This is a genomic window from Myxacorys chilensis (genome assembly GCF_059505265.1).
In genome coordinates this window covers 115,343-219,253 of sequence record NZ_JCACKG010000124.1, presented here as the reverse complement: position 1 = coordinate 219,253, position 103,911 = coordinate 115,343, and the positions used below count along the sequence as shown (strand labels likewise).

Here is a 103,911-nt window from a genome sequence, read left to right as displayed (position 1 = left end):
CTGAAACCACACTCCTCCAGTATCGCAAAATCCACACGTCTAGAACACGACCCGAATTCTATAGTAGATGCAACCGATCTTCTCCGCTGTCTATCACATCTGGGAAAATCTCCAATTTTTTCAAAAAAATTGGAGATTCAATTATGCTATTGAATAATGCGAAATGATCGCTCAGCGCAGTAGAATTAGTCAAACAAAAGGGGCGCTATCTACGCCCCTAAATCAACTCAACTCAGCAAACTTACTATTTCATAGAAGCTAGTTCATCTTGAATTTTGCTCTTAGCAGCCTTAAATTGAGTCGCTAATTGCTCGCTTTCAGCACTGCTGAAGTTATCCCGGATGGCCGCAAAGTAGGTGCTTTCTTCTTGGCGCACGTGATCCATCACAATGTCACGCAAACTGCGCACAGCGTTGAGGAATTCTTCAGAGGAAGGATTCAATCCGCGAATCTCATCCATGATCACCTTCATCTCAGCTTGCTCGTCGTACAGTTCCTTCAGGTCGCCTTCGGAATATCTGCCTCGAACCGCCGGGTAAGCCACTTCTTCTTCAGCCCGAGCATGAGCCGTCAAATCCTTGAAGATCTGACCGAAGTATTCTTGGCGCTTCTGCGGGTCGTTGGTTTGCTCAACTTCGCCAAACAAAATGTTTACCTTCTGGTGATCCATCCGAATGACATCTTGCAAGTTCATGTCAGACTTGTCGGTGTTGTGAGTAACAACACTACCTGCTACTCCAGTTAGTGCAGCAACAGCGTCTTGTACACGCGACCACAGACCTTGATCTGCATCCATGCCAGTCAATTCACGCACGCCCAGATTTTCTAACACGCCCTTGAGTTGCTCTTGGTGAGCGCGGTTCTCGAAGTTAACAGTGTTAAGTGGTGTGATAGCTGCCTCAACGTCTGCTCCAACTTTTTGAGCCGCTTTGTGAATTACGATACCCGACATTGCCTGTTCATGCTTCAGCAATTCATGCTGGAACACTTTCTCGTACACGGTTAATTCAGAGCCAGACATGAGTTTTTCAACTGCCTGAATCATCTGAGTAACGGTTTCTTTAGGCTCTGACTTCACGCCGTACTGAACAATTACTGTGTCCAAGACACCCAGATTTTTCTGGTCGTCTCTCAGCATGTCTTGAAAGCGCTTATTAATCTCAGAATCTGCTGTTGCCGAAATAAGTTTTTGTTCGTTGGCAATAATTAGTTCTTGGATTGCTTTTAAATCGGCAAGCTTTGTAGCGATCGCCATACGCTTTGTATCGTCAAGTGTCATTACCATTTCGTATTCTCCAATTATTGAATAGTTTGGATCGGCATCCTACACAAGGTTCGCGTAGGATTCGTTACAATTCATCTTTCGGATGGTTGACCTTGAAGAGAGTAAAAGCGCGCAATGATCAGACTCTGGGTATAAGGAAAAGGGAAGAGCGAGACTCAGTAGGAAAGGTGAAGTAAAGCTCAGTACGTTCTGCTCATTCCGTAAAGTCTTTCAAATCTTCGAGCATTGCAGCTAACACAGAAACACAATCCACCATTGTAGCGATCCAAGCATTGGCTGAAAATTTGGTGCTATGACGACTATCGATTATGGTTTTGCCGCGTGTCCACCGGCCTTCAGTTTCAATGTCCACTTGAGCGCGACGAAAGGTGAGGGTTTCTGGATAAAACAAATAGGCAAGCGTTGCCGCATCATGCACCAAAAATCCTTGGACTCCTCGCGTTTCTCGATAGGTCAATGACGTTCGAGTCATGAAATCGCAAAGAGCAACAATAAAGTGTGTCAGTTGCGATGAGTGTAACAATTTTGGAGTTGCGTTTTCCCAATGGCGCTGGAGTTGGGCTGCCATTTCAGGCGTAAAGATTAAGTGATGAGTTACATCGAGCGGAATGACCACCAGATCGGCTCGACTAGCAAACACGATTTGCGCGGCTTCTGGATCGAAAGCAATGTTAAATTCTGCCTGTGACGTAACATTGCCGTGGGTTTGGAACGCGCCACCCATGATGACGATTTCCTTGGCGCGTTTTAGAATACCAGGTGATTTTTTCTCAGCCGAAGCAAGATTGGTGAGCGGCGCGATCGCAACAATCGTAATTTCTCCCGGCATCGCTTGCAGTTTTTCAATCAAAATATCGTCTGAGTCTCGTGCCGTAGCGAACGATCGTCCAGAAACAGGAAGCGTGTGAGACAGGTTTCCCATGCCGTCTGCTCCATGAATGTAAGCTGCATCCGCAATGTCTTCTACCGCTCGGCGCACTCCTCGCCCGACTTCTACCGCATCGAAGCCGCCCAAGTGCAAAAGCTGACCCGCACTTTGAAAGGTTTGCTGAGCGCTAACATTGCCCTCGGCGGTTGTAATGGCAATGATCTCGGCTAGCCCTCGTTTAGCTAAGCTTTGCAACCAAAATAATGCAAAAGCATCATCGCCTCCAGGATCGGTATCGACAACGATTTTGCGAATAGAAGATTGGCAATTCATAAGCAAGTTTTAACTGACTGAAGCAAAGCTAAGGTGATATTAAGTCTCAGCCGCCTCTTTAATCTCATTCCTAACCCTAAATTTCTATGAGCGCGATCGTATTTGGTAGCATCAACATGGATCTCGTGACCCGGACTCCTCGCCTGCCCGTTGCTGGTGAAACGTTAACCGGGCATTCGTTTGAGACGATATCAGGAGGCAAGGGAGCCAATCAGGCCGTTGCGGTGGCTCGATTGGGTGTAGCAACCGAGTTAATTGGACGAGTGGGAAATGATCCATTTGGGCAGGACTTATTGGCTGGATTAATAGCCAATGGTGTCGGGTGCGATCGCGTCTTGGTCGATGCATCGATTGGTTCTGGTGTAGCCGCGATCGCGGTTGATGATGCCAGCGAAAACAACATTATTGTTGTTCCTGGTGCAAATGGGCGAGTCGGGCAGGCTGACCTAGAGCGATTGCAGGAGGTTTTGCCACAGGCAAAGGTTCTCTTGTTACAGCTTGAAATTCCGTTAGAAGCGGTCGTGGCGGCGGCTCAAGCGGCAAGACAGGCGGGGGTGACGGTTATTCTCGATCCGGCTCCGGCTCAAACGCTACCAATGGAACTGTATTCGTGGGTTGATGTCATAACGCCCAACCAAGTAGAAGCCAGTCAACTTGTCGGATTTACGGTAAATGATCAAGAGAGTGCAATGCGAGCCGCAACGCTAATTCATCAGCGCGGTGTTGCAACCGTGATTATAAAACTAGGCAAGTTGGGTGCATTTTGTTCAACCGGAAATGAAACCTTTTTAATTCCGAGTTTTCCAGTCAAAGCAGTAGATACCGTTGCGGCTGGAGATGCGTTTAATGGAGGGTTAGCAGCGGGTTTAGCGGCAGGTTTATCACTCCAGAAAGCGATGATCCAAGCGTCTGCGATCGCGGCTTTATCGGTAACTAAAGCTGGAGCACAGCCGTCTTTGCCGACTCGCGAAGAACTCACGACATTTCTATCGGCACACGGCAATCAGACCTTGATGAACTAATCTCAAAGAGTTGTTGATACTCTAGATCTGCATGATTCGGTTAACTCGCTGGCAACTGCTGCGATCGCTCCTTGCTGTTCTGCTTATTGTGATCTCGTGGGCAGGCATTGCCGCTGCCCAAACCGGACTCACCATCCGATTTTTTGAACGGGAAACGGTTCCGTTGCTCTACATTGCGCCTAAACAAGCCCAGGCTGCACCCGGCGTTTTGGTTGCCCACGGCTTTTCAGGCTCGAAACAGTTGATGTTGGGCTATGGGTATGTGTTGGCGCGAGCAGGCTACGCCGTTATGCTGTGGGATTTTGACGGACATGGAGCCAATCCGAACCCGCTAGGAAGATTTGACGGTAACGCCCTTCAGAAGAATCTTCAGGTGGCGTTGCGATCGCTCACGGAGCAACCCGGAGTCGATGCGAGTCGTCTAGCGCTGTTGGGGCATTCGATGGGCGGATCAGCCGTTCTTTCGGCAGGAGTGAATGACGTGGATCGATTTGCGGCGACGATCGCTGTGTCTTCTGCGGGGGGAGGCATAACGCCACAAGCACCCCGCAGTCTGCAATTACAGGTTGGCGCTTGGGAAGGACGGCTCATTCCGTATGCTGAGCGATCGCTGGCTCAAGCGGGAGGAGCGAATTCGCAGTTCAATCAAGGCAAGGCGCGAGAGCTAATCGTTGTGCCAAGCGTTGAACACATCACGATTTTGTTTAATGGAGCCAGTCATCAGGCGGCGTTGAAGTGGCTAGATGCCGCGTTCGATCGGCAATCCACAAGCCATTATGTCGATCGCCGCATGATTTGGTATTTTCTGCATTTAGTAGGATGGCTGCTGGCGCTGAGTGTCATTGCACCGAAATTTGCAGCATCAACCTCAACCAATTCACAAATCACCGATTCACAAATCAAAGTACCGATTGCCAAAGTACCAATTGCCAAAGTACCAATTGCCAGAAGTGCGATCGGGCTGATTGGCTCGGCGATCGCAGCCGTCGGAGGGCTGCTGTTACTCAATCCTCTCGTTCAACTGCAATCGTTAGGAGGAGTGCAAGTTGGCGGCGCGGTTGGCGTTTGGTTTTTGATTGCAGGACTCGTGTGGTTAGTGGTTCTCGGTCGATTTCCCCGTCCAAGCGTCCGAACGGTCGGACTTGGACTTGCTGTGTTTGCGCTGCTTTGGATTGCGTTTGGGCTGATGGCGCAATTTGTTTGGCTTCAGTGGTGGTTGATTTTACCCCGGTTGAAAGTTTGGTTGCCGATTGCGATCGCGTGTTTTCCTTGGTTTCTCGCGTCTGGCATTGTTCAACAAGATATCAGTACCAGAAGCCGTTTCCTGTGGTGGTTCGGACAAAGCCTGATACTGATTGGCGGATTTATTCTAGTGATTTCTGTAGTACCTAAACTAGGATTCATGTTTCTACTATTGCCACTGTTTCCAGTGTTAATAGGATTGTTGTCATTTGTTGAGGCACTATTAAATGAGGCGTGGATCTACGCGATCGCAAGTGCACTATTGTTTGCATGGTTACTAGCCGCCGGGTTTCCCTTATCTGCGGCTTAAAGTCTAAAGTCTGTGGCTTAAACTACCAACACTTAACGATCACAGTCTAGGCTAAAATAGGATTAGATACTGAAAGTTCATGCCTTCGAGCTTTTCAGTCTAAAAATTTATCACTAGGACTAGGCTCTGAATTCCCCTCCTTGTGCCATTGGTTTACCCATTGGTTCAGGAGGCTATTTTGTTACAGAATTTTGGTTCACCTAAAAATCAACTGCTCGCCGCCTTACCTGACGAGGACTATCAGCGCATTCTGCCACACCTAGAAGTCGTTGACCTACCCCTACAGAAAGTTCTCTATCATCCGGGTGACTCGATTGAATATGTTTATTTCCCTCGCGAATCGATCATTTCATTAGTCACCATTCTAGAAGACGGGGCGAGTGTTGAAGTCGGGATCATTGGAAACGAGGGCGTGCTAGGCGTTGAGGTATTTTTAGGCGACCCAACCGCGCACCACGAAATGGTCGTTCAATCTGCCGATAGTGGGATACGCATGGCGGCAGCCCCATTTAAGGTAGAGTTTGAGCGAGGAGGGCCGCTGCAACGCCTGCTGCTAAGGTACACGCAGACTCTATTTTTTCAGGTGTCACAGGGGGGAGCCTGCTTCCGCCGCCATACGATTGAAGAACGGTTAGCGCGTTGGCTGCTGATGGTTAGCGATCGCATAGGTTCTAACGAACTCCCGCTCACTCAAGAGTTTATTGCTCAGATGCTCGGCACCCGCAGGGCAGGCGTGACAATCGCAGCAGGAACGCTGCAACGGGCGGGACTAATCCGCTATGGGCGAGGCAGAATTACGATAGTTGATCGTGAACATTTAGAAGAAGCGTGTTGTGAGTGTTATAGGCTGATCAAAGAGATGACTGAGCGATCGCTGCCTCTTGAGCGCGAGTGATTGCATAATTCTGCCCTTTTGTCTAGTGCGTACCAAATCGTACTGACGCTAAAGGAAATGAGCATTACATTTAGGAATGAGCTATTTCACTCTGAAACCTATAAAACCCCATAATACGAAAGCTGGAATCTAATAAAAAAGCTTTCGACATAAACAATAAAATCGGAGAAATAGCAGAGGCGAGGGGCAATGCCCCTCGCCTCTTTTAATACTAAGTAACCAAAATTCGCCCTACAGGACTTATGCGTGAGCAACGAGAAACCTTCGCGTAAGTCCTGTTCTAGCGATCACGGCAAAGCAAATGCTCCTAGATGGCCATTTAGCTCACCTTAAATGTCTCGACAGAACCTTGCAGTTCTTTTGCGATCGCCGTTGTTTGGCGCAGTGAGTCAGACACCTGTATCGACGAATTAGAAGTTCGTTCTGCGACTTGGGCAATCTCATGCATTAACGTTGCGATCGCGTGCGTTGTTTCAACTTGCGATTCAGTTGCAAGCGAAATGGATTGCACAAGCTGATTGATGCCGTGAGAAGCCTTCATCATTTGCTCTAAACTCTGCTTCGCATCCTCAACACACTGAGTTCCCTCCACAACTTGTGCTGTGCCCTGCTCCATTGCATCGATCACCTCGCCTGTTTCTTGCTGAATATTTAAGACGAGATGTTCAATTTCTTGCGTTGCTTCAGAGGCGCGAACCGCCAAGGCTGCCACTTCGTCAGCCACGGTAGCAAACCCCTGACCTTCTTTGCCCGCCCGCGCCGCTTCGATGCCTGCATTAATCGCCAGCATATTCGTCTGCACCGAAATCTGATTGATCAGCGACACCACTTTAGAAATCTGCTGCGAAGCTTCTCCCAATCGCTTCACTTTCTTCGCCGTCTCGCCGATCGTTTGCCGTAACTCTACAATGCTTTGCACCGTCGCATCGATTGCCAGTCCGCCTGTTTCTGCGGTTGCTGAAGCGCTCTGACTCACGATCGCGGCTTGCTGAGCGCTTTGAGCCACCGTTTTGATCGACGTGATCATTTGCTCAACAGAAGCCAACGTTGACGCGGTTTCTTGAGCTTGCAGGTCAGCATCCGTAGACAGCGATCGCACAGCGACTTCATGGTTGCCCAGCGACGCACTCACCTCAACCGTTGCCTGTTTGACCTGCTGCACGAGGTGCTGCAAATTCTCTACGATCGCGTTAAAGAAATCCGCAATGATGCCGATTTCTCCCTCTCCCACCATAGCGCGGGCGGTGAGGTCGCCCATTGCCGCTTTTTCAACATGTTGCAGCAGTTCTAGTAGCTGAAACTGAAAGGTTTCTTTGTGCTGCCGTCGCTCCTCAGATAGCGTTTCGACATGCAGTAATTTTTGCTCTTGTTCGACGAGTCGCACTTGCTCTAGGGCAAATCCGACATGCACCGCCATTTGGTAGAACAAATTCATCTCCGACGATTGCCAGTCGCGAGGGCCAGAACACTGGTGAACCGCCAACAATCCGATCAGCTTGCCCTCGACCACCATCGGTGCGACTAAGTTTGCTTTCACGTGAAATGGTTCGAGCTGGCCGCGATAGCACGGATCGATATCAACGGTATCCAGATTGCTGATCGAATGCATTCGTCCTTGGCGATATTTGTCAACAAACTGTTGAGCAAAACACGGATCCGCAATATTGACGCCCAACGACGCCGGATACCCTAACGCCACCGATTCAGCCACAATTGTGCCTTGCCACTGCTCATCAAACAGATAGACAAGGGCGCGATCGCACTCTAACAATCGTCTCACCTCGCGTACTGCGGTTTGCATCACGCCGTCCACATCGAGCGATTTGCGAATGTGGAAGGTTGCTTCATTAAAGCATTGGAGATCGGAGGCGTGGCGGACTTGCTGCTGCAACAGCGATTGCAATTGATCTGCCATCGAATTCACGCTGCCACTGAGGGATGTAATTTCATCATCCCCGCGTAGTGTTAGGCGGGTTTCTAACTGTCCTTGACCCAACGCTTGAATCGCAGTTGTAACAGAGGTCAGGCGGCGAGCTAAGCGACCCGACAGCCATGCCGCAATACATCCCGCCAAGACCGCCGCGACGGATGTGCCAATTCCTAAGATCAGCAGCAGTTGTTGCCTCGGTTGAGAAGCCGTTTCAACGGTACTGCCTAGCAAAATTTGCCAATTGAGATCGGGCAAGCCGTCGAGCTTTGTCCAAGGAGCGTAGCTGAAGAACAGACGGTTGCCTGGCTCACTAAAATAACGGTTTGGGTCGCGCTGTCCTTCGCGGAGTTCAGGAAAATCGCTCATGGCATTGCGCCCAATGCGATCGCTTTGTGAGGCGAGAAAGACTTCACTGGAGTTATTGAGTAAGCGATACTCTTGCCCGACCAAGGTGTAGGATTTGATTTGATCCGCCAGTTTCGCTAACGGTAAATCAGCCCGCGCGATCGCAATGGTTTTCCCTGTGTCAGCATCTTTGATGGGTGCTGCAAAATAAACTTCAGAGGTTCGCTCTTTTGAAAAAATGATCGGCTGGCTAATAAACGGTTTATTGGTTTTTAGAACAGTGCGAAAGTAATCTTGATTGGCTTGGTTCGCAACCGATTGACTTGCCGTTTGGCTCAAGACATTGCCTTCTAAATCAAAAATGGCGACATCGTCATACATCCCATACGGTTCGACAATCCGCTTCAGCGCCGCATCTCGTTCTGTCGAACTTAAACTATCTCGCACTTTTGCGTTTGCCAACACCGCCGAACTAGCAATTGCCTGAATATCAGCGTAACGCTGCGCCATGTAGCGGCTAATGAGATCGCTTAAGCGAACAGACGACACCTGCTGAGTGTCTGCCAGTTGTTGCGTCAAAGCGCGATTTGCTAAACCGTAGCCGATCGCGCCCACACCAAATACGGGTAATGTTCCTAGAATGATCGCGATCGCGGCGATCTTCTTTTCTAGACCGAGGGGCGTTAGCCGAGTGAAAAATGAGTCTTGAGAACGCGGAGTCACGAGACGCCGAGACGGTGGCGTTGAGATCTGCGATTCTATTTGGTCAACCATAACTAAGGTGAGGTGCAACAAGTAAAGGAAATAGTCGCGTAAATGCACTGAAAATCCTGTCCCCTTTCCCATGAAAGAGGACTAGAGCGAGGGCAAACTTAGAGATTCTTTCGAGGCAATGCTGAAACCCACCTTTGTGAGAAGCACTCGATTACCCTTCTACAGATTTGATGGCTCGAATCAGGTCGTCTTGTGTAAACGGTTTTGTCATATACACATTTGCTCCCTGTCTCAGCCCCCAAAACCGATCGATTTCCTGATTTTTTGAAGTGCAAATAATGATCGGGACGTTTTCAGTTTCAGGATGTCTGCGGAGAGAGCGACAGAGGGTAAAACCACTCATTCCGGGCATAATGACATCTGTGACTACAATATCTGGTTTCAGCTCAATTGCTTTATTAAGTGCATCTTTAGCGCTCATTGCAGAGATGACCAAGTAACCACTTTGCTGTAAATAGTGGCTTAGCAGTTCCATTTCCGATGGTGCATCTTCTACAACCAAAACTTTGCTCATTTTTGTTATGTTCACTGTCGTTTGTGCCTGTAGTTGTTATTAGAGCATCTGTTCAGGCTCTTTTTCTTCATGATGGTGCTAGTGCTTTTTCTTCAAGATTTTAGCATTAACTTTAGCAACTCAGATTTTGTTGATAGCATTGCCGAATTTCTGTTGCATCGATTACTTTAGCCATGGATTAATCAATGAATTCCGTGTTCTCTGTTACATTAAACTAGAATTTTTCAAACGCTTGATGTTTCCGAAAAAGACAACAAAAGTTGTATGCCTTATCAAAAGCATCAGTCAGTTTGACCAGTTGAATTAGTAAACCGCGAGAATACAGACGTTGAAAGCGCTTGTAGAAGATGATTGGAGGCATTTCCGAATCTCTCAAAACTCTTTACACAGCAAGTTGGCATCCTACGAACCCGTTGAAGTTTAACAACGTCAAACTGTAGAAACGCTTTAGAATCTCCCGAAATTGCAGCACAACCTAGCTAGACCGCAATCTGCAATGTCAAGCTGAAGGTGCGATCGCTCGTTCAAATGCGATCGCTTGTGCGCGACTGAAAGTTCTAATTAAGCAAACAAGCAACCATGCCCCTGATCATTTATGCTTCGCTATGGTCAGCGAACAATTATGCTTCTAAACGAAGTTATTTTCAGGAGTCTACTTGTAATTACGGACAACTACAACTTTCTTAAAGATTTGATAAAGTTTGAGTAAATGTTGAAGTGTGTCATTATTTGCAATTGATTTGTTCCAAAACTCTTAGTCAGAGTGGGTTGCTTAGGTCAGCAGGTCGTCTCCACAGCCTGATCTACTACTTAGAGCAAGAAATAAGAGAAATATAACTTCAGTATTTATACAGCCTTCCATGACTGCAAAATTACCGGCATCTTTATAAGATATTCATAAAATTCCACTCTTGAAATACCTAGTAGTCTGTCAAGAAAGAAAACTCGCCTCGCAAAATCCACTTAACAAACTACTAGGCGTCTCCAAACTCTTGCTAACGCTGAAAGCCCTTAGCAGATTTCTTATCGCTCTTCTCTTTTGCTTTTGTTTTGCTCACCTCAGTTAATGCTTCTTGAAACAAATTATGCAGATGGAGCGGAACGCTAGCAATTTCGGGCAGTTCAGGTTCTAGAGGCTTTTGGTGCGATCGCAGCAGATCATCCAAGTCTCGCTCAAGCTCAAAGTCAGGTTGCTGCAAGAATTCGCGCAACACTGCCTCTAACTGGGTCGGGTAATCTTTCGCTAATTGTCTCCAGACATAGGTATTGATGTCACGACTTTCAAGATATTTGCGAATCAGTTTGTCTGACCCTTTAATCGTCTTCCAATCGTCAGATTTGAGCAGATCAATAAACTGCTGATGATTCGGTAAAATCATCTGTCCCCAGCGAGGATGAGCCAAAATCGTGACTTCTTCTGCTTTCTTCAGTTCGGGAGGCAATTCGATCTGAGGCGTCACCATTTTCGCCGCCGCTTTGTCGGTCATCATTTTGGCGGCAGTGTCCGCATCCATTCCCATCGCTTCGGCCATTTCTGCGATTTCTTCATCGCTAACGCCTGCTTCTTGCGCCAGCTCAGTCATCGATTTGTTGCGATCGACGCCTGCTTCATCGAGTCGCCGTTCTGTCAGAAAATCTTGAAACTCAGGAATCTTTTTACTCAGTTGATAGCCTGGTAAGCTCACTTCTGCGCCACCAAAAAAGTCGAGAAAATCTTGGTGATAGCGTTCCACCGATTTCCACGCTTCTTCTAACAACTCTGGAGCATCGCCGTAAAGTTCGGATTTGTAGTTCTGTTTAAAGTTACCGATCGCAACCGCTAACTTTGGCTTACCTAAACTGCCTAATTGAACGTATGGACTAAAGAACATCCACGCGTCTTCTGTCACAGGTGCAATCCGGCTCAGCAGAATTTCTCCTGGCTTTAACCGTGCCATTGCTTCTAGCGTTGCTGCATCGGTTGGCTTGACGATATAGGTATTGGTCGTGAGCCAATTCATTAGCTTAAAGCCATCGGGTAGAACGTGCTGAATCACAAACAGTCCAGCAAAATTGCGCTTCCAGCCGAGAACAAGCGTGCGATCGCTCTCTGACAATTCCGATTCGTTAACAAACAACTCTAGCGGCGTCTTATCACCAACCTGACCCTGACCGAGAAACGAATCGACAGCCAAATCGCGCTGCTTGCGGTCTTTAGACTGAGATTTAGATAACTGCTCAGCGACAAATGCCTCTAAAGCCGTTGCTAACTCTCCTTCCGCGTCGTACACAAAATCGACTAATGCTTGCTTTAGCTCCTGCGATCGCTTTAAACGTTGATCCACGCGCTCATCCTCTTTTTGTTCTTCGACACGATAGGGTTCACTTTAGCGAAAGGTAAGCCCCCTACGATAGATTTCGATATTGGTTATAAAATCAATTAAAAATTTGTCGCAATCGCTGCAACGCAGATTCAATTTGCTCTAATTCTGCGGCATCGAGTTGGTCAAACCGCTCCTTTAGATAGCTGATATGCGCCGGAAACACGTCTTGAAAGACCTGCTCGCCCTCAGGCGTCAACACAATGAGAAAGCAGCGCCGATTTTCTGGCGGCACTTCTCGACGGACTAATCCTTTTTGTTCTAAGCGATCAATAATGCCGGTCAACGTTCCTTTTGTGACCAAGGTTCGCTCTGCCAATTGATGCATGAACATGCCTGAGGTGTTCCCCAAGGTACACAGCACATCAAACTGAGGCGGCGTTAATCCGAGTTCACGAATATGCGGCTCATCATAAGCACAAAAGGCTTGATAGGTGGTTGTTAGCGATCGCAGCGTTTTCATAAAAGGCTGTTTGGCAGCACTCTGAGGATTTAGTTTGGCTAGTTTTTCTGATGTTATTGATTTTTTCGACATTGACGTTTTTCTAAATTCGTCTTTCTAGTATCGCATATCAAACAGTCCTAGTTGAAACTATCAGCTTCAAACGGCTCGAACCTTGTAAACTGTAGCTTGAGGACGAGCTTAGGTAAAACCCAGATAGGTAAAACTCAGAGTAAAAGCAGTCTTCACAGATTGAATGATAGAGACAAACCATGCCAACTCTCGATCGCATCTTTATCCATCCGATCAAATCGCTAGAGGCGGTGGAAGTTAGGCAGGCAAAAATTTTAGAGAGCGGCGCATTAGAGGGCGATCGCGAGTTTTGCATGGTGGACTCTAACGGAAAATGGGTCAATGGCAAACGCACTGCCAAGGTTCATCAGATTCGATCGCAGTTCAATCTCCCAGCGCGATTAGTAACGCTTTCGATTCAAGGCGAAAATCCGGTGAGCTTTCATTTGGATCATGCCCGCAGCGCGATCGCGGCATGGCTGAGCGACTATTTCGGGTTTCCTATCAGCCTGCAACAAGATCGAACGACCGGATTTCCAGACGACGAAGCTTCGCCTGGACCAACTCTGATTAGCACCGCAACTTTAGAAGTATCAGCAGATTGGTTTGATGGGGTGACGGTGGAGGGAATGCGATCGCGCCTCCGCACCAATCTCGAAATTGGTCAAACCCCGGCATTTTGGGAAGATGGGCTTTACACCAAAACTGAAGAACCTTTGCTCTTTCAAATCGGGGATGTGCAGGTGCAAGGCATTAATCCCTGTTTGCGATGCGTGGTTCCAACCCGCGACGCCATCTCTGGAGAAGCCACACCGCAGTTTCAAAAGACCTTTGCCGTCAAGCGAGAAGAAACCCTCCCAAATTGGGTAGCCAGCAATCGGTTCAAATCGTTTTACCGAATGGCGGTTAATACTCGCATTGCCCGGTCTGAAGCCGGAAAATATCTTCGTGTGGGTGATGAGGTGAATGCAACGTTGTCTAGCTAAACGCACTATTAGCCTCTACCCTGCCGTAAGGTTGTAAAGATCTTCACTTAAGATTCATGCGGATGCATAAACATGATTAGAAGCTGCGAAATTTTACTGGACTCAGGCTGTTTTGCATTTTCTTAAGACGTAATTGTTGTTAGCAACAATTTTTATCTAAGGGAAATCCAACCGTGGACATGAAAGATATTGCCGATAAGGCTGCTAAGGTCAGTGGAATTCGTAAAGATCTGAAGACAGTCCAGTCAGTTGTCAATACTGGTGCAGCAGCCGGTGCGGCTGTTAGTGCCGCGACAGGTCTGTCTGTGGCAGCAACATCAGGAGCAGGAATTACCTCAGGTCTTGCTGCGGCAGGTGGAGTAATTGGTGGAGGTATGGCATCAGGTCCAGCGGTACTAGCAGCAGGTCCGGCGTATGCTGGTGCAAAGATCATCAACAGTACTATCTTCAAAGATGAACCAGGATTGCGTAAGCAAGAACGCGATGCCCGTGCAGTGGCACGAAAAGCTACAGGAATTGGTGCTGCCGCTGGTGTCGCTGGTGCTAGTGCTGTAACTGTAGCGGGTGGAGCATCTGGTGCGGCAATTATGAGTACTCTTGCTGGTATCGGGGGTGTAGTTGGTGGAGGAGCTATCGCTGGTACTGCGGTAGTTGCTTTAGCTCCTGTTGCTGCTGCTGGAGCCATTGGATATGGGGTCTATAAGTTATTTGGCGGCGGAGACGAAAAGCGGAAACGTCGTTAGCTATTAGCCTGGTAACAGTCGATCTAGCCTCCGAATCGCCCTCAGCTTAACCCTTCTCCTAGAGGAGAAGGGTTAAGCTGAGAACAGCAGCAATGCCAATGATTGTCGATTTAATTAGTGTTAGCTAAATTTTCCCTCATTGTTCTTTCAAAAAGGTCTATGTATGAAGGCTAGAAGGTGAAGTAAAAACTCTAAACACATCTAAAAACCAAGTTCATGCTCTGCAAGACATGACAGTGGGCTTAAACTGATGCTTGCTGCCGTTGATAAAGCGACCAATACAGACCCTTTGATCGCAGCAACTGATCGTGAGTCCCTTTCTCAGCAATCACGCCTTTTTCCATCACCAGAATTAAATCTGCCTTCTTGAGGGGTGCGAAGCGGTGAGCAATTAGGAAGACCGTGCGATCGCTCGCCACTTGCTGAAGATTGTGCAGTACTTGTTGTTCGGTCTCACTATCAAGCGCACTCGTTGCTTCATCCAACACCAGCACCGGAGCATTAGACAGAAACAGTCGGGCTAAGGCAATTCGTTGACGTTGGCCTCCCGAAAGCGCTGTGCCTCGCTCTCCTGTGTTGGTCTCATAACCCTGAGGCAGTTCGCTGATAAAGTCATGGGCAACCGCGAGTCGAGCCGCTTCTACTACATCTTCGGCGCTAATATCTGGGCGTCCAAGAGTAATGTTGTCAACGATCGTCCCGTTGAAAATTAGATCTTCTTGCAAGACAACGCCCATTTGACTCCGCAATGAATGTAGATCGACGCTCTTGACATCAAATCCATCGACTAAAATTCGACCCGCCTCGGGTAAATAAAGCCGTTGCAACAGTTTAGACAGCGTACTCTTCCCTGAACCGCTCCGGCCGACCACACCCACTAGCATTCCAGGCTCAGTCGTAAACGAAATGCCTTTTAGAACAGGTTCTTGATTAGGGTTGTACCGGAAGAACACTTGATCGAACGTCACTTGTCCCTTAAGCGGCGGCAAGACCAATCCTGATCCCGGCTCCGCTTCAGGGGGAACGTTGAGAATATCTCCAATTCGATCGACCGATAGCAACACCTGCTGCAAGTTCTGCCAAAGCTGAACTAATCTCAACAACGGACCTGTCACCCGTCCCGACAACATCTGAAACGCAACTAGCTGACCGATGGTTAGGTTTTGCCCAATCACCTGATGCGCCCCGACCCAAAGAATCAGCAGATAGGAAAAATTCGTGAGAAAGTCAGCTAAGTTGTTGCTGATATTCGACGTTGTAGAGGCTTTAAAGCTGGTGCGAATGTAGCGAGCAAATAGTCCTTCCCAGCGATCGCGCGAGGGTTTTTCCGCCGCGTGCGCTTTGACCGAATGAATCCCTGTCACCGTCTCGACGAGGAACGACTGACTATCGGCACTGCGGTTAAACGTCTCGTTCAGCCAGTTTCGCAAAATTGGAGTTGTCGTCAGCGTCAGTGCCGCATACAAGGGCAACACGGCCAGCGCCACAGCCGTCAGCGGAATGCTGTAGAAAAACATCAACGCCAAATACACGACCGAGAAAATCGAATCCAGTACAACCGTCAGCGCCGTTCCCGTCAAAAACTGACGAATGTTTTCTAACTCCTGAACCCGCGCCACGGTATCTCCCACCCGACGAGATTCAAAATAAGCCAGAGGCAACCGCATCAAGTGACGAAACAATTGCGCCGAAAGACTCAGATCCAAGCGGCGGGCAGTGTGCGTGAAAATAAATAGGCGAAGAATACCTAGAACCGCCTCAAAAATCGCAACACCCAGTAGCGCGAACGCCATGACATCTAGCGTCGAAACGCTACCTTGCACCATGACGCGATCGATGACGACTTGAGTAATCAACGGCGTCGCCAAACCCACAATCTGCAATGTGATTGAGGCAACAAGTACCTCGATCAGCAGCCCGCGATATTTCCACACCGCAGGTAAAAACCAACTGAGGTTAAACCGCTCCTGCTTCTGAATCGCCTCGACTTGCCAAAGTGTCCCGTTCCAAGATTGCTGCACCGCCGAGCGATGCATCGCCTCACACGTCATGGTGGGATTCATCGGATCAGCAATGATCAAGCGATCGCCCCTGACGCCGTAAGCCACGACCCAATGGGGCTCACTATTTGGCGTTCCCCATTGCATCAGTGCCGGAAAATTCAGCAGCCGTAAGTTCTGCCAGGTAGACTCAATGCGCCGCAACTGTAGCCCCAATTTCTCAGCCGCATCGACTAAATTTGTGGGGCGTTGTCCTCTCAACTGCCGTTGCACCCACTCTAGCTGAGCCGGATTTTGCAGATGGTTGGCCACCATCGTCAGACAGGCCGCTCCCGGATTCATGCCCGAGACAAACGGAAAACTTGTGACAGGTTGGGGAGAAACATCGGTTTGGGGCTGGTAGCGAGCGCGCTGAATCGCCCAGAAGCGTTCAACATCAGCCGAAGACAACGATGCCCACGTCTCTGCCCTCCACTGTACGACAACGACATCATTACTTGCTGCCCGTGCCTTCCAGCCCGGCAGATCCAGCAAATCGCCTACCCATTCTCCGGGCTTGAGCAAAATCGTCTTTTCTTCTTCCGAAACCAGCCGGACTTTGCCACTCAATACCACTAATTGAAGCCCTGGCGTTTCTTCTGACCACAGCAATTGTCCTAACCGATACCGCCGAATGTCGGCTTTTGTTCTAAATTGGACTTGCTGATCAGGGCTGAGGAAGCACAGGGGCGGCGCTTCCCACGGAAGATTGGCGGTAATGTCGTTTGTAAGCATCTAACACTCAGAACTGGGGGACAGCAGATCAAAACGGTCGCGATTATTCTTCACCAACTTGCAGCTTGACGGTCATTTTCTGGATTTTCTCACCCATCCACCGATCAAACAACTCATTTCGCAGCATCTGGCTCAATTGAGAATTATCAAGTGATGCAGGCAACACTTGCTCGACTCGGAACAGCGCCCAGCGATCGTCGATTTCAAGCGGCCCAACCAGATCACCTTCATTAGCAGAATCGATCGCGGCTCGAACAACATCGGGCATGGTTCCCCGGCTAACGGGTCCCATCATGCCATTGGCAATGCGATCGTCCGCTACCGAATGCTCTCGTGCCAACTCTTCAAAGCTGGCTCCCTCCTTCACCTGAATTTTGAGTTCTTCGGCGAGATCCTGATTTTCTACCATGATGCGAGACAGCACCACGCGATCGAGAAAAACCTTGCGTTCAATAAAATACTCTTGCAGTTTCGGTTCAGTCGCAACTTGCTTAAGCTTTTCTGTTTTGAAGTTAGATGAAATTTGATTATGAAACGTGGAGTAGTCTAAACCATTACGATTAAGCCAGTCCTGAAACACTTTCGGATCGGTAAGCTGTTGCTGGAGGCGAAAATCAATGACGGCTTGCTCAATAACAGCAGGATTAATGGCTAAGTCTGCGCGGGTGTTGAGTTCTTGCTCTAAAACATACTGACGTAAAATATCGCCCAGGAAGCCTTGCAGCTTACCTGATGTTTGTAAATAGCGGAGGCACTGTTTCAGAGAAAGGGCTTCCTCATCGACTGTTAGAAAAGCTTTAGCGTCCATGAATGTCAATTCTGTGAGGGTCTAACTCAGATGGTATCTTGCCCAGGGCAAATGGGACTTTAATAAACATTTAGAGGTGGTTCAGGGATTTAACGTAAACCAATGTGATTAAACTCTAAAACCCGCCCATTTCGATTCAGCAATTTCAACCAATTGCTAAAACTTTCTAAAAGAGTTTGACTGCCCTTACCGAACATGTTTGAGTATTTGAACGGAGAATGACAAAAATTGACCTAAGTAGATTCTCTATAACTAATTGCTTTCATCAGGATTAAATGAGAAGTCTTTGCTTCTGGGAGAGGGTCACATCCTTAATTTGAGGCTGCATTACAATCCCTAAGATTTGTCCCCGTTATTCGCTAAAATCGTGAATAGATCTAAACTCCGACCGGAAAACCGGAGTTTTATGGCATGATCAGTTAGTAACTATCTGCGATCGCAAAGGAAAACAAGAACATTATGGCTCTCCGACTTGGCGACACCGTTCCCAACTTTACACAAGACTCCTCTGAAGGAACCATCGATTTTTACGACTGGGCTGGTGATAGCTGGGTTGTACTTTTCTCCCACCCCGCTGACTTTACTCCGGTTTGCACAACCGAACTAGGCCAAGTAGCAAAGCTCAAGCCTGAATTCGACAAGCGCAACGTCAAGACGATCGCTCTGAGCGTCGATACCGCTGAGTCTCACCAAGGCTGGATTGGAGATATCAACGAAACCCAAAGCTGTAGTGTGAACTACCCGATTTTGGCTGATCCCGATCGCAAAGTTTCTGACCTCTATGACATGATCCATCCCAACGCTAATAATACGTTGACGGTGCGATCGGTGTTTATTATCGACAACAACAAAAAGCTGCGGCTCACCTTCACCTATCCTGCTAGTACTGGACGCAACTTTGAAGAAATTTTGCGGGTGATTGATTCGTTGCAATTGACGGACGACTATAGCGTTGCCACTCCAGCAAACTGGACAGATGGCGGCGATGTGGTAGTTGTACCGTCGATTCCGACAGATGCCGCACGGGAGAAATTCCCGAAAGGGGTGACAGAAGTGAGACCCTATTTGCGGATGACTCCTCAACCGAACCGTTAGAGGATATCGCTTCAGCGTTTTTTTACTGTGATTTTAGGGTGGGTGAGCAATGCTTACCCATTTTTTTGGTTTTTTAATGACTTTGGTTTTTTAATGACTTTGGTCTTTTAATAACATAGTCTTGCTTGCTAAACAGATTAGGTTCTACGGCAATTTACTTGACCCATTGCCCAAGAATCGTGTGAAACCTGAGACAATCTCCTGAGACACTCTAATCAATAAAACCAAGACCCTACTCCAATGAGAAAACCTTTGTTTCAACTCATAGGGTGGATAACCTGCTGTAGCGTTGTCATCCTGACGAAACCTGTGAGTGCCGAACTTGTAGCAAGGCAACCCGATTGTAGAGATCCGCAAACTCAGCAAGACATGAACCTCTGTGCCGCCAATGCATCGCAAGCCGCTGATCGCGCCCTCAATCAGGTATATCGACGAGTTCAGTCAGCCTACGATCGCACCGCATTGGGAAATCTGTTGGTCGAGGCTCAACTCGCGTGGATTAAATTTCGAGATGAAAACTGCAAATTTGCCCAGCAGAGATATGCAGGGGGTTCGATTGCGCCCATGATAGAGCAGAGTTGTATTGAACGGCTGACTCGGCAACGGACTGAAGAACTAGAAAGCTTTTTAGAAAGAGGATGAGCGGCGTTGTTCGGCCTGTCGAACATTTTGGGAAGAGGAGCCGAGTTGTTCAGCGTCTCGAACGTAGCCCTCAAACGCAATCTCCTCTTCCCGAATCGCACCAGACACAATTCTCACTGTCCGTTGGCTCAAAGCAGGGAAAGATCCAGTTTCAGGCTCTATGACGTAGATCCCTTCCAGTAGCTGAAGTTGAAATTCTCCCTGATTACCTGTTCTAATGCGTACACGCTGGGTGCGGTCTAAGCTAACGACATTCAGTGTACCCACATAAGGACGGGCAACGCAATCGGTCACAGATGCAACCGAGCAGATGGGTTTAACCGTTACTTGACCTCTAATTCCCCCTACCGCGCCCGTTGGAGTAGGTTCATAACGCCGGATTGTAGATTGAGGTTGACGACGGCGGGGCGGAAGCTGAAAGGAGTCTTGATCTTTTTGGCGGACTTGGGGAGTCGCGTCGATCCGTCGTTGACGAACCTGCGGAATCCCATCCGCTTCTTTCTGGCGAATTTGGGAGTTGAAGTTTGGCTGAACAAAGTCTGGCGATCGCTGCGTCCTTAATGGATCTCGCGTTGCTCCTAGGGAATTTGAAGTGGTTCCTGATGGAAGTTGGAACGGTCCTAGCGGAGAGGAATTGAATTGCGACGGTGACCCCTGTGTTGTTTGCAGCGGAGTTAGCCTAGTGGAAGATGGAATTGGATCAGCCGCAATGGTGTCACTCGCCGCTAAAGCGCTTGACGCCAACAAGGAAGCTAAGAAAACGCCGGATCGAAGTGAGTTACGCATCCAAAAAACCTCTAGAACAGTAGCGTTCCATCTCAATGAAAAGAATAGCAAGTCACTGTTCTAGAAGGGGCAAACTTCACGAACTTTTGATGAAACTTTCATCAGTTATGGATTTACATAGATCAAGCTCATAGACTTACGGTTAAACGTCCTGGCTGTCCAGCACTGCCGTGAAGCTTGACGCCGCGATCGTTGGCCGCTAAGTGCCGGATAATTTTGTAAACTGCTTCTGCCTCATCAGGCGCACCTGCTTTAGCTGCTAGGGCGTCTATCGTAATGGGGCCGCTTTCTTGTTTCAACGCCTGAATCACGTTGCGCTGCAACTCCAAAATGACTGCCGCCGCCTTTTTACCCGCTTCGACACCCGGTTGGTGATAGGCATTGACATTGACTAAAAAGCCGTAAAGCCCCACGGCGCGTTCGTACAGCGCGATCAGGGCGCCAACGTGACGGGGAGTTACTTCCGGGATCGTCACGGTAATCGAGTCGCGATCGTTGTCATAAATAGCTTTGCGCGTGCCTTGGAGTAAGCCCGATAGATAGTCTCCCGAAGTCACACCTGGCTCGACTTCAATGGCGGAAGTAACAGGCGTACCTTGGCGATCGTGCAAAACTTCGATAAACGTGAGAAAGAAATTTGGGACGCCTTCTCGGAGTTGCTGCACATAGGCATGTTGATCTGTTGTGCCCTTGTTGCCATAGACAGCAATGCCCTGATGAACAACGTTTCCGTCTAGATCTTTCTCTTTACCGAGCGACTCCATTACCAATTGCTGAAGATATCGACTAAAGAGAAGCAGGCTATCTTTGTAAGGCAAGACCACCATGTCTTTCTCGCCCTTGCCGTTGCCTGCAAAATACCAAGAGAGCGCCAGCAGGGCAGCAGGATTGTCCTTCATTTTGGGCACACGAGTGGCAACATCCATTTCCTTGGCACCGGAGAGCATCGCTTGGATATCAGTGCCTTGCAAAGCGGCTGGAAGTAGACCGACCGCCGAAAGTTCTGATGTTCGTCCACCAACCCAATCGTGCATTGGAAACGTCGTCAGCCAGCCTTGAGATTTGGCGAGTTTGTCGAGTTCGCTACCGTATCCGGTCACGGCTACCGCGTGCCTGCCAAAGTCTAGGCCCTGATGCTGATAAGCGCGCTGAGCTTCTAACATGCCATTGCGGGGTTCAGGCGTGCCGCCGGACTTGGAAATGACGAGAACGAGTGTGCTTCGCAGACGATCGCCCAGCCCGGATAAGATCCGATCGAAGCCTGCGGGATCGGTGTTGTCAAAAAAGTGGATCGCCATCAGTGGCGATGCGGCAAGCGCTTGAGACACAAATTGCGGTCCTAACGCTGATCCGCCGATGCCGATCGATAGAATATCGGTAAATTTCTCGGCTTGGGGAGGACGAATTTCACCGAGATGAATTTTGCGTGTAAAAACTTCAATGTCTTGAATCGTTTGAATAATGTCTTGTTTGAGGTCTTCGTTGGGTGCAAGGTCAGGATCGCGCAGCCAGTAATGGCCGACCATACGATGTTCGTCAGGATTAGCGATCGCGCCTCCCTCTAGAGCTGCCATGTCTTGAAAGGCTTTCTCAAACTTAGGTTGCATCTGCTCAACAAAGCGATCATCAAATCGCATCCGGCTGACATCGAGATACACCTCCAAGCCGTCATGGTAGTAAAGCCAGTCTTGGTAGCGTTGCCAAAGTGCCGCAGCATTCATATCAAAGCCCCTTGCGTCATTTCTCTGTTCAGTTTATAAGCGCAACGTTCAGTTTATAAGCGCAACAGACACCGAACTAGGGACTAGAGGGGGAAATTTAAGAAATTTGTCACATCGTGCCACCCAAGGACGGCCTTTCTAGACGGTTGGCTTGGGCAGAATTCGTAAAAATTTGATGATCTGTCCCGTGATCTCAACACTAATCAAATAGGCGTCGATTGTAAATCGATAAAAAATCTCGCTTGTGCCTAGCGGTTGAAATTCTGCTAATTCTTGCAGTTGGCCAGTTTGGAAAAACTCGTTAAATACAAACTGCTGAATGCGCTGAAAAGCTGCTGTTTCTAAGCCTTTTAGATCCAGGAGAAAGGCGCGATCGTAGCGGACTTCAAGCCGTGACGGGAGAATCGTGCCTCCCATTGTCAGAGGTTTGGTGATGTTCATAGGGTACGGGGTGCGCTCTGGAGGAGGGGCAGGAGTCGAATTGCTTCTTCGCGGGTAAGTGTATCGCCGGGGTTGTGAGCGCGTTTGGCGGTTTGAATGGCTCTTAGCATGTAGAGATCGCAGTAGAGCGGTTCGAGGACTCCCCACAGAGTTTCTAATTCGTCATCAGAGAGCTGATCAATCAGATTGTGAGCGCGACTACGAAGGAAGTTCATAAGGGCAGAGGAGAGCAGGTGTGCCAACGAACGCAGGCGAGGTGTGGTTTCAGAGTGCCCATTGCTCCAGCCGAAATTGCGCTAAACTGAGCCGCCTTCGTAAGCTTTCGTAGCAATTTCTACGGTTCGTGTTCCTCATTACGATAGGATTTCAGAATCGTTCATTGCTACCTCTGTGTTCAACTATCTGTTCTCGTTTGACACGGGCATTATTGGCTATCTCGTCTTTCTGATCACGTCGGTTGCCCTGTATGGGCTGTTCAGCCTGGGACTCAATCTCCAATGGGGCTACACCGGACTGATTAATTTTGGTCATGTCGCATTCATGACCGTGGGGGCCTATAGCACGACTTTGCTCAGTTTGGCGGGTGTGCCATTGCTAGTCGCAGTTCCGATTGGAGCGATGTTAGCGGCATTGCTGGGGTTGCTGATGGGGTTTTCGACACTGCGATTGAGGGAGGATTATCTCGCGATCGTGACGATTGGCGTGTCGGAACTCGTGCGATTAGTTGCATTGAACGAAGGATGGCTCACCAAAGGCGCGTTTGGGGTGCAAAGTTTTCCGCTGCCCTTGGAGAATTTTCGTCCGACCGTCGCGACCCGGATCGGTATGGTTGCTGTGATCACCGTTATTTTTGGGCTGGCGCTGTGGAAGTTAGGCAGGCGGTTTCTTCACCAACTTCGAGGCGCAAAGAATTTGCAGAAGCAGATGGTGGCGATAGGCTCTGGGCTGTTGGTACTGCTGGGAATTCGGCTTTGGCTCGTCAGTGCGATCGCGCTTTACAATTTCCGCAGTAGTCCAGCAGCCAATGGTTTGCTGTTCGTGTCGCTGATCACGGTAGCGATCGTCTTTTGGGCGCTAGAACGAGTGGTCAAATCGCCGTGGGGACGGGTGCTAAAAGCCATTCGGGAAGACGAAGAAGTCGCGAAAGCATTAGGTAAAAATGTGTTTGCTTACAAACTGCAATCGCTGATGCTGGGGGGCTTTATTGCGGGCATTGCGGGCGCGTTTTTTGCCTGGCAGTTGAGTACCGTGTACCCGACCAATTTTGAACCCCTGGTGACGTTTCAAGCTTGGATTATCATGATTCTGGGTGGTGCTGGAAACAATGCCGGAACGCTGTTAGGTGCGGGAATTTATTGGGCGTATACGGCCTTAACACGAGACTTAGAACGGCTCCCGATCGCCGCGGATCAGGTGGGCGCACTGCGAATTATGGTGATCGGCTTAATTCTCATGGTGCTGATGATCTGGCGTCCTCAAGGCGTGTTAGGCAATAAAGACGAACTGACCCTCGGTAAGTAAGTAACCTTGGGAAGTAATTAAGAAGACGTAATTGGATTGAAGCAAAGCACGATGACTGACCTTTCCAAATCGCCCATGCCGGTTCTGTCTGCAACAGGATTGATGAAAAGTTTTGGTGGCGTAAAAGCGGTAAATGATGCATCGATTGAGGTAGCCCAAGGCAGCATTACTGGATTAATTGGCCCAAATGGAGCCGGAAAGACAACCTTGTTTAATCTATTGTCAAACTTCATCGAACCGGATCAGGGGCGCGTGTTGTTTGATGGAGAGCCAATTGAGCGATTGCGACCCTACCAAATTGCTCAACGAGGCCTGACTCGTACGTTTCAGGTGGCGCGGGTTTTATCGCGGCTCTCGGTGATGGATAACATGCTGTTGGCCGCGCAGCAGCAAACTGGGGAGAAATTTTGGAGTACGTGGTTTCTGCCGGGACGCATTGCCCAAGAAGAACGAGACGCCCGCGATCGCGCTTTAGAAATCCTCGAATCGGTCGGACTCGCGGCGAAAGCCAACGACTATGCGGGTGCATTATCTGGCGGACAGCGCAAACTGTTAGAGATCGCGCGGGCGCTGATGACACGCCCAAAATTAATTCTGCTCGATGAACCTGCGGCGGGGGTGAACCCGACGTTAATCAAGCAAATTTGTGAATACATTACCTATTGGAATCGCCAAGGTCTCACCTTTCTCGTGATTGAACACAACATGGACGTGATTATGTCGATCTGCGATCGCGTGTGGGTGTTAGCAGAAGGTAAAAATCTCGCAGAAGGGACACCAGCGGAAATCCAAACCAATTCTCAAGTTCTAGAAGCGTATTTGGGCAAGTAAAGTCATGGCTTCGGCTTTCCTAATTACAAGTTCCGAATTTTGTCCGAATTTTGTATTGCGAAGTAATCGCGCTACCATCGAGAAGATTCTGAGTTGTTGACAACACACTTTTTCAACCACGATTTCTCATGGAGCAAACTACTCTGCCAACAGAGGTTATTCTGAATCATCCAAAGCAGTCCCTTGGAAACGTACATCTCGATTGGTCTCCGCAACCGGGCACATACTTTGATTTAGAGGGTCAGACGTATACGGTTTTAGAACGTCGGCATCGCTATCAGTTGAGGTCTGGACGCTATCGATTGCACAAAATTGCTATTTACGTTCAGAAAACGCAACATCCGGTAGAACGGAGTTTAGTTGCAGGGCGTTGGGTGTTGGGCGATGCAACCTGCGCGTATAGTGCGCGATCGGAGATTGTGCGATGTGCAGTGAATCCAGAAGGGCCGTGTGAAGGATGCCGCTATTACGATCCTGCGTAGGCAATTCGGTTGAATTACGCCTTCACGTGTTCATTGACTGGTAACGTTCATCCACTGGTCACCTGTTCGCCCACTTCTAACCGCACGCCGTTGGCAAAATCCCACCCGGACTGAGCGCGTTTACCAGCTTGCTGAACATCCCTTAGCAACAATAGTCCGTCTCCCGTTTGCACGACCGCTCCACGATTTTTAAGAATCGCCACAATCGTTCCGAGTGGAGCTACCGTTTCGGATGGGTCTATTGAAGTCAAACTAGAGGTTTCTTGCTGAAGTGTGGCAAACTCTGACGGAAGCTGGGTTAGCACCGTGGGGTCTAGGGGAAGGGTTGCCATGACTTTAAGCGCACTGCCGCGAAAGGTCGTAGTGCAGTTGGGAAAGAACCCCCGGATTTGATTGTGCAACGCGATCGCACTCTTCGACCAATCCAACTCATAATCAGTTTTTTTAATTAGTGGCGCGTAAGTTGCTTCAGCATCATCTTGTGGAATCGGCTGAAGTTCTTGATTTTCTAGCTTCAGTAGAGTCTCGATTAAGAGATCGGCTCCGAGCGTGGAAAGCTGAGCGGCGAGATCGGGGGCGGTGTCGAGGGGCGCGATCGCAACGGTGGCTTTTAGCAGCATTGCGCCCGTATCCATACCCGCATCCATCAACATTGTGGTGATGCCCGTCTCCGCTTCACCGTTGTAGAGGCACCACTGAATCGGCGCGGCTCCTCGATATTTCGGCAAAATCGAGCCGTGGACGTTCACACAGCCCAAACGCGGCATGTCGAGAATCTGTTGCGAGAGAATTTGTCCATACGCGACGACGACAAACGCATCCGCCTCGGTTGCTCGAAGTTTTTCTAGAGTTTCTTCGTCTTTTTTAAGGCGATGGGGCTGCCACACCGGAAGCTGATGCGATGTTGCAATGGCCTTAACCGGAGACGGCGACAATTCGCTTCCGCGTCCCCGTCGCTTGTCGGGCTGAGTGACGATCGCAACGACATCAAACCTAGAATCTGACAGCAAGGCTTGGAGTGTGGGAACGGCAAACTGCGGCGTTCCAAAGAAAACAATCTTCATGCAGAGGGACTTTGGCGTAAGGCGATACCCTTTAGTATGAAGCCAATACCCCATTACGTTTTCACCTTTTTGAGATGAAGCCTAGATTTGCAGATATAGAAACGTGGCAACAGGCAGAAGTGCTGATGCAGCCTGCGTTTATCCGCCTGATTGATAATCTTCGCAAGCAGTTAGACGAAACGACGTGGAAAGGGACGTATCGCGATGTTTTGGTGTGGGCAGATGGAATTCCTGAGGATGTAAAGGCAACGGTAGCGGGGCTGCAAGAGCAGCTTAAAACGGCTTCACCGGAGCAAACGGTTGAAATTGAGCAGTCTTTGTCGCATCTTCCGAATCCTTATCCAGGCTATGAATTGCAATTAGAGCACAACGATCGGCAGGTGACGGTTGATCTGTGGGAACTGTGCTACAAAATTTGTTTTCAAACCGATAATCAACCTTTAACCGACGATCGCCCGGTTGAGGTAGACACGAGTTTGATGGATGAAGCAGGCGAGGTGGATTGGAATCAATTGGATGACAAAACGAAGCGGCTTGTGTCAGAGATTTTTGATAACTTGCCCGTATGATCCGTGAGGCAGCGTTCATCTAAATTCTATCCAACTACAATAATCCTGCTTCTCGAACCATTGTTGCTGCTACTTCCTGACCATACACCTGAAATAGGATCTCGTATAACCACTCCGCTGAAAAATAAGGCTCCCTTTCAGGATTATCTTGGGGAGTATCTTCAAACAACTGATGCAAGAAAGAGTGGATTTGTTCGTCTAAACTGGGGACTAACGTTTGAAGGATGTCCATAAACTCCGGTACTCCTCCTAGAATTGCTAGTCCTGCTTCGAGGATTTTGATTCCCCATTTACCATTAGCAGAGAAAATTGTTGTGTAGTGACCAAAAACATTCATACCTAACCGAGCACCAATTAGCTTTTCACTACCGGGTTCTCCCGCATAGCTTTCTTGCAATTCTGATAAAGGAATGTAGCAGTGATTTGGCTCATCCAGCGCTCTCCAATCAAGCGTGATGTAACACCCTTCGTCTCCGAGTGCAGTAGCAGCAGCAACTAAAGCGTCTACTGGAAGTGCTTCCTCGAAGCTGCTAAAACAGGGATAAATTACCTTTCGAGCAGTAATAGTAGGTGAGAACCACTGACCTGTGGAAGCATAATCAGCAAATACTTTCTGTAAAGCAGGTTCTGCTTGAACTTGAAATTCGCAATCATTCAGACTATACATATCCTTACCAAGCAGCGCACTAGCTATACCTTGCCCCGATCGCGCCTTTACTCCTCATCAAACTCCGGCGACCATAGCTCTTCAATCTTCACCTCCCATCCGGGCAGAAGTTCTGGAATCGTCAGCATCTCTCCATCTTTCAGCACGATTGGTTCCTGCTGAGAGCGGCGAACTTCAACCCAACGCTGCTCTGGGTTAATCAAAATTCCAACTCTTGTTCCCAACGCCAAAAATTCGTCAATCTTCTCTCTCAGCTTTGTTAGGCTATCGGTGGGCGACTTGACTTCTACCATCAAATCAGGAGCAAGCTCAGCAAAACTGCGTGGACTCCGACGTAACCGCCTTGCCTCTACAAACGAAACATCTGGCGCGCGAGTATCGGAGTTTGGCAGAGTAAATCCAGCGCTAGACCCTGTTATACGCCCCAAGCGTCGCTCATCCACCCAATTGAACAACTTTGCTGACATGCGCGTAGCAACCTCATCCGACTCGTATCCCGATGGACTCATAATCACGATTTCTCCGTTTACCAACTCCAATCGGTAGTCGGGATATTGTGCCTGCACGATCTCAAGGTCTTTAGCAGTTAAAAGCATAGAGCCTCCGTTAGCCTCTCTATTATTTTACTAAAGCGCACTCGTCGTACGACAAGGGCATTAGCATGGCTATGCTGAAGATATGTAGGACAATCGATAAAACGCTAAACTCACAGCCATGACTCAGGATCAAACCCTTAATGCAGAACTTGAAGCCATAACCTCTGGCGTTGCTGTTTACGATCGCAGCGCTTGGGGACGCATTGAAGTATCCGACGCGGATCGGCTGAGCTTTCTGCACAACCAAAGCACCAACGACCTCAAACTCCGCAAACCGGGAGAAGGCTGCGATACAGTGTTTCTCACATCTACAGCACGAACAATCGATCTAGCAACGGCTTATATGCTCGATGAATCCGTCTTGCTGATGGTGTCACCTGGAATGACCCAGAAGATTATGTCGTTTCTCGATCGCTACATTTTCTTCGCCGATAAAGTGAAGCTAACGGATAGAACAGACCAAACGTTTGCCTTCAGCTTGCTCGGCCCACAAAGTCACGCCCTGCTTGAGAAGCTGGGAGCCGCAGAGATAATTGGGCAACCTTACGGAACGCATCGGGTCTTCACGATTGCTGGACAGGAAGTAAGAGTGGCGGTTGGAAGCGGTTTAGTCACGGAAGGCTACACCTTGATTGCGCCTGCTGATCTTCACTCTGCTTTAGTCGAGGCGGGCGCGATCGCAATTAGCGATCGCGCTTGGAACTATCTCCGCATCCAACAAGGTCGTCCTATGCCGGGACATGAACTTACCGATGATTACAATCCTTTAGAAGCGGGATTATGGCACACCATTTCATTTAACAAAGGCTGCTACATTGGGCAAGAAACGATCGCCAGACTCGATACGTACAACGGAGTCAAGCAACAACTGTGGGGAGTCCAACTCGATCACCTTGCTGAAGTCGGCACAACTGTAACCGTTGAAGATACGAAAGTCGGAACGCTCACCAGCGTGGTTGAAACCCAATCTGGCGCGATCGCTCTCGCTTACATCCGCACGAAAGCAGGCGGCGCAGGCTTGGAGGTGAAAGCGGGCGAGAGTCACGGCGAAGTGGTCGATTTGCCCTACCTTTCGCGCTCAGTGCAAGGCTCAGCTTCACAGGAACCGCTGCAAGCTTAAGCTTGCGATTCTTTCAATGCCGTTGAACTGTGCCATTGAAACTGGATGAGTCCAATCAGAATCAGCACTAAAAGTCCCATCAACACAACCGGAGCGAGAAATCCGCCTAGTCCAATCAGAGCGATACAGGCGATCGCGGCCAACATCCGTCCGCCGAGAATTCGATTGGGTAGCGATCGCGGGGCTGCCCACTGAACCGCACTCAGTCCAATCAGATACAAGCTAATTCCTCCACACAGAACGGTGCGGGTTGCAAGGCTTAACTGTCCTACGTCTACGCCTTCGATCGCCGACTGAATCCCAACTCCAGAAGCAACAATCCCGGCAAACACCAAAACATGACTGTAGCCATAAACAAATGATTTCAACAACGCTCGTTTCTGATTGCTTCGGAGCGCTTGGTTGATCACTGAATCTTCTGCACATTCAAAATACAGCCACCATAAGCTCACGGCGGCAATGAACCCACTGATTGCGGTCAAGGTTTCTTGCCATTGCCATTTAATGTCAGACACTCCGCTTGCCACGGCAAGGATCGCTTCCCCCAAAACAATGATCACAAATAGCCCAAACCGTTCGTCCATATGCGACACCTGAACCGGCACCGATCGAATCGTGGCGTAGGTAATCGGACCATTGCTAATCTCAATTAGCAGGGCAATGCCCCAAAGAACGAATCGAACCGGAGGCGGCAGCACGATCGAGGCAAGCCACAGAACGAGCGCGATCGCAAAACTGAGCGTGTAGCGCTTCGTGAGTTCTCGCGATTCGGGAACCAGTCGCCACGCCTGAAAATATAACCCGACGATCACAAAGCGCAACGCTGCATAGACGGACGCGAACTGAGCTGATCCGTTTTGCAACGCTTCTGGAATGGTTAATCCCAGCACAATCATGCCAAACATGACGCCCAGCATAATTAGGCGATAAAATCCTTGCTCAACGTCAAACTGATCCGCGTAATAACTAAAGTCAATCCACAGCCACCAGATTGGAACAAACAGGACAGCGAAACTAACGATGCCCGTCCAATCGAGATGGTCGTGAAGAAAGTGCGCCAGTCCTGCGATCGCTACAACAAACACGAGGTCAAAGAAGAGTTCCAACCAAGTCGCATGACGGCTAGTTCGCAGTTCTCCAGGATGATTGTTAGTTTCGCTTTCTCCGACGTAGAGCCGCAGGGATCGTCGCTGGGGTCGATTCATTCTACTTGCCTCAACGCTGAGTTCGTTGTTAGAAAAAGACAGGAGACACCTCTTTACCTAGCTTTGAAAAAGCTGTGCAACTCTCTTTTAAAGAATTAGTAAAAAACTAGCCCTATGCTAAAACGGGTTCCACCGAAGCGCAACTCTTCTCTATCAGAAGGAACGGTAGCGATCGCTAAGGCTTCACCAAGCTTAGTTTCTGATCGGGTAATCCAACGGACTTCCCAAAGCGAACCCCTTCAGAGCTTAGTAAAGCCATTTTCTTCAAAGTTGTGCTTTGCGCTGATTCTGTGAAGCTTGGCAGAGCCAATCGCGTAAGGGCTTGCTCTAACTGTGAAATTTACGATACAGCATCGATTGAATCGGGCGTCCATTGATTAAGTGACGAGTTTTAATTGCGTCTACCTCTTCAGGCGACACCCGACAATACCAAACCTGCTCTGGCAATACGAGTACCATTGGCCCGTTCCCGCATTGCCCAAGACAGCGACTACTCTCAATTTCGACCCCTGCGACGGGATGGGCTTGAAACGCAGCGAGTACCTTAGCGGCTCCCAGTTTGCGACACGACTTATTCTGGCAAATTCGCACGCATTGTGGCTCTAGTCCGATCCTCATGAGTCAGCTTCAATTCGGTAACAATCCCTTCGATGCTAACCAATCTCGGTTAAATAGTTTGGACTGATAGCGACTGCCGCCATCACAGAGAGCCGTGACGATCGTATGGCCGGCTCCCATTTGTTTTGCCAAGACAAGGGCTGCCGCGACATTAATTCCTACCGAGCCGCCCATAAATAAGCCGTCTTTCTCCATCAGTTGGTAGATCACCCGAATCGCTTCGCGATCGTCAATCTGAATCGCATCATCGACCGGCGCACCTTCCATATTTCCGGTGATGCGGCTATTGCCAATGCCTTCGGTGATCGAACTGCCTTCAGGCTTAATCTCGCCGGTTTTCACGTAGCTATACAGCCCACTTCCCATTGGGTCAGCCAGCACGCATCGGATGTTCGGATTCTTTTCTTTGAGAAACATCGATACGCCAGCGTAGGTTCCGCCTGTCCCGGTTGCAGTCACCCAGGCGTTAATGTTGCCGTCAGTTTGCGCCCATATTTCTGGAGCGGTCGTTTTGTAGTGTGCCTCACGGTTGGCAAGATTCTCGAACTGATTGGCCCAAACTGCGTTGTCCATTTCTGCCGCAATTGTGCCTGACAGTTTGACGTAGTTGTTCGGGTCTTTGTAAGGGACTGCCGGAACCGTGCGAACTTCGGCACCCAAGGTTCGCAACAGGTCAATTTTCTCTTGAGATTGAGTATCAGGAATGATAATTAGACACTTGTAGCCCTTGGCGTTACAGATGTGGGCAAGTCCAATTCCTGTGTTGCCTGCGGTTCCTTCGACTACCGTTCCTCCCGGTTTGAGTAAGCCTTTTGCTTCGGCGTCTTCAATGATGTAGAGGGCAGCCCGATCTTTAATCGACCCGCCTGGATTGAGAAATTCTGCTTTGCCTAAAATTTCACACCCAGTTTCATCACTAAAACTATTGAGGCGGATGAGTGGCGTATTGCCGACTGCACTTACAAATCCACGTTTGATATCCATGCGATCGCGTCCTGCGTGTTTCCCTAGTTAAATTCTGGCGCATTACGAGCAATCTTTCAGGGCTTGACCTGCCAATCGTTGGGTGAAATCCGCTCCTAACTTACAAATTTTTAGGAATGCAGAAGTTCTACCAAACTTTGCTTAGCTTTAGAACGAAGTTGGGCAACACGGGGTCTGCGCTCACCGTTTCAGGATTCTCTAAACATTCCACGGCTTGTTCTGGTCGGTAAATGTAAACTGTTCGCTGCTTGCGATCAATTAATAAGCCCAACCGAAATCCTGGTTCTTGCGCGTACTCTTCCATCTTTTCCTGCAAAGGTTTGAGGTTGTCGGAGGGAGATCGTAGCTCGACGACAAAATCAGGACAGATCGGAGCAAACTTTTGCTGCTGTTCTGGCGTCAAGGTGTTCCAGCGCTCGATCGTAATCCAAGCTGCATCAGGAGAACGATCTGCCCATGTCGAAAGCTTAAAGCCAGCGCTAGAACTGAATATCATTCCTGTCCCATCTTGTTCAGACCATACCCATAGCTGACCCAAAATACCTGCTTCTCGATTTCCAGTCTCTGAACCTGCGGGGGGCATAATTGAAATTTCTTCATAGCGATCGCGCTCAATTTGCAGGTCACGGTTAAACCGACAGAACTCAAAAAACTGATCATCGGTCATCGCAAGGACGGAGGGCGGAATACGCACAACTAATGACGACGAAAGCATAATGATTTCCTGTGAATGAAAGATTGGGATAGAAGATTCACGTGGAGCTTCATGTCTATCTTAAGGAATTGCGATCGAGCGGAGTAGTCGATCCACGATCGCACTCGATCGCCGTCCGCCTGCCGAAATGATGCGGTGAGACAACACATGCGGCGCAAGTTCTTTCACATCGTCTGGAATCGCGTAATCTCTACCTTCTAAAAATGCCAACGCTTGAACGGCTTTCTGTAGCGCCAGCGTTCCTCGCGGACTTGCACCCAGCGTGACTTCTTCATCTTGTCGGGTGGCTCGCACCAGGTTTAAGATGTACTGCTGCAACGAGAGTTCGACCGTGACCTGAGTACACAATCTTTGAAGCTGCTGCACGTCCTCTAAGCTGATGCAGGGCTGGAGAGCTTCGGGAGCAAACCCAGTGGAGAGGCGCTGTAGCATTTGCAGTTCCTCAGCTTCCGTGGGATAGCCGAGCGATAATGACAAAGCAAAGCGATCCATTTGAGCTTCAGGCAGCGGAAAGGTTCCCTGGTACTCCACGGGGTTCTGAGTGGCAATGACAAAGAAGGGTTCTGGCACTTTACGGGAATGACCATCGATCGTTACTTGGTGTTCTTCCATCACTTCGAGCAAGGCAGCCTGCGTGCGGGGGGTAGCCCGATTGATTTCATCGGTTAGCAAGATGTTTGCGAAGACTGGGCCTGCTAAAAATTCAAAGCTTCCAGTGCTGGGATTCCAAATGTTGGTTCCGGTCACGTCGCTCGGCAACAAGTCTGGTGTGCATTGCAACCGCTGAAACTTACCGTCAATGGATTTGGCTAACGATTTTGCCAGTAGGGTTTTGCCAACGCCGGGAACGTCTTCTAGCAAAGCGTGTCCCCCAGAGAGCAGGGCAACCAGAACCAAACGGATCGCCTCATGTTTTCCAACGATCGCACGGTTCAAATTCTGAACGAGTTGCTCAATCCGGTCTCTCATGGCGAAAATCCTAGGGGTTGAAGAATCCTGTTGATCATACTCAGGGTTCCCGCCCTTGGCGCGCTCTAGCGTGTTGATTAAACGCGAAGTCGCTAAATCTGATTGGCGCGGTACGACGAAACGGCTAACGTCGTTCTTGCAACCTCGCAATCTGCACTAATTTGAGCTTGTAACTCTTCGAGGGAAGCAAACTTCTGCTCAGGACGAATGAATTCTTCTAGCTCAACAGTTAGCGTGTGCCCGTATAAGTCTCCTGTCCAATCGAGCAGATGAACTTCGATGGTCTGTGCCAAACCGTTTACGGTCGGACGGTTTCCAATATTCATCACGCCCAATAGCTCTTTTCCTGGCTCAGAAACTCTGACACCGTACACGCCTTGCCGAGGAACTAGCTTGTTGGCTGGCAGTTGTAGGTTTGCGGTGGGAAAGCCAATGGTGCGTCCAAGCTGTTGTCCCTTGACCACTTCCCCGACTAAACGGTAGGAGCGACCTAGCATCCGATTCGCCGTTTTCACGTCTCCACTAAGAAGCGCTTCCCGAATTGAGGAGCTACTGATGCGCTTGCCGTGAAAGGTGAGGAGAGGAACGATCGTGGTGCTGATGCCGAAGGTGGCCGCGATCGCGCTCAAATCTTCTGCTGTACCGAGCCGTTTGCAGCCAAACCGAAAGTCTACGCCGACGCTGACGTGCTGTGCCTGCATGTGTTGTACTAAGATCTCTTCGACAAACTGCTGTGGGGTGAGGGCGGCCAGTTCTTGGGTAAAGGGCAACATCACAAGTTGCTCAGCGCCCATTGCTTCGAGACAGGCGGCTTTTTCGTCGAGAGGTGTCAGCAGCGATCGCGGTTTCCCGGTAAAGAATTCGGTGGGATGAGGGGAAAAGGTGACAACGGTAGCGCGGTTGCCTGTTGGCATGTTGAGAACAGGCGAAATAACTTGGCGATGCCCTAGATGGATGCCATCGAAGTTTCCTAGGGCAACAGCAGTTGGTGTCAAGGCTGTAGAGGGGGAAGAAGTGATCCACACGCTTCACATTTTGACACATCTGGATCAGGAAAATCTAGAAAGATACGGAAAGAAACGAGACAAAGACCTTAAAGAGATATTTTTTGTAAGGAAGTTTTGCAGGTCGCTTGAGTAAGGTTGAATCGGGTTTGCAGGTTTGGTCGCGATCGCAGTAGGTTTGGTCGCGATTATCGTAGCGTTCGTCACGAACATTACGACTTTCGCCACGAACATTACGACTTTCGTCACGAATATTACGACCTTCGTCACGAACGTTGTAAAGTTTGCGGATCATTTCTCTTGGGCTCGATCGCGATCCTCGCGAATCAGAGCGGTACTGTCAAGCCATTGGGATTGAGGATTGAGGGCTTCTCGATCGCGGCGAATGTCGGCGAGAAGTTGGGCAATGGGAGTAGACGCACGATCTTGCGAAGTCTCGTGAAGCGAATTGCGGTGCTGGATTGCAAACGTTAACAGAGCGATCGCTTCTTCGCTCAGCGATCGCTGTTGTTGCGTGGCAAGCTGATGTAGGGACTGGTATAGCTCGTCGGGTAAGTCTTCCAGGTTTAGGGTTGCCATGAACTAGGATGCTACAGAGTTCTTTTAGCTTACTGCGATTCGCTTTGCGAAGCTCCAAAGGATCGCTCTTCTCATGAACTCTCCTACTCTGCTTTTAGGGATTATAGCGAGGCGATCGCATCAGACCTCGACAGCGCGATCGCAAGCACATTGGAAGCGATTGCGTCTCAATCTCCATTGTTTTGTCTCGTCTGTATTACACCTGCAAGGAGTTTCTCAACGGTTGCCACGTCGGGAGAACCGATGTGTTGTAGGATCTGCAGCGATTCTTGGAGATGAACGATCGCGGTTTCAAAGTCTCCGCCTGCTGCTAACAGTTGCGCCATATTCGCTACTGTAATAGCCTTGCCTTGCACATCCTCGATTTGCTCATAAATCACTAAGGACTCTCGGTAGCGCGCAATCGCCTTGTCTGCCTTACCTTGATGCGTATAGATGACTGCCATTTGGTGCAACACTCCTGCTTTGCCTTGCATGTTGTCGATTTGCTCATAGAGCACTAACGATACTTGGTAGAGCGGGATCGCCTTGTCTGCCTTACCTTGATTCGTGTAGATGACTGCCAATTGATGCAACGATGCCGCTATGCCTTGCACATCCCCGATTTGCTTATAAAGCGCTAAGGACTCTCGGTAGCGCAAGATCGCCTCATTCACCTCATCTCGATCCACGTAGATGTTCGCCATTTGGTGCAACGTCCTTGCTTTGAGGTGATTGTCTTCTGATGAGCAGTTAGCAAGAACTTGCTGATGCAGTTGTAAAGCAGTTTCAGACTCACCCAATTCTTTTTCTGCGATTGCTAGTTCAGTAAGAACCCCCAAGTGTTTGAAATCAGTCATTGTCTCTCGACAAAGCTTAACAACTTCTCGGTAACGGCTTTTGCGACGCCAATGATAAGCCAATGCATCTGCAATATTTCCTGCAATCTCTTCCACTTTCCCCAACATCGCCAACCGATGAATTTCTAAATCTTGCTCCTCCGTCGAACTCTCCGATTCTTCCCACCAAACTCGATACAGTTCTCGCGCAGCCCGTTCCGCCAGTTCCTCGTCCTCCGGCATCTCTAGCGGCAAAATGCGCGGCACTCTCACCTCACCTCCCGGAAACACCTCCAGCACCCCCAGCGCGATCGCTCGATCCAACCCCACACTGCCACACACTGCTTCAAAACACGATCGCGGCACAGACACCTCAAACACCAGTCCGTTCGCCAACGCCGATCGAGTCTCTGCACTCAACATCCCCAGCAACGTTTCCGCCAAAATATCTTCTCGAAACTCCGCCTGCGTCTTCTCCAACGCTTGCAGCACCGCATCGGCTGAAATCTCACACAACACCTTGTCTAGCCATTCCGCCAAGCGTGGATTTCCCCCCGCAATCCGTTCCGCCCTCTCTTGCAGAGCTTGCAACTGCGATCGTTCTTCTGGCAACGCCCTTGCGATCGTCACCGGAAAACTCAACTGCTTTCGCTTCTTGCCAAACTCCGCCCCATCCATTCCCGCCAACGGCTGCACAAACCACCGCCGCAACATCCCAGGGGCTCCAGCACATAGCGACAGGTCACAATCAACCGATGCTCCCGCCCCGACTGGACGATCGCCCACTCCAACGCCGCCCACACCCGCGCCACATCCGGCTTCAAGCGATAGGTCGAATCGATCGCCTCCAAATTAAACTCAAAATCATCCAGCACCATCAACAGGTCGCGATCGTACCCTTCCAACACCTGCAACAACCGAAACTTTAGCTCTGGCTGCTCTGGCTGCAAAATCTCAATCAAATCCGCTTGCCGACCGAGCTTATTCGATAGCGCACTCACCAAACGCGGCTCATCTAACTTGCCAATGATGGCGATTCGATCCTGCGGCAAGCGATCACAGATTCGCACCGCCAAACTGCTCTTCCCCAAGCCCCCCATGCCATGAATCCACACCCCAACCTTGTCAAAATCATTCTTTAGCGATCGCAGACATCGCTGCAACGGTCGCCGTCTACCCACAAACGTAAACCGAGACGCCACCTGCATCGTCCCCGTCACCGGATCGAGAAACTCCGTTTCCGCAAACTTCATACGCGGCTGTTTCTTCCGCCGCCGCTTTGGTAACACTAACGCCCCCGGAATGCGATCGCCCACAAACACCCGCAGCAAATGCCAATCCCGGCACTGATTTTCGTACAGCGTTTTATAAACAGCTGCGATCGCGCCGACCAAGTTCACACCCGCCGCCAACTCCCCATACAGCGCTTCTGCCGCCACCGTCGCGTCCGTATCCAGCACCGACTTTCCCCAACCCAAAACAGCCGTTGCCCCTGCCTGCACCAACGATTCCGAAAGCGATGCAACCCTGCCCTGCTGCGCCGACTGTCCACTCCTACAGCCCGACAAAAACACCACAGGCGGAAACTGTCCCCCAAACGAATCTACAATCTCCGTTGCCGTCGCCAAATGAGCATCACCTTCATCGGTTTCGGTCACAAAAACAGGCATTCCATCTGCGATCTCCGCGTGTCCTATTAGATGAAACACGTCGAAATGGTCGCGTCCATAATCGGTTACAAGCCGCCCCAACTCACCTAAACTGCCGCTCTCTTCCACCACAAGCTGCAAGCCCGCCCGCTCCGTCGCCTTGATGATACGCGACTCTTCCTGCTCAAAGTCCAGCACCTTCTGACTCTCCGGCGACGTTGCCATCAGCAGCAAATTCAATTCATACTCTCGATTGCGATCATCAACCCGCAACGCGGAGCGATTCCCCAACCACCGCACCGGAACAATTCCACGGCTGACCAGAAGCCCCGCCTGATCCGCCATTACTTCCCACGGCAAATGGGCGAACTTTTCCGAAGTTGCGATCGCCAACGCCTCAACGCCCTGCAACGCTCCAGCGAGAAACCGCTTCTCCCCATCCAACCAGTTGAACAGCCTTCGCCCCGTCCGCAAATACTCTTCCGGCAAACGGTTGAAATAATCCTGTTCAGCTAATTGGATCAGATCATCAATCTCACTGAGCAACAGCGCTCGGCTCTGATAGACATTGGGATTGTCAATAAAATAGCGAATCTCGGCTGTAGTCGGAGTGAGAAGCTGGAGGCTGAGATGCAAAATATTCATGAAAGAAGCAAGCGGGAGGCTTCTTTCCTTATACATGAAGAATTCGATCGACTCCGCTACAAATCACACTTCATCAAGAATGGCTTTAATCTGTTCGGTCGTGGCATTCTCTAGCAACAACCGTCGCACATTGCGCCCCACCAGCAACACCTTCTCCACCCGCATCCCCGACTTACCTTTCTGATACTCCTTGTACCACTTGCGGATTTGCTCTGCGATCGCAAGACTTCCGCCAACAATCCCTACGATCGCACCCACTGTTGCAAGCACCGTCTCTCGTTCTGCTTCTTCTACAGGCTCCCAAGTGCCATCGATTTCTGGCATAGCAAACAACTCGGTTGTGGCTGCAATCGCGTCTTTACCTTCCACCGAAATCTGGATCTCAGCCATTGTTTTGACACAAACTCATCTCAGCTATTATCACTGCGATCGCTAGAGAAATTAGCGACAGCGATCTAACCAGCTTTGATAGGTTTCCTGATGGCTCGGATTGTCTAGCTCAATCTCAATCCGAATCCGTTTACAGCCGTGGTTAGATTGACGCGCGATCGCATCCAACAACCAAGCGGCAGTTCGAGGAGACGAGACCTCGCCTCGCACCGTAGAACCAACAGTGGAGCCAGCCGTGATGGAATGGTTGGAGGGCACTTCTGATCCGAGAAGCTCTAAACCCTCAATCTCGCCCTGTGCTAAGTCAATCTCTGCCAGCCTGCGAGGGGAATCCCCAACCTGCTCAACAATCAACTTCTCGCGACGCACCGGAACTTGAACCATTCGAGTCTCAATTTCCTTGCGAACAACGACTTCACCCACCTTTTGTTTCTGATAATTAACCTTAAGGCGTTCTTCCAACAAGCGAATGGTTTCATCCTGAACAACGTTCTGTCTAAGCACATCTTGCTGTTCAACAACATCTTGTTCAACCAACTTAGGAAGAAGCGGTTCCTGCGGAGTTGTGCCTGTTGGTTGCTCCGTCATGGCAGACGCGGTTCCTGCGAAGTTACGCTCTGCGCTAATCGCTTGCGGATCTGCCAGTGAATGACGAGAACCAAGGCGATTGTCTGACTGGATTAGATCCCTTGAGGCATCGGATTGCATAGGATATACGGGCAAATTTGCAAGACCAGCAGGACTTAAACTAACCAATAACGTGCGAGGTTTTGGATTCACACGATCGACTAATCTACTTTCTAATAAAAAGCTTTTTTGTAGAGGATCAGACAGGGAACGAGTCAAAACAAAAGTTAAATGTTGCGTTGCATCAATAATTAGATTCTCAACAATTCCAACAAGCTCATTTTGTTGATTAACTACTTCAAATCCAATTAACTTTTGTCTAAGATTATCCAGCCGATCTTCTAGCGGATTGCTATCGGAATATTGTGGTGATTCCGTATACATTTTGCCAGCCATTCTCCTGTAGTAAATCACTTCTTTTCTTTCAAAAGAGGCAGAGCTACTTCAAATAGCTCTGCCCACTTTTACCTAATTACTAATTAAGTGCAGCCCAAAAGCAAAGCTTTCAGTTCTACCGATTAGCGCGATCGATGTTAGCGCGATCGTTGTCAATGATCGGACGACCTTGAGTATCGATGTCCAGTTCTTCGCGACGGACTTGCTCCTCGGCAGTCACGGTATCTTGATCCACGACCTTCTTCACGCGCACTTCTTCCCGAACAAATGCTTCCTTACGGATATCAGGCGTCTCTTCGTAGACTTCCACACGAGCCACTTCGCCTTCGCTAAACGTAGCTTCACCTGGAGTAACAGCAGTTGCATCGGTCGGGTTAACCCGCTCGATCACAACCCGCTCTTTCTCAACAGGCACATCAACGCGGGCCGTTTCGGTCTCAACATGCTTGCCAACAGTGACTTCGCCCGTCTTCTGACGAGTCTTGCTAGCAATCAAGCGCTCTTGATACAACCGGATGCGATCGTCATTGCGATCTAGGTTAAATAGATCTCTATCGTGTTCGTCGTAGCGATAGCTATCGCGATCGTAGTCACGACGAAGGCTGGTATCTGTTCCGAAAGCACCCGCTGTAGCACCCATCGAGGAGCCGGTGTAGGGCATTCCTTCAACTGGAACCGGAGAATTTAGAGGAGCAGAAGCCTCCAATGAAGCCTCGGTCATTCCAGCCGCACCAGTCATGCCAGTCATTCCAGCCGCACCAGTCATGCCAGGAGAGCGATACACATCCCGCACCCGCTCTTCGTGGTCGTAATCAACCTTCAGGTCATCGGTAAATTCTGGTAGAGCCTCTACTTGCTGTCTGGTCAAGCCATCGGCATAAACACGACGAGCGCTATAATCGATTCTCGCGCGACCGATCGGCAGCATTACTTTTTTACCAAATATCCATGCACCAGTATTGATAATTAAATAACGGAATTCGCCGTTTTCATCTACTAAAACATCGTTTACAGAACCGATTTTTTCATCGCCGGAATATAAGTCTAGATCTTTTACATCGTCACCATCAAAATGATTACGATAATCAGGATCAAAGTCTTTAATCTTATGTAAAGCCATACATGTATCTCCTAAAGTAAAATTTCGTCGTTACAACCCAAGTCTATGAATTCAATCAGAAACATCCCTCTTTCTAACGACCTAACCTGTCTCTACTTCTTATGAATGAGTTTTAATTGTGTTTTGTTCTTTCAGTAGAAAAGCGAAAGTTTTAAGTAAAGAAACATTAAGTTCAACTCAGTTTTTCTTAATTGAATGTTAACCAGATGGATTCCCAAACTTGGTTGAAATTAGCTCAACAACATCGTGCGATCGCAGTGATTCGCGCTCCTCAATTCTGTTTAGGGCAACAGATGGCAACCGCAGTTGCGGCAGGGGGAATTAAATTAATTGAGATTACTTGGGATAGCGAGCGCGCGGCAGATCTAATTTCTCAACTGCGAATTGAGCTACCCACTTGCGCAATCGGAACCGGCACAATTTTAACCACGGCTCAGCTAAAAGACGCGATCGCGGCGGGTGCAGAATTTGCCTTTTCTCCCTATACCAATCTCGACTTGATTGAGCTTGCTGTTGCTAAAGAAATCCCAATGATTCCCGGTGCGCTAACGCCGACTGAAATCGTTACGGCTTGGCAAGCGGGAGCGAGTAGCGTTAAGGTTTTTCCCGTGCAAGCCGTGGGCGGTGCAGACTACATTCGGGCGCTGCAACAACCGCTTGGACATGTTCCGCTCATTCCAACCGGAGGAGTGACGCCAACCAATGCTAAAGCTTTGATCGAAGCAGGCGCGATCGCGGTTGGACTCGCAGGCGGGTTATTTCCGAAAGGAGCCATAAGCGATCAGCGCAACTCCAGAGGAACTGCACTTTACGATTGGTCACTCATTCAACATCAAGCCTGCACTCTGATTCAAACGCTGAAAGAAGCTTCGACAAATGCCGCTGCTGTCGCCTCAACTTAGGTTTGCGATCGCCTGATTTACCCAACCCGATAACTTCGCTTGGTCTTCTGCCGAAATTTCCTGCACCATACATTTTTGAATACTCAACGCGAGCGGCGGCAAGTCATCGATCAGCGCTCTACCTTCATCGGTGAGCCAAATTCGCCAGATTCGACGATCTTGGGCATCGCGTTCCCGTCGAATCAGATCGCGTTCTGCCATGCGATCAAGGACTCCGGTCAAGGTTCCGCCCACCTGCTGTAGTTTTTCTCCAATGCTTGAGGTTGCCAGCCCGTCTTCTTGCCACAGGCAACACAATACCACCCAATGAAACGGCGTCAGCCCAAAGGGATCGAGCAGTTCTTGAAACTTTCTCATACCCAACTGAGCCAGCAGTTTAATTCGGTAGCCCATGTTATAAGGCGCAAGAATCGACTGCCAGCCAAGTAGCGAGGACGTAGTAGGCGGATCAGATGGATTGGGTTGAAGGTTGACAATAATGCGATCGATGATGTTGGAGAACTGTTCTCGCTCAGCGTAAGAAATTCCTTTTAACGCCGTCTCTCGCATCTCAACCCCAATGGGTGGCAACAAATCTTCCAATCGCCGTCCCGCATCGGTGAGCCAAATTCGCCACACTCGACGGTCTTGAGCATCGCGCTCTCGCCGAATCAAATCGCGTTCTGCCATGCGATCGAGCACTCCGGTCAAGGTTCCGCCCACCTGCTGCAATCGATCGCCAATGCTTGACGTGGCTAGTCCGTCTTCTTGCCACAGGCAGCACAGTACCACCCAATGAAACGGCGTCAGCCCAAAGGGATCGAGCTTCTCTTGAAATCGCCGTCCTAGCAGTTGAGAAAGCAATTTCAGTCGATAGCCAATTCCGTGAGGTGCAAGCACACGAAGCGTATCTTTAGAAATCTGAAGTTCAGTGTGGGAAGGAACCATTACGACGTTATCGAGGGCACTTGTTTATAGAGTATCTCGTATCAATACGGCTTCAATAAAGGGGTGAGGTAAACCGGAACATAATTTGTTTACGTAATAAAACATTAGAATTATCGATAACGTAATCTTATCGAACGACTCCCCTCAATTCTGCATCTTGAGGTTTTGTTGATGCTTACAGTTCATGACCGCCTAAGAAGCGAGGCGGTGTTAACCAGAAAAGGCGACTCGTTGCGATCGGGGTTCCCGAATCTGGAATCGTAACCGCGATCGCGCCTGCTTTTTTAAGCACTAAGCTGCCATGAGCATTGCCCCATACCAAAGTCTCTGCCCAATTACTTAAATTTGGCTCGTGCCCCACTAACGCCAAAACTTTATTAGGCGCTCTCCATGTCACTAACCAGTCTAACCACTGCTGAAGCTCGCCTCCCGGCGCTAGACTGTCTGCGATCTCTAGCTGCTTGCTCAGGCCCTCGGCTTGAAGAATCTCAGCCGTCTGTTTTGCTCGTGTTAGGGGGCTAGTCAAAATCAAGTCAAACTTCAACCCCAACTGGTGCAACTGCTTCGCCACCTGCCGAGTCTTGCACTTACCTTCATCCGTGAGGGGACGCTCTGCATCGTTAGCATAGTCGCCGTGTTGCCCAGCTAAGCCGTGACGAATGAGATAGAGATCCATGATCAAGAGAGCATTGAGAGTGATTGATTTCGACTATAGCGCCTATCTTACGAACTTCAATCACTCTCAATGCTCAAATCTCCAACCTGAGAACCTCCTCCCAGTTCCCCAGTTAAATCTTGTCTTTTGATCTCTACTCAACACGCTACTGCTGCGGATAGTTTTGTTCTGGATTCACCAAGCGCAAGAGTTTTTGCTTAATTTGGGTATCAAAAACAGACCACTTCATTTTGGCGTACTCGCTACTTTCGGAGAAGCCAGAGAGAAATCCCATCGGAATTTCAAATCCGCCTGCCTGCGATCGCCCGCCGCCAAAGAACCGCCCTTGAGAGTCTTGCCCGAATGCCTCTTTGATAAACTCATCGGGGTCGAGCGTAATTTTATTGGTTCGCAACGAGCCAACCACGAGTTCTAACTCATCGTCGTCATCGTGAACAATGCCATACACAACAGCAGTGTGGACGTTGTCTTCAGTCACTAGAAAATCTGCGGCTTGCGGAATCGCGTCTCGGTCGTCGTAGCGCAGATAGCCAACGCCCGCGATCGAGAAGTTGTTTTGCACAATGCGATTTTTCAACGATCGCTCAATGACATCCATCACCTGCCGCGATCGGGACGATTGCAGCACAGTGTTGAGCAACTGCCCATCATAGAAGCGGCTGAGATAGGCAGCGGCTAGAAAATCTTCTTCTTGAGCCTGCATCAGCCGATTTGTATCCGATCGCAGCCCGTGCATCAGCGCTGTCGCACATTTCACATGCTCGCTAATATTGCTATCTAACCTCAGCATCCCAGATTGCAGATACTGCGTCAGAATCGTTGCTGTAGCACGAGTGTTCGTCCGAATATCGACAAACTCAGCATTCAGGTCATCCTGCATACTGTGATGATCGATCACGACCGTAATCGGCACATTCGCCTGCTGAACGACAGAGAAAAGCTGGCTCGTCGTGCCCTGATTGTCAATGAAGACGCAGCCTTTGTAGTTTGACAGATCCTTCGTTTTTGCAATCTGAGGCGTCCAGCGCTGTAACGGAATGCCAGTCAGCTTCACCAACGCAATATTTTCTTGGTGGCTCAGCATTCCAGCATAGACAATCTCGCAATTGACATCGTATTTTTGAGCGATCAGCTTATAGGCCCAAGCCGAAGACAATGCATCCGGATCAGGAAAATCTTGTAGAATGACTAGCTGACGATCGCCGCGATGCTTTTCTAACAGTTTCCGAAACACTTCGACTTTTTGTTCTTGCTCTGACGATCGCGCTGAATCATACGGGAACCGTCCTCGCTGTTCGTAGGCAGAACCATTTGGCATACCGACAGCATCAGAGGGTACGTACTCAGTGGAGCGGGAGTTTGAACCAGTCAAGATAAGTTCTGGTTCCATTGAGGTAGTTGAGCTAGGGGAGTATGGACTCGAATCAAATTGCATATAGAGACAGACGAGAGAACCAAGACAGTACCTATAATTAGCGGCATCCCTGCGGGGTTCCTCGAAATCTGGAAACCTTGCTTCAGTTGGTACTTTCTGATCTTCGCAAAAAAGCTCTAAAAGCGTTAGCTTTATGAAAGCTTTATGTCTTGAGATGGAGAGAGAATGTCTTGAGGTGGAGAAATTCAGCTCTAATCGATAAAAGCTACTCTATGTCAAGAGATTAGCCTTCAATCTCCAGATCTCCAATTACATATTTACGCCATTCTTGATTTACTCCGTTTTTGACATGTTTCGTCACCTCAAAATAAAGACTGCTGTGAGGACGATGAGGCGTCGTCAGCAATGGCATATTGGCTTCTTTGGGCGTCCGGCTGCCTTTTTTAACATTGCAACGAACGCAAGCCGTTACCATGTTTTCCCAAGAATCTTCTCCGCCCCGCGATCGCGGGATCACGTGATCGAGGGTTAGATCGTCTCCTCGATAGCTACAGTATTGGCACATCTGCTCGTCGCGATGCAGAATGTTTTTGCGCGTTAGAGAGATTTCTTTGTACGGCACACGAACGTAGTGACGCAATCGGATAACCGTGGGTAAGGGAAATCCCGAATAGATGTACTTGCCGTTGTGTTCGACTTGCTCTGCCTTTCCTTTGATTAGCAACACCACGGCTCGCCGCCAGCTTGTGATGTTAAGCGGTTCAAAGGAAGCGTTAAGCACCAGAACCTTGCCCATTCCAGGAATTTATTTAAGACAATCTGACTAGTACTGATGCTAACACATTCCTCAAAATGCAGAGTTGAGGCGCAACGACAGCGCTGGGCAAATGCTGAACCAGAATTTTTCTGACACACGACTCCGCGATCGAGACAGCGCCTTTCTAACCAATCGTATTGTTTTTGAGTAAAACAATATAAAGTAAAGAGCAATTCAGGTTAACCAGACTTCAAGTTCAACTTCAAGTTCAAATAGTATTTTTGCAAAAGTTTAAGAAGTTTAAATGAAGAGTTTTAGGTGCTAGGGTGCGATCGTTTGGAGTTTGGCTCTGTCAATCGCAGATATTGGGTGTGAGAAGGAGATAAGTGTGATGTTGAGTTGGGAGCAAAGTCCGAGTGTTGCTCTGATGCAACGAGAGCGGGCGTGGGTAGAGGTTGATTTAGCGGCCCTCTCTTATAATGTGCAGCAGATTCTAAGCTTGTTGTCGCCGCAAACTGCCTTAATGGCGGTTGTGAAAGCTGATGCGTACGGACACGGAGCCATTACCGTTGCTCAAACGGTTCTGCAAGCAGGTGCAACGTGGCTGGGTGTCGCTACCATTCCGGAGGGAATCGAGCTACGAGAGGCAGGAATCGAAGCGCCGATTTTGGTGCTAGGAGCGACTCATACAGCAGAGCAAATCCGCGCGATCGCGCAGTGGCAACTCCAGCCAACGCTCTGCACGCCTAAGCAGGCGCTGGTTTTTTCAGAAGCTGTGAGCGGTCGCGCTTCCTTACCTGTTCATATCAAATTAGACACAGGCATGTCCCGTTTGGGCACATCTTGGCAACAGGCAACAGAGTTTGTGCAGTTGGTGCAGCGATTACCAAACTTAGCGATCGCTAGCGTTTATTCTCACTTAGCCACCGCCGACGATCCAGATCCAACGGTTCTGCGCCAGCAGCAACAGCGCTACGAGTCTGCTCTTCGTGCCTGTGGGTTTAATCCCAATAGCACAGCCCCCCTCCGTCCGATGCCGCACTTTCATTTAGCGAATTCGGCAGCAACACTGACTGACTCTAGCCTTCACTATGATCTTGTACGGACAGGACTGATTATTTATGGACTCTACCCAACCGACCACCTGAAAGATCGAGTCAATCTCAGACCCGTGCTGCAAGTTAAAGCGCGAGTGACTCAGGTAAAAACTTTGCAACCCGGAACTGGAGTGAGTTATGGGTACAAATTTATTTGCGATCGCGAGACTCAAATTGCCGTCGTTGGAATTGGCTACGCAGACGGCGTTCCTCGAAATCTATCGGATAAAATGACGGTTCTCGTTCGGGGACAGCGGGTTCCTCAAATTGGAGCGATCACGATGGATCAGATCATGCTAGATGTTAGCAAGATTCCAGCACTGCAAGAAGGGGAAGTCGTCACGTTGATCGGACAAGACGGCAATGAGCAAATCTTAGCGGACGATTGGGCCAAGTTGCTGGGCACCATTTCTTGGGAAATTTTGTGTAGTTTTAAGCATCGGTTGCCCCGTGTTTCGGTTGGCAAGCCTTACCGAGCTAAACCTCCCATTTCTGAAGTTCATCGTCCATCTAGAGCCTAAACCGGTTAAACTGATCCTCCTTAGAAGGGGTTTATGGAAGTTGGCCGTCTGCCAATGTAGAACCCCAACGAGCAGAGTTAAGGAGGATACGCCTATGGTTGAGACTGAAGGAATTTTAGGGTTTTCGCTGAATTTTCCTCAACCCGTGTTTGAGAACCAGTTGTCAAACTTGGCATTTCAGTGTGTTAAAGCGATCGCAATCCTGCTCTTGACGCGATGGGGAGCAATAACGGCAAGACACCTTACCTTTCGTCTGCTCAAATACGCAGAACCCACCTTACAGAAATTCTTGGCGCAGATGTCAGGAATTTTGGTGTGGATGATTGGCGTTGTCGCGGCCCTCAATACGGTTGGAATTCAAACGACAACTGTGGTCGCCGTGGTGGGCGCAGCGGGTCTGGCGATCGGGCTGGCTTTGCAAAATAGTCTGTCTCACTTCGCGGCTGGGATCTTGCTGGTTAGTTTTCGCCCCTTTGAAGTGGGAGATACGATCGAAGGAGCAGGCGTGGCAGGAGCGGTCGATAACATCGGCTTATTTTCGACCACTATTCTCACTGCCGATCACGTGCGAATCACAGTTCCCAACAGCAATCTCTTTAGCGGCACGCTGAAAAACAATACAGTGATGGGCACTCGGCGCGTCGATTTGACGGTTGATATTGGCGATCGCGTCATCGACTCTACCATTACCCAATTGCTTTCCTTGCTGCAAGATCATCCCCTAATTTTGCAAGAGCCAAAAACGACCTGTCATGTCGATACGATTTCGGCAACGACAACAACGTTGTACCTTCGTCCTTGGTGCGCAGCGAGCCACTACGAGCAGGTGAAATCAGAAGTTTTGCAGATTGTGAAGGAATCGCTCAGCAGTAGTTCTAAGGCAGAGGGCGAGGGACAAGCCACTAGTGTGGATTAGATAACGCGCGATCGTAGAACTTGCAGAGTCTCGTTAGCAGTGGATGGGGTAACGGCTGTAGTGGATCAATAAACGGATCTGTTGACCCTCCATCTATTCAATCTACTTCCACATTAAATTTACTTCCACATCCACTGCCAATGCCTGTCAATTCTGCCGAACATTGGGCACAACCCGAAGCGGACGTGATGGCTCTATTTCCAGTTCTGACTGCCCTTTGAAGGACATCAGCTCAGCGTCTCGGTCTTTGATTTTCTCATTTAGTTCTCGAATGCGCCGCGAGAGAATCCGAATAATGTTGAGCGCGATTCCCGGCGTTTCGTCGATCGCTTCGTAGAGTTGCTGCTGCGTTAAAACCAAACAGTCACAAACCGAAAGAGTCGTCACCGATGCCGATCGCTTGTCGGCATCAAACAGAGACATTTCGCCAAAACATTCGCCTTTGTCCATTTGGGCGAGTTCCTGTTTGCCAATATGCACGCGGACGCGACCCGACACAATCACATACAGCGATCGCTCATCATCTCCCTGAGTAAAAATTGGCTTCCGTGCCCCAAATGACTGTTCTTCCATAATCGAGGCTAACCGCACCAGAAAATCATCCCGAAGCTCTTGGAAAATCGGGACTTGTCGGATTAGGAGCAGGCGGTCAAAACTGTTTAGCATGGTCGGACGAGGTAGGCACTGTTATTCAAATTTTACGAAGTCTTGTGTCAAACGCTACAGGGGTTGTGGCTCCACAGGGTTCGACGAATTCTCCTTTGCATGAGAGTGGAGAGCGCCCCTTTGCGCATCGCTTCCTAACTCCTTCATCAATCTCTTCACTTCACTAGCGACAATTGGATTCGGATCGCCCTGTAAATTCGGCAAAAGACGAGCGAGCGCTTGAGGAGACGCAAGACGTAAATAGCTCAGCACGGCTTCGCGCACAAATCCAGTCGGATGACTGAGACTTGACAAAATTTGATCACTCGTCAAAGTCCAACGTTCCCGTTGAGCCAGATGAAAACAACATGCCAACGTCCAATCTGAAACAAAGTGGCGCAGATTCAGCAAATGTTTCACGCGATCGTGGGGACGCATCGGTACATAGGGCACTAATTGAGCTAGGCTTTGCAGCTTGTCAATTAGGAGATTACGATCGAGCAGTACTAGAACAGCAGGTTTATTGACAATATCTAACGTGTTATCTAAGATTTCTAGCCCTTGTGCCATGTGAATTCGCGACCCAGACTGCAAATTGAAAGAAGCGACCTGAATGGCACTGATGGGATAGAGAAATTTCATCAGCAGAAACAACCGCTCAATCCCATCCGTGGGTGAATCTTGAAGCGCATTCCTCAGCATGTCGGCTTCTTGCCCCCGCAACCGTTCAGGCATTAAATCGGCCAACGCACCATATACTTGGCCAATAAACATCATTTCTTGATCGATCAGCGCTTCAATTCCTCTTCGTCCAAGCTGATCTAACACCCGTTCAATTCCCCGTTCTTGAGGAATTTTGAGCAGAATTTTGAGTAAGCTGCGACGGCTATTGCCCCAAGATGTGGTGAGGTGAGCAATCAGAATGTTAATGGCTTCGGTTGTGCCAATTTCTCCGATCGCACCCCAAGCCGCACTCCGCACAAGGTCAGATTGATGAACATTCTCTGCCAAGCTCACCAGCATGGGTAAGGCGTCATTTTCTAGCTTGACTAAGGCTTTGATTGCCGCTTCACGAGTCGATTTAATACGAATTCCTTTCAGCAAGTGGGGATAATACTCTTCTGAGCGCGTTGCCCCGATCGCTTCAAGCACTGCCCGCCGCACTTGGATGGATCGATCTTCTAACAGTTTTGGCACATAGACCCGCAAGGCTTGCAGATAGACTGCTTCTCCCAATGCCCGACAGCTCATAACCCGTTCTTGCTTGTTCTGACTGGTCAACATCAGCCGCAGGGTGTTGGTTGCTTGCGCTTTTTGATGGGGATTGCCGCAACGCAGAATCAACGATGCGACAGTTGCACGCATGACAGGATGAGTGCCTGGCTGCAGCGAAGGTTCAAGCTGTTTGATGTCAGGAGATCCGTCGGTCAGCATGAGATAGCGCAGCGCGATCGCGGTCACTTCAGGAACCGGCTTTTCCGCCAATAGATTCTCAACGGTAGGCAAATGAGCTGCGTTTGGATAGTTAAGCATCACCTCCAAGCTTTTGTGTTGTAGGAGAGGCGATAGCTTACTCAAAAGCGGGGCGAGAACATCGCCGATGGTTTTGGGATCAATTTGGTTGAGCAACTCGATACACGCTCGCTTGTCTGCTTCGGCCCCCGGTTTTTCTAGCGTTTCGATCACCGCTTGTTTTAGTGCCCGCAAATCGACTTCGGAGCCGCTTAACTGCCCTCGCCCAGCGCTGAGAACCAGCAACCCAACATATTTTGACCGCAGGATCGCGATCGCTACAAGCCATCCCCCCGCAAGCAAAATCATCATGCCAAACACCAGATTTTGCCCAGTGGCACCTGATTGCTGCAAGCCAAAACTGCCAATTCCTAACAAGACGAACCCGGTGATGGCTGTTGCAACGGGTTCTGCAATTCCTCGGACTTGAGACTGAATACGATCGCGATACTGGTCTGGAATGGCATGAAACAGAAATGGACCTGTGCCAGCAAAAATGGTGTAGTGCAGTAGCTCATAGAGAAATCGCAGACCGACCACGATGAAAAAGATTGGGACTAACCCCGTGAAAGAGGCACTGCTAAACAAAATCGTCAGTCCAGGCAGTAGCATCACAGCGGCAAAGACCCCGATCCGACCGATCAGACGGCTGGCAAAGAGCCACTGCATCGCCAGTTCACAAATGCCAAGTGATCCATTGAACAACCCCAAAAAGCCAGCCACTTCTCCATGAAGAAAACTATTGCCTGCCGCCCCTGATTGTTCTCCAAGTTGACTCAAAAATTGGAACTCAACCAGCAAGAGCAGCACCTGCGCCAAGGCAAAGAAAACGAGCAGCAGCATAGCATAATGCCGCATCTCCCCCCGCATCCGACGAGTTGACGATTCACTAACGGTGTCATCGCGTCGCCGCCGCGCGTCTGGAAACGACTGTCGGTAAGACTGGCTCAGGTAAACCAAAACGACTGCACCGACAATCATCATGGCGAATGACACCATAATCACGGTTGGTAAACCGCGATCGCGGGGTAAAACAGCTAACAGAAGCGGCAGCGAGAATCCTCCAACCACATCTGCAAATAGAATTCCGCTACTGATCAGGGGGTAGGTGCGTTTAACTTCCCGGACGTTAAATAGTTGGTTGGCGGTAATGGATGCATTGAGATCATTTAAGGCATGGCTGGCTTCTAGCCAAAGCTGCATCAACAAAATCGTAGTCTTGAGAACGACAAATCCTGCAACTTCAACTCCTGCGGGATATCCCAACCCAATCCAAAAGGCAGGAAGCGGTATGGCAATGACGATCGCAATGAGGATAATCACCCAACGTAGAGGCAAAAATCGCTGCATCCACGAGTAAAGTAGCCCTAATCCGATCCGGATGCCAGAACTCAGAATGTAAATGAGCGGCAGCGTCGCCGCGCCATATTGAGACAGAAAAAGATCGAGGGCACACGCCTCAAGCCAAATTAGACCCCACGAGGTTGTGGTGTAAAACGCAAACATTGACGCCGTTCGCTTGCCTTCCCCTTCACGGAGGTTAATCCAGCGTAGGAGCTTGTTTCCGAACCCCTCTTTCTTGCGGAATTGGTTTGTCAATACCATGAAGCGTGCTGTCCCGGGTTGAATGCGTAAATCAGACTGAGCAAACCTACCAGAGGGCTAATCACTGAAGATAAAAGATGTGTGCAGCGTGATCTGGTGAATCGTACTCAGAATGTGGATAAAGATGAGTTGCCTCTAGCATTCCCAAATCGAATTACATTTTTTGATCAAGATGCTTTTGATCAAGATTGAGGTTGCACTATGGAAATTACCCGTGTTTCGCTGATCCCCGCTCTAAAAAGCATTGTTCCTGTAGGTACTGCCGTGCCCCCATACAGTGTCGCGTTAGAAATCGGTATGTCATGAAAAAACAGAGGATGGCATTATTCAGCCATCCTCTGTTGGATATCAGCTCACCAATGAGGTGAATCAGTAAACCGTTTACTTCTTAGGCGCAAGCAACATCATCATGTTCCGACCCTCTTTCTTCGGGGCTTGCTGCACCTCTGCAATTTCCTGCAAATCTTGAGCCATGCGCTTCAGCAATGTTTCTGCTAGGTCGCTGTGCTGAATTTCTCTTCCACGGAACATAATCGTAGCTTTTACTTTATCGCCTGACTTCAGGAAGCGTTGCGCCTGGGTGATTCGCACATGGTAATCGTGTTCTTCGATCTTATAGCGCATCTTAACTTCTTTGACATCAACGGTGTGTTGCTTCTTGCGGGCTTCTTTCGCCTTTTTCTCTTGCTCGAATTTGTGCTTCCCGTAGTCGATAATTTTGCAGACGGGCGGATCAGCTTTGTCACTCACTAGCACGAGATCGAGTTCTTTTTCGTCAGCTAGCTGCTGCGCTTCTCTCGAAGTCATGATCCCTAGCTGGGCACCGTCAGCATCAATCACCCGCAGTTTGGGAAATCGAATGCGATCGTTGATGATGGGAATGTCTCGATTGGGTCTTCTTTCGCTCACAGGCACCTGTAGGTAAGGGTGGATAAGGGGTAGACAGCAAGAACGCTGCCCAAAATGCATCGACCGCTAAAGCTTAACCTCTAACGTTAATTAGACAGGGGATTTGATGCGATCAATCACAAACAGTTTTAGGTAAAAACAGTTGTCAACAAGTCAGCAAGACTGTATAACGTCATTCTACTCAGTCAAGGCAAATTTCGGTTGAGATCTTAACGTAAATTCTATGTGGTCAGGATTCTATCAAGTCAGACAGCGAGTGCGCTTTTAAGGGCACGATCGCAGTTGGGCTAAGAGCAGGGCAATCTCATCTAGGGCATCTCGTTGTACTGAGGTTGAGTCTTTCGACTGATTGAGAATGAAGCTGAACACAAGCGGCGGGTGTTGAATGGGGCTAATATAGCCTGACATGGCGCTCACTCCGGTAAGCGTTCCCGTTTTCGCTTGCAGGATTCCTTGAGCTGGAGTGTTCTGAAATCGATTTCGGAGCGAACCACTCAGACCTGCGATTGGCAATGAAGCTCGATAGAGGGAGCCTTCAGGCTGTTGGCTCATCGTTTGCAGCGTTTCGACAAGGGCAGAAGGAGTAACCAAATCCTGACGAGCTAAGCCTGCTCCATCGACTATAGAAAACCGTTCGCTATTAATTCCTAAGCGACTCAAGACATCCGTTAGGGTCAATAGTCCTTGAGCCAAAATAGACGTGCTGAGTTTAGAAGGCGTCCCCTGACTCAAGAGTTTGAGTAACGCCTCGGCGTAAAGATTATCGCTATTTTGATTGGTAAATTTGATCAACTCAGCGATCGTTGGCGAATCAACACTTGCAATCTCTGTGCCGAACCTATTACGCATCCGACTGACTTGAGCGCGATCCACCACAATGCCTTCCTTAGAAAGAGCCTGCTGGAAGTGTTTCAAGAAATGGGCGGTGGGATCACTAATCGCGACAACGTCAGAGTATGGAGCCGCCCCAACCCGGAGTTGCCCAGACACCCTCAGAATCGGCTGGGTGAGATCTCGCTCTACAACCACATCCTCCGACGCTTGAGCATTCCCTGTCATGGACGTGTTTTCGATTGTCCACAGATCGGCTTGCGCGGCGTCTTCCCACTGGAGGCGTAGCGGTTGCCCAAGAGCTTGAGGAGAAAGCGTCAGCGTTAGTAAATTGCGGTTTAGAATCAATCGGCTGACTGGCGCACCGTAACTTTCCTGCACATCTCCTACGGCCCAATCGTCATTGAGCGGCTCGGTATCGCTATCTTCGACCTGAAGTTGCGCGATGCGTCGGATGCCTTTCTGCGTTAGCTGCTGAGCGAGGCTAACCAACTGAGCATCCGTCAAGCTGGGATCGCCTTGTCCGACTAATCGAATTTGCCAACCGTTAGGTGTCTGAGCACCATAAACGGGAGTGCGAATCCGATATCGAGACCCAAATTTACTTAGAACAGCAGCGGTCGTCAGCAGTTTTGCGTTAGAAGCGGGAACAAAATACTGCTCTGCATCGCGGGCATAGAGCGTTTCTCGCTTTCCTAGCGTTTGCACCAAAACGCCCAAGCGCGATCGCCGAAACATGGGTCGGTTCGCAATCGCCTCGATCGCGGCAGGAAGCTGGCTGGAACACAGCGCAGGTGGAGCAGACCAAGCACGGTTAGGAAGCAATACAAATAGGCAACTACTGATCCAACTGCTGAGCAAGAGAAACTTGAGCCATGTAGCTTTCTGGAATGAAGCAGAGTCGATTGGATCACAGAGGTAGGTGGTCATGGAACGAATCTTGGAGAGCTTGGCGATCGCAAGAATGAGGAAACAAGTTTGAAACGATTGTATTGGCTTTTATCTTGGATTAAGTGAAAATATCTTCCTACTAGATATGCAGCGCAGAATAATAGTTCACACTTTAAATCCCCCTTAAGAGAGGACTGTAATCCAGAATTCATTGAATACGATCGAAGGTATAGTAGTCTCTCCAAGGTGATCTCTATGGTAGAAGAACGACACGATGCAACGGACTTCGCTAAGCGAACCCCTCCGGAGCTTCGGACAGCCAATCCCATCACTCTTGAGGAGCCTAATTCTGATCCATCAGGCGCTGACCGAGTCAGACAGGTACAATCTGCCCCTCGATCTTCGGGTGGCACGCTGAATGATATTGCATCAGGTTTAGCCTTGGTCTTATCGGTTTTTGCCTTCTTCTTGAGCGGCTTTGCTCTGCTTCAGATGGCAAATATGCGGCGTCAGGTTGAGGGCGTTCGTTCGCCCACAAGCAGCGCCGTTACCAATTCGTTTGCTGGAACTGGGGGAGGATCAACTCCGAGCAATTCTACTCAGAGCGGCTCTTTTGTAGAACGGGTGCGTCAAAGCGTACCATCTCAAGCTCAAACCATTGAACCCGGTAAGTTTGTTCAGGCTACCTTAGAAGGAAATGGGCAAGTCGAGATTCTTTCTGCTGAGCGGACGGCGGAACCCGCAAATCTTGTAAATTTGCGAGTCCGATTTGAGCGAGCGAGCCGTTCTACAGGATCACCCCCTTCAGCTGAGGGAGGAGACAACATTCTTTTAGGCGATGCGATCGCGCTCAACACCCGAACCAACCGATCCTTTCCAGTCGTAGACTTTCAGACGGCGGGGGATGAGCCAATTTCGCTAGAGCGTCTGCGTCCCGGCGAATCGACCGAGGCAACGCTGGCGTTTCGCGTTCCCGCAGACTTAGAACGAGTTGATGTTCGCATCCCTGGCACGAACGTTTTTCGGAATGTTCCGATTTCATCTGTGCCGTAAAGTTACGCACACAAAATGGCGTCATTTTACGTAGATGGCAAATTAATAAAATTCAAGTAGGGAAATCTGACCTTACGACAGACCCCTTTTGAGTTCAATCTCGATAGAGTGGGGAAATATGTAGCAACACGGGTTTAAACTCATGGCTTCGTGGCGCGATCGCTTCAATCAATTCAGTGGCAAAACTCGCTTTGCGGTCTGTCGGATCTTTATCCATCTAGCTGGGAAAGAGGTTGCTCCCTTTCTGGGAGTTCTGAACGAGGCGGCAAGTCAAGCGGTCGAGTCAGACGGCGACTTGTCTGTTTTAGGAGAAGGGCTAGTCGAAATCTGTCAAGGACTATTGCAGTACCAAACCTACTGGCGGTCGGCTGCCAATGAAGGGGACGTTATTTGGAATGAAGGGGAAGCTGGAGATTATGTGAACGAATTGTTCACCGATTCTGCTCAGCGCTATATGAGCGGCGTTGAGTTAGATGATAGAGACGATGTCGATGCCTCGTTATCTCTACCCATTACTCAGAATTTGATCGTCATGATTACGATCGCTGCCGAGGGCGAAGTGCCAGCGTTAGAAACCGATTTAGCCAGCATCAGAGCGCTCGAAGCAGGACTTAAAGAAATCATCAATCTTCACTACAGCGATCGCTTGCGGGCTATTCAAGTCCACTTCTCTCCCTCTCGATTGGGTGATGAGCTTGATTCTGATCAACTGTTAGAGTTCTTTCCAGAATTGATTCCGCTTTAGACCCAGATTCAGTAGAAAGAGTTTTATCTTGCTCGCTAGGATACTGAATGTACGCCTGAGTTATTAGCCCATACCGTTCTTATGAAGATCGTTCGATCCATGTTACGAAAATTTTTAGCTCTCTCGATGTCCGCAGCACTATGTTTGACAACTGTTGGGTGTGGCGGCCCTTCTTTGGGGGATTCTCGCCCATCGAATACATCCAATCCGGTAGCGACCAGCCGTGCTCAAACCCAGATGCCTAATGGACAGTACCCTGTTCAGCAAGCCAGATTTGACGATGGGACGGGGCAATATGACATCACTTTACTGAATACGCCTGCTGGCGCTCCTTCAACCTTAAGAACTGAGAACCTGCAAATGGCTCGTCTCACGGACGAGGAAGTCAAAGCGGGGCAGAAAGCCTACTTGAAAGTCGAGAACAATCAGCAGTCGCTGCACATTCCTGAAGACTTTAAGATTGAGTATGTCCATAATGTGACTCAGCAGCAGACCAATCCTCAGACGGGGCAGAATGAAACCGTTGTTGTGCGCCAAGAACCAAGTTTTTGGTCTCCGTTTGCTGGTGCACTAGCAGGTCAAGCGATTGGTAGCCTGCTTTTCCGTCCGCAGTACTATATGCCACCGGTTTATCAGCCAGGAGTTCCGCTTAGTGGATTTGGTGGCTATGGCAGCAGCTACGGTCAGGCGGTGAATCGCTATCAACAGCGCTACAACGCTCCGCCTGCGGTTGAACGGAATCGGCAAGTGTTCCGTTCAACGGGTCGCATCAGCTCTCCAGGTTATAGCAATCCAACTGTGCGACGCCCATCCACGACCTATGGACGCCCCTCTGGGTCGGGGTATGGCTCTAGCACACTACGCCGTTCTACTGGCTCTACGCCGTCTCGGATCAATCGTCCTAGCTCCTTTGGCAGTGGACGCTCGCGTGTAGGTGGTAGAAGACGCTAGTATCGCGATCGCCTTAAAGTTTGGCTCACTCTAATGGGAATGAAAGGTAAAAGACGCAAGTTTTCTTGCTCGCTTTTACCTTTTTCCTTTTTTTAGGTGTGTCAGAATGGTCTCTTAGTACGCAGTGAGTGCAGCCCTGTGATTGAGGTAGAAGTCCATCAGCAACTCCGCGCTTTTTTAAGGGAGCAAGGCGAACCCTATTGGGCGCACCATCTAACGATGGCTCGTCTAGTGGCGCGTGCGCTGCGTTTGGGTCGGAGTGCATTAATTCAAACAGGTGCGCCATCTGGCTATCACGGGCGCTACCGACTGAGCTACCTAGTTCCAATCTTGATGTGGCAAGAACCTGTGATTGTGGTTGCCTCAGAACAGGTGCAGCAGCGAATTTTGCTAGTAGAAATTCCTCGTTTACGGCAATGGATAAGTCACCCAAAGCCGATTCAGACGAGCGATCGCTGGATCGCTCCTGACTATCAAGGCATTGTTCTGACGACGCCAGAAGCATGGCTCAGTGATCGCATCCATCATCAAGGCAGATTTCCGGCTGGCATCCCGACGATTATCGATGGCGTTGATGATCTCGAAACTTGGACGCGGGAACGCCTCACGACTCATCTTAATGCCGCCGATTGGGAAGCGCTGATGCTAGCCTGTCCTAGCCATCAAGAAACCATCCGAGACGTGAGAATTCAACTCACGCGAACTATTTTTCAACATCCCGCCAATCCCTACGAGTGCTATCTCATTGAGCAGCCAGAACGGGAAATTCTTCAAACCCTCCAACGCACTCTACACCCAACTCCCACTGACCTAAACCCTCTCCCTCCAAGCTGGAGAACCTTTTTTGAGCGGCTGGAGCTTAAGGACGAACTGGTTTGGACAACAATTGCACGTCAGTCAGGACAATTTTTGCTGCATTGCGCTCCGGTTGAAATTGCGTCAGCCCTAAAACCAATCTGGTCTCAGCAGCCGACTGTTTTAATTGGTGGAGCCTTAGATCTAGAGCCTGAAGCGACCATTTACCGCGATCGCATCGGCTTAACCGACGACCTCACCTGTCTAAAATTTGCCCTTGATCGTCAGGATGATGTGATTCAGCTCTATCAGCCTGAAGGCATTCCGATGCCAAACACCCCCCAGTTTCAAGAGGCAATCTTACGGGAACTGCGATCGCTGCTCACAGCAAGCACGTCCGTTCAGGGACTATCGGTGATTTTGATTGGTGATACCCCGCTCAAAGCTCAAGTTGGCTCGATCTTGGCGTCAGAATTTGGTTCTAGAGTCCAAGTCGAGCGCACTTGTTTAGATGACAACGGCATTTTGATTGCGGGCTGGGAGTTTTGGCGGGCGCATCAGAGTGTTTTGCCTGCGCCTCATGTTCTAGCGATCGCAACTCTGCCGATTCCATCGCTAGAACATCCCCTCGTAGCAGGACGAGTCGCCCACTACAAACAACTGCGCCAAGATTGGTTCCGTCTCTACCTTCTGCCTGACGCTTTGAGCGAGTTGCAACGCGCGGTTGCCCCAGTTCGCGACTGCCAAGGCATCGTTGCCTTACTAGATACTCGCGTCATTCACCGCACCTATGGAACTCAAGTTCTGGCGGCTCTTAGCCCCCTCGCTCGAACGAGTTACTTAGACTCCAGCCTTTTCACACCTGCTCCCACTCATCCTTGGGAAGATTAACGGTCGCTCCACTTGAGGCGCTATGATCGAAAAGAACCCTACGATCGCAGATAGCAACAACGGAGAATTACACCGTGGGAGAAGCAAAACGTCGCAAAGAAACGCTGGGCGAAAAATATGGCAAAGAGCCAAATATCGCACCTTGGCTACCGTTTACGAAAACTCAAGCCGACCGATTTACTAAGATCACCACAACCGGAGCTTGGACGGGCATTATTCTTCTGGTTGGGGCTTGGCTAACGATTCGATTTATTGGTCCAACTGTCGGTTGGTGGACAGTTAACTAGAGTTTAATTAGCTCTACTTATTACCTATATATTAAGAGCGTCTACATAGCGCTCTTTTTTTTCGTGATCCCGTAGTTTTCCTGTCAAATCTGCCTATATGATGAGGGACTTCTCCAGATTCAGTGACTATCGTGCTATGTATAGGATTAGTCAAATAGCAATCTATTTCAACGTTCCAGCCGTTTCTCTCCGAGAAAACACATTACGAAACGGTAAGAACCGTCAAGTTTCAAGAGGTTTCGTTGACTTGTTGCGATCGCTACTTTAGATTCCTCCCTTTGTTCGTTAGCATAGCGGGGAAGTTAGGGTATTTTTTCTAACCTATCTGTCGAAATCTGCCTTCTTAAAGGTGTATCTGTCAATATCAAAAAATCTGCCGTTAAAATCTTAAGATAAGGTTTAGAATTTAGTGTGGTGATTGGAGGATAGATCCCCGTGTTCTTAAGACTTGCTGAACAACACCGACAATTCGTTCAAGACTTGGTCATGAATCTCCAAGCATTGGCGACTGTACTGGAAAACCGAGGGTATCTTGCATCTTGCTATACCTGCGGTGGTCAAATGAACAGCGCATCTTTTATGGTGAGCTTGGACAACAACCATTTAATCCGCTTTCTGGTCTCTGATTATGGAATCACGTGGACAGAAATGCGAGATGACCGTGAGTTAATGAAATTAGAAGGGGCGGAAGCCATTAGCCAGCTTCAAGAACTCGCGAATTTGGTCAAATTTCAAATTAAACCTTCAGACTACCGTCCAGCCCTTCCAGCGGAAAGCTTGCGCTAGTTCGACCCATTGCAGGCGGCTAGCTCTCTGACTAAGTTACATAGTGCGTTGGGTAACAGCACTCTTCAGCTTTGGCATTCCAGTGATGGTCGGTTAGAACGTAGTAGTTCGGTGATAAGCTGAAAAGCGGAGTTTTGATTTATGCGGCCTAACCTTTTGCAAGGATGTACGACAGTTTAAGTACATTAGGGGCTGTTAGCTTTTCGCTATGACCGTTTCTGAATCTCATTCTGAATCTCAGTGGCAGCATCATTTCATTGAAGCAAACCGGATTCGTCTACACTATGTCACTCAGGGTGATGGCGAACTTGTTCTTTTGCTGCACGGGTTTCCTGAGTTTTGGTATTCTTGGCGCTATCAGATTCCAGCGTTAGCTCGCCACTACAAGGTTGTTGTTCCTGACTTACGCGGCTACAACGACTCTGAAAAGCCAACGCAGGGCTACGATCTCGATACGCTAACCGCAGATATTCGCAGCCTAATAGAGAATTTGGGTTATAGCCGCGCTCATGTTGTAGGGCACGATTGGGGAGGCGCGATCGCGTGGAACCTGGCTCAGAAGTTTCCTCAGCACCTTAACCGGTTGGCGCTCTTGAGCGCCCCGCATCCGCAGCGGTTCGCCCAAGAGATGCTGAGCAACTTGGATCAATTGCGCCGGAGTTGGCACGTTTTAGCCTTTCAAGTGCCTGGAGTACCGGAGTGGCTGATTCAACTCAATTTGCGATCGTTTATTCGCAGAATGTTCCAAGACTATGCCATTCGTAAAGGCGAGTTCTCTGAGGAGAATGCTCAAATTTATCAGGCAGCATTCAGCAAGCCAGGTGTGATTGCGGCGGCGCTAAATCACTATCGTCAGCTTTTTCTGCCGCTTAATTGGGTTCGAGATCTATGGCGATCGCCTGACCCGATCGCAGTCCCAACTCTTGTTTTGTGGGGAGACGAAGATCCTCTCTTAAGCCACAAACTAACAGAAGGACTAGATCAACTGATTGTGGCTCCGTTCAAATTAAAGCTAATTCCCCACTGTGGACACTGGATCCAACAAGAAGCTCCGCAAACCGTAAACCGAGAACTATTAACGTTTTTACGGAGTCCTGATTGGGAATCAGCCATTGACTAAACTTCCATCTACAACATAGAAATTTACGACATAAATATTTTTACATCTAGAATTGCTTCAAAAACCTCAGATCGCTGTTGTAGAGCCTACGAATGTCGTCAATTTGATGCAATACCATTGCCAGCCGTTCAACTCCAAACCCGGCGGCAAATCCGGTGTAGATTTCAGGATCATAACCAACGGCTTTCAATACATTGGGATCAACCATTCCGCAGCCCAAAATCTCTAGCCACCGCCCTTTCCATTGCACATCTACCTCAGCCGAGGGTTCTGTGAACGGGAAAAAGCTAGGACGGAAGCGAATTTCAACATCGCCAAATAGTTCTTGCAAGAACACTTTGATGGTGCCTTTTAGATCGGTGAAGGTAATGCCTTCGTCGATCGCTAAAATTTCAATCTGGTTAAATACAGCAGAGTGAGTGGCATCGACGGTATCGCGACGATAAACGCGACCCGGAACCGCGACTCGAATTGGAGGATCGTTCGTCTCCATGTAGCGAATCTGCACGGTCGAAGTATGAGTTCTCAGCAGGTTTCCATCCGGCAAATAAAGCGTGTCTTGCATATCCCGAGCGGGATGGTCAGGCAAAAAATTCAGCGCCTCGAAGTTATAGTAGTCGGTCTCCATCTCGGGACCTTCGGCCACGGTGTAGCCCAAGCCCACGAAAATATCGAGTACTTGATCGATCGTGCCGTTGAGCGGATGGATTCTGCCCTGCGATCGATACACTCCTGGCATCGTCACATCCAGGGTTTCTGCCTCAAGCTGCGCCTGAATCGCGGCCGTTTGCAGATCGGTTTTCTTGCGATCGAGGTCGGCTTGAATTGCTTCTTTTACCTCGTTGGCACGTGCCCCAATCCGGGGACGCTCAGCCGGATCGAGCTTTCCCATACCGCCTAGCACTTGCGGAATGGGGCCCTTCTTGCCCATATACTTCACGCGCAGTTGTTCGAGTTGGTCAAGAGAGATAGCGGTCGCGATCGCGGCTTGAGCTTCTTGCCGGATTGCGTCTAATTGCGCTTCGAGTTCGATCGTCTGAGCAGTCATACTAAGAAAGTGCGTTTGTCTATATCAGTGTAATGGATTCAATGAGACTCCTGATCAGCAACGATGACGGTGTTTATGCGCTGGGGATTCGGACTTTGGCAAATACCCTAGCCGAAGCGGGACATCAGGTAACGGTAGTCTGCCCTGATCGCGAACGGTCTGCTACCGGGCATGGACTGACGTTGCATCAGCCGATTCGAGCCGAAAAAATCGAATCACTTTTTCATCCCTCGGTTCAGGTTTGGGCATGTTCGGGCACGCCATCAGACTGCGTGAAGCTAGCAATTTGGGCCCTGTTGGATGAACCGCCCGAACTAGTCTTATCTGGAATTAATCACGGAGCCAATTTAGGAACAGACGTGCTGTACTCAGGAACCGTATCCGCCGCGATGGAAGGGCTAATCGAGGGATTTCCTAGCGTGGCGCTCAGTCTCACGAGCTTTTCCTCTCGTGACTTCCAGCCTGCCGCCGATTTTGCTTGCGCGTTAGTGCAACAGCTTGCAAAACATCCCTTGACGTTGACGTTGCTCAATGTCAATGTGCCTCCAGTCGAGCGGGATCAAATTCGCGGGGCGATCGTTACTCGGCAAGGTGTCCGTCGCTATGTTGATGTATTTGAGAAGCGGGTTGATCCAAGAGGCAAAACCTATTACTGGTTGGCAGGCGAGTTGCTTGAAGATGTTGAAGATCCTGATGTAACCGATACTGCACCGACTGACGTTGAAGCGATTCGGGAAAACTACATCACCATTACGCCCCTGCACTACAATCTCACCTCACCTTCGGGTGTGAAAATGGCTCAGGAGTGGACGCTGGGGCTTTCTCAGCTTTGGTAGGTGGGCAAGCGAGAGTAACTTTCTTCTATCGCTTTACCCAGGGGATCAGCGGGTCTTTAGCCAGATGTTGAGATACAACATAAGCCCCGTAGCGGTTGAGATGACTGGGATCGGAGAAGAGGTCATTCTCAGTTTTCCAGTTATCCAACAGGTCGCGGTAGGTGAAGCCTAATTCCCCTGACACTTGCAGCATTTTTTGCTGAAACTGCTGTTCGCGCTCCCGACGGAACGGATCGAGATGCGCTTCAGTGAGTGGCAAATTGACAAAGACGAGGGGAATTTTTTGCGATCGCGTAAAGGCGGCCAGCGACTTTAGTGCCTCAAACTGCTGCCCCTCTAACGAGAAATTAGCGTAATCTGCGTCGCTGTTACCTGGAACTCGCGAATACTTTTGATAGTAAGTCGCTGGGTTAAACCGAACCGAGAGCGGCAAGAATCCGTTGATATCAATCAGCCCTTGTCCGTCTGAAATGATCGTCTCTTCGCCGTCTGCCGAGGGCTGACTCAAGCGACCTTTCAACCCAGCCTGCAAGAACGTAATCAGTTTTTCTCGGTGAACATAAAGCGTTGAAAGGTTACTCAACACCCCATTGAGCTGATTGTTCACCGCTTGATAGCTATCAGCCACAACGGAATTAGTCTGAGAAATCGTTTCTAGAGGTTTGGTAAAGGCTTCGGTGGGCGTCGTTGCGACCGTAACCGAAGCCGTTGACGCATCGGGAAGCTTCTTGAAACCCGGCGAAGACGCGATCGCATTGAACGTCGCATCGGCTTTGCCGCCGTTAAAGGCTCGTGAACCATCACCCACTAAGATCAGTTTCGGCATTTTCTCAGAGGGCAAGATCCGCCGCACAATTAGATCGATCACCTGCGCGGTTGCCCCGTTCACGCCAAAGTTAAAGATCTTTAAATTTGGATACCCTTGCGTTGCCAGCGTCTGCTGAAGGATGACGGGATCAATGCCTCTCATCGCTCTAGAACTGCCCACAATCAAAATATCGGGCGCACCGAACTGGGAAACATACTGACGATACAGCACGAGTTTTTCGTTGAGTTGACTGGCGTTGAACGTAGGATAGGGCGATCGCGCGGGATCAACAGCCGCTTTGGGCCTTAGAGGAGACGCTAGCAGCGCTCTGGGAGCGCTCTCTGTCGGGGTGGGTGACTCGCTCGGGGTGGCTAATTCTGTTTGTCCATCTTGGGTAAAGCCAGAGGGACTTGCCCCCTGCTCGCCGCTAAACCCAGAGGACTTCTGCAAAGAGACTTGCGGTAAATTTAATGGCTGCGACGGACTTGATGGTGAGGCAACCGGGAGCGTCGGTGAAGCAACCGGAAGCGTTGGTGAGGGTTCTGGTGGCGCTTGAGCTTGGGATTTTACGAGTTGCCCTAGCACCCAATCGGATTGCAAGGTCAGCAGTAGTCCCAAGGTTCCCCAGACGATTGCAACTTTGCGTTCATGACTCAGAATGGATTTTGGCTTCTCATATGCCGCCAAAGCGGTCGGCGTCTCTAGCATGAAGAGCTGCGATCGCACCAGCAATCGTTGCAAGGCATCAACAACTCGATGACGAAAGACCGGATTATCTCCACTCAAATCGGGTCTGACAGTCAACGTTTCCGGATCTTTGCTGAGCAAATCGCCGACATAGGCATCAGATGCGGCAAATTCGGGCGTCGCTTCAGGAACAAGACGATTGGCGCGAAGTGCGACAGAAGAATCGCTCCGGACGAAATCTACTCCGTAACTCCACAAGGGGCGCGATTGCCCTGCACGGCGTCCATGAATTCGCGCCCCTTGCAGTTCTGGCAATTCTAAAGATTTGAGCAAGTCAACAACCGTAGTCGTGACCGTGTTCTGAGGTGGGCAGATCGGCGCGTCGGTCATGATGTGCATCAACTCATCCCGTTGACGCAGCTGAAGCCGAATGCCGCCAGTTGCTAACTGTACATCTAGATCTGGATTGAGCAGGCGCGTCAGTTGAAAGGCGATCGCGCTGAGATCGCCTTGTTTCGCCAATGCCGAAGTCGAATCGGCGAGCGCTGGATGCTCAGCAGCAGGTAAATTGATCCACTCAACCCAAGCTGGCGCAAGCGAGGTAGGATCTTCGTCGGCGTGGTCTCCGGTTTCGTCGCCGATGCCGTAGACCGTAGCACAGTGAATGCCTTGAGGCGCGATCGTCTCTAAAAGCGGCAGCAGGGTCGCCAACACGCGCGGCTTGTCGGGTACACATTTCCCCTGGCAAGAAATATGCAGCGTAATGTCCAGCAAGTCCACAGAAACCTGAATGCTCTGCTCAAAGAAAACTCGATTAAACAAACGAGTCAGCGCTTCAACATCGCCCCAACGCGCCCATTCTTTCAGCATCTCATTGGGCGGCGTCAGATCGACTCTCAGCGTCCAATCGGGTTCTGCTTCTCCCCGGACTTGGCTAAAGACGATGGCATCGCGGAATCCATTCAGTTCGAGATCCCGCAGTTTTTGGGCGATTGGCTCTGCCATCAGCGATGGATCAGGGCTATAGGCGGACTCGCACAGCACCCACAAGCGGTTCAGCAATGCTTTGGGAGTGAGCGATTGAGAACTGGTAAAAACCGAAGACAGATTCACGATTTCGGGTAGCTTGGCGTCTTCGGGCAGCACAACAGACTTGACATTGGCACGAACGGCGACGCCTAAGTTACTAAAGGCTTCGCTGAGATACCGCGCGATCGCAGCAGAGTGCCCCTGTTTCGCTAAACTAAAATTCGACACGATCATCGACGAGTCGAGCGCGATCGGGCGGCGTTGGGCTTGAGCCTCTTGGAGTTTTTCTAGATACCGCTCGATCTGATCGAGATAAATCACCTCTGCCCACTGAGGGCGCGATTCGTTCTGAGCGCGTCCGTAGAGAACGACTTGATACACCGTTGGCTGATCGGCTGGAAGTAAAATCTGTAGCTCAGTCTCTGCTAAGGCTTGCACCATTTGAGCCAAAACCGTAGACTGACTAGGACATTCTTTCGCTTCGTAAAGAATGTACAAATTGTTGCCGCGTGTGCGAACTTGAATCAGAACGTTAGGCACTCCAGCGACTCGGTAGAGCCACTGCATCAACGACGGCTGACGGCGAATCGGGTCGGACACAGATAGCTTAGACTCAGGGGGATTTAACATCAAGTTGCTCTATTCGACTGACGGCTACGGTTCCTTCGGGGCTGGACTCTGCTCGATATCGGTGCCTATCGGTACACCTTAGGTTTACGTCGATGCTTTTACGCTGACTTTATGTTTTTCGCAATCTTTTCTTTGCTATGGTAAGCACAAGCCGTCGCATTGGTGAAGTAGTTTTTCACTCTTGCGGCCTTTTCAATGGCATGCCTTTTTAATTGTTATGCAGAATTATAATTTCATATTGAAAAGATGACTCCGAAGATTTGGGGTGTTTTTTGCTACTACACATCGTCCACCAGACAGAAGTGTACAAGAACAACACTAAGATTAGCCACTTTAAGACCTTGAGACTTACAATTTTGCTCCCAATTTTCTTTGACAAGGTTAGCTAAACGCTACTTTAATCACTAATTAGCACCCCATTCAGGATTACTATCGATGCAGTCTACTGATTCGTCCTCCGCTCAATCTCGTGACTCGCGTTTATTTGGATTTATTCCTTCAGAAATTGCTCTCAGTGTGGCAACCGTTCCCGTGTTAGTTGGACTCGTGGGCGCACAAGCCCTAGCGCGAGCGATCGCAGAGGTCGGCGCGATGAGCGAGGAGGTGTTTCGTGGCGATCGCTTACCCACGCTAGATTTCTCTGAAGACTCGGACACGCCGACCGACCAAAGTTAGCTCTTTCTGAACTTAGCTCCTTCTAAACTTTGAGTTTTGAGTGCAGTTATCCGATAATTCAGAAATTCTAACCGCATCTTCGCGCGTTAGCTCATCTTCCCATTCCCCTCTCGCTCTACCCATCTAAGACTCCTGCTGGACTATCTTTTATGAGTTCACTCCTCCCCTCGCAAGATGATTCTGGTCTCGTCACAGATATCAGCTTTACCCCGCCACAACCCGAAGACATTGCACCGACAGCCTCTGCTAACTTGATAACGTCTGATAATTTAATGACGTCTGATTTATTTTTGCGGCTTCGGGTTAAAACAGTTGAGGATCTTTGGGAAGCTGTTTTGCGACAGGAGTGCGGTCAAGAACTCGTTGATTTGCTCAATCAGCTAAGACATATGTGTTCCCCCGAAGGACAAGCAAACACATTCACCGGATCAGAAGTGTTGCAGGTCGTCGAAAAGCTCGATCTCAATGAGGCGATTCGGGCTGCCCGCGCCTTTGCGCTTTATTTTCAACTAATCAACATTGTTGAGCAACACTACGAGCAACGAGATCAGCAAATTCAGTATCGAGTTGCTAGTGAAGGCGTTCCGTCGCAGAAACCAAAGAGCAGCGGTCGCCAGGATGAAGAATTAACCAATCGACCCGAAGCCGATTTTCTAGAGCGCAGTCTGCATGAAGATGCCTCTCGCCGTGAAATCGGAACCTTTCGCTGGTTATTCCCGCGATTGCGGCAACTCAATGTTCCGCCTCAGCAGATTCAACGGCTGATCAATCAGTTGGATGTGTGGCTCGTCTTTACGGCCCATCCGACTGAGATTGTGCGCCCCACAATTCGCGATAAGCAGCGCCGGATTGTCAAAATCTTGCGAGAACTTGACCGGGTAGAAGATAGCCTTAAAGCAATGGGTCTAGCAGCATCATGGGACGCGGATGCCCTGCGAGAGCAGTTAACGGAAGAGATTCGCCTGTGGTGGCGCACTGATGAACTGCATCAATTTAAGCCGACGGTTTTAGATGAAGTCGATAACGCCTTGCACTACTTCCGCGAAGTTCTGTTTGATGCGATTCCGCATCTTTCTAAACGGCTAGAGCAAACGGTTCATGCTTCCTTTCCAGCCATGCAGATGCCCCGACGAAACTTCTGTCAATTTGGCTCTTGGGTAGGCAGCGATCGCGATGGCAATCCATCCGTCACGTCTCAAGTCACCTGGCAAACGGCCTGCTATCAGCGTCAAACAATTCTAGAGAAATATCTTGAATCGGTGAAGCGTCTGAGTGATTTGCTCAGCCTGTCGCTGCACTGGAGCGACGTTCTGCCTGATCTGTTGGAGTCGCTAGAGCAAGACCAGCAGCGAATGCCCTCTGTGTATGATCAATTGGCAATTCGCTACCGCCAGGAACCCTATCGCTTAAAGCTGGCCTATATTAGCCAGCGGTTGCAAAACACCCACGATCGCAACCAGATTCTCTATGGTGGTGACTACCTCCATCAGGAAGTCCCGGAATACGACGAATCGACGTATTATCGGTCTGGAACCGATTTTCTAACGGAACTTCACCTGATTCAGCGTAATTTAGCTGAAACGGGCTTAAGCTGTCGCGATTTGGAGCATCTCATCGCTCAAGTCGAAATTTTTGGGTTCAATCTGTCTCATCTCGACATTCGCCAAGAAAGTCCGCGCCACGCGGAGACGATGAACGAGATTGTGGAGTATCTGCAAGTGCTGCCGAAGTCATACAACGAGATGACCGAAGCAGAACGGTGCGACTGGCTAATTACTGAACTGCAAACTCGTAGGCCCTTGATCCCGGCTGGGATGCCGTTTTCAGAGCGGACTCAGGAAGCGATCGCAACCTTCCGCATGGTGCGCAAGTTGCAGCAGGAGTTTGGTCTTGACATCTGCCACACTTACATCATCAGCATGAGTCATGACTTGAGCGACTTGCTAGAAGTATTGCTGTTCGCTAAAGAAGCTGGGCTGTACGATCCTGTGACTGGAATCGGGACGCTGCGAGTGGTGCCGCTCTTTGAAACCGTAGAAGACTTGCAGAAAGCGCCGGGAGTCATGACAGGCGTGTTTGAGCTACCATTTTATCGCGCCATGCTGTCGGGTGGCTTTGAGCAGTACGAACAGCGGAAAAATCAGCCAGAGGATCTCCCTCAGTTTTCGCTGCAAGAGGTGATGCTGGGCTACTCTGATAGCAACAAAGATTCTGGATTTCTCAGCAGCAATTGGGAAATTCACAAGGCCCAGCAAGCCCTACAAACGATCGCCGATCGCTATGGGGTGGCGCTGAGAATCTTCCACGGGCGCGGCGGCTCGGTGGGGCGGGGAGGTGGTCCGGCCTATGAAGCAATCCTGGCGCAACCGGGGCGGAGTGTAAACGGTCGCATCAAAATTACCGAACAAGGAGAGGTGTTGGCGTCGAAGTATTCGTTGCAGGAGTTGGCACTCTACAACTTAGAAACCGTCACCACAGCGGTGATTCAAGGAAGTTTGCTGCGAACCGGATTTGACGATATCCAGCCGTGGCATGAAGTGATGGAAGAATTGGCCGAGCGATCGCGTGCTCACTACCGTGCTCTGATTTACGAACAGCCCGATTTTATTGATTTCTTCCATCAAGTCACCCCGATTGAAGAAATTAGCCAACTGCAAATTAGCTCTCGCCCTGCCCGGCGTGGCGGCAAAAAAGATCTCGGTAGTCTGCGAGCGATTCCTTGGGTATTTAGCTGGACGCAAAGCCGATTTTTGTTGCCTTCTTGGTATGGAGTCGGGACGGCACTAAAGATGTTTCTCGACGAAAACCCGGAGAAACATCTTGCCCTGATGCGTTATTTCTATTACAAGTGGGCGTTCTTTAGAATGGCGATCTCACGAGTTGAGATGACGCTCTCTAAAGTCGATCTCCAAATTGCAAGTTATTACGTTCAAGAACTGACGCTTCCAGAGGATCGAGAGCGGTTTGCGCCTGTGTTCGAGCAGATTCGCAACGAGTTTTATCTCACTCGTGAACTGGTGCTGACAATCACCGGACACAAGCGATTGCTAGACGGCGATCCGGAGTTGCAGCGATCGGTGCAGTTGCGCAACGGAACGATCGTTCCGCTCGGATTCTTGCAGGTGTCGCTATTGAAGCGACTGCGGCAGCACAAGACATTGGCTGCCTCTGGCGTGGTGCGATCGCGCTACAGCAAAGGGGAACTGCTCCGGGGCGCACTGCTGACGATCAATGGTATTGCGGCCGGAATGAGAAACACGGGCTGATCTAAGGTTCTGTCATTAGGCGTTGACTCTCTTTATCTTCAAGCTTTGTCTTCAGGGCGTTTGGTGTTGAGGCGAGCTTGCCATTCGCGAATCGCGTTTGCCGTTCGGATAATTGGGGAAATAAATTCTTCGGGTTGGGGCGGCTCTGGAAGGGGAGCGAGGGGCTGATTGTTCATACAGGGCAGCAGCACCTCTAAGTGTGACTCCAATTCCAACGCCCTCAATACTTCTTCGGCAGATTGATATCGTTCTTTTAACGCCACCTTCAACATTCGGTCTAAGACTTGTCCAAAATAATCGCTCACCAGCACATCTTGATGCCACAGAATTTCTCCGGTGCGCGGTTCGTATTCAAACTCTAGAGGCGGCTTACTCGTCAGCAAAAAGAGGCAAGTCATGCCTAACGCATAAAGGTCGGTAGCAAACACAGAGCGCAAGGAAAGCTGTTCTGGAGGCGCAAATCCTACGGTTCCAATAAACTGAGTCGAAAACGTTAGACAGGTTGCCGGATCAACCGTCATCACTTTTTCTTTTACCGCTCCAAAATCAATCAACACCAAGCGTCCATCCTCTGGGCAATACAAAATATTTGAGGGCTTGATGTCCCGGTGAATCACTTGATTTTTGTGAACGTACTGCAAAACGGGTAGGAAGCTGGTTAAGAAGCGTTTGACCTTCTCTTCTGACCAGGCTCCAGTACGACGCACGGTTTTACTGAGTGTCAAACCACGGACATACTCTTGAACCAAGTAAAATTCGCCTTCAATCTCAAAATAATTCAGCAAATGCGGAATCTGAGAATGAGTACCTAACCGACCTAAAACGGTAGCTTCTTGTTCAAATCGCTGACGAGCCTTTTCTAGCAGCCCTTGATCGCTCACTTTAGGACACAGTTGCTTAATCACGCAAAGCGGCGTTCCGGGAAGCTGAGTATCTCGCGCTAGAAAGGTAACGCCAAATCCACCCCGACCGATTCGTTTACGGATTTCGTAGCGATCGCACAACAGGTTCGAGCGATCCACTCGTCCAACATGTGTTTCGTCCAAAATAATTTTGTTCCAATTCGGCACGTCGGTTAGAAAAGTTGGAGACCGGGGGAGTGGTCGCAGCAAGAGCACTAGAGTTACCTCTAGTTTAGGAAGCGATTTGGGGGTGCGGGCAAATCTTCACGGTTTTAGTAATCGATACTCTGAGCCGCTCCGACTGAATCTAAATGTCCTAAATCTAAACGTTCTGAATCTAAATGGCCTTAGCGCCAATAGTCGATGACATCGACGCCTGCCTCGCTCAGCATTTGTCGTAAAAGCGGCAAGCTTAAGCCAATCACATTGGTATGACAGCCTTCCAGCTTTTCGACAAATAAGCCACCCCGCCCCTCTAACGCAAAGCACCCAGCACAGTTGAGTGGCTCTCCGGTCGCCACATACGCTTCGATTTGACGATCGCTCACTTCTGCAAAGTAAACCCGGGTGACTTGGGTTCGCACCAGCGGCGCATAGGGCATCAAGGAGCCTTGTTCGGTCGTGAAGGGGCGCAGGAGGGCATGACCTGTATAGAGTTCGCCCATCTGTCCACGCATGAGTTTCCATCGCGCGATCGCATCTTGAGCATCTCTAGGCTTACCATGAATTTCACCATGAATCGCCAGAATCGAATCGCAACCGAGAATTAAACCTGGAGTGCGGGAGAAGAACCCTGATGGAAGTTCGGTTTGGCGAGAAAAAAGCGCTCTCATCGTTGCCTCTGCCTTTCCCCGCGCCAAAATTTCGACTAAATCTAACGGATTTGTAACCTTGACCAGCGATTCATCAAAATCGCTGGGATAGACCAACGGTTCAATTCCCGCTGTATGCAGCAATCGTTTACGGGCAGGCGATGCAGACGCCAAGACAAAAGGAATCATGATAAAAACCAAAAAATATGCTGCCCCCGTACAGACGCGATATATCGCGTCTCTGCTATCCAAAATCCACCGATCGTTCGATCAACCCAAATTCATCCCAATCCCATCAAGAATCAACCGAGAACGATCGCACGGCTAATTCCAGCGCATCCTTCATCTTGCCCCACCGATCCTCGGGTGTCGAAGCATTGAAGGTATACAGCTTATTCCGAAACACGATCGCGCTGGCCAAATTATGTCGCTGACTATGATCCGGCAACGTCACCAAATACTCCAGCGTATAGTACTGCCGGTCCGCGACATCCCGCGCCTCAGCCGACACCAATTCAGCAGTTCGCCCAGAATTTTCAGGCGCGATCGCGCTCTTACCCAACTGATAGCCTACTTCACTCGGCGTTCCCAAATCGGCCAGCGTCTTCTTGCCTTGCACCGGATTGATCACCACACTGACATTATCGGTTTGCTCAATAATGTCATGAAACACCACATCTGGGCCGTTACTCACTTTAATTGGCAGCCAACCGTTAGGATACAAAAACCGATAACCATCAATGCTGTCAGAAAAGCTTTTCATTCCGGTCACGCTCCCCGCAACACAACCCTGCAAACTCAAGGCAACAACAACCAGCAGGATAGCAACCATTCGTTTGAGCATGTCTCTGTTTCCTAGCAATGTGATCAACTCGAAAAATAATTCCTTACGCCCATTTTCTGAAGCCATAATTTCGCAGCCCAAGCTTGAAATCAGGAGGTTTAGAGATTGATGTAAGTTCTTCCCATTCTCCCATTTCTCTTGTCAGGCGCGATCAATTTATCCACCGATCTTCGGCTGATTTGGCAGAATGAATGAGCAAACTTATCACAGAAGCAATCGTTAGCCGATTAGAATAAAAAGTTGATTGATTGCAAAACATTTAGCTTGACATTTGATGAGAATCTATCGATCGCGATCCCGATTTGGGTAGAATTCTCGTGGATGTCGAGTAAATCGGCTCAACATTAAGATCAAGTTGCCCGCCTTAGAACCAGGAACTTTTAAGGTTCTTGTTGTATTCAGGTGTATCCTGTCTCGTTGATTAGTAAGCCGCAATTGGAATGAGTGTCTCCGTGAGCGTAATGCAGTTGAATAGTCCATCTGCCCCGTCAATCCCTTCCACGCCTATTATTCTGGATAATTTGCCTGATCCTCCCGTCGCGGAGGGTGTATGTCCTCCTCGAACGCGGTTGCAGATTGATCTATTGTTGCTAGCGATTGAAGCCCTCGACTTAGGCGGGTCAGAAGCGGTTTTAGCGATCGCCAACGATTTTGATCTGCGTGGCATTCTCAAAAATCGCGTCGCGCTCTGGCGAATGCGGAGTACAAATCCCTTTCGGCGCTATGCTCAACGTCGGCCTCTGACCTTGCTTGAAGCCAAAGCCCTGGTTGTTGTCACCTGCTACCTGGCACGGCGGTTAACGGTGTTGATTCGTCAACTGTTGCTGGCATATCAGCAACTGAGCGAAAAGAATTTATCGCCCGATCATCACTTCCGGTTGTCCGAGTACTTAGAGCGATTCCGCGCCCATTTTCGCAGCCGCATGAATCCGCGTCGAGCGGGAGTAATGGCCTACAGTTCCGATGAAAAACTAAACGAGTTGGCATTAGACCTACTGAGCCAGTTGCTTTTCTGCACCGGGACTTCTGGAATGCAGCGCTTGTGGATTAGCTTGTTCGATGGGGAAGTGTCATGACCATTCAACGCCAGTACAGTTTGCCAAATTGCACGCTCGTTTTAGAAGGATTGTCCGATCAAAACGGGGCGACCGATGTTGAAATGCGTCCGGTGATGTCGCTGCTGATCAATGCAGAATGCCACTTGGGCCAAGAAAAGCCGCTCTTGGGCGGTCGAGAATTTTTTGAAAGCCTCGTGACGGCAGTGAGCTTGTATGCCCAAGAGTTTTTGAGCGGCATTCATCTACCGCGCCATACCTACAGCGATCGCCCCTCTTTTGTGAAGCTAGAACGGCTCGATCGCAATCATCATCGTCTCAGCGTTGATCCAGATGAAAACAATACAATAACGGCTCATCAGGTGGTGGATCTAACCACGGTACAGCTGTTTGATTTGGTTGAAGCGATCGATCAATTTGTGGCAGATACTCAAACGTTGCCCTTTTGGTCACTCAACCTAGCACCCGTACCGAAGCGCTATGCGAAGAGTAGAGAGCCGATCGCCAAGCAAGTTGTCCCAGCAACCGTGGGATTGTCTGGATTGGCGCTAGCCACGTTAGCCCTTGTGAGCTTGCCAACCTTCAAGGTGAAAACTCCAGAATGTCTAACGCCCGGAGCCTCAGACTGTCCAGGGACGGTTTCAAACACGCCCAGCCCATCTATTAGTCCTATCGTCAGTCCGTCTGCCAGTCCGTCTGCTTCCCAATCTGCCGGTGCTTCTCCTGAGGCGTTGGCATCTACCAGTCCATCTCCCGATTTGACGCAGTTAGAGCAGACGTTGAATTCTTCAGCCGCTATTACGGATCCGCAAGAGTTAAATGCTCTTAGTAAACGGCTCTATGACCAAATCAACGGGCAGTGGACGACAACGCCTAAATTCACTGAAAATTTAGAATATCGCCTTGGTGTCGCGAGGAATGGCGACATTGTAGGTTACAAAGCTGAAAATCAGGCTGCGCTGAACAACGTTGGGCAAACGCCCTTGCTGAATTTGCTTTATATTCCAGCAAACGGTAGCGCTCCGGTGCAAGAAGCGATCGCGCAGTACAAGGTTGTCTTCACGCCTCAAGGCAAATTAGAAATTACGCCTACGAGTAGTTCAGCCGCCGCGTCAAGTCCTGCGTCGTCCAGCCCTTCTCCCAACCTCCCAACTCCCACGGTTTCAACCACGCCCGGAGAAATTACAGATAAAGCGCAGCTAGAGAATTTGCAACCGAAGCTGTACGATACGATCGACCAAAACTGGAAAGGGACGCCCCCCTTCGACCAAGATTTGGTGTATCGAGTGCGTGTGAAAGCAGATGGTTCCATTGTCGATTATGAGCCTGATAGTCAAACTGCTAGTGAGTACATCAAAGACACACCGCTAGTCCAGCTTGGCAAACCATCTGATCCGAATGCTCAGTTGCAAGAGTCAGTTGCCTCATTTAAGGTAGTTTTTAAGCCAAGCGGTGTCTTGCAAATTAATCCCTGGTACGGCAATCAAAAGGAGAATTAAAGATGTCCGTCACACGATGAATCCGGCACGAATCAAAGCTTCTATCGCGTGAACAGCACCCAAGGGTGAGTCGCCTACTATTCTGAGCCGTCTGGGCGTCTGAGCAGATTTTCCTTTGATTCCTTGAGTTGCTTCCAAAGGCGTTTAATATCGTCGTAAGCCTCCTCTGGTGGAATTTTCCCAGATGTTTCTAGCCCGCACAGCAACGAGACTCTCTGAGCAAATTCTTGCAGATTGGCATTGAAGGCAAGATGCTCTGGGGTGAACTCTCCTCGATAGCGCGCAGTCGGATATAGAAATTCTTCTTTGCTGCGATCGGCTCTGCCCATCTCTGACGGCTCGCGATTGTCTACCACAGTTGTTTGCACCTCAAAATGTGTCAAGCTACTTCTTTGTTTTAAAGCATTGTGCTAAAAAGCGAGAAAAATTAGTAGTCCAATCAACATCTCAATTGTTCTTCAGGAGATGCGTGACGGTGCTGATTGCCTCTTTTACCGTTGGCACAACAAACACCTGTTCTCCTCCCAATTGCTGAAAAAAAGCTTGGCTCACAGGATCGTCTGTGAGCAAAATGACAGGCTTATTTGCTTTGAGCGCCAAGGCAATTTCTGATGCGGTTCCGGCTCCCATACCGCAGGCGATCGCAACGCGGCTTGAGAGAACATTGATATTATTTCGAGCGTTACCCATGTCGGTGATGATTGGAATATCAATCGCTTCCGACATGGCAGTCGTTTGATTTGGAAGAATTCCGATCGTCAGTCCTCCACCTTGCTTTGCCCCTCGGCTCACCGCATCCATGACCCCTACATCTCGTCCTCCGCTTAGCACCACCCATCCGGCTTTAGCGAGTTCTTGACCCAGAGCATAAGCATTCTCAACGTCGGTTGGCGTTGCTTGTTCGCCGGCTCCCATAACGCCAATGATGATGTTGGGCATCGATTCTAAATTTAGATGGGGGTACTTTACAGAAGAACGATATTCTGGATCGTTTTTGTAATCAAGACCTACTACTACGAACCGATGGATTCCCTGTTTCTGCCAAATGTCTCTGTGATTGTGCCAATCTATAACGGCGAAGCAGATTTGCCTGATCTACTCGCCTGTCTCCGATCGCAAGTCTACCCGCGCGATCGTGTGGAATACCTGCTGGTCGATAACGGCAGCCGCGATCGCACCTCCGATCTGCTCCGATCCGCGGCGCAAACCGAAGCCATCACAATCCGTCCGCTCAGCGAACCTCAAATTCAAAGCTCTTACGCGGCTAGAAATCAGGGTATCCGAACCGCAACGAGTAGAATTCTCGCCTTCACAGACGCCGATTGTCGCCCAAAACCAAACTGGCTCACCCATTTAGTTCAACCGTTTGTTGATCCGGTGGTGGGATTAGTCGCAGGAGAAATTCAAGCGTTACTGGGGCAGACCCTGTTAGAGCAACATGCCGAGCGGCAGGAAACGCTGTCCCAAAAGCATACGATCGCGCATCCCTTTTGCGCCTACGGCCAAACCGCAAATCTTGCCGTCCGGTTAGATGCTTTCAAGCAAGTCGGGTTGTTTCGTCCCTGCTTGACCACAGGTGGCGACGCCGATCTGTGTTGGCGAATTCTGAAACAAACTTCTTGGCAATTTCGATTTGCAGAATCAGCGATCGTACGTCATCGCCACCGTGCTACTCTAGCGGAACTGAAGAGCCAATGGCGGCGCTATGGTCGCTCTAATCGCTATCTTCACGAGTTGCACGGCGTCGATCTGATGCGTGAACCGAATTTACGGGAGTACACCTACCGCCTTGCCCGTTGGATCGTGAAGGAACTACCGCTCTCAGCTAGTCAGAGAATGTTGGGTACAGCAGCAACAGTAGATTTAGTGGGAACTCCACTCGGCTTGATTTGCGCTCACGCCCGGGCGATCGGGCAACGCCAAGCTACTTTACCCGAACAAGCACGAGAGATTGAATGGCTGTAAAGCGGCTTAAATCGCATCCTCGCGCCCAAAGTTCGCTAAATTAAGAGAAACAAAACAGAGGATCAGCAATGCCGGGGCAACTCGTATTGGTAGATGATGAACCAGGACTTCGCGAGGCAGTGCAAGCCTACTTAGAAGACAGTGGCTTTGAAGTGCAGACTGCCAGCAATGCCCGCGAGGGTTGGGAACTGGTGCAGCAAGTCTTGCCTGATCTTGTGATCACAGATGTGATGATGCCCCAGGTCAATGGTTATGAGTTTCTAAAGCAGTTGCGGGAAGATCCTAGATTTCAAACCTTGCCTGTTGTGTTTCTGACGGCACGCGGCATGACCAACGATCGGATTCAGGGCTATGGCGCAGGCTGTGATGCCTACTTGCCAAAACCATTCGACCCAGATGAATTGGTCGCGATCGTCACTCGTCTGCTTCAGCAACGGGCAGCCATTAAAGCGGCAAGTAGTGACGGCGAGAATCCAGACGTAGCCGATTTGTCGCGTCAAATTGCTGAGATTCGGGCGATCTTGACTCAGAGAGGCGCGATCGCAACGACTCCCCCGCCGATGAAGTTAGATTTTACGCCCAGAGAGCAAAGCGTTTTAGAACTCGTGGTGGACGGATTGATGAACAAAGAAATCGCCCGTCGCCTGGAGACTAGCGTCCGAAATGTAGAAAAATATGTCAGTCGTTTGTTTAGTAAAACTGGCACGAATAGCCGAACAGAGCTAGTTCGCTTTGCGCTAGAGCATGGTCTCACGAAATAGTCAGTTCTCTGAGATAGTGAGTCCTATCGTTAGCGATCGCTGAGGAGGTTAAACCTGACTCGAACTGTCGTTTGAGTTCCTCGCTCAATCTGTAGTGTGCCGCTAAGTTGCTGCACTAACGAATTAATTAGCTGAAATCCCAATGAATCCGTGACGTTGGGGTCAAAATCTGCGGACAACCGATTGCCATTGTCACTCACCCCCAGCGTCACCTGTCCTGCTAAATTTTGGTCTAGCTCAACGAAAATCTCGCCTCCTCCGCCTTGCAAGCCGTGCTTTAGAGCGTTTGAGATCAGTTCGTGAAGAATTAACCCAATCGGAATTGCCCGATCGGCTAGCACCTGGATATTAGGGTCAGCTTGGATACGTAACGCAATTTGATTTGGATCGATCGCATTGATGCGGACTAGCGTAACAACTAAGCCCTGGATATATTCGCCTAAGCTAATCTCAGTTAAATCACTCGCTTGGGATAAGCGCTCATGGACAAGCGCGATCGAGTTAACCCGGCTCTGATTGCTCCGTAACAACTCCTGAACGCTCGGATCGTCTGTCCGCATCACTTGCAAATCCAATAGACTCGAAAAAATTTGCAAATTGTTCTTCACGCGATGATGAATTTCTCGCAGCAAGACTTCTTTTTCTTGTAACGAGGTCTGCAGCCGTTCTACCTCAAACAGTTTAGTCAAAGAAGATCGTTGCTGAATTGTCATTCGTGCGGCTTGTAGTTCTTCAAAAATTTGCTGTAATTCCGCGCTGAAAATGGATTGCGCCTCTGTACGTTCCTCTAGAGCTTCACGGAGCGAATTGCGAAATAAAATTAGCCGTTGGCAGATTGCTTCTAGCTGTTGGGAAATCCCATCATCATTAACATCCGAACTCATTCAACGTTCTCGGGAACTCGACCGAAATCAATACTTCACAATACCACCGATGATTTAGAGCTAAGATGCCTTGTCATCGCGGTTATTACTGAACTTACCACCACATTTTCAAGGATGCACGCCCAAAGCTATAGAGAAAACACGGAATACAGAAGAATTGACTATACAAGCTATCATTAATTTATGGGTGGAAACCTTGTTGATGTGCCACTTTCACTAGGTTAGCTCTATCGCAACCATTGATAAGGAAGTTGAAACGAAGATCGCTGTTAAGATAATGTCTCAACGAATAGACTAAATTAAGAATAGTAAACGACTAAGCCAGTTCATGGTTGAGGCACTTATGGCTGCTAATCTTGCTCCAGTTTCAACGTTTGAGAAGCCAGCAGCGCAGGATGCGGCGTCTCTTCGGCAGGTGTTCGCATCGTTAACTGCCGAAAGTTGCCCGCGCTCCTACAACTTTCACATGCATACTCACTGTTCGGATGGTCAATTAAAGCCTGAGTTGTTAGCACAACAAACGATCAAGCTTTCCTTGAAAGGGTTCGCCATTACCGATCATCACCAAATTGCTGGATTTTATGCAGCCCAACGTTGGCTCGAAGCGTGGCAGCAGTCAACTCAGAAGGCCGTGCCGCATTTATGGACAGGAACTGAAATTACGTCTAGATTGCTCGATACTGAGGTTCACATTTTAGGGTTTGCCTTTAATCCTGAGCACGAGGCGATCGCGCCCTATTTGCAGGGAAAGGCTCCGTTGGCAGAAGCCGCGATCGCATCTAATGTCATCGCTGCTATTCATCGGGCGGGAGGGCTTGCCGTCCTCGCGCACCCAGCCCGGTACCGCCGAACACCAGATGATCTGATTCCCGCCGCCACTAACTCTGGTATCGATGGAGTAGAAGCTTTCTATTCGTACAACAATCCTAAACCTTGGCGACCCAGCCCTAAGGAGACACAGCATGTCCAGCAATTAGGTGCAAAGTACAACTTATTCAACACCTGCGGCACCGATACCCATGGTCTAAGTTTGGTGCAGCGGATTTAATAATTTCTACCAAAAATGAAGGGCAGAAGCATCTTGAAGATGCTTCTGCCCTTTTTTATAGTTTGTATTATGAGAAGGATTAGCGCTCGCACCAAAAAATTGTTAAGCAAAATGAAGAATCTGAATGAGAATCTGCCGCTTAGGCAATATGAAAGTGTGATGGTGATGCGAGCTTAAGAAATAAATTAAGCAAAGCGAGACATCATAGCAATGAGTCCAACACAAGTCACAGCAAACAGTAAGACCATTCCGAACGATTGACCAAGGTGCTTTTGAGTAGGTTGCATAATGTTAATTTTTCCTAAAGTTTAGCGAGTTATCTAACAATATCAATCTCGCCAAGGTTTTGTGAGAAACGCAATTTAACTTAAAATCGCTACATCTAACTTTGCAAACTTATCATCTATCACTCAAGAATTAGATTCCAGTTTTACAATCATTCATCTGCTCCTTCATCCGATGCAAAGGCTTGGCTCGGATGAAAGTAGTTATAAATTTGTTGAGCCACTTGCGGACCAATTCCTGGAACTGTTGCCAGTCGAGCAGGGGTGGCTTCTCGAATGTAGTCAACCGAGCGAAACTCAGCGAGAAGTTGCTTCTGGCGATAATGTCCCAACCCCGGAATCTCATCAAGGCTCGATCGCCGCATTCGAGTCGTGCGTTGCTGACGGTGAAAGCTCACAGCAAATCGGTGCGCCTCGTCTCGCAGCCGCCGGAGTAGTTGAACTCCGGGCTGTTCTGCCTCGGTTGGCAACGGCAGCGATTCACCAGGCAGGAAGATCTCTTCGCGCTGCTTTGCCAAACTCACGACTTTGACATCATCGAGCAAATTCATCTCCCGCAAAACAGCAACCACCGCAGAAAGCTGACCTTTTCCGCCATCAATCATAACCACATCTGGAAAGTCTGCCAAGGATGACTGCGCTTTCAGCGTTGAAGGTTGAGAGGCAGGAATGATCGTCTCGCCTCGTGCCTTTGCCGTTGCATACTTCTTAAACCGACGCGAAATCACTTCTGCCATACTTGCAAAATCATCTGAATGCCCAGACGTGATTTTCGGGTTCTTAATTTTGTAGTGTCGGTAATGTTGCTTTGCCGCAATTCCATCGACAAAAACAACTTGAGATGCCACAGCATCTGAGCCTTGAATGTGAGAGATGTCGTAGCCTTCAATCCGACGCGGCAGCTCGGGCAGATCTAGAATTTCTGCCAAATCAAGCATGGCTTGAGTGTTGCGATCGGCAAATCGCTGAGTCCGAGCCAGTTCAAATTCAGCGTTGCGCTCCACCATTTCCAGCAATTCTGCCTTCTTTTGGCGTTGAGGATGCACGATCGCAATCTTTCGTCCTTTGGCCTGACTGAGAAATTCTGCCAGCATCTCCCCTTCTGGCAATTCATGCTGCACCAGAATTTCCGCCGGAATCTCCACCGGATCGACGCTTTGATAGTGTTCTTCTAACACCCGTTGCAGAATGGCTCCGGGTTCTCCCGATTGAGCATCGGCTACAAATCCCAACCGTCCGACGAGGCGACCTGCACGAATTTGAAAGAGTTGAACGCAGGCATGATGTTCATCTGCGGCAAGCGCGATCGCATCTTGCGACACCGTATCATCCGGCAGCGCGACTTTCTGCTCTGCTCCCAAGCTCTTTAGTCCCACAATCTGATCGCGCAATCGCGCCGCGTGTTCAAAATTTAGATCTTCTGCGGCTTTCTCCATTTGAGCGGTGAGAGTCTCCTCCAACTCGCTTGTTCGTCCTTGAAAGATCATGGCGACTTTCTGAACCGTCTTGCGATAATCCTCTGAAGAGATCATGGACCGACAGACGCCAGGACACCTGCCAATGTCGTAGTTCAAACAAGGGCGATCTTTAAACAACGGTTGCGGGCGTTGCCGCAGTGGAAAAATTCGCTTGACTAGATGAAGCGTCGTCCGCAGGGTGCGACTATCGGTGTAAGGACCGTAATAGCGATCGCGCTCCTTTGCCATGCGGCGCTTTCGGGTAATGAAAATTCGAGGATACGCTTCCGACCAGGTGATGCAGAGGTAGGGATACTTTTTGTCATCCTTGAGCAGCACATTGAAGTGAGGCTGATGCTGCCGGATCAAGTTTGCTTCCAGGGCAAGAGCTTCTGCTTCAGTGTCAGTGACAATGACCTCAATCTCCATCACCTGCCGCATCATCAATGCGATCCGAGGTCGAGTGTCATGACCGTTGAAATAGGAGCGGAGGCGCGATCGCAACCGCTTCGATTTGCCAATATACAGAATCTGCTCACTGCTATCCCGCATGTAGTAGACGCCAGGTTCTTGTGGGATCTCCTTAAGGCGTGCTTCTAAACGGTCTGGATCTTGAATTAGAGCGAGTGTTTTTGTGGATGAAGTCACAGAGGTAAGGTAAACTTCAAAGCTTTATATAGAGGAAGCCATGTTTAAATTTTAAATCAATCTGCTCGCTTCATACTGCCGATCACCGAACCGTAGTGATTATAGTCATAGGTATAAATTTAGACTTGCCAGTACGGAAACATGAATTTAGACGAATTTGAGAGTCAGACTCGCGAGAGCCTGGAAATCGCTCTTAATCAGCTACAGGCTGCAATGCTGTTGCTTTCATCCGTGGAATCACAAATCTTGGAGTCAGGAAATACGGTTAAAGAGCTTGGCAGAACAATCGAAACTTACATCGCAAGTCAGCAAAACGGTGTAGAAGTTTCCGCACGCTCTCAGCCGTAGCAACATTAGGCTGAGGCAATCCCCAAATGGCAATCCCCAAATATTGCGTGAGGCAAGGGATGAGAAAGGCTGTTTCAAAAGTCGCTGATCCTCCTCGTTTCGGAAGTCTCTGTAATCGGCTACTGTTCAGAGTTGCCTAATTCTGGTTCTGCCAACTCTTCGCGAATAATCGCAATCAAATCTGTGAGCCGAATCGGTTTAACGAGATATCGCCTTGCGCCTAGATCTAAAGCGCGTTGCTGATCTTTTTGAAATGCATAGGCAGACACAATAATGACTGGGATATGTTGCCACTCTCGATGTTGCTGGAACCGCTCTAGTAGGTAATAACCGTCGATATCTGGCAGTTTCAAGTCCAGCACTATCACGTGAGGGTCAAATTCCGCGATCGCCGACTCGAATAAGCAACCTTCTGCTAAAGCTAGCACACTGTACCCGCAATAACTGAGGTAATCATTCATCAATCGTCGGTTCGCTTCATTGTCCTCAATTAGTAAAACGCGGACTGGAGAATCGGAACCTAGTTCTTGAGTTGTCATCGCGTATGCACCCGTGTTGACTATCATTGTCGGTCAACGATAGAGATTAGGGGAGCGATTTTATTGAAAGGTTGCTACCCATATAAATTCGTCGCCAGCTACGGACAGACTGGCTTGTATAGAATTTCACATCCTTATTCAAACAAACTCAAGTCAATCCGAGCAAATTTACAGAAAATTTCAACTTCAGTTGATCAAGGTGAAGTTGAAATTCAACTCCGCGCCTCCAAGCCAATGCTTGAAGAAAGGTACAAGTATTTTTGTATCGAGAGTGAATGTATTAAGAGTGAGGGTTGAACTGAGAACAAGGTTGTTTAACTCTTAAGGGATGGGTCTAATATCAGGTTAGAGAAGGGCGTTGAACAGGTTGTGGAGTAGATAAAACTGCTCTCGCCATTCGTTCTGGTTCACCTAGCATGACAACCGAACATGTCGCCTGCTGCGCCACCTTAAACGTAATGTCACCGACTAGCAACCCTCCAGCGCTAGTAGGGCGACGTGACGAGCGAAGCACCAGCAAATCACTAGATTGAGAGGCACTTAAAATAGCTCTGGCAACATCCTCGCTAGGGGCAAGTTGCACCTCATACTCATACGTTGGATTGTCTTTCTTAATGAGTAATGCTAGTTGAGAACGAATCCAGGCTTGTTTGTTAGGAGGCGTTCTACGATCGCAGACATGCAAAATAGTCAGCCGTCCCTGATTTTCAGTCGCAATAATTTCAGCGAGTTGCAGTGCCGCGATCGATCGCTGAGTCAAGTTCTCAATCGGAACTAGAATTTGCTGCATGTCGGAAGGGGACTTCAACAACCGGCTCACCGCGACCGGACAATGAGACGACCACAACACAGTGTCAATCACACTTCCAAACAAGCGTTCTTGAAAGCGACTGCGCTTTTGCCAGCCCATCACGATCAGACTAGCATGGTGTTCTCGACTAGAACGGACAATGCCTTGAGCAACCTTGTCATCGATTCTTAGCACAGGTTCAACCTCTGCATTCAAATCCTTCTCGGCATTCAATTCATTGCAGATAGCGGTTGCATTGTCTAGAAGCATCTCACTGCGCTTAATCGCCGCTTGCACAGAAGGGGTATCTAACTGACCCTGGTGGAGCGCGATCGCTAGGGGCAAGATTTGCCCGGGCTGATGATGCGCAATTACTGCCGCCATTTCAAGCAGATACCGCTCTGTATTGGGGTTGGAAATTGGAACAACGATTCTGGACGAATCGAACGTCGCTGAAGCAGAGCCTGAAGCAACCCCTGCGGTCTGGAGATCACTACCTTCTACCCTCAAACCACTAGCAAAGCGACTTGTGAGAACAGGTCCTAATATGGAAGTCACCAACATCAGAATGATGACGGCATTCAAAACTCCTTCTGACAGCAGCCCGACGCGGTATCCGACTAGAGTAGCAGCTAACGTGGCGGCTACCTGGGGTAACGACAACGACCCCATTGTCAGCATTTCTTGCCAGTTATAGCGATAGAGAAGCTTTGCAAATAAGGCTGCTACGAATTTACTTACAATTAAACCCAGTACGATCGCCCCTGTCAGCGCTAGAAGCTGCGGACTAGTCAAGTTTTTGATGAAGGCTGGAACTCGAATTAGCAGCCCCATATCAACAAAGAAAATCGGAATAAATAAAACGCTGCCAACAAAGACAATTTTTTCCTTGACCGGACCGTTGCCGACCACTCCATTCACGGCAAGCCCAGACAAGAACGCACCGACAATCTTCTCAACGCCAATGAGTTGTGCTCCAACTGAAGCTAAAAATAGCGCCAGCAGAACAAATAGAAACTGATTGCCTTCATTGTCGCCAGAGCGCTTAAAGAATTCTCGCCCGGCGCGATCGAACCCGACCAAAATCACAACGGTGTAGATGGCCAATGACCCAAGTAGGATACCCAGCTTGAGCAGGGAAAAGTCTCCTGCATGAATGCCAACGCAAACCGCCAAAACTAACAGCGAACCAATGTCCGTAAAAATGGTTGCACCGATCGTCACGGTCACCGCTTCGTTGCCGACGACGCCCAATCGGCTCACAATAGGATACGCCAGCAGAGTGTGGGATGCCAGCAGCGAACCAATTAAAGCTGATGCATTCCAATCGAAACCGAATAGGCGTCCGATGCCTATTCCAGTCAGCAGCGGAACGAGAAACGTAAATGAGCCAAAGCCGAGTGATCGATTGCGGGTGCGGTTGAATTGTTCAATATCAACTTCTAGCCCCGCTACAAACATCAGGTAGACTAACCCGATGTCTGATAACAGCCGCATTGATTCTGATTCTTGCTTAAGAACTTGTAGTCCGTCGGCACCCAGCACAACACCTGCTGCCAACAGTCCAACTAATCCTGGCAAACGCATCCGCTCAAACAGGAGGGGAATCACCAAAATTACGGCAAGCAGGATGAGGAAAGGAACGATGGGTTCCTGTTGAGTCGGACCAGCAACTAGTAGCATGCAAGATTTGGGGTTAGGGAGGTAAAGCGTTCTGTCGCAACCTTACAGATACCAGGTGACTTTTCTTTCTACAATCTGCCTAGAGATGAATTTGGCTAAGGATCACCCGCAAGCGATCGTAGTCGTCTTTCAGCAACAAACTCAGCATTCGTCCAGCTTGCACAAGCCAAGCCCGATCTGCTTTTCTAAGTTGATAAATTTCTCGAATGGTGGCGGCTGTTAAAGCATCTACTGGAGCGCCCCCAACTTGAAGCAGGGTTCTGAGAAAATCGAGTTGTTCGCTAAACTCAACGACTTCTTGGGCGGTGCATTGATGAACGGCTTGATGAATTTGCGGTGGACGCGGCGGTAGGTGCTGAAAAATGCCCCCTAACGAGGCTCCGTTCTTCTTATGAGTGTTCGCACGATAGCCGATGATCGCGGCGCGAAATTCAGTCTTGAGCATGGCGAAGATTTGCGGCTGTTGTTCTCGCAATTCCTGAAGCGACATGCCTAACGCTCTAGCCCGATGGACGGTATCGATCGGGCTAGTCGTAGCGTGGTAAACCACGGCATAAATCATGTTTCCCGATTCCTCATCCACGGATTTGACCCAACTGCCAAACGGCGGCATCACCGGAAAGCTGAGGTCGTCAGGCTCTAGGCACTGACACAAGAACTCAGTAGTCGCGGTTTCAATCACCTCGGCAATGTGATCTGGCGATCGCTGTTGAGCCGCAAATTGGGGAAGCGGAAGACGCATAGTTCGTTATTTTTTCTTTTTGCTTCCGCTTTCAACAAGCTCTAGCTCAGTCATACGGAAGGTCACAAGTTTGTCCCAGTTGCCGCCCTCAAACAGAACGGCAACCTTGCCGTCGCTGACTCGTTGAACCAGGCCTTGAAAGCCGTAATAAGTATCATCACCGTTTGTGACCCGAACGGCAGCACCAGGTAAAAGCATAATGAATGGGAAAAAGAAGGGATTCACTCTCAAGTCTACAAGCCGAGGCTTGCTTGTGGGCATAAATCTCGATTTTTGGGTGTCTCCAGTGCCCTTAAAACTTCAACCGTTGCCTAAAGTTGGCAACCGATTCGACCAATCCAAGGGCGAGAAAATTCATTAACAACGCAGCATTTCCGTAACTCAGCCACGGCAGGGGAATTCCAGTAACTGGAGAAAGATTGATTGTCATGCCGATGTTAATGGTGACCTGAAAGACAATCATCGAAAAAACTCCGACCGCGATCAGAGAACCAAAGTCGTCTTTGGCGTTTTGAGCGATAACTAGTAATCGGTAGCAAATCAGCAGAAATGATAGAAGGACAGCCGCCGCTCCAATAAAACCGAGTTCTTCGCCGATCGCCGTGAAAATAAAGTCGGTGTGCTGTTCGGGAATGAAGTTTAGCTGGGTCTGTGTGCCTTTGTAGAGTCCTCGTCCCCAAAGTTCTCCAGCCCCGATCGCAATTCTGGACTGAATTAAGTGATACCCGCCCCCAAGCGGGTCTTGCTCTGGGTTTCTAAACATGACGATGCGAGCTTTCTGATAGTCCTTGAGAACAAACTGCCAGAGGACGCGCCCCAATCCTCCCGCTAGAAGATTCAGTACAACGGGAGCTAACGTGCCATAGCGTTTCCAAGGCAACGTTCTCCAAGCCACAAATCCGATTAACAGAATCCAAACCGCGATCGCGGCAATTCCGACTCCCCAAACGGGCAGCAGCATATTAAACAGAATCGCTGAAATGATGGGAGAGATGAGCAGGAGTAGCCATCCTGGGTTAGCATTTCCCCAGTAGAGCATCCCAATTGCGATGGCTCCAAATACCAAGGATGTGCCTAAATTAGGTTCTAAAAAGATGAGTATCCACGGTACACCAGCAACGGCTAGAACCTTGATCACCATTGGAATGGTGGACGCCGATCGCTGATGCAGCATGGCTGCGATCGTAATAATAATTCCCAGCTTGGCAAACTCAGAGGGTTGGAGGTAGAACCCGAAGATGTTGATCCAGCGCTGCGCCCCTAGTCCTTCGGTTCCAAAGAACATGACCAGCAGCAACATGCTGTTGGTTAAGCCGTAGACCCACCATTTCCACTGCAATAACTGGTCGTAGCGCCACCGCGCGATCAGCAACGCCAAAATAATGCCAATGCCGCCCGTGATCCAATGCCGCCACCAGTCCGTTAATCCAGCGTTTGCCTCCACGCTGCTGATCATGAGTCCGCCTAAAATGTTCAAGCCAATAGGGACTGCAAACAGCAGCCAGTCCATTTCTTGCCACGGCTGCAACAGCCCCTTGAGATAAGGCGGTAAGAACGATTTGGATTTGCGGAACATAGCGTTGGGATATGGGGAGATAGGGGCGGAGACGAACCCTCTTGATTGCCCTTGATGTCGAAGATGTCGTCGAAATGCCGATCTTTCTAAAATCAAGTCAGTGCGGCAACCGATACTCTAGCAGCGATTTGCCCTGCGATCGCAATGAGCGCTTTGGCAGACGCAGAATCCGGAGCGGCAACGACAATCGGAATGCCGCGATCGCCACCTTCCCGCAAGGAAATTTCTAGCGGAACGCAGCCAAGTAATGGAATATCCAGCTCTTGAGCCGTCTTTTCGCCGCCCTGAGAGCCAAAAATGTCGTACTGCTTATCGGGCAGATCCGGCGGAATAAAGTAGCTCATGTTCTCAACAATTCCCAGTACGGGAACGTTCAGTTGCTGGAACATTTTTAAGCCGCGACGAGAATCGAGCAGAGCAACGGTTTGAGGGGTGGTCACAATAACCGCTCCTGCCATAGGCACAGCTTGCGCCATCGTCAGTTGCGCATCTCCGGTTCCAGGGGGCATATCGACGATCAAATAGTCCAAATCGCCCCACTGCACTTGGTATAAGAATTGGCGAATCACTCCATTTAACATAGGACCGCGCCAGATCACGGGCTGATCTTTGTCAATCAAAAAGCCCATCGACACCAGCTTCACGCCGTGATTAAACGCAGGCTCCAGAATTTCGCCTTGAGGGGACTGCCGCACTGTGATGCTAGAGCCTTCCAACCCGAGCATAGTCGGCGCGTTGGGGCCGTAAATGTCGGCGTCAATCAGTCCGACTTTTGCCCCGGTTTGGGCCAACGCAACGGCCACGTTTACCGCGACAGAGCTTTTGCCAACGCCGCCCTTGCCGCTAGAAACTGCAATGATGTTCTTAACACCTTCGATGCCAACGCGATCAGGTAATCCTTTTTGCTGAGGCGTTTCAGCCGTCACGTCTACTTCGACGTGCTTCACATCGGGTAGCGTTTTCACGGCCCGCTCGCAGTCTTCTACAATAAACTGCCGCAATGGACAAGCAGGCGTTGTCAAAACCAGGGTAAAGCTTACGGTTCCATCCTCAACTTTGACATTGCGAATCATATTCAGTTCCACCAAACTCTTTCGCAGTTCGGGGTCTTGAACGGGTTTAAGGACTTCTAAAACAGATTCAGAACTGAGGGTTGTCGGCATGTTTTGAGCAGGATGCGATCGCTGGGCGGTTTAGGTAAATTGCTCAGCAAGGAAATGTGACGTAAAAAGCGTCTTTTCGATCTTACCGCTATGCGGAGGTCTCCTCCAGGAATAAAAAAACGGATTAGAAGTCAAAACAGCCTTGTTGCGACGGTTTGTGAGGAATTTCTCGCTCTGGATGCTCTGCCGCTTCAGCTAAATCAGAGGCAACTCTAGCGGCATAGGGCTTAATAATTGACCAAATTAAGGGGGATAACCATCCATGTAGCGTCATTGAGTAGGTCACCCGAGTGCCGCAAAGGGTTGACTTAATTTCGTAAGTCACCCGTTCTTCAATGCCGGGAATGGCGAGAATTCGGACTTTCAAAAGTTCGCCTGGATCAACCCGCTCGACAAAGATCCGAATCGGAAAGGGTGACAGTCGAGTCACAGCTTCATAGATTAATCCAGGCTTAGCAACCAGTCCACGAGGCACATTGGTGCTGGACAGTAAGGGATGCCAGGATACGTCATCGAGATCGATAATCTTCTTCCATAGAACATCCACCGAGGCAGTACTAACCGCTTGATAGGTTTTGGCGAGCGATCGCTGCACGCGACGCTGCCTGCGCCGGAAGAATTTCCACGGACTATAAAACATGGCTATCCTCCTTAAAATGGGATAACAGGTGACGATCAATCAGACAAGAAGCGATATAAGCTCAGCGATCCGATGCTGGATATCTTCTAAAAGCTTACGTGAGAGCGATAACTTCGCAAGATTCGCAGGCCCACCTCATCAAGCCTTTAAAGATGACGTTCATCTGTTATAGCGAAAATGGCGCGTTCATAGAACTTAACGATGCTCAAATAGTTCTACACTCAATCATTCTGCTTTCTAAAGGCTCATTCTGGTTTCCGGATAGCCGCTAGAGGTGATTTTGATCGCCAATCCACGATAGTCTGGATAAATCTGCATTTGCGGAGTGCTGACTCTTAACTGGATTGCTAAATGGTTGCAATAAGTTGAGTAAAGTTATGTTGCCGCCGACCCAGAGCCTTCGCTGCGCTCTTTGCCACCTAATAAAACGCTATTTTCTGTTCAGGAACCGCAATATATGACTGCTTTTTCCACCTCAGAAAAAACTACCTCCCAAGCACTACCTCCGTCGGATTCTCGCGATCGTGTTAGTCATTGGCTTAAATCTTTTCAGGATAAGATTTGCCAAGGGTTAGAAGCCGTTGACGGCGCAGGCAAATTTCAAGAAGATAGCTGGGAGCGTCCGGAAGGTGGCGGTGGGCGATCGCGAGTCATGCGCGAGGGAAATGTATTTGAACAAGGCGGCGTTAACTTCTCGGAGGTTTGGGGAAAGGATCTACCGCCCTCGATTTTAGTGCAACGTCCAGAAGCAAAGGGTCACAGCTTCTATGCCACCGGAACGTCGATGGTGTTGCATCCACGTAACCCCTATATTCCGACGGTTCACCTCAACTATCGTTATTTTGAAGCAGGCCCCGTATGGTGGTTTGGTGGCGGCATTGACCTAACGCCTTACTATCCGTTTGAAGAAGATGTCATCCACTTTCACCAAACCTTGAAGTCGGCGTGTGATGCTCACCATCCGGAGTACTATCCGACCTTTAAGCTATGGTGTGATGAGTATTTTTACCTTAAGCACCGCAATGAGACCCGTGGCGTCGGCGGAATTTTCTTTGACTACCAGGACACTCAAGGAATTCTCTATCCAGTCTCCTATCCGGGTTCTCAGTTAGATAGCCCTGCTGCTCATCGAAGTCAGGCAGCCGGTACGGTGAAAGATCGGACGTGGGAAGATTTGTTTGCGTTTGTGCAGTCGTGCGGCAATGCCTTTTTGCCCGCTTATGTGCCGATTGCAGAACGTGGTCGGAATACCGAGTATGGCGATCGCGAGCGCAATTTCCAACTTTATCGACGCGGGCGCTACGTCGAATTCAACTTGGTTTACGATCGCGGCACAATCTTTGGGTTGCAAACCAACGGACGGACTGAATCGATTCTGATGTCCTTACCGCCTTTGGTGCGATGGGAGTATGGGTTTGAGCCACAACCTGAAAGTCCAGAAGCCCGCCTCTATGATATTTTTCTCAAGCCTCAAGATTGGGTGAACTGGTCAGCCCATTGAGCTAGAGTGTGAGCGATCGCTACAGGTGTTGAAAATCAGCACGTTCTCTAGGCTTCCCTATTTGGTAGGACTGAAAATTTTGCATGGAACCGTCGGCTCAGCAAGTCGGCGGTTTTGTTTGTCTTTGCTTTTCGGAGTTGCACCTTTGTGAAATGTTTTTGACAGTAGTATTTTTGACAGTAGTAAAGGTGAGAGAGTTCACCTCGGTGAACTCGATCTGCAGCTAGTAAGTTAAAGATTTCGTGAAACTGTAGGACTGGGAATTGCGCTTTCTGATTCTAATGAAGTACTGTTTCAACTAACGCATCAAAGTGAAATTGTTAAGCAGCAACAGAAAAGCGACAGAAAGGCTCGTAGCTTCAAAGGCTAGACTAAAAAGTCTGTTGTATGCATCTTTCAGGGGTTTTCTATCTTACTTCCCGACTGGTCTAGTATTTTTGTCACAGCAGTTGTCTTGAATGACAAGTCTAGTTTCAGCTCTAAGTTTTAGTTAAAGGGTAGCTCTCCGATAACCTTCTTGTCTTAAAGGTTGTCTTCACGTTTAATTAATTATCGAGAGTGCAGCAATGCTCCCTACTGTATCTCGTTCGGAAGCGAAACGTGATGTTCGCTCCCCAGCGTTCATCTGTTTTCAAAAAGGATTATCTATTAGAGGACTACGAGTTGTTCTCCTGGGGTCAGATCTTGTATTAGTAGCGATCGCGTGGCAAATCGCAGCAGCAGTAAGTACTCCTTGGCTACCCACTTGGGACTTTCAAGAAAATCCGCTTGCGCCGCTCCTTGTTCTTTGTGTTGAGTTAGGTGTTCTCGTTACTGGAGACTTTTATAAATCTGGTGCATCTCGCCGGAATTACATAGGGCTGATCAAAGCATTGACGATCGCGCAGGTCTTGCTGTTGTTGATCGCCTACTTTTACCATCCTGGTCAGTTCATTTCGCGATCGCACTTCATTACATTCTGGTTACTCAGCATTGTTTTCATTTGCGCGAATCATCTTGTTGCCGATCTCTCTATCAATCTATTGCGGCAGAAAGGGGCGATTCGCTATCCAGTATTTCTCATTTCTGATGGCGAAGAGTTAGAAGGCTCGACTCGCATCATTCTCAAAGAAAACCGCTATAACATTGTTGGAAGCGCTGGGATAAAGTCGCTCAGCAGTTCTGAACGTGAGAAGACGTTTGCAAAAATTCAGGCGTTGGGAGTTGTAGAAGCATTTGTCTCGTGGAGGGCAATTCAGGATCAATTGTTTCTTTGCTGGCAATTTCAATCGGCAGGAATTACTTTGCACGTCATTCCACTTGGGCTAGAATCCCTGTTTCAGGGGTCGCGGTTTTGGACGTTGGGACAATTTCCAGCCTTGAGCTTTTCACCGCCTTCGATTACAAGCATCGATTTTTTGATCAAACGATCCCTCGATTTCTTAGGCACGGTGATTTTTCTAAGCATTTTGTTTCCCGTTTATGCTGCGATCGCGCTACTGATCAAACTTGACTCACCGGGATCAATCTTCTATCGACAAACTCGAATTGGGCTGCATGGCAAACCGTTTGAGGTCTGGAAATTCCGCACAATGGTACAGAATGCGGACGAACTGCAAAAGTCACTGGAGGCTCAGAATGACGTAAAAGATGGAATTCTATTCAAGATGAAGCGTGATCCTCGGGTGACTCGCGTTGGAGATATCCTCAGGCGATATAGTCTGGATGAATTGCCACAGCTATTTAACGTAGCACTGGGCGAAATGAGTTTTGTCGGTCCTCGCCCGTTACCTGTACGTGATGTCGAAAAATTTGCTTCTCATCATTTTGTGCGTCATGAGGTGTTGCCAGGAGTTACAGGGCTTTGGCAGGTTTCGGGGCGCTCGAACATAAATAACTTTGAGGACGTAATTCAGTTAGATCTGGCTTACATCCAAAATTGGTCGCTCTGGTTGGATTTGAAGATACTGCTGAAAACGGTTCAAGTCGTGCTTTGCAGAACGGGAGCTTATTGATGTCGAACCCTAACTGGCGCTGATGGTTGAGAGAGTTAAATTTCTACTGTGTGGCTTCTCCGATATCAAACGGTTTGAATCTTTTTAGAAAACTCAATGGACTCTATGACAGACGCCGCTAAACCAATTCATACTCAATCCACTCTTAACTCTGATATCCATCAGGAGTTGAACGGTGTTGAGCCAAACTTAACTGATTCGCCAAGCGGCGTAGACGATTCCTCTAATGCCATTGATGCTGAACTGGTTTCTGTGGAAAACGCCACTAATCTGACGTACTGTACCAGTGATGTCTCTATGGCAGAGGGGTTCTTCGCCTACTACGAGTCATTTGTTGAGCGTTCGATTGAAGATCCCTTGCTTTGGCACAGTCAGACTTTTGGAGTGAATTCAGAACCGCCGACCGCTTGGCGTCATCCTTGGGTAAAAGTTGGGTTAATTGGGGTTGGAGGGTTATCTACGATCGCGGTTACAGGATCTCTTTTGCTAAAAGGAGCGGCTCAACCCACGCTAACTAGAGATACTAACGCGACGCTCAATCAGAAGAACTCAGCGACTCAATCTCCTCGGGTTAGCTCGTCTGCTGTTGCACCTCCCGCTTCGACAATGGAGCTTTCGGGCGGAGCCCCTTCACCAGGAATCACGAAAGTTCGGATTCCTAAAGTCATCAGTCCCGCGATTCGCGCTCCGTTGCCTGGTCAAGTCATTAGTCGTCAGTCGATTGATTTACAATCCCTTTCTAGTCCATCGGCTAAGCTGCCTAATCCTAAAACTTCCCAAAGGCGCGCACCTAATACTCGTTCTGTTTCACCCAAAAACATCTCTACCTCAACCACGATCGTTGCTCGTCCAATTCGTTCTGATTCATCTTCAGCAACCCCCCTGCCAACCTTGACTCCATCTGCGCCAGAGTGGGTGCAAGGACAGCTAAATTCAGCTCACCGAACATCTAACTTAAGGACTGGTGAATCGGCTGCTTTAACCCCTAAAGAGCCTGTCTACGGGTTGTCTTCTGAATCCATTCTAACGTCACCTTCTGAAGCCACTCCGCGATCGCAGTCAAATTCAAAAGATTTAAGCCCCCAATTGCAACTCCTGCGCTCTGCTGAACTGGATCAACCGGGTACGGAGCTTGGCAAAGCCACAATCCCCGGAAGCTTGGCTCCGGGTTCTAAATTTCCTAAAGCAGAATCACTCCCCTTGCCGCCGTTTACAAAGTTACTCCTTAAAGACGCCCAATCTGCGCTTAAGCTGAACGAAATTAAGGCAAGAGTAGATGTAAATCGTCGAAATGTCACCTTAGGCAACGTGTCTCCAGAGATTAGCCAAAGCATTAATGCCGCACAGACGATTCGCCATTTTCTAGACGTATCTAAAAAACTGCCTAAAGATCTCAATATTGCCGTTGTACCGCTTACTCAGCAGGCCACAACTGTAATTCCTAGGGCGAACGAATTAGGTGATTTTCAGGTGTTTCGATTGCCAATGAAGGATTACGAGAACGCTTGGGCTAGGTTTACCCAAGAAGCTAAGCAAGTTGTGTCTGTTCCAGAGTTTGGATTTATTGATTATCAGCAACAAGTTATTGTTTTGCCATTGACTTAGGCGTTGTTTGTGCTTAGCTACGTTTCTCAAATTGATTCGATAAGGTTCCGGAGAAAGTAAGCCCACCTCGTAATCAGGTAAAGAATGCTCCCTTCTACCCCCCCTCTCCTCTCCATGGACGCGATTGATTATTCTGAAGAGATTAGTTTTCAGAAGTACTGGTTGGTGTTGAAGCGCCGATGGCTTTTGATCGCACTCATTTCCAGTAGTTTGCTTGGGCTGTCTGCTTTCTACGCTCTCACCAGAGCGCCTGTCTATGAAGCAGCCGGAAAGCTGCTATTCAAGTCAGATAAAACGTCTACACTCGTGGGGATTAAGTCGGATTCAGGACAGCTAGAGGCGTTGACCCAAAAAAGCGATCCGTTAAGCACACAGGCAGAACTTCTGCGCTCTCTCTCGATCGCCAGGGAAACGATTGAATCGCTCAATCTAACTGACAATCAAGGCAAACGGCTGACTCCTAAAGCATTTTCCAATCTTCTGATTGCTAAACCTGTAGTGGGAACTGATATTTTGCAGTTAACTTACAGGGCAAAAAACCCAGAGCTTGCAGCAACGGTAGTGAATCGAGTCATGCAAGCTTATCTCAAAGACAACGTTACGTTCAATCGGAAGGAAGCTGTATCGGCGAAGAAATTTATTGTAGAGCAGTTACCGGAAACCGAGAAAGCGGTTAACCAAGCGGAAGCAAATCTGCGTCAGTTTAAAGAGGCGAATGGCATTGTTGCCTTAGAGCAAGAAGCATCGGCTACGGTAACAGGATTATCAACGCTAGATAAAGAGATTACAGATACACAAGCGGAATTAACGCAAGCTAATGCCCGAACGTCTGAACTTCGTAGCCAAGTGGGAATGGATGCAAAAACGGCACTGGCGATTACAGCGCTCAATCAGTCAGAGAATGTTCAGAAAGCCTTGACAGAAATTCAGCAAGTGCGGGCAAAACTGGCGAAACAACGAACAATCTACAGCCCAAAGCATCCTGAAATTGATCTGCTGCAACGTCAGGAGACGGCAGCAAGAGGAGTTTTGCAAGAGCAGGTCGCTGAAATTTTGGGAGCAAATTTACAAGTGCCGAACGGCAAGCTGCAAATCGGAACGACAGCGCAAAGTCTGGTGGCTGATTTAGCAAAAGCTGAGGTAGAGCGGTTTAGTTTGGCGCAACGACTTCAGGCACTCGCGCGATCGCAGTCAGCTTATCTAGCGCGATCGCAGAGTTTACCTGCCTTAGAAAAGACACAACGGGAATTAGAACGTCAGCTAGACGCGGCACAAACAACTTACAAAACGCTGTTAACAAAGTTGCAAGAAGTGCAGGTTGCTGAAAATCAAGCGGTGGGGAATGCCACCATTGTATCGGCGGCGGAAGTGCAGCCCGAACCAGTGGAGTCTAAAACGTTGCTTTATTTGGTGGCGGGTGGTGTCGCGGGGCTACTGCTTGGAACTGCTACAGCGTTCTTAGTGGACTATAGCGATCGCTCGGTGAAGACGCTGCGAGAAGCCAGAGAGTTGTTTCAGTACACGCTGCTAGGTGTGATTCCAACGGTTGGAGATTCTGAGCGGCTCGGCGGCGATCAGGCGATTCCTCAAGTCATTTCTCGCGATCGCCCAAGTTTTGCAGCGCAAGAAGCCTACCAAATGCTCCATGCGAATCTACGCTTTTTGACCTCTGATAAACAGTTGAAGTCGATTGTGGTGACAAGCTCAGCTCGCAAAGAAGGGAAGTCTACGATCGCGGCGAATTTGGCAACAGCGATGTCTCAAGTTCAACGGCGGGTGCTGCTGGTGGATGCAGACTTGCGCTACCCCTGCCAGCACCATGTGTGGAGTGTGTTGAATCAGGTCGGGTTGAGTAATTTGATCGTGGGTCAGGTGAAATTTCGGGATGCAGTGCAGGTCATTACGCCTCATTTGCATGTTATGACGTCTGGTGTGCTTCCGCCTAATCCGTTAGCGTTGCTCGATTCTAAACGCATGGCAGATCTGATCGAATCCTTCACTCAGGACTATGATTTTGTCATTTTTGATGCACCAACGCTTTCTGGAACGGCAGATGCAACGGTACTTAATAAGATGACAGATGGAAGTTTATTGGTGGTTCGTCCGGGCGTCATTAATGCAGCGGATGGGAAAGCAGCGAAACACTATTTAGCTCAGTCAGATCAAACCGTTTTGGGAATGGTGGTCAATCACTTTGATACTGGAAATGAGCCGGATAGTTACTTCTACTACAACAAAGAAATGGAGCCTACCGTTCAATCAGAGCGGGATATAAGCGTGAGCGATTCGTTGAATCAGCGATAGTTTTTGAGTTTCATTTTCTAATTCGTTTCAGGTTGAATTCTAGTATCTCCAGTAATTCAAAAGAAGTTTCATGTTGAATCTTAATTTGCTTTTTGGCTTTTTCCGCTTATTCTCAAGTATGTTGTTTTTAATCACTATATTCCCATTATTAAATATGCTTGCAAGAGCCAGCGTATTATGTTATCATTTCGTCAGGAGCGCTCCAAAATTTAGATAGACTAAACGATTTTTTTGCTTGAGATTGCTGCTTCTAAAAGCGTTGAACTAAATGTTCAATTGATGTGAAAGAAATTTCAACTAATCTAACAACTGGATAGAGTAGGTGATTTGTTTGGAGTGAGCTTTGATGATCTTCGGATCTCAGTTTCTCCGCCGTAACCTTTCCTTGGCGTTGAACGTGTGCAGCTTAGGAAGGTCGAATCGCAGGATAAGTGTAACCGAAAACGAAAGCGATCGCTGCGACGCGCTATTTATCGCCCAGTCCATGGTTGTTATTTAGATAGTGTGAGTCAGAAGCACAAAATATTTGCCGATTGCCCTGGGCAATTGCGGTAACGGGGCATAGGGCGACGCAGTGCGCTGATGCTGATTGCGAGTCAAACAACGGTTGCTCAGAACGGGGAGTGGCTAGAAGCGTTTTGGTGCGAGCACTGTCAGAGCAATCAGTGATTTCATGTGCGGAAAGTGGGAGAGCGAGACTATTAGCTATCGCCTCCTTCAGTGGAGATGTGGAAACGGTGAGCGGCGTGATTGATCCACATGGAAATCCATCGGTGAGCGAATTCACACAGCGACAATCCAGGATAGTTGGATGTGGAGGGGCCAAAGATTTCAGGTTTATTCGGTGAGCTGCAAACGAGGCGCACTTCAACGGTTCTCGACACAGCTTAAAAGCAGTTGGCGGCTCTTAAGTTAATTAAGACAACGTTGGATTTGCGTAACAGTACGATAGTAGAGACGTTTAGCCATTAAAAGGAAATAAAGTTATGGCTCAAATCATGCGAAAGCAGCCCTTCCGGCCCTGCGAACTGAAATCTCTAAAGCTACTCAACATTGGTTGTGGTTATAACTTCCATCCTGCATGGATTAATTTAGATTTAGTTCCTTGTACTCAGGAAGTTCAACGATATGACGCTCGACGGGGACTTCCATTTCCTGACAATGTTGTCGACGCTTGCTACAGTTCTCATGTTCTTGAACATCTTAAGAAGCCAGAAGCAATGGAGTTCTTGCAGCAACAGTTCCGGGTGCTTAAATCAGGCGGAATTATTCGTGTAGTTGTTCCAGATTTAGAAAAAATTACACGAAGTTATCTACATGAACTAGAGCAAGCAGATCTAGGTACCAGTGAAGCACAAACAAATTATGATTGGATGATGCTAGAGTTGCTCGACCAAGTGGCGCGTGATGTGCGTGGGGGGCAGATGGGTGAATATCTTCAATATCTGAAAGATGTTGAAAACCAAAATTTTGTGCTTTCACGAGTTGGAACCGAAATAGAATACTGTGAGAATGGCTTTCAGATGACGTTAAAGCAGAAACTAGCAGGGATGAGTCTGAGTCACTTAATCCAGAAAGCAAGATATGAGATCGCTGGATTGGTTGTTGCAATAATTGCTGGAAAAGCTGCTCAAAAAAGCTTTCAAGAAGGCATATTTCGTAACGCTGGCGAAGTTCATCATTGGATGTACGATCGATTCTCCTTAAAGCGTCTACTGCAACAAACAGGATTTCAGGACATTAAAGTTTGTTGCCCAGACGAGAGCCAAATTCCTGATTTTAATCAATATGGTCTTGATGTTTTAGAGGGCAAAGCTAAAAAACCTGACTCGTTATTCATTGAAGGTGTCAAGCCCAATCTAGATTAGGGCTAAACTGTTATAGAACTCCTACTAAATTGAGCTAATTGAACTTAGTTCAATTAGCTCAATCACAAAATTTTTATCCTTTGAAATGCGGCTGGAAGGCTCAATTGGGGCTTAAGTTTGATGCAGATTTTCGCTTTTCAAACTAATTAATTACATGCTTAGTAAACTTGCGAATATTAAACGAAAGGTTACTCCTGGTACACGTCAAATAATTGGTAATGGCTTATGGTTAACTGCTGATAAAGTTCTGCGAATGTTGGTCGGACTATTAATAGGTATTTGGGTTGCACGATATCTTGGAGTGGAGCAGTTTGGGCTTCTGAATTATACGATCGCATTTGCTGCTTTTTTTACGCCCATCGCGGCGCTGGGCTTAGACAGTATTGTGATCCGTGAAATTGTTCAGCATCCTACTCGAAAGAATAGTTTGCTGGGCTCTGCATTTTGTCTGAAGCTATCTGGCGGCTTAATTGGCACTCTGCTAGCAACTATCAGTATTTACTTCTTTCGCTCTGATACTTTAAGTCGATCGCTTGTTCCCATCCTCACAGCAGGATTTGCCTTTCAGTCGTTTGAGGTCATTGATCTTTGGTTTCAATCACAAGTCCAAGCTAAGAATACAGTTTTAGCTAGAAATACTGCGTTTGCTATCACAACGGTTCTCAAGGTTATTTGTCTTCAACTTCATGCACCTCTTGAAGTGTTCGCTTATCTCTATTTGACAGAGGTCATTCTGAGCGTTTTAGGATTAGTGGTCGTCTATAAAATTCAAAATCAGCGATTTGGCCTATGGAAAATCGATGCCAAGCTAATGCGGCAGTTGCTCAAAGACAGTTCCCCTCTAATTTTCTCAGGCATTGCAATCCTGATTTACATGAAAATTGATCAAATCATGATAGGTCAGATGCTAGGTGATAGAGCCGTTGGTGTCTATTCAGCAGCGTTGAGGGTTTCCGAAGTTTGGTATTTCATTCCAGTTGCAGTTGCGTCCTCAGTCTCACCTGCCATTATCAAAGCAAGACAAGTCGAGCCTAAGCAGTATTACCAAAAAATCCAGACAGTTTTTGATGGAATGGTTCTAATTTCCTACTCTATCTCCATTGCTATGAGTTTTCTGGCAGAACCAATTATCTTGAGGCTATATGGCTCGGACTATTCAGAAGCGATCCCTATCTTAGTTACACACATTTGGGCTTCTGTATTTGTCTTCTTGGGAGTTGCTAGAAGTATTTGGTTAACTGCTGAAAACTTAGTGATTTTTTCTCTGAAAACGACTGTCATAGGAGCGATTGTCAACGTTGGGTTAAATATGATCCTAATTCCAAAATATGCTGGCTTGGGTGCTGCGATCGCAACCGTAGTTGCTTATTTATTCGCAGTTTTGCTTTCATGTGCATTTTATCCACGATTACGGAGCATTGGCAAATTGATGCTTAATGCGCTGACCCTCGTTTGGGTGTTTAAAGCTATGAAATCTATATCTCGATAAACATGGTGAGCAAATATTCTATGAAAAACCTCGTTAAGTCGGTCTTACCAAAGTCAACTACACGTATTTTGTCAGAAGCAAAAAAAATTGCGTTAGATGGATACGCTTCTCCTTCGTATTCGCAAGAAGGAGAAGACCGAATCTTAGAGCGCTTTTTAGGCTACAGAGAGCATGGATTTTATGTAGATGTCGGTGCTCATCATCCTCAGCGTTTCTCAAATACTTACCTATTTTATAAACGAGGTTGGTCAGGCATCAATATTGATGCAACGCCAGGAAGTATGCGCCTGTTTGAGCGGCTCAGACCGAGGGACATCAATTTAGAAATGGGCATCTCTAAAGATAAGCTTGATCTTGAATTTAGAATTTTTAACGAACCAGCCTTAAACACCTTTAACGCTGATATTTCTGAACGCCGCCATGATAAGAACGAATATCACGTCATTGAAGCACAAAAAATTTCAACTCATCGCCTTGAAGATGTTTTGACTCAATACGTTGCATTAAATCAAACGATTGACTTTTTGACAGTTGATGTAGAGGGGCTAGATCTAGAAGTCATACAGTCGAGCAACTGGCAACGGTTTAGACCGAAATATGTATTAGTTGAGTGCTTGGAACCAACAGTTGATGGAGTGCTTAACACTGATATCTGTAAATTTTTAGGTGCTCAGCAGTACAGCTTAGTTGCAAAGACATTTAATACTGGCATTTTCAAAAATTCAGATTCACCATAGCTCAAATGCGGTTCTTAGACACAGACTAATATGAATACTCCCATTGTTTTTATCATCTTCAAGCGACCAGATACCACCAAACGAGTCTTTGAAGCGATTCGACAAGCAAAACCATCCACTCTGTTTGTCATTGCTGATGGTCCTCGTGGCGATCGTGAAGGTGAGGTGGAAAAATGCGCGGCGGCTCGTGCGATTGTTGAACAAGTAGACTGGCACTGTGAAGTCATCAAAAACTACTCTGAAGTCAATTTAGGATGTGCAAGACGAGTTGCGAGTGGACTGAATTGGGTATTTGAGCAAGTGGAAGAAGCTATTATTCTTGAGGATGATTGTGTTCCGCATTCAACCTTCTTTCGTTTTTGCGAGGAGTTACTAGAACGATATCGATTTGATAAGCGAGTCAATAGCATTTCTGCGCAAAACTTCGCCACGGGAAACTTGAATTCACAATATAGTTACCACTTCTCCCGCTATCCTCTCTGTTGGGGATGGGCAACGTGGAAAAGAGCATGGCAACATTTTGATTATGAGATGCAGCTTTGGCAAGAAGTCAAAGATAAAAACATCCTTCGTGATATTTTGCTGGATTCCAAAGCAATCGAGACTTGGAATAAGCTTTTTCAGTCTACCTACAATCTCCAAATTGATACTTGGGATACTAGATGGGTTCTCGCTTGCTGGCTGCAAAATAGCTTAAGCATTCATCCTGCCCTCAACTTAGTAACCAACATCGGATTTAATGCAGACGCAACACACACAGTAGAAAAAAGGCAGTTTAGCAGCTTTGCTTCAGAAGAAATGGAATTTCCATTATTGCATCCTCCTTATGTTGTAAGAGCAGTAGCTGCCGATAACTATACTCAAGCTAAAGTCTACAACATGAGTTATTTGCAGCGTGCAGGATGGAAAACAAAGAAAATTTTCAAATTCTATTTAGACGCTCTAAAACTGAAAATTTAGAACAACATAGACACGAAAAGGTTTATTCTTTTCGCGCAAACCCTTTAAAGAAGTTCAGAAATCCGCCCCTAATCTAGAGTTATAAATTTACTAAGCGCTGAAAATTAGTGAAAGCTACGTTTATTATTAAGGCGTTGTTGCGGGGACCCCTGCTTAATCTTCGGCATTGGCTGCGGCACTTTCAAGTAATGGCTCACAATCCAAAAGCACTGATCTCATTTCCGGTTGTCTTTCAATACGACAAAGTAACTGCAATTGAGCTAGGTAAGAATGTTGTAATTGGTCTATTCTCTGAAATTTCTGTTTATGCAAAATCCCCTTTCAGTAATGCTTCGGGTCAATTTATTGCTGAAGATCGATCTGCTATTGGCTCGCACGCAAATATCCGCGCCGCAGGAGGAAGATCCATATTAGAAAAAATACTTTGATTGGTCAACATGTATCTTTGATCGCTTCAAATCACAAAGTCCTGCCTGAACAGCTTTACAGCGATTTGTCTTGAGACGACTCTGAAATGGGTATCTTTATCGAGGAAAATGTCTGATTAGGCGCAAACGTGACGGTTCTTCCTGGTTGTTCAATCAAACGGTCAATCGTTTGTTAGAGCAGAAAGCCTAGTTGCTAAACCGATTCTAGCCGCTGAAATTTGTGTAGAAGCTCCCTCTCGTAAATTGAGAAAAATTAATTGCTCCGAGGAAGCTGGAACTGAGGCTGTTGTCCTGAATTAAGGTAATAAACCTAGCCACTTCTGAGGATGAGGAGCATTAATTGTGAAAGTTTTGCTTGTGAATACTTTTGATATCTGCGGGGGAGCAGCGCGGGCTGCTTACCGATTGCATCAGGGATTACACAGTGTAGGTGTTAGCTCTCAAATGTTGGTTCAGTTCAAGCAAAGCAACTCAAACAGCGTTTTTGGAGGAAATGCAGCCTCTGCATCAGCTCAAATTAGGCATGGGTCACGAACCCTTTTAAATCAAGTGCCCGTGAAGTTATATCCTAATCGTAGGAGTAATTTATTTTCACCTCAATGGCTCCAAGATGGAGTTGTTTCAAATGTTAATGCTCTAAATCCAGATATAGTTAACTTGCATTGGACATCTGGTGGATATCTTCAAATTGAGTCAATTGCCAAATTCAAACAGCCCGTCATCTTGACACTACATGATATGTGGGCTTTCACAGGAGGATGTCACTATAATGAAGATTGCGATCGCTACACTAAATCCTGTGGTAGTTGTCCTCAGTTAGGTAGTACCAAGGATTTTGATCTATCTCGGCGAGTATGGCAACGTAAAGCAAAAGCTTGGAAAAACGTTAATTTTACGATTGTTGCTTTGAGCAATTGGATGGCTAAAAGCATTAGAAATAGTTCTCTCTTACAAAATGCTCAGGTTGAAATTATTCCTAATGGATTAGACGCTATAAAGTACCGTCCTTTTGCTCCTAAAACTGCACGGGACATTTTAGGATTACCCTACGGAAAAAAGCTTCTTTTGACCGGATCACTAAATAAAACAAGTGAAAAAAGAAAGGGTTCTCATTTATTGCTAGCAGCATTAGAAGAGCTTCATAAAACCGAATTACGAGATGAAATAGAACTAATAATTTTTGGGAGTTCAAACTCCGATAAAGCACTTAATTTAGGCTTTAAAGCTCATTATTTAGGTATCTTAAACGACGATTGT

The 103,911-nt window shown here is 48.8% G+C and carries 93 protein-coding genes (1 of these 93 running past the window's edge); 41 read left to right on the top strand and 52 right to left on the bottom strand.

Going from position 1 to position 103,911, the window contains the following annotated elements:
• Nucleotides 1-244: 244 nt before the first annotated feature.
• Nucleotides 245-1,285 carry a hemerythrin domain-containing protein gene (locus tag AC5JLB_RS09805; protein WP_495873646.1) on the bottom strand — a complete coding sequence of 347 codons (1,041 nt, stop codon included), beginning with the start codon at nucleotides 1,283-1,285 and terminating at the stop codon, nucleotides 245-247.
• 193 nt (nucleotides 1,286-1,478) lie between these two features.
• Nucleotides 1,479-2,486, bottom strand: a complete 1,008-nt coding sequence (locus tag AC5JLB_RS09800) for a nucleoside hydrolase (protein ID WP_495873645.1) — start codon at nucleotides 2,484-2,486, stop codon at nucleotides 1,479-1,481.
• Between the two features lie 86 nt (nucleotides 2,487-2,572).
• Here AC5JLB_RS09800 and rbsK point away from each other — a divergent pair, with 86 nt between their 5' ends.
• The 3 genes from rbsK (at nucleotide 2,573) to AC5JLB_RS09785 (ending at nucleotide 5,955) form a co-directional block, all read left to right on the top strand.
• Nucleotides 2,573-3,508, top strand: a complete 936-nt coding sequence (rbsK, locus tag AC5JLB_RS09795) for a ribokinase (protein WP_495873644.1) — start codon at nucleotides 2,573-2,575, stop codon at nucleotides 3,506-3,508.
• Nucleotides 3,509-3,539: 31 nt separating this feature from the next.
• Entirely contained in the window at nucleotides 3,540-5,060 is a 1,521-nt protein-coding gene (locus AC5JLB_RS09790) for an alpha/beta fold hydrolase (RefSeq protein WP_495873643.1), read from the top strand.
• Between the two features lie 178 nt (nucleotides 5,061-5,238).
• Nucleotides 5,239-5,955, top strand: coding sequence for a Crp/Fnr family transcriptional regulator (locus tag AC5JLB_RS09785; protein WP_495873642.1), 717 nt, complete (start codon nucleotides 5,239-5,241; stop codon nucleotides 5,953-5,955).
• Between the two features lie 319 nt (nucleotides 5,956-6,274).
• On the opposite strand, the gene AC5JLB_RS09780 is transcribed toward AC5JLB_RS09785, so the two are convergent.
• The 4 genes from AC5JLB_RS09780 to AC5JLB_RS09765 form a co-directional block, all read right to left on the bottom strand.
• Entirely contained in the window at nucleotides 6,275-9,004 is a 2,730-nt protein-coding gene (locus AC5JLB_RS09780; protein ID WP_495873641.1) for a methyl-accepting chemotaxis protein, read from the bottom strand.
• A 151-nt stretch (nucleotides 9,005-9,155) separates the two neighbouring features.
• On the bottom strand, nucleotides 9,156-9,518 hold the full coding sequence (locus tag AC5JLB_RS09775) for a response regulator transcription factor (RefSeq protein ID WP_495873640.1): 363 nt from the start codon (nucleotides 9,516-9,518) through the stop codon (nucleotides 9,156-9,158).
• A 995-nt stretch (nucleotides 9,519-10,513) separates the two neighbouring features.
• Entirely contained in the window at nucleotides 10,514-11,842 is a 1,329-nt protein-coding gene (locus AC5JLB_RS09770) for a hypothetical protein (protein ID WP_495873639.1), read from the bottom strand.
• A 91-nt stretch (nucleotides 11,843-11,933) separates the two neighbouring features.
• Complete coding sequence (locus AC5JLB_RS09765; protein ID WP_495694892.1) at nucleotides 11,934-12,413, bottom strand: MarR family winged helix-turn-helix transcriptional regulator; 480 nt, start codon at nucleotides 12,411-12,413, stop codon at nucleotides 11,934-11,936.
• Nucleotides 12,414-12,592: 179 nt separating this feature from the next.
• Between AC5JLB_RS09765 and AC5JLB_RS09760 the strand changes: the two genes are divergently transcribed.
• Nucleotides 12,593-13,378, top strand: coding sequence for an MOSC domain-containing protein (locus AC5JLB_RS09760; protein WP_495873638.1), 786 nt, complete (start codon nucleotides 12,593-12,595; stop codon nucleotides 13,376-13,378).
• A gap of 173 nt (nucleotides 13,379-13,551) precedes the next feature.
• A complete protein-coding gene (locus AC5JLB_RS09755; protein ID WP_495873637.1) occupies nucleotides 13,552-14,121 on the top strand; it encodes a hypothetical protein in 570 nt (189 codons plus the stop codon).
• Between the two features lie 242 nt (nucleotides 14,122-14,363).
• Here AC5JLB_RS09755 and AC5JLB_RS09750 read toward each other — a convergent pair whose 3' ends face one another.
• Nucleotides 14,364-16,895 carry a type I secretion system permease/ATPase gene (locus AC5JLB_RS09750; RefSeq protein ID WP_495873636.1) on the bottom strand — a complete coding sequence of 844 codons (2,532 nt, stop codon included), beginning with the start codon at nucleotides 16,893-16,895 and terminating at the stop codon, nucleotides 14,364-14,366.
• 43 nt (nucleotides 16,896-16,938) lie between these two features.
• Complete coding sequence (locus AC5JLB_RS09745; RefSeq protein ID WP_495873635.1) at nucleotides 16,939-17,703, bottom strand: peptidylprolyl isomerase; 765 nt, start codon at nucleotides 17,701-17,703, stop codon at nucleotides 16,939-16,941.
• A gap of 459 nt (nucleotides 17,704-18,162) precedes the next feature.
• On the opposite strand from AC5JLB_RS09745, the gene AC5JLB_RS09740 reads away from it, so the two are divergent.
• Entirely contained in the window at nucleotides 18,163-18,798 is a 636-nt protein-coding gene (locus tag AC5JLB_RS09740; RefSeq protein WP_495873634.1) for a peroxiredoxin, read from the top strand.
• A 309-nt stretch (nucleotides 18,799-19,107) separates the two neighbouring features.
• Complete coding sequence (locus AC5JLB_RS09735) at nucleotides 19,108-19,440, top strand: lysozyme inhibitor LprI family protein (protein ID WP_495873633.1); 333 nt, start codon at nucleotides 19,108-19,110, stop codon at nucleotides 19,438-19,440.
• Here AC5JLB_RS09735 and AC5JLB_RS09730 read toward each other — a convergent pair.
• The 4 genes from AC5JLB_RS09730 to AC5JLB_RS09715 form a co-directional block, all read right to left on the bottom strand.
• Complete coding sequence (locus AC5JLB_RS09730) at nucleotides 19,426-20,226, bottom strand: hypothetical protein (protein ID WP_495873632.1); 801 nt, start codon at nucleotides 20,224-20,226, stop codon at nucleotides 19,426-19,428. The two genes, AC5JLB_RS09735 and AC5JLB_RS09730, sit on opposite strands and share 15 nt — an antisense overlap.
• Nucleotides 20,227-20,354: 128 nt before the next feature.
• On the bottom strand, nucleotides 20,355-21,947 hold the full coding sequence (locus tag AC5JLB_RS09725; RefSeq protein WP_495873631.1) for a glucose-6-phosphate isomerase: 1,593 nt from the start codon (nucleotides 21,945-21,947) through the stop codon (nucleotides 20,355-20,357).
• Between the two features lie 138 nt (nucleotides 21,948-22,085).
• Nucleotides 22,086-22,388: a cytotoxic translational repressor of toxin-antitoxin stability system gene (locus AC5JLB_RS09720; RefSeq protein ID WP_495873630.1), complete on the bottom strand. Its 303-nt coding sequence runs from the start codon at nucleotides 22,386-22,388 to the stop codon at nucleotides 22,086-22,088.
• Nucleotides 22,385-22,603, bottom strand: coding sequence for a hypothetical protein (locus tag AC5JLB_RS09715; protein ID WP_495873629.1), 219 nt, complete (start codon nucleotides 22,601-22,603; stop codon nucleotides 22,385-22,387). Before AC5JLB_RS09715 ends, AC5JLB_RS09720 begins: the two co-directional genes overlap by 4 nt.
• A gap of 175 nt (nucleotides 22,604-22,778) precedes the next feature.
• On the opposite strand from AC5JLB_RS09715, the gene AC5JLB_RS09710 reads away from it, so the two are divergent.
• From AC5JLB_RS09710 to AC5JLB_RS09700, 3 genes are all read left to right on the top strand, one after another.
• Complete coding sequence (locus AC5JLB_RS09710) at nucleotides 22,779-23,909, top strand: branched-chain amino acid ABC transporter permease (RefSeq protein WP_495873628.1); 1,131 nt, start codon at nucleotides 22,779-22,781, stop codon at nucleotides 23,907-23,909.
• 51 nt (nucleotides 23,910-23,960) lie between these two features.
• Nucleotides 23,961-24,740, top strand: a complete 780-nt coding sequence (locus tag AC5JLB_RS09705) for an ABC transporter ATP-binding protein (RefSeq protein ID WP_495873627.1) — start codon at nucleotides 23,961-23,963, stop codon at nucleotides 24,738-24,740.
• 128 nt (nucleotides 24,741-24,868) lie between these two features.
• On the top strand, nucleotides 24,869-25,222 hold the full coding sequence (locus AC5JLB_RS09700) for a DUF6464 family protein (protein WP_495873626.1): 354 nt from the start codon (nucleotides 24,869-24,871) through the stop codon (nucleotides 25,220-25,222).
• Nucleotides 25,223-25,269: 47 nt separating this feature from the next.
• On the opposite strand, the gene fmt is transcribed toward AC5JLB_RS09700, so the two are convergent.
• Entirely contained in the window at nucleotides 25,270-26,340 is a 1,071-nt protein-coding gene (fmt, locus tag AC5JLB_RS09695) for a methionyl-tRNA formyltransferase (protein WP_495873625.1), read from the bottom strand.
• A gap of 20 nt (nucleotides 26,341-26,360) precedes the next feature.
• Between fmt and AC5JLB_RS09690 the strand changes: the two genes are divergently transcribed.
• Nucleotides 26,361-26,855: a hypothetical protein gene (locus AC5JLB_RS09690; protein WP_495873624.1), complete on the top strand. Its 495-nt coding sequence runs from the start codon at nucleotides 26,361-26,363 to the stop codon at nucleotides 26,853-26,855.
• Nucleotides 26,856-26,889: 34 nt separating this feature from the next.
• Here the strand turns inward: AC5JLB_RS09690 and AC5JLB_RS09685 are convergent, their stop codons facing one another.
• Together AC5JLB_RS09685 and AC5JLB_RS09680 are read right to left on the bottom strand one after the other, a co-directional pair.
• Nucleotides 26,890-27,522 (bottom strand): hypothetical protein, encoded by a 633-nt coding sequence (locus AC5JLB_RS09685; protein ID WP_495873623.1) that lies wholly within the window; start codon nucleotides 27,520-27,522, stop codon nucleotides 26,890-26,892.
• A gap of 47 nt (nucleotides 27,523-27,569) precedes the next feature.
• Nucleotides 27,570-28,118, bottom strand: a complete 549-nt coding sequence (locus tag AC5JLB_RS09680) for a Uma2 family endonuclease (RefSeq protein ID WP_495873622.1) — start codon at nucleotides 28,116-28,118, stop codon at nucleotides 27,570-27,572.
• A 118-nt stretch (nucleotides 28,119-28,236) separates the two neighbouring features.
• Between AC5JLB_RS09680 and ygfZ the strand changes: the two genes are divergently transcribed.
• Nucleotides 28,237-29,238 carry a CAF17-like 4Fe-4S cluster assembly/insertion protein YgfZ gene (gene ygfZ, locus AC5JLB_RS09675; protein ID WP_495873621.1) on the top strand — a complete coding sequence of 334 codons (1,002 nt, stop codon included), beginning with the start codon at nucleotides 28,237-28,239 and terminating at the stop codon, nucleotides 29,236-29,238.
• On the opposite strand, the gene AC5JLB_RS09670 is transcribed toward ygfZ, so the two are convergent.
• From AC5JLB_RS09670 to AC5JLB_RS09610, 13 genes are all read right to left on the bottom strand, one after another.
• Nucleotides 29,235-30,443 carry a low temperature requirement protein A gene (locus AC5JLB_RS09670; protein WP_495873620.1) on the bottom strand — a complete coding sequence of 403 codons (1,209 nt, stop codon included), beginning with the start codon at nucleotides 30,441-30,443 and terminating at the stop codon, nucleotides 29,235-29,237. The genes ygfZ and AC5JLB_RS09670 overlap by 4 nt on opposite strands.
• A 327-nt stretch (nucleotides 30,444-30,770) precedes the next feature.
• Nucleotides 30,771-31,061 carry a (2Fe-2S) ferredoxin domain-containing protein gene (locus tag AC5JLB_RS09665; RefSeq protein WP_495873619.1) on the bottom strand — a complete coding sequence of 97 codons (291 nt, stop codon included), beginning with the start codon at nucleotides 31,059-31,061 and terminating at the stop codon, nucleotides 30,771-30,773.
• A 9-nt stretch (nucleotides 31,062-31,070) separates the two neighbouring features.
• Complete coding sequence (locus AC5JLB_RS09660; RefSeq protein WP_495873618.1) at nucleotides 31,071-32,045, bottom strand: cysteine synthase A; 975 nt, start codon at nucleotides 32,043-32,045, stop codon at nucleotides 31,071-31,073.
• Between the two features lie 127 nt (nucleotides 32,046-32,172).
• The gene (locus AC5JLB_RS09655; RefSeq protein WP_495873617.1) at nucleotides 32,173-32,760 is read right to left on the bottom strand and encodes a Uma2 family endonuclease; all 588 of its coding nucleotides are present in this window, start codon (nucleotides 32,758-32,760) and stop codon (nucleotides 32,173-32,175) included.
• Between the two features lie 60 nt (nucleotides 32,761-32,820).
• On the bottom strand, nucleotides 32,821-33,729 hold the full coding sequence (locus AC5JLB_RS09650; RefSeq protein WP_495873616.1) for an AAA family ATPase: 909 nt from the start codon (nucleotides 33,727-33,729) through the stop codon (nucleotides 32,821-32,823).
• 92 nt (nucleotides 33,730-33,821) lie between these two features.
• Nucleotides 33,822-34,754: a bifunctional riboflavin kinase/FAD synthetase gene (locus tag AC5JLB_RS09645; RefSeq protein ID WP_495873615.1), complete on the bottom strand. Its 933-nt coding sequence runs from the start codon at nucleotides 34,752-34,754 to the stop codon at nucleotides 33,822-33,824.
• Between the two features lie 34 nt (nucleotides 34,755-34,788).
• Nucleotides 34,789-35,028, bottom strand: a complete 240-nt coding sequence (locus AC5JLB_RS09640) for a hypothetical protein (RefSeq protein ID WP_495873614.1) — start codon at nucleotides 35,026-35,028, stop codon at nucleotides 34,789-34,791.
• Nucleotides 35,025-35,312, bottom strand: coding sequence for a hypothetical protein (locus tag AC5JLB_RS09635; protein ID WP_495873613.1), 288 nt, complete (start codon nucleotides 35,310-35,312; stop codon nucleotides 35,025-35,027). The genes AC5JLB_RS09640 and AC5JLB_RS09635 overlap by 4 nt, the downstream gene beginning before the upstream one ends.
• Nucleotides 35,313-35,479: 167 nt before the next feature.
• Nucleotides 35,480-36,844: a tetratricopeptide repeat protein gene (locus AC5JLB_RS09630; protein WP_495873612.1), complete on the bottom strand. Its 1,365-nt coding sequence runs from the start codon at nucleotides 36,842-36,844 to the stop codon at nucleotides 35,480-35,482.
• Nucleotides 36,769-38,424, bottom strand: coding sequence for a CHAT domain-containing protein (locus AC5JLB_RS09625; protein ID WP_495873611.1), 1,656 nt, complete (start codon nucleotides 38,422-38,424; stop codon nucleotides 36,769-36,771). Before AC5JLB_RS09625 ends, AC5JLB_RS09630 begins: the two co-directional genes overlap by 76 nt.
• 63 nt (nucleotides 38,425-38,487) lie before the next feature.
• Nucleotides 38,488-38,814, bottom strand: coding sequence for a hypothetical protein (locus tag AC5JLB_RS09620; RefSeq protein ID WP_495873610.1), 327 nt, complete (start codon nucleotides 38,812-38,814; stop codon nucleotides 38,488-38,490).
• A gap of 51 nt (nucleotides 38,815-38,865) precedes the next feature.
• Complete coding sequence (locus tag AC5JLB_RS09615) at nucleotides 38,866-39,825, bottom strand: DUF2382 domain-containing protein (protein ID WP_495873609.1); 960 nt, start codon at nucleotides 39,823-39,825, stop codon at nucleotides 38,866-38,868.
• Between the two features lie 127 nt (nucleotides 39,826-39,952).
• A complete protein-coding gene (locus tag AC5JLB_RS09610; protein WP_495873608.1) occupies nucleotides 39,953-40,957 on the bottom strand; it encodes a DUF2382 domain-containing protein in 1,005 nt (334 codons plus the stop codon).
• A 206-nt stretch (nucleotides 40,958-41,163) separates the two neighbouring features.
• On the opposite strand from AC5JLB_RS09610, the gene AC5JLB_RS09605 reads away from it, so the two are divergent.
• On the top strand, nucleotides 41,164-41,859 hold the full coding sequence (locus AC5JLB_RS09605; RefSeq protein WP_495873607.1) for a bifunctional 4-hydroxy-2-oxoglutarate aldolase/2-dehydro-3-deoxy-phosphogluconate aldolase: 696 nt from the start codon (nucleotides 41,164-41,166) through the stop codon (nucleotides 41,857-41,859).
• Here AC5JLB_RS09605 and AC5JLB_RS09600 read toward each other — a convergent pair.
• From AC5JLB_RS09600 to AC5JLB_RS09585, 4 genes are all read right to left on the bottom strand, one after another.
• Nucleotides 41,851-42,786 (bottom strand): MarR family winged helix-turn-helix transcriptional regulator, encoded by a 936-nt coding sequence (locus AC5JLB_RS09600; protein WP_495873606.1) that lies wholly within the window; start codon nucleotides 42,784-42,786, stop codon nucleotides 41,851-41,853. The two genes, AC5JLB_RS09605 and AC5JLB_RS09600, sit on opposite strands and share 9 nt — an antisense overlap.
• Nucleotides 42,787-42,961: 175 nt before the next feature.
• Nucleotides 42,962-43,462 (bottom strand): phosphohistidine phosphatase SixA, encoded by a 501-nt coding sequence (sixA, locus tag AC5JLB_RS09595; RefSeq protein WP_495873605.1) that lies wholly within the window; start codon nucleotides 43,460-43,462, stop codon nucleotides 42,962-42,964.
• Nucleotides 43,463-43,607: 145 nt separating this feature from the next.
• On the bottom strand, nucleotides 43,608-44,852 hold the full coding sequence (locus AC5JLB_RS09590; RefSeq protein ID WP_495873604.1) for a DHH family phosphoesterase: 1,245 nt from the start codon (nucleotides 44,850-44,852) through the stop codon (nucleotides 43,608-43,610).
• A 268-nt stretch (nucleotides 44,853-45,120) separates the two neighbouring features.
• On the bottom strand, nucleotides 45,121-45,633 hold the full coding sequence (locus AC5JLB_RS09585) for an HNH endonuclease (RefSeq protein WP_495873603.1): 513 nt from the start codon (nucleotides 45,631-45,633) through the stop codon (nucleotides 45,121-45,123).
• A gap of 352 nt (nucleotides 45,634-45,985) precedes the next feature.
• Here AC5JLB_RS09585 and alr point away from each other — a divergent pair, with 352 nt between their 5' ends.
• Nucleotides 45,986-47,212, top strand: a complete 1,227-nt coding sequence (alr, locus tag AC5JLB_RS09580) for an alanine racemase (protein ID WP_495873648.1) — start codon at nucleotides 45,986-45,988, stop codon at nucleotides 47,210-47,212.
• 94 nt (nucleotides 47,213-47,306) lie between these two features.
• Nucleotides 47,307-48,128 (top strand): mechanosensitive ion channel family protein, encoded by an 822-nt coding sequence (locus AC5JLB_RS09575; RefSeq protein WP_495873602.1) that lies wholly within the window; start codon nucleotides 47,307-47,309, stop codon nucleotides 48,126-48,128.
• 147 nt (nucleotides 48,129-48,275) lie between these two features.
• On the opposite strand, the gene AC5JLB_RS09570 is transcribed toward AC5JLB_RS09575, so the two are convergent.
• The 4 genes from AC5JLB_RS09570 to dacB all read right to left on the bottom strand — a co-directional run bounded on the left by AC5JLB_RS09570 (nucleotide 48,276) and on the right by dacB (nucleotide 54,560).
• The gene (locus tag AC5JLB_RS09570) at nucleotides 48,276-48,794 is read right to left on the bottom strand and encodes a cyclic nucleotide-binding domain-containing protein (protein WP_495873601.1); all 519 of its coding nucleotides are present in this window, start codon (nucleotides 48,792-48,794) and stop codon (nucleotides 48,276-48,278) included.
• Nucleotides 48,795-48,848: 54 nt separating this feature from the next.
• Nucleotides 48,849-51,890, bottom strand: a complete 3,042-nt coding sequence (locus AC5JLB_RS09565; protein ID WP_495873600.1) for a HEAT repeat domain-containing protein — start codon at nucleotides 51,888-51,890, stop codon at nucleotides 48,849-48,851.
• Nucleotides 51,891-52,271: 381 nt separating this feature from the next.
• On the bottom strand, nucleotides 52,272-52,799 hold the full coding sequence (gene infC, locus AC5JLB_RS09560) for a translation initiation factor IF-3 (protein ID WP_495873599.1): 528 nt from the start codon (nucleotides 52,797-52,799) through the stop codon (nucleotides 52,272-52,274).
• A gap of 264 nt (nucleotides 52,800-53,063) precedes the next feature.
• Nucleotides 53,064-54,560, bottom strand: coding sequence for a D-alanyl-D-alanine carboxypeptidase/D-alanyl-D-alanine endopeptidase (gene dacB / locus AC5JLB_RS09555; RefSeq protein WP_495873598.1), 1,497 nt, complete (start codon nucleotides 54,558-54,560; stop codon nucleotides 53,064-53,066).
• A gap of 216 nt (nucleotides 54,561-54,776) precedes the next feature.
• Here dacB and AC5JLB_RS09550 point away from each other — a divergent pair, with 216 nt between their 5' ends.
• The 7 genes from AC5JLB_RS09550 to AC5JLB_RS09520 all read left to right on the top strand — a co-directional run bounded on the left by AC5JLB_RS09550 (nucleotide 54,777) and on the right by AC5JLB_RS09520 (nucleotide 61,149).
• The gene (locus AC5JLB_RS09550; RefSeq protein WP_495873597.1) at nucleotides 54,777-55,574 is read left to right on the top strand and encodes a hypothetical protein; all 798 of its coding nucleotides are present in this window, start codon (nucleotides 54,777-54,779) and stop codon (nucleotides 55,572-55,574) included.
• Nucleotides 55,575-55,716: 142 nt separating this feature from the next.
• Entirely contained in the window at nucleotides 55,717-56,319 is a 603-nt protein-coding gene (locus AC5JLB_RS09545; protein WP_495873596.1) for a DUF1517 domain-containing protein, read from the top strand.
• Nucleotides 56,320-56,493: 174 nt separating this feature from the next.
• Nucleotides 56,494-57,270 carry a hypothetical protein gene (locus AC5JLB_RS09540; RefSeq protein WP_495873595.1) on the top strand — a complete coding sequence of 259 codons (777 nt, stop codon included), beginning with the start codon at nucleotides 56,494-56,496 and terminating at the stop codon, nucleotides 57,268-57,270.
• 138 nt (nucleotides 57,271-57,408) lie between these two features.
• The gene (locus AC5JLB_RS09535; protein WP_495873594.1) at nucleotides 57,409-58,956 is read left to right on the top strand and encodes an ATP-dependent DNA helicase; all 1,548 of its coding nucleotides are present in this window, start codon (nucleotides 57,409-57,411) and stop codon (nucleotides 58,954-58,956) included.
• 74 nt (nucleotides 58,957-59,030) lie between these two features.
• Complete coding sequence (locus AC5JLB_RS09530; protein WP_495873593.1) at nucleotides 59,031-59,243, top strand: DUF2839 domain-containing protein; 213 nt, start codon at nucleotides 59,031-59,033, stop codon at nucleotides 59,241-59,243.
• Nucleotides 59,244-59,678: 435 nt separating this feature from the next.
• A complete protein-coding gene (locus AC5JLB_RS09525) occupies nucleotides 59,679-60,029 on the top strand; it encodes a DUF1815 family protein (protein ID WP_495694848.1) in 351 nt (116 codons plus the stop codon).
• Between the two features lie 208 nt (nucleotides 60,030-60,237).
• Nucleotides 60,238-61,149, top strand: coding sequence for an alpha/beta fold hydrolase (locus tag AC5JLB_RS09520; RefSeq protein ID WP_495873592.1), 912 nt, complete (start codon nucleotides 60,238-60,240; stop codon nucleotides 61,147-61,149).
• Nucleotides 61,150-61,195: 46 nt separating this feature from the next.
• Here the strand turns inward: AC5JLB_RS09520 and pheS are convergent, their stop codons facing one another.
• Nucleotides 61,196-62,197, bottom strand: a complete 1,002-nt coding sequence (pheS, locus tag AC5JLB_RS09515; protein ID WP_495873591.1) for a phenylalanine--tRNA ligase subunit alpha — start codon at nucleotides 62,195-62,197, stop codon at nucleotides 61,196-61,198.
• A gap of 32 nt (nucleotides 62,198-62,229) precedes the next feature.
• On the opposite strand from pheS, the gene surE reads away from it, so the two are divergent.
• Complete coding sequence (gene surE, locus AC5JLB_RS09510; protein ID WP_495873590.1) at nucleotides 62,230-63,033, top strand: 5'/3'-nucleotidase SurE; 804 nt, start codon at nucleotides 62,230-62,232, stop codon at nucleotides 63,031-63,033.
• A gap of 25 nt (nucleotides 63,034-63,058) precedes the next feature.
• On the opposite strand, the gene AC5JLB_RS09505 is transcribed toward surE, so the two are convergent.
• The gene (locus tag AC5JLB_RS09505) at nucleotides 63,059-66,187 is read right to left on the bottom strand and encodes a hypothetical protein (RefSeq protein ID WP_495873589.1); all 3,129 of its coding nucleotides are present in this window, start codon (nucleotides 66,185-66,187) and stop codon (nucleotides 63,059-63,061) included.
• 435 nt (nucleotides 66,188-66,622) lie between these two features.
• Between AC5JLB_RS09505 and AC5JLB_RS09500 the strand changes: the two genes are divergently transcribed.
• Both AC5JLB_RS09500 and ppc read left to right on the top strand, forming a co-directional pair.
• The gene (locus AC5JLB_RS09500) at nucleotides 66,623-66,862 is read left to right on the top strand and encodes a hypothetical protein (RefSeq protein ID WP_495873588.1); all 240 of its coding nucleotides are present in this window, start codon (nucleotides 66,623-66,625) and stop codon (nucleotides 66,860-66,862) included.
• 149 nt (nucleotides 66,863-67,011) lie between these two features.
• Nucleotides 67,012-70,128: a phosphoenolpyruvate carboxylase gene (ppc, locus tag AC5JLB_RS09495; protein ID WP_495873587.1), complete on the top strand. Its 3,117-nt coding sequence runs from the start codon at nucleotides 67,012-67,014 to the stop codon at nucleotides 70,126-70,128.
• Between the two features lie 38 nt (nucleotides 70,129-70,166).
• Here ppc and AC5JLB_RS09490 read toward each other — a convergent pair whose 3' ends face one another.
• The 3 genes from AC5JLB_RS09490 to psbP form a co-directional block, all read right to left on the bottom strand.
• Nucleotides 70,167-71,198, bottom strand: a complete 1,032-nt coding sequence (locus AC5JLB_RS09490) for a protein kinase domain-containing protein (RefSeq protein WP_495873586.1) — start codon at nucleotides 71,196-71,198, stop codon at nucleotides 70,167-70,169.
• A 179-nt stretch (nucleotides 71,199-71,377) separates the two neighbouring features.
• The gene (locus AC5JLB_RS09485; protein ID WP_495873585.1) at nucleotides 71,378-72,031 is read right to left on the bottom strand and encodes a Maf family protein; all 654 of its coding nucleotides are present in this window, start codon (nucleotides 72,029-72,031) and stop codon (nucleotides 71,378-71,380) included.
• 106 nt (nucleotides 72,032-72,137) lie between these two features.
• The gene (gene psbP / locus AC5JLB_RS09480; RefSeq protein ID WP_495873584.1) at nucleotides 72,138-72,686 is read right to left on the bottom strand and encodes a photosystem II reaction center PsbP; all 549 of its coding nucleotides are present in this window, start codon (nucleotides 72,684-72,686) and stop codon (nucleotides 72,138-72,140) included.
• Between the two features lie 440 nt (nucleotides 72,687-73,126).
• Here psbP and AC5JLB_RS09475 point away from each other — a divergent pair, with 440 nt between their 5' ends.
• Both AC5JLB_RS09475 and AC5JLB_RS09470 read left to right on the top strand, forming a co-directional pair.
• The gene (locus AC5JLB_RS09475; protein ID WP_495873583.1) at nucleotides 73,127-73,762 is read left to right on the top strand and encodes a DUF3038 domain-containing protein; all 636 of its coding nucleotides are present in this window, start codon (nucleotides 73,127-73,129) and stop codon (nucleotides 73,760-73,762) included.
• On the top strand, nucleotides 73,759-75,240 hold the full coding sequence (locus AC5JLB_RS09470; RefSeq protein ID WP_495873582.1) for a DUF4335 domain-containing protein: 1,482 nt from the start codon (nucleotides 73,759-73,761) through the stop codon (nucleotides 75,238-75,240). The genes AC5JLB_RS09475 and AC5JLB_RS09470 overlap by 4 nt, the downstream gene beginning before the upstream one ends.
• 77 nt (nucleotides 75,241-75,317) lie before the next feature.
• Here AC5JLB_RS09470 and AC5JLB_RS09465 read toward each other — a convergent pair whose 3' ends face one another.
• Both AC5JLB_RS09465 and AC5JLB_RS09460 read right to left on the bottom strand, forming a co-directional pair.
• Complete coding sequence (locus tag AC5JLB_RS09465) at nucleotides 75,318-75,596, bottom strand: DUF7219 family protein (RefSeq protein ID WP_495873581.1); 279 nt, start codon at nucleotides 75,594-75,596, stop codon at nucleotides 75,318-75,320.
• 91 nt (nucleotides 75,597-75,687) lie between these two features.
• Nucleotides 75,688-76,179 carry a TIGR00725 family protein gene (locus tag AC5JLB_RS09460; protein WP_495873580.1) on the bottom strand — a complete coding sequence of 164 codons (492 nt, stop codon included), beginning with the start codon at nucleotides 76,177-76,179 and terminating at the stop codon, nucleotides 75,688-75,690.
• A gap of 84 nt (nucleotides 76,180-76,263) precedes the next feature.
• Here AC5JLB_RS09460 and AC5JLB_RS09455 point away from each other — a divergent pair, with 84 nt between their 5' ends.
• Together AC5JLB_RS09455 and AC5JLB_RS09450 are read left to right on the top strand one after the other, a co-directional pair.
• The gene (locus AC5JLB_RS09455; RefSeq protein WP_495873579.1) at nucleotides 76,264-77,205 is read left to right on the top strand and encodes a glycosyltransferase family 2 protein; all 942 of its coding nucleotides are present in this window, start codon (nucleotides 76,264-76,266) and stop codon (nucleotides 77,203-77,205) included.
• Nucleotides 77,206-77,273: 68 nt separating this feature from the next.
• Nucleotides 77,274-77,966: a response regulator transcription factor gene (locus AC5JLB_RS09450; RefSeq protein WP_495873578.1), complete on the top strand. Its 693-nt coding sequence runs from the start codon at nucleotides 77,274-77,276 to the stop codon at nucleotides 77,964-77,966.
• 29 nt (nucleotides 77,967-77,995) lie between these two features.
• On the opposite strand, the gene AC5JLB_RS09445 is transcribed toward AC5JLB_RS09450, so the two are convergent.
• Nucleotides 77,996-78,850: a sensor histidine kinase gene (locus AC5JLB_RS09445; RefSeq protein WP_495873577.1), complete on the bottom strand. Its 855-nt coding sequence runs from the start codon at nucleotides 78,848-78,850 to the stop codon at nucleotides 77,996-77,998.
• A gap of 343 nt (nucleotides 78,851-79,193) precedes the next feature.
• Between AC5JLB_RS09445 and AC5JLB_RS09440 the strand changes: the two genes are divergently transcribed.
• Nucleotides 79,194-79,898 carry a PHP domain-containing protein gene (locus AC5JLB_RS09440; protein WP_495873576.1) on the top strand — a complete coding sequence of 235 codons (705 nt, stop codon included), beginning with the start codon at nucleotides 79,194-79,196 and terminating at the stop codon, nucleotides 79,896-79,898.
• A gap of 436 nt (nucleotides 79,899-80,334) precedes the next feature.
• On the opposite strand, the gene uvrC is transcribed toward AC5JLB_RS09440, so the two are convergent.
• Nucleotides 80,335-82,287, bottom strand: a complete 1,953-nt coding sequence (gene uvrC, locus AC5JLB_RS09435) for an excinuclease ABC subunit UvrC (protein WP_495873575.1) — start codon at nucleotides 82,285-82,287, stop codon at nucleotides 80,335-80,337.
• Between the two features lie 141 nt (nucleotides 82,288-82,428).
• Between uvrC and AC5JLB_RS09430 the strand changes: the two genes are divergently transcribed.
• Nucleotides 82,429-82,635: a hypothetical protein gene (locus AC5JLB_RS09430; protein WP_495873574.1), complete on the top strand. Its 207-nt coding sequence runs from the start codon at nucleotides 82,429-82,431 to the stop codon at nucleotides 82,633-82,635.
• A 119-nt stretch (nucleotides 82,636-82,754) separates the two neighbouring features.
• Here AC5JLB_RS09430 and AC5JLB_RS09425 read toward each other — a convergent pair whose 3' ends face one another.
• From AC5JLB_RS09425 to AC5JLB_RS09395, 7 genes are all read right to left on the bottom strand, one after another.
• Complete coding sequence (locus AC5JLB_RS09425; protein ID WP_495873573.1) at nucleotides 82,755-83,174, bottom strand: response regulator; 420 nt, start codon at nucleotides 83,172-83,174, stop codon at nucleotides 82,755-82,757.
• Between the two features lie 340 nt (nucleotides 83,175-83,514).
• Entirely contained in the window at nucleotides 83,515-85,647 is a 2,133-nt protein-coding gene (locus tag AC5JLB_RS09420) for a cation:proton antiporter domain-containing protein (protein ID WP_495873572.1), read from the bottom strand.
• A 79-nt stretch (nucleotides 85,648-85,726) separates the two neighbouring features.
• On the bottom strand, nucleotides 85,727-86,389 hold the full coding sequence (locus tag AC5JLB_RS09415; protein WP_495873571.1) for an HAS-barrel domain-containing protein: 663 nt from the start codon (nucleotides 86,387-86,389) through the stop codon (nucleotides 85,727-85,729).
• Nucleotides 86,390-86,395: 6 nt separating this feature from the next.
• Complete coding sequence (locus tag AC5JLB_RS09410; protein WP_495873570.1) at nucleotides 86,396-86,587, bottom strand: NAD(P)H dehydrogenase subunit NdhS; 192 nt, start codon at nucleotides 86,585-86,587, stop codon at nucleotides 86,396-86,398.
• A 94-nt stretch (nucleotides 86,588-86,681) separates the two neighbouring features.
• A complete protein-coding gene (gene rodA / locus AC5JLB_RS09405; protein WP_495873569.1) occupies nucleotides 86,682-87,965 on the bottom strand; it encodes a rod shape-determining protein RodA in 1,284 nt (427 codons plus the stop codon).
• A gap of 92 nt (nucleotides 87,966-88,057) precedes the next feature.
• Nucleotides 88,058-89,128: an iron-sulfur cluster carrier protein ApbC gene (gene apbC, locus AC5JLB_RS09400; RefSeq protein WP_495873568.1), complete on the bottom strand. Its 1,071-nt coding sequence runs from the start codon at nucleotides 89,126-89,128 to the stop codon at nucleotides 88,058-88,060.
• A 124-nt stretch (nucleotides 89,129-89,252) separates the two neighbouring features.
• Complete coding sequence (locus AC5JLB_RS09395) at nucleotides 89,253-89,768, bottom strand: SRPBCC family protein (RefSeq protein WP_495873567.1); 516 nt, start codon at nucleotides 89,766-89,768, stop codon at nucleotides 89,253-89,255.
• Between the two features lie 457 nt (nucleotides 89,769-90,225).
• Between AC5JLB_RS09395 and hemF the strand changes: the two genes are divergently transcribed.
• The 10 genes from hemF to AC5JLB_RS09345 form a co-directional block, all read left to right on the top strand.
• Entirely contained in the window at nucleotides 90,226-91,269 is a 1,044-nt protein-coding gene (gene hemF, locus AC5JLB_RS09390; RefSeq protein WP_495873566.1) for an oxygen-dependent coproporphyrinogen oxidase, read from the top strand.
• Nucleotides 91,270-91,835: 566 nt separating this feature from the next.
• Nucleotides 91,836-93,263: a sugar transferase gene (locus AC5JLB_RS09385; protein WP_495873565.1), complete on the top strand. Its 1,428-nt coding sequence runs from the start codon at nucleotides 91,836-91,838 to the stop codon at nucleotides 93,261-93,263.
• A 96-nt stretch (nucleotides 93,264-93,359) separates the two neighbouring features.
• Nucleotides 93,360-94,868 carry a hypothetical protein gene (locus AC5JLB_RS09380; RefSeq protein WP_495873564.1) on the top strand — a complete coding sequence of 503 codons (1,509 nt, stop codon included), beginning with the start codon at nucleotides 93,360-93,362 and terminating at the stop codon, nucleotides 94,866-94,868.
• A gap of 114 nt (nucleotides 94,869-94,982) precedes the next feature.
• Nucleotides 94,983-97,172 carry a GumC family protein gene (locus tag AC5JLB_RS09375; protein WP_495873563.1) on the top strand — a complete coding sequence of 730 codons (2,190 nt, stop codon included), beginning with the start codon at nucleotides 94,983-94,985 and terminating at the stop codon, nucleotides 97,170-97,172.
• A 986-nt stretch (nucleotides 97,173-98,158) separates the two neighbouring features.
• Nucleotides 98,159-99,040 carry a class I SAM-dependent methyltransferase gene (locus AC5JLB_RS09370; protein WP_495873562.1) on the top strand — a complete coding sequence of 294 codons (882 nt, stop codon included), beginning with the start codon at nucleotides 98,159-98,161 and terminating at the stop codon, nucleotides 99,038-99,040.
• Between the two features lie 154 nt (nucleotides 99,041-99,194).
• Nucleotides 99,195-100,529: a flippase gene (locus AC5JLB_RS09365; protein ID WP_495873561.1), complete on the top strand. Its 1,335-nt coding sequence runs from the start codon at nucleotides 99,195-99,197 to the stop codon at nucleotides 100,527-100,529.
• 20 nt (nucleotides 100,530-100,549) lie between these two features.
• Nucleotides 100,550-101,266 (top strand): FkbM family methyltransferase, encoded by a 717-nt coding sequence (locus tag AC5JLB_RS09360; protein WP_495873560.1) that lies wholly within the window; start codon nucleotides 100,550-100,552, stop codon nucleotides 101,264-101,266.
• 30 nt (nucleotides 101,267-101,296) lie between these two features.
• Nucleotides 101,297-102,226 carry a glycosyltransferase family 2 protein gene (locus tag AC5JLB_RS09355; protein WP_495873559.1) on the top strand — a complete coding sequence of 310 codons (930 nt, stop codon included), beginning with the start codon at nucleotides 101,297-101,299 and terminating at the stop codon, nucleotides 102,224-102,226.
• Nucleotides 102,227-102,414: 188 nt separating this feature from the next.
• On the top strand, nucleotides 102,415-102,654 hold the full coding sequence (locus AC5JLB_RS09350; protein WP_495873558.1) for a hypothetical protein: 240 nt from the start codon (nucleotides 102,415-102,417) through the stop codon (nucleotides 102,652-102,654).
• A 342-nt stretch (nucleotides 102,655-102,996) separates the two neighbouring features.
• Nucleotides 102,997-103,911, top strand: the 5' portion of a protein-coding gene (locus tag AC5JLB_RS09345; protein ID WP_495873557.1) for a glycosyltransferase family 4 protein. It continues 360 nt past the right edge of the window; the window shows 915 of its 1,275 coding nt (coding positions 1-915); it begins with the start codon at nucleotides 102,997-102,999; its stop codon lies beyond the right edge, outside the window.

Coding starts and splice junctions, on each gene's coding strand:
- AC5JLB_RS09805 (WP_495873646.1), bottom strand. CDS start 1,285: ATGGTAATGACACTTGACGATACAAAGCGTATGGCGATCGCTACAAAG.
- AC5JLB_RS09800 (WP_495873645.1), bottom strand. CDS start 2,486: ATGAATTGCCAATCTTCTATTCGCAAAATCGTTGTCGATACCGATCCT.
- rbsK (WP_495873644.1), top strand. CDS start 2,573: ATGAGCGCGATCGTATTTGGTAGCATCAACATGGATCTCGTGACCCGG.
- AC5JLB_RS09790 (WP_495873643.1), top strand. CDS start 3,540: ATGATTCGGTTAACTCGCTGGCAACTGCTGCGATCGCTCCTTGCTGTT.
- AC5JLB_RS09780 (WP_495873641.1), bottom strand. CDS start 9,004: ATGGTTGACCAAATAGAATCGCAGATCTCAACGCCACCGTCTCGGCGT.
- AC5JLB_RS09775 (WP_495873640.1), bottom strand. CDS start 9,518: ATGAGCAAAGTTTTGGTTGTAGAAGATGCACCATCGGAAATGGAACTG.
- AC5JLB_RS09765 (WP_495694892.1), bottom strand. CDS start 12,413: ATGTCGAAAAAATCAATAACATCAGAAAAACTAGCCAAACTAAATCCT.
- AC5JLB_RS09760 (WP_495873638.1), top strand. CDS start 12,593: ATGCCAACTCTCGATCGCATCTTTATCCATCCGATCAAATCGCTAGAG.
- AC5JLB_RS09750 (WP_495873636.1), bottom strand. CDS start 16,895: ATGCTTACAAACGACATTACCGCCAATCTTCCGTGGGAAGCGCCGCCC.
- AC5JLB_RS09745 (WP_495873635.1), bottom strand. CDS start 17,703: ATGGACGCTAAAGCTTTTCTAACAGTCGATGAGGAAGCCCTTTCTCTG.
- AC5JLB_RS09740 (WP_495873634.1), top strand. CDS start 18,163: ATGGCTCTCCGACTTGGCGACACCGTTCCCAACTTTACACAAGACTCC.
- AC5JLB_RS09730 (WP_495873632.1), bottom strand. CDS start 20,226: ATGCGTAACTCACTTCGATCCGGCGTTTTCTTAGCTTCCTTGTTGGCG.
- AC5JLB_RS09725 (WP_495873631.1), bottom strand. CDS start 21,947: ATGAATGCTGCGGCACTTTGGCAACGCTACCAAGACTGGCTTTACTAC.
- AC5JLB_RS09720 (WP_495873630.1), bottom strand. CDS start 22,388: ATGAACATCACCAAACCTCTGACAATGGGAGGCACGATTCTCCCGTCA.
- AC5JLB_RS09715 (WP_495873629.1), bottom strand. CDS start 22,603: ATGAACTTCCTTCGTAGTCGCGCTCACAATCTGATTGATCAGCTCTCT.
- AC5JLB_RS09705 (WP_495873627.1), top strand. CDS start 23,961: ATGACTGACCTTTCCAAATCGCCCATGCCGGTTCTGTCTGCAACAGGA.
- AC5JLB_RS09700 (WP_495873626.1), top strand. CDS start 24,869: ATGGAGCAAACTACTCTGCCAACAGAGGTTATTCTGAATCATCCAAAG.
- fmt (WP_495873625.1), bottom strand. CDS start 26,340: ATGGGGTATTGGCTTCATACTAAAGGGTATCGCCTTACGCCAAAGTCC.
- AC5JLB_RS09690 (WP_495873624.1), top strand. CDS start 26,361: ATGAAGCCTAGATTTGCAGATATAGAAACGTGGCAACAGGCAGAAGTG.
- AC5JLB_RS09685 (WP_495873623.1), bottom strand. CDS start 27,522: ATGTATAGTCTGAATGATTGCGAATTTCAAGTTCAAGCAGAACCTGCT.
- AC5JLB_RS09680 (WP_495873622.1), bottom strand. CDS start 28,118: ATGCTTTTAACTGCTAAAGACCTTGAGATCGTGCAGGCACAATATCCC.
- ygfZ (WP_495873621.1), top strand. CDS start 28,237: ATGACTCAGGATCAAACCCTTAATGCAGAACTTGAAGCCATAACCTCT.
- AC5JLB_RS09670 (WP_495873620.1), bottom strand. CDS start 30,443: ATGAATCGACCCCAGCGACGATCCCTGCGGCTCTACGTCGGAGAAAGC.
- AC5JLB_RS09665 (WP_495873619.1), bottom strand. CDS start 31,061: ATGAGGATCGGACTAGAGCCACAATGCGTGCGAATTTGCCAGAATAAG.
- AC5JLB_RS09660 (WP_495873618.1), bottom strand. CDS start 32,045: ATGGATATCAAACGTGGATTTGTAAGTGCAGTCGGCAATACGCCACTC.
- AC5JLB_RS09655 (WP_495873617.1), bottom strand. CDS start 32,760: ATGCTTTCGTCGTCATTAGTTGTGCGTATTCCGCCCTCCGTCCTTGCG.
- AC5JLB_RS09650 (WP_495873616.1), bottom strand. CDS start 33,729: ATGAGAGACCGGATTGAGCAACTCGTTCAGAATTTGAACCGTGCGATC.
- AC5JLB_RS09640 (WP_495873614.1), bottom strand. CDS start 35,028: ATGATCCGCAAACTTTACAACGTTCGTGACGAAGGTCGTAATATTCGT.
- AC5JLB_RS09635 (WP_495873613.1), bottom strand. CDS start 35,312: ATGGCAACCCTAAACCTGGAAGACTTACCCGACGAGCTATACCAGTCC.
- AC5JLB_RS09630 (WP_495873612.1), bottom strand. CDS start 36,844: ATGTTGCGGCGGTGGTTTGTGCAGCCGTTGGCGGGAATGGATGGGGCG.
- AC5JLB_RS09625 (WP_495873611.1), bottom strand. CDS start 38,424: ATGAATATTTTGCATCTCAGCCTCCAGCTTCTCACTCCGACTACAGCC.
- AC5JLB_RS09620 (WP_495873610.1), bottom strand. CDS start 38,814: ATGGCTGAGATCCAGATTTCGGTGGAAGGTAAAGACGCGATTGCAGCC.
- AC5JLB_RS09615 (WP_495873609.1), bottom strand. CDS start 39,825: ATGTATACGGAATCACCACAATATTCCGATAGCAATCCGCTAGAAGAT.
- AC5JLB_RS09610 (WP_495873608.1), bottom strand. CDS start 40,957: ATGGCTTTACATAAGATTAAAGACTTTGATCCTGATTATCGTAATCAT.
- AC5JLB_RS09605 (WP_495873607.1), top strand. CDS start 41,164: ATGGATTCCCAAACTTGGTTGAAATTAGCTCAACAACATCGTGCGATC.
- AC5JLB_RS09600 (WP_495873606.1), bottom strand. CDS start 42,786: ATGGTTCCTTCCCACACTGAACTTCAGATTTCTAAAGATACGCTTCGT.
- sixA (WP_495873605.1), bottom strand. CDS start 43,462: ATGGATCTCTATCTCATTCGTCACGGCTTAGCTGGGCAACACGGCGAC.
- AC5JLB_RS09590 (WP_495873604.1), bottom strand. CDS start 44,852: ATGGAACCAGAACTTATCTTGACTGGTTCAAACTCCCGCTCCACTGAG.
- AC5JLB_RS09585 (WP_495873603.1), bottom strand. CDS start 45,633: ATGGGCAAGGTTCTGGTGCTTAACGCTTCCTTTGAACCGCTTAACATC.
- alr (WP_495873648.1), top strand. CDS start 45,986: ATGTTGAGTTGGGAGCAAAGTCCGAGTGTTGCTCTGATGCAACGAGAG.
- AC5JLB_RS09575 (WP_495873602.1), top strand. CDS start 47,307: ATGGTTGAGACTGAAGGAATTTTAGGGTTTTCGCTGAATTTTCCTCAA.
- AC5JLB_RS09570 (WP_495873601.1), bottom strand. CDS start 48,794: ATGCTAAACAGTTTTGACCGCCTGCTCCTAATCCGACAAGTCCCGATT.
- AC5JLB_RS09565 (WP_495873600.1), bottom strand. CDS start 51,890: ATGGTATTGACAAACCAATTCCGCAAGAAAGAGGGGTTCGGAAACAAG.
- dacB (WP_495873598.1), bottom strand. CDS start 54,560: ATGACCACCTACCTCTGTGATCCAATCGACTCTGCTTCATTCCAGAAA.
- AC5JLB_RS09550 (WP_495873597.1), top strand. CDS start 54,777: ATGGTAGAAGAACGACACGATGCAACGGACTTCGCTAAGCGAACCCCT.
- AC5JLB_RS09545 (WP_495873596.1), top strand. CDS start 55,717: ATGGCTTCGTGGCGCGATCGCTTCAATCAATTCAGTGGCAAAACTCGC.
- AC5JLB_RS09520 (WP_495873592.1), top strand. CDS start 60,238: ATGACCGTTTCTGAATCTCATTCTGAATCTCAGTGGCAGCATCATTTC.
- pheS (WP_495873591.1), bottom strand. CDS start 62,197: ATGACTGCTCAGACGATCGAACTCGAAGCGCAATTAGACGCAATCCGG.
- surE (WP_495873590.1), top strand. CDS start 62,230: ATGGATTCAATGAGACTCCTGATCAGCAACGATGACGGTGTTTATGCG.
- AC5JLB_RS09505 (WP_495873589.1), bottom strand. CDS start 66,187: ATGTTAAATCCCCCTGAGTCTAAGCTATCTGTGTCCGACCCGATTCGC.
- AC5JLB_RS09500 (WP_495873588.1), top strand. CDS start 66,623: ATGCAGTCTACTGATTCGTCCTCCGCTCAATCTCGTGACTCGCGTTTA.
- ppc (WP_495873587.1), top strand. CDS start 67,012: ATGAGTTCACTCCTCCCCTCGCAAGATGATTCTGGTCTCGTCACAGAT.
- AC5JLB_RS09485 (WP_495873585.1), bottom strand. CDS start 72,031: ATGATTCCTTTTGTCTTGGCGTCTGCATCGCCTGCCCGTAAACGATTG.
- psbP (WP_495873584.1), bottom strand. CDS start 72,686: ATGCTCAAACGAATGGTTGCTATCCTGCTGGTTGTTGTTGCCTTGAGT.
- AC5JLB_RS09475 (WP_495873583.1), top strand. CDS start 73,127: ATGAGTGTCTCCGTGAGCGTAATGCAGTTGAATAGTCCATCTGCCCCG.
- AC5JLB_RS09470 (WP_495873582.1), top strand. CDS start 73,759: ATGACCATTCAACGCCAGTACAGTTTGCCAAATTGCACGCTCGTTTTA.
- AC5JLB_RS09460 (WP_495873580.1), bottom strand. CDS start 76,179: ATGCCCAACATCATCATTGGCGTTATGGGAGCCGGCGAACAAGCAACG.
- AC5JLB_RS09455 (WP_495873579.1), top strand. CDS start 76,264: ATGGATTCCCTGTTTCTGCCAAATGTCTCTGTGATTGTGCCAATCTAT.
- AC5JLB_RS09450 (WP_495873578.1), top strand. CDS start 77,274: ATGCCGGGGCAACTCGTATTGGTAGATGATGAACCAGGACTTCGCGAG.
- AC5JLB_RS09445 (WP_495873577.1), bottom strand. CDS start 78,850: ATGAGTTCGGATGTTAATGATGATGGGATTTCCCAACAGCTAGAAGCA.
- AC5JLB_RS09440 (WP_495873576.1), top strand. CDS start 79,194: ATGGCTGCTAATCTTGCTCCAGTTTCAACGTTTGAGAAGCCAGCAGCG.
- AC5JLB_RS09430 (WP_495873574.1), top strand. CDS start 82,429: ATGAATTTAGACGAATTTGAGAGTCAGACTCGCGAGAGCCTGGAAATC.
- AC5JLB_RS09425 (WP_495873573.1), bottom strand. CDS start 83,174: ATGACAACTCAAGAACTAGGTTCCGATTCTCCAGTCCGCGTTTTACTA.
- AC5JLB_RS09420 (WP_495873572.1), bottom strand. CDS start 85,647: ATGCTACTAGTTGCTGGTCCGACTCAACAGGAACCCATCGTTCCTTTC.
- AC5JLB_RS09415 (WP_495873571.1), bottom strand. CDS start 86,389: ATGCGTCTTCCGCTTCCCCAATTTGCGGCTCAACAGCGATCGCCAGAT.
- AC5JLB_RS09410 (WP_495873570.1), bottom strand. CDS start 86,587: ATGCTTTTACCTGGTGCTGCCGTTCGGGTCACAAACGGTGATGATACT.
- rodA (WP_495873569.1), bottom strand. CDS start 87,965: ATGTTCCGCAAATCCAAATCGTTCTTACCGCCTTATCTCAAGGGGCTG.
- apbC (WP_495873568.1), bottom strand. CDS start 89,128: ATGCCGACAACCCTCAGTTCTGAATCTGTTTTAGAAGTCCTTAAACCC.
- AC5JLB_RS09395 (WP_495873567.1), bottom strand. CDS start 89,768: ATGTTTTATAGTCCGTGGAAATTCTTCCGGCGCAGGCAGCGTCGCGTG.
- hemF (WP_495873566.1), top strand. CDS start 90,226: ATGACTGCTTTTTCCACCTCAGAAAAAACTACCTCCCAAGCACTACCT.
- AC5JLB_RS09385 (WP_495873565.1), top strand. CDS start 91,836: ATGCTCCCTACTGTATCTCGTTCGGAAGCGAAACGTGATGTTCGCTCC.
- AC5JLB_RS09380 (WP_495873564.1), top strand. CDS start 93,360: ATGGACTCTATGACAGACGCCGCTAAACCAATTCATACTCAATCCACT.
- AC5JLB_RS09375 (WP_495873563.1), top strand. CDS start 94,983: ATGGACGCGATTGATTATTCTGAAGAGATTAGTTTTCAGAAGTACTGG.
- AC5JLB_RS09370 (WP_495873562.1), top strand. CDS start 98,159: ATGGCTCAAATCATGCGAAAGCAGCCCTTCCGGCCCTGCGAACTGAAA.
- AC5JLB_RS09365 (WP_495873561.1), top strand. CDS start 99,195: ATGCTTAGTAAACTTGCGAATATTAAACGAAAGGTTACTCCTGGTACA.
- AC5JLB_RS09360 (WP_495873560.1), top strand. CDS start 100,550: ATGAAAAACCTCGTTAAGTCGGTCTTACCAAAGTCAACTACACGTATT.
- AC5JLB_RS09355 (WP_495873559.1), top strand. CDS start 101,297: ATGAATACTCCCATTGTTTTTATCATCTTCAAGCGACCAGATACCACC.
- AC5JLB_RS09350 (WP_495873558.1), top strand. CDS start 102,415: ATGGCTCACAATCCAAAAGCACTGATCTCATTTCCGGTTGTCTTTCAA.